This is a genomic window from Nocardia lijiangensis NBRC 108240, from assembly GCF_001613045.1.
Taxonomy (GTDB): domain Bacteria; phylum Actinomycetota; class Actinomycetes; order Mycobacteriales; family Mycobacteriaceae; genus Nocardia; species Nocardia lijiangensis.
Window position 1 is genome coordinate 1 of sequence record NZ_BDBP01000017.1, and the last position, 113,033, is coordinate 113,033.

Annotated in this window: 110 protein-coding genes and 2 tRNA genes (1 of these 112 running past the window's edge); 58 read left to right on the forward strand and 54 right to left on the reverse strand. The window is 68.9% G+C overall.

From position 1 onward, the window contains the following. On the forward strand, nt 1-885 hold an 885-nt coding region (locus tag NL1_RS06705; RefSeq protein WP_156094701.1), incomplete at its 5' end, for an ATP-binding cassette domain-containing protein. Nucleotides 886-979: 94 nt separating this feature from the next. Here NL1_RS06705 and NL1_RS06710 read toward each other — a convergent pair. Together NL1_RS06710 and NL1_RS06715 are read right to left on the reverse strand one after the other, a co-directional pair. Next, on the reverse strand, nt 980-1,897 hold the full coding sequence (locus tag NL1_RS06710; RefSeq protein WP_067835472.1) for an Abi-alpha family protein: 918 nt from the start codon (nt 1,895-1,897) through the stop codon (nt 980-982). Next, nucleotides 1,888-3,162 carry a DUF445 domain-containing protein gene (locus tag NL1_RS06715; RefSeq protein WP_245673119.1) on the reverse strand — a complete coding sequence of 425 codons (1,275 nt, stop codon included), beginning with the start codon at nt 3,160-3,162 and terminating at the stop codon, nt 1,888-1,890. Before NL1_RS06715 ends, NL1_RS06710 begins: the two co-directional genes overlap by 10 nt. Before the next feature lie 414 nt (nt 3,163-3,576). On the opposite strand from NL1_RS06715, the gene NL1_RS39300 reads away from it, so the two are divergent. The 4 genes from NL1_RS39300 (at nt 3,577) to NL1_RS06735 (ending at nt 6,818) form a co-directional block, all read left to right on the forward strand. Then, nucleotides 3,577-4,452 (forward strand): Abi-alpha family protein, encoded by an 876-nt coding sequence (locus NL1_RS39300; protein WP_084510354.1) that lies wholly within the window; start codon nt 3,577-3,579, stop codon nt 4,450-4,452. Nucleotides 4,453-4,752: 300 nt separating this feature from the next. Then, the gene (locus NL1_RS06725) at nt 4,753-5,280 is read left to right on the forward strand and encodes a nuclear transport factor 2 family protein (protein ID WP_067835657.1); all 528 of its coding nucleotides are present in this window, start codon (nt 4,753-4,755) and stop codon (nt 5,278-5,280) included. Next, nucleotides 5,277-6,233 (forward strand): sigma-70 family RNA polymerase sigma factor, encoded by a 957-nt coding sequence (locus NL1_RS06730; protein WP_067835474.1) that lies wholly within the window; start codon nt 5,277-5,279, stop codon nt 6,231-6,233. The genes NL1_RS06725 and NL1_RS06730 overlap by 4 nt, the downstream gene beginning before the upstream one ends. A gap of 150 nt (nt 6,234-6,383) precedes the next feature. Next, complete coding sequence (locus tag NL1_RS06735; RefSeq protein WP_067835659.1) at nt 6,384-6,818, forward strand: nuclear transport factor 2 family protein; 435 nt, start codon at nt 6,384-6,386, stop codon at nt 6,816-6,818. Nucleotides 6,819-6,972: 154 nt separating this feature from the next. On the opposite strand, the gene NL1_RS06740 is transcribed toward NL1_RS06735, so the two are convergent. After that, nucleotides 6,973-8,616, reverse strand: a complete 1,644-nt coding sequence (locus tag NL1_RS06740) for a peptide chain release factor 3 (RefSeq protein WP_156094702.1) — start codon at nt 8,614-8,616, stop codon at nt 6,973-6,975. Between the two features lie 309 nt (nt 8,617-8,925). On the opposite strand from NL1_RS06740, the gene NL1_RS06745 reads away from it, so the two are divergent. Further along, nucleotides 8,926-9,525: a 50S ribosomal protein L25/general stress protein Ctc gene (locus NL1_RS06745; protein WP_067835478.1), complete on the forward strand. Its 600-nt coding sequence runs from the start codon at nt 8,926-8,928 to the stop codon at nt 9,523-9,525. Nucleotides 9,526-9,549: 24 nt separating this feature from the next. Continuing rightward, a complete protein-coding gene (gene pth, locus NL1_RS06750) occupies nt 9,550-10,131 on the forward strand; it encodes an aminoacyl-tRNA hydrolase (RefSeq protein ID WP_067835480.1) in 582 nt (193 codons plus the stop codon). Between the two features lie 54 nt (nt 10,132-10,185). On the opposite strand, the gene NL1_RS39885 is transcribed toward pth, so the two are convergent. The 3 genes from NL1_RS39885 to NL1_RS06760 all read right to left on the reverse strand — a co-directional run bounded on the left by NL1_RS39885 (nt 10,186) and on the right by NL1_RS06760 (nt 12,868). Continuing rightward, complete coding sequence (locus tag NL1_RS39885; RefSeq protein WP_281180785.1) at nt 10,186-10,308, reverse strand: hypothetical protein; 123 nt, start codon at nt 10,306-10,308, stop codon at nt 10,186-10,188. A 95-nt stretch (nt 10,309-10,403) separates the two neighbouring features. After that, on the reverse strand, nt 10,404-12,050 hold the full coding sequence (locus NL1_RS06755; RefSeq protein ID WP_067835482.1) for a fatty acyl-AMP ligase: 1,647 nt from the start codon (nt 12,048-12,050) through the stop codon (nt 10,404-10,406). A 113-nt stretch (nt 12,051-12,163) separates the two neighbouring features. Then, complete coding sequence (locus NL1_RS06760; RefSeq protein WP_067835484.1) at nt 12,164-12,868, reverse strand: lysophospholipid acyltransferase family protein; 705 nt, start codon at nt 12,866-12,868, stop codon at nt 12,164-12,166. Between the two features lie 42 nt (nt 12,869-12,910). Here NL1_RS06760 and NL1_RS06765 point away from each other — a divergent pair, with 42 nt between their 5' ends. Continuing rightward, nucleotides 12,911-13,528, forward strand: a complete 618-nt coding sequence (locus NL1_RS06765; protein ID WP_084510355.1) for a TetR/AcrR family transcriptional regulator — start codon at nt 12,911-12,913, stop codon at nt 13,526-13,528. 181 nt (nt 13,529-13,709) lie between these two features. Here the strand turns inward: NL1_RS06765 and NL1_RS06770 are convergent, their stop codons facing one another. Beyond that, complete coding sequence (locus NL1_RS06770; RefSeq protein ID WP_067835486.1) at nt 13,710-14,627, reverse strand: ribonuclease Z; 918 nt, start codon at nt 14,625-14,627, stop codon at nt 13,710-13,712. Beyond that, on the reverse strand, nt 14,627-15,805 hold the full coding sequence (locus NL1_RS06775; protein WP_067835488.1) for an aminotransferase class V-fold PLP-dependent enzyme: 1,179 nt from the start codon (nt 15,803-15,805) through the stop codon (nt 14,627-14,629). Before NL1_RS06775 ends, NL1_RS06770 begins: the two co-directional genes overlap by 1 nt. Nucleotides 15,806-16,057: 252 nt before the next feature. On the opposite strand from NL1_RS06775, the gene egtA reads away from it, so the two are divergent. The 4 genes from egtA to egtD all read left to right on the forward strand — a co-directional run bounded on the left by egtA (nt 16,058) and on the right by egtD (nt 20,677). After that, nucleotides 16,058-17,368 (forward strand): ergothioneine biosynthesis glutamate--cysteine ligase EgtA, encoded by a 1,311-nt coding sequence (gene egtA / locus NL1_RS06780; protein WP_067835490.1) that lies wholly within the window; start codon nt 16,058-16,060, stop codon nt 17,366-17,368. Between the two features lie 100 nt (nt 17,369-17,468). Then, nucleotides 17,469-18,806 (forward strand): ergothioneine biosynthesis protein EgtB, encoded by a 1,338-nt coding sequence (gene egtB / locus NL1_RS06785; RefSeq protein ID WP_067835492.1) that lies wholly within the window; start codon nt 17,469-17,471, stop codon nt 18,804-18,806. Next, complete coding sequence (egtC, locus tag NL1_RS06790; protein WP_067835494.1) at nt 18,806-19,633, forward strand: ergothioneine biosynthesis protein EgtC; 828 nt, start codon at nt 18,806-18,808, stop codon at nt 19,631-19,633. Before egtB ends, egtC begins: the two co-directional genes overlap by 1 nt. Before the next feature lie 72 nt (nt 19,634-19,705). Beyond that, nucleotides 19,706-20,677 carry an L-histidine N(alpha)-methyltransferase gene (egtD, locus tag NL1_RS06795; RefSeq protein ID WP_067835496.1) on the forward strand — a complete coding sequence of 324 codons (972 nt, stop codon included), beginning with the start codon at nt 19,706-19,708 and terminating at the stop codon, nt 20,675-20,677. Between the two features lie 11 nt (nt 20,678-20,688). Here the strand turns inward: egtD and NL1_RS06800 are convergent, their stop codons facing one another. The 7 genes from NL1_RS06800 to NL1_RS06830 all read right to left on the reverse strand — a co-directional run bounded on the left by NL1_RS06800 (nt 20,689) and on the right by NL1_RS06830 (nt 26,319). Then, nucleotides 20,689-21,333 carry a DUF2461 domain-containing protein gene (locus tag NL1_RS06800; protein ID WP_067835498.1) on the reverse strand — a complete coding sequence of 215 codons (645 nt, stop codon included), beginning with the start codon at nt 21,331-21,333 and terminating at the stop codon, nt 20,689-20,691. A 28-nt stretch (nt 21,334-21,361) separates the two neighbouring features. Further along, nucleotides 21,362-22,318 (reverse strand): DUF4190 domain-containing protein, encoded by a 957-nt coding sequence (locus tag NL1_RS06805; protein ID WP_067835500.1) that lies wholly within the window; start codon nt 22,316-22,318, stop codon nt 21,362-21,364. A gap of 136 nt (nt 22,319-22,454) precedes the next feature. Further along, entirely contained in the window at nt 22,455-22,715 is a 261-nt protein-coding gene (locus NL1_RS06810) for a hypothetical protein (RefSeq protein ID WP_067835502.1), read from the reverse strand. Nucleotides 22,716-22,793: 78 nt separating this feature from the next. Then, complete coding sequence (locus tag NL1_RS39305; RefSeq protein WP_067835504.1) at nt 22,794-23,543, reverse strand: hypothetical protein; 750 nt, start codon at nt 23,541-23,543, stop codon at nt 22,794-22,796. A gap of 148 nt (nt 23,544-23,691) precedes the next feature. Continuing rightward, nucleotides 23,692-24,672, reverse strand: a complete 981-nt coding sequence (locus NL1_RS06820; protein WP_067835506.1) for a ribose-phosphate diphosphokinase — start codon at nt 24,670-24,672, stop codon at nt 23,692-23,694. Beyond that, on the reverse strand, nt 24,669-26,159 hold the full coding sequence (gene glmU, locus NL1_RS06825; protein WP_067835508.1) for a bifunctional UDP-N-acetylglucosamine diphosphorylase/glucosamine-1-phosphate N-acetyltransferase GlmU: 1,491 nt from the start codon (nt 26,157-26,159) through the stop codon (nt 24,669-24,671). Before glmU ends, NL1_RS06820 begins: the two co-directional genes overlap by 4 nt. Nucleotides 26,160-26,248: 89 nt before the next feature. Next, nucleotides 26,249-26,319, reverse strand: a tRNA-Gln gene (locus tag NL1_RS06830). Nucleotides 26,320-26,684: 365 nt separating this feature from the next. Here NL1_RS06830 and NL1_RS06835 point away from each other — a divergent pair. The 7 genes from NL1_RS06835 to NL1_RS06865 all read left to right on the forward strand — a co-directional run bounded on the left by NL1_RS06835 (nt 26,685) and on the right by NL1_RS06865 (nt 35,707). Further along, a complete protein-coding gene (locus NL1_RS06835) occupies nt 26,685-27,299 on the forward strand; it encodes a TetR/AcrR family transcriptional regulator (protein ID WP_067835509.1) in 615 nt (204 codons plus the stop codon). A 181-nt stretch (nt 27,300-27,480) separates the two neighbouring features. Further along, nucleotides 27,481-28,128 (forward strand): TetR family transcriptional regulator, encoded by a 648-nt coding sequence (locus NL1_RS06840; protein ID WP_067835511.1) that lies wholly within the window; start codon nt 27,481-27,483, stop codon nt 28,126-28,128. A 384-nt stretch (nt 28,129-28,512) separates the two neighbouring features. Next, the gene (gene mfd, locus NL1_RS06845; protein WP_067835513.1) at nt 28,513-32,130 is read left to right on the forward strand and encodes a transcription-repair coupling factor; all 3,618 of its coding nucleotides are present in this window, start codon (nt 28,513-28,515) and stop codon (nt 32,128-32,130) included. A 179-nt stretch (nt 32,131-32,309) separates the two neighbouring features. Then, a complete protein-coding gene (locus NL1_RS06850; protein ID WP_084510363.1) occupies nt 32,310-32,942 on the forward strand; it encodes a nucleoside triphosphate pyrophosphohydrolase in 633 nt (210 codons plus the stop codon). 238 nt (nt 32,943-33,180) lie between these two features. After that, a complete protein-coding gene (locus tag NL1_RS06855; RefSeq protein WP_067835515.1) occupies nt 33,181-34,272 on the forward strand; it encodes a glycerol dehydrogenase in 1,092 nt (363 codons plus the stop codon). 69 nt (nt 34,273-34,341) lie between these two features. Further along, entirely contained in the window at nt 34,342-34,605 is a 264-nt protein-coding gene (locus NL1_RS06860) for a hypothetical protein (RefSeq protein ID WP_067835517.1), read from the forward strand. Between the two features lie 112 nt (nt 34,606-34,717). Beyond that, the gene (locus tag NL1_RS06865) at nt 34,718-35,707 is read left to right on the forward strand and encodes a phosphodiesterase (RefSeq protein ID WP_084510356.1); all 990 of its coding nucleotides are present in this window, start codon (nt 34,718-34,720) and stop codon (nt 35,705-35,707) included. On the opposite strand, the gene NL1_RS06870 is transcribed toward NL1_RS06865, so the two are convergent. After that, the gene (locus NL1_RS06870) at nt 35,655-37,097 is read right to left on the reverse strand and encodes a stealth family protein (RefSeq protein WP_156094710.1); all 1,443 of its coding nucleotides are present in this window, start codon (nt 37,095-37,097) and stop codon (nt 35,655-35,657) included. The genes NL1_RS06865 and NL1_RS06870 overlap by 53 nt on opposite strands. A gap of 563 nt (nt 37,098-37,660) precedes the next feature. Between NL1_RS06870 and NL1_RS06875 the strand changes: the two genes are divergently transcribed. The 3 genes from NL1_RS06875 to NL1_RS06885 all read left to right on the forward strand — a co-directional run bounded on the left by NL1_RS06875 (nt 37,661) and on the right by NL1_RS06885 (nt 39,465). Beyond that, the gene (locus NL1_RS06875; protein ID WP_067835673.1) at nt 37,661-38,116 is read left to right on the forward strand and encodes a flavodoxin domain-containing protein; all 456 of its coding nucleotides are present in this window, start codon (nt 37,661-37,663) and stop codon (nt 38,114-38,116) included. Nucleotides 38,117-38,356: 240 nt separating this feature from the next. Continuing rightward, nucleotides 38,357-38,839, forward strand: coding sequence for a pyridoxamine 5'-phosphate oxidase family protein (locus tag NL1_RS06880; RefSeq protein ID WP_067835520.1), 483 nt, complete (start codon nt 38,357-38,359; stop codon nt 38,837-38,839). 50 nt (nt 38,840-38,889) lie between these two features. Continuing rightward, on the forward strand, nt 38,890-39,465 hold the full coding sequence (locus NL1_RS06885) for a TerD family protein (protein ID WP_067835522.1): 576 nt from the start codon (nt 38,890-38,892) through the stop codon (nt 39,463-39,465). Between the two features lie 40 nt (nt 39,466-39,505). On the opposite strand, the gene NL1_RS06890 is transcribed toward NL1_RS06885, so the two are convergent. The 5 genes from NL1_RS06890 to NL1_RS06910 form a co-directional block, all read right to left on the reverse strand. Then, on the reverse strand, nt 39,506-40,909 hold the full coding sequence (locus NL1_RS06890) for an MATE family efflux transporter (RefSeq protein ID WP_067835524.1): 1,404 nt from the start codon (nt 40,907-40,909) through the stop codon (nt 39,506-39,508). Then, complete coding sequence (locus tag NL1_RS06895; RefSeq protein ID WP_067835526.1) at nt 40,906-41,937, reverse strand: PLP-dependent cysteine synthase family protein; 1,032 nt, start codon at nt 41,935-41,937, stop codon at nt 40,906-40,908. The genes NL1_RS06890 and NL1_RS06895 overlap by 4 nt, the downstream gene beginning before the upstream one ends. Nucleotides 41,938-42,040: 103 nt before the next feature. Further along, entirely contained in the window at nt 42,041-44,041 is a 2,001-nt protein-coding gene (locus NL1_RS06900; RefSeq protein ID WP_307622087.1) for a type III PLP-dependent enzyme domain-containing protein, read from the reverse strand. Next, nucleotides 44,032-45,042: an ornithine cyclodeaminase family protein gene (locus NL1_RS06905; RefSeq protein WP_174553397.1), complete on the reverse strand. Its 1,011-nt coding sequence runs from the start codon at nt 45,040-45,042 to the stop codon at nt 44,032-44,034. Before NL1_RS06905 ends, NL1_RS06900 begins: the two co-directional genes overlap by 10 nt. Further along, nucleotides 45,014-46,021: a TauD/TfdA family dioxygenase gene (locus NL1_RS06910; RefSeq protein ID WP_245673120.1), complete on the reverse strand. Its 1,008-nt coding sequence runs from the start codon at nt 46,019-46,021 to the stop codon at nt 45,014-45,016. The genes NL1_RS06905 and NL1_RS06910 overlap by 29 nt, the downstream gene beginning before the upstream one ends. 455 nt (nt 46,022-46,476) lie before the next feature. Between NL1_RS06910 and NL1_RS06915 the strand changes: the two genes are divergently transcribed. The 8 genes from NL1_RS06915 (at nt 46,477) to NL1_RS06955 (ending at nt 56,096) form a co-directional block, all read left to right on the forward strand. Next, complete coding sequence (locus NL1_RS06915; protein WP_067835531.1) at nt 46,477-48,006, forward strand: ABC transporter substrate-binding protein; 1,530 nt, start codon at nt 46,477-46,479, stop codon at nt 48,004-48,006. After that, the gene (locus NL1_RS06920) at nt 48,003-48,932 is read left to right on the forward strand and encodes an ABC transporter permease (protein WP_156094703.1); all 930 of its coding nucleotides are present in this window, start codon (nt 48,003-48,005) and stop codon (nt 48,930-48,932) included. The genes NL1_RS06915 and NL1_RS06920 overlap by 4 nt, the downstream gene beginning before the upstream one ends. Nucleotides 48,933-48,972: 40 nt before the next feature. Continuing rightward, nucleotides 48,973-51,696, forward strand: coding sequence for an ABC transporter ATP-binding protein/permease (locus tag NL1_RS06930; protein ID WP_245673121.1), 2,724 nt, complete (start codon nt 48,973-48,975; stop codon nt 51,694-51,696). Between the two features lie 107 nt (nt 51,697-51,803). Continuing rightward, complete coding sequence (locus NL1_RS06935) at nt 51,804-52,529, forward strand: lytic transglycosylase domain-containing protein (protein WP_067835533.1); 726 nt, start codon at nt 51,804-51,806, stop codon at nt 52,527-52,529. Between the two features lie 122 nt (nt 52,530-52,651). Beyond that, nucleotides 52,652-53,938 carry a phosphopyruvate hydratase gene (eno, locus tag NL1_RS06940; RefSeq protein WP_067835534.1) on the forward strand — a complete coding sequence of 429 codons (1,287 nt, stop codon included), beginning with the start codon at nt 52,652-52,654 and terminating at the stop codon, nt 53,936-53,938. A gap of 25 nt (nt 53,939-53,963) precedes the next feature. Next, entirely contained in the window at nt 53,964-54,632 is a 669-nt protein-coding gene (locus NL1_RS06945) for an FtsB family cell division protein (RefSeq protein WP_067835537.1), read from the forward strand. Next, entirely contained in the window at nt 54,629-55,156 is a 528-nt protein-coding gene (locus NL1_RS06950) for a DUF501 domain-containing protein (RefSeq protein ID WP_067835539.1), read from the forward strand. Before NL1_RS06945 ends, NL1_RS06950 begins: the two co-directional genes overlap by 4 nt. Further along, complete coding sequence (locus tag NL1_RS06955) at nt 55,149-56,096, forward strand: Ppx/GppA phosphatase family protein (protein WP_067835541.1); 948 nt, start codon at nt 55,149-55,151, stop codon at nt 56,094-56,096. Before NL1_RS06950 ends, NL1_RS06955 begins: the two co-directional genes overlap by 8 nt. 61 nt (nt 56,097-56,157) lie before the next feature. Here the strand turns inward: NL1_RS06955 and NL1_RS06960 are convergent, their stop codons facing one another. Further along, nucleotides 56,158-56,706 carry a TetR/AcrR family transcriptional regulator gene (locus tag NL1_RS06960; protein WP_067835543.1) on the reverse strand — a complete coding sequence of 183 codons (549 nt, stop codon included), beginning with the start codon at nt 56,704-56,706 and terminating at the stop codon, nt 56,158-56,160. Nucleotides 56,707-56,811: 105 nt separating this feature from the next. On the opposite strand from NL1_RS06960, the gene NL1_RS06965 reads away from it, so the two are divergent. Next, nucleotides 56,812-57,738, forward strand: a complete 927-nt coding sequence (locus NL1_RS06965; protein ID WP_067835545.1) for an esterase/lipase family protein — start codon at nt 56,812-56,814, stop codon at nt 57,736-57,738. Here NL1_RS06965 and NL1_RS06970 read toward each other — a convergent pair. Continuing rightward, a complete protein-coding gene (locus NL1_RS06970; RefSeq protein WP_067835547.1) occupies nt 57,714-58,181 on the reverse strand; it encodes an SRPBCC family protein in 468 nt (155 codons plus the stop codon). The two genes, NL1_RS06965 and NL1_RS06970, sit on opposite strands and share 25 nt — an antisense overlap. Nucleotides 58,182-58,375: 194 nt before the next feature. Here NL1_RS06970 and NL1_RS06975 point away from each other — a divergent pair, with 194 nt between their 5' ends. The 6 genes from NL1_RS06975 to NL1_RS07000 all read left to right on the forward strand — a co-directional run bounded on the left by NL1_RS06975 (nt 58,376) and on the right by NL1_RS07000 (nt 65,133). After that, nucleotides 58,376-59,842 (forward strand): peptide MFS transporter, encoded by a 1,467-nt coding sequence (locus NL1_RS06975; protein WP_067835549.1) that lies wholly within the window; start codon nt 58,376-58,378, stop codon nt 59,840-59,842. Nucleotides 59,843-59,900: 58 nt separating this feature from the next. Further along, entirely contained in the window at nt 59,901-61,379 is a 1,479-nt protein-coding gene (locus tag NL1_RS06980) for an amino acid permease (RefSeq protein ID WP_067835551.1), read from the forward strand. Nucleotides 61,380-61,508: 129 nt separating this feature from the next. After that, nucleotides 61,509-61,585, forward strand: a tRNA-Leu gene (locus NL1_RS06985). A gap of 504 nt (nt 61,586-62,089) precedes the next feature. Then, nucleotides 62,090-63,361, forward strand: a complete 1,272-nt coding sequence (locus NL1_RS06990) for a serine hydrolase domain-containing protein (protein ID WP_245673122.1) — start codon at nt 62,090-62,092, stop codon at nt 63,359-63,361. A 230-nt stretch (nt 63,362-63,591) separates the two neighbouring features. After that, nucleotides 63,592-64,326: a DsbA family oxidoreductase gene (locus NL1_RS06995; RefSeq protein WP_245673123.1), complete on the forward strand. Its 735-nt coding sequence runs from the start codon at nt 63,592-63,594 to the stop codon at nt 64,324-64,326. A 102-nt stretch (nt 64,327-64,428) separates the two neighbouring features. After that, a complete protein-coding gene (locus NL1_RS07000; RefSeq protein ID WP_067835556.1) occupies nt 64,429-65,133 on the forward strand; it encodes a flavodoxin family protein in 705 nt (234 codons plus the stop codon). 71 nt (nt 65,134-65,204) lie between these two features. Here NL1_RS07000 and NL1_RS07005 read toward each other — a convergent pair whose 3' ends face one another. The 4 genes from NL1_RS07005 to NL1_RS07020 all read right to left on the reverse strand — a co-directional run bounded on the left by NL1_RS07005 (nt 65,205) and on the right by NL1_RS07020 (nt 68,022). Continuing rightward, nucleotides 65,205-65,711, reverse strand: coding sequence for a hypothetical protein (locus NL1_RS07005; protein WP_156094704.1), 507 nt, complete (start codon nt 65,709-65,711; stop codon nt 65,205-65,207). 78 nt (nt 65,712-65,789) lie between these two features. Continuing rightward, nucleotides 65,790-67,094, reverse strand: coding sequence for an MFS transporter (locus tag NL1_RS07010; RefSeq protein WP_067835560.1), 1,305 nt, complete (start codon nt 67,092-67,094; stop codon nt 65,790-65,792). Next, nucleotides 67,094-67,735 (reverse strand): GntR family transcriptional regulator, encoded by a 642-nt coding sequence (locus tag NL1_RS07015; protein ID WP_067835562.1) that lies wholly within the window; start codon nt 67,733-67,735, stop codon nt 67,094-67,096. The genes NL1_RS07010 and NL1_RS07015 overlap by 1 nt, the downstream gene beginning before the upstream one ends. Before the next feature lie 56 nt (nt 67,736-67,791). Continuing rightward, on the reverse strand, nt 67,792-68,022 hold the full coding sequence (locus NL1_RS07020) for a DUF6480 family protein (RefSeq protein ID WP_067835564.1): 231 nt from the start codon (nt 68,020-68,022) through the stop codon (nt 67,792-67,794). 188 nt (nt 68,023-68,210) lie between these two features. Here NL1_RS07020 and NL1_RS37360 point away from each other — a divergent pair, with 188 nt between their 5' ends. From NL1_RS37360 to NL1_RS07030, 3 genes are all read left to right on the forward strand, one after another. Continuing rightward, nucleotides 68,211-68,375, forward strand: coding sequence for a hypothetical protein (locus NL1_RS37360; RefSeq protein WP_156094705.1), 165 nt, complete (start codon nt 68,211-68,213; stop codon nt 68,373-68,375). Then, entirely contained in the window at nt 68,372-68,839 is a 468-nt protein-coding gene (locus tag NL1_RS07025; RefSeq protein ID WP_156094706.1) for a hypothetical protein, read from the forward strand. Before NL1_RS37360 ends, NL1_RS07025 begins: the two co-directional genes overlap by 4 nt. A 128-nt stretch (nt 68,840-68,967) precedes the next feature. Continuing rightward, nucleotides 68,968-69,297, forward strand: a complete 330-nt coding sequence (locus NL1_RS07030; RefSeq protein ID WP_067835568.1) for a hypothetical protein — start codon at nt 68,968-68,970, stop codon at nt 69,295-69,297. 64 nt (nt 69,298-69,361) lie between these two features. Here NL1_RS07030 and NL1_RS07035 read toward each other — a convergent pair whose 3' ends face one another. The 4 genes from NL1_RS07035 to NL1_RS07050 form a co-directional block, all read right to left on the reverse strand. After that, on the reverse strand, nt 69,362-69,895 hold the full coding sequence (locus tag NL1_RS07035; RefSeq protein WP_067835570.1) for an Rv2240c family protein: 534 nt from the start codon (nt 69,893-69,895) through the stop codon (nt 69,362-69,364). A gap of 188 nt (nt 69,896-70,083) precedes the next feature. Then, complete coding sequence (locus tag NL1_RS07040; RefSeq protein WP_067835572.1) at nt 70,084-70,701, reverse strand: DUF305 domain-containing protein; 618 nt, start codon at nt 70,699-70,701, stop codon at nt 70,084-70,086. Nucleotides 70,702-70,788: 87 nt separating this feature from the next. Then, the gene (locus tag NL1_RS07045; protein WP_067835573.1) at nt 70,789-71,418 is read right to left on the reverse strand and encodes a hypothetical protein; all 630 of its coding nucleotides are present in this window, start codon (nt 71,416-71,418) and stop codon (nt 70,789-70,791) included. 183 nt (nt 71,419-71,601) lie between these two features. Continuing rightward, nucleotides 71,602-72,180 (reverse strand): AMIN-like domain-containing (lipo)protein, encoded by a 579-nt coding sequence (locus NL1_RS07050; protein WP_067835575.1) that lies wholly within the window; start codon nt 72,178-72,180, stop codon nt 71,602-71,604. Between the two features lie 900 nt (nt 72,181-73,080). Here NL1_RS07050 and NL1_RS07055 point away from each other — a divergent pair. Next, complete coding sequence (locus tag NL1_RS07055; protein WP_067835577.1) at nt 73,081-74,232, forward strand: class I SAM-dependent methyltransferase; 1,152 nt, start codon at nt 73,081-73,083, stop codon at nt 74,230-74,232. A 127-nt stretch (nt 74,233-74,359) separates the two neighbouring features. Further along, nucleotides 74,360-75,217 (forward strand): Bax inhibitor-1/YccA family protein, encoded by an 858-nt coding sequence (locus NL1_RS07060; RefSeq protein ID WP_067835579.1) that lies wholly within the window; start codon nt 74,360-74,362, stop codon nt 75,215-75,217. Between the two features lie 307 nt (nt 75,218-75,524). Here NL1_RS07060 and NL1_RS07065 read toward each other — a convergent pair whose 3' ends face one another. From NL1_RS07065 to NL1_RS07075, 3 genes are all read right to left on the reverse strand, one after another. Further along, the gene (locus tag NL1_RS07065) at nt 75,525-76,745 is read right to left on the reverse strand and encodes an acetyl-CoA C-acetyltransferase (RefSeq protein ID WP_067835581.1); all 1,221 of its coding nucleotides are present in this window, start codon (nt 76,743-76,745) and stop codon (nt 75,525-75,527) included. Nucleotides 76,746-76,788: 43 nt separating this feature from the next. Continuing rightward, on the reverse strand, nt 76,789-77,781 hold the full coding sequence (locus NL1_RS07070) for an SGNH/GDSL hydrolase family protein (protein ID WP_067835583.1): 993 nt from the start codon (nt 77,779-77,781) through the stop codon (nt 76,789-76,791). 62 nt (nt 77,782-77,843) lie between these two features. Beyond that, on the reverse strand, nt 77,844-78,302 hold the full coding sequence (locus tag NL1_RS07075; RefSeq protein WP_067835585.1) for a hypothetical protein: 459 nt from the start codon (nt 78,300-78,302) through the stop codon (nt 77,844-77,846). A gap of 108 nt (nt 78,303-78,410) precedes the next feature. Here NL1_RS07075 and NL1_RS07080 point away from each other — a divergent pair, with 108 nt between their 5' ends. Together NL1_RS07080 and NL1_RS39890 are read left to right on the forward strand one after the other, a co-directional pair. Next, nucleotides 78,411-79,799 (forward strand): cystathionine beta-synthase, encoded by a 1,389-nt coding sequence (locus NL1_RS07080; RefSeq protein WP_067835587.1) that lies wholly within the window; start codon nt 78,411-78,413, stop codon nt 79,797-79,799. Between the two features lie 504 nt (nt 79,800-80,303). After that, a complete protein-coding gene (locus tag NL1_RS39890) occupies nt 80,304-81,422 on the forward strand; it encodes a mechanosensitive ion channel family protein (protein ID WP_281180787.1) in 1,119 nt (372 codons plus the stop codon). Nucleotides 81,423-81,482: 60 nt separating this feature from the next. Here the strand turns inward: NL1_RS39890 and NL1_RS07090 are convergent, their stop codons facing one another. Both NL1_RS07090 and NL1_RS07095 read right to left on the reverse strand, forming a co-directional pair. After that, nucleotides 81,483-81,851 carry a DUF6401 family natural product biosynthesis protein gene (locus NL1_RS07090; protein WP_067835589.1) on the reverse strand — a complete coding sequence of 123 codons (369 nt, stop codon included), beginning with the start codon at nt 81,849-81,851 and terminating at the stop codon, nt 81,483-81,485. 100 nt (nt 81,852-81,951) lie between these two features. After that, entirely contained in the window at nt 81,952-83,130 is a 1,179-nt protein-coding gene (locus tag NL1_RS07095) for an acyl-CoA dehydrogenase family protein (protein WP_067835591.1), read from the reverse strand. Nucleotides 83,131-83,284: 154 nt separating this feature from the next. Here NL1_RS07095 and NL1_RS07100 point away from each other — a divergent pair, with 154 nt between their 5' ends. Beyond that, nucleotides 83,285-84,430 carry a cystathionine gamma-synthase gene (locus NL1_RS07100; protein WP_067835593.1) on the forward strand — a complete coding sequence of 382 codons (1,146 nt, stop codon included), beginning with the start codon at nt 83,285-83,287 and terminating at the stop codon, nt 84,428-84,430. A 143-nt stretch (nt 84,431-84,573) separates the two neighbouring features. Here the strand turns inward: NL1_RS07100 and greA are convergent, their stop codons facing one another. Together greA and NL1_RS07110 are read right to left on the reverse strand one after the other, a co-directional pair. After that, nucleotides 84,574-85,071 (reverse strand): transcription elongation factor GreA, encoded by a 498-nt coding sequence (gene greA, locus NL1_RS07105; RefSeq protein WP_067835595.1) that lies wholly within the window; start codon nt 85,069-85,071, stop codon nt 84,574-84,576. Between the two features lie 345 nt (nt 85,072-85,416). Beyond that, a complete protein-coding gene (locus tag NL1_RS07110; RefSeq protein ID WP_067835597.1) occupies nt 85,417-85,881 on the reverse strand; it encodes a DUF4307 domain-containing protein in 465 nt (154 codons plus the stop codon). 118 nt (nt 85,882-85,999) lie between these two features. Here NL1_RS07110 and mca point away from each other — a divergent pair, with 118 nt between their 5' ends. The 3 genes from mca to NL1_RS07125 all read left to right on the forward strand — a co-directional run bounded on the left by mca (nt 86,000) and on the right by NL1_RS07125 (nt 88,072). Continuing rightward, nucleotides 86,000-86,866, forward strand: coding sequence for a mycothiol conjugate amidase Mca (gene mca / locus NL1_RS07115; protein ID WP_156094712.1), 867 nt, complete (start codon nt 86,000-86,002; stop codon nt 86,864-86,866). Next, nucleotides 86,866-87,141 (forward strand): hypothetical protein, encoded by a 276-nt coding sequence (locus tag NL1_RS07120; protein WP_067835599.1) that lies wholly within the window; start codon nt 86,866-86,868, stop codon nt 87,139-87,141. The genes mca and NL1_RS07120 overlap by 1 nt, the downstream gene beginning before the upstream one ends. A 367-nt stretch (nt 87,142-87,508) precedes the next feature. Further along, the gene (locus NL1_RS07125) at nt 87,509-88,072 is read left to right on the forward strand and encodes a TIGR03086 family metal-binding protein (RefSeq protein ID WP_067835601.1); all 564 of its coding nucleotides are present in this window, start codon (nt 87,509-87,511) and stop codon (nt 88,070-88,072) included. 157 nt (nt 88,073-88,229) lie between these two features. On the opposite strand, the gene NL1_RS07130 is transcribed toward NL1_RS07125, so the two are convergent. Further along, nucleotides 88,230-88,793: a GyrI-like domain-containing protein gene (locus tag NL1_RS07130; protein WP_067835603.1), complete on the reverse strand. Its 564-nt coding sequence runs from the start codon at nt 88,791-88,793 to the stop codon at nt 88,230-88,232. A 169-nt stretch (nt 88,794-88,962) separates the two neighbouring features. On the opposite strand from NL1_RS07130, the gene NL1_RS07135 reads away from it, so the two are divergent. Then, entirely contained in the window at nt 88,963-89,394 is a 432-nt protein-coding gene (locus NL1_RS07135) for a hypothetical protein (protein ID WP_067835605.1), read from the forward strand. Between the two features lie 60 nt (nt 89,395-89,454). Here the strand turns inward: NL1_RS07135 and NL1_RS07140 are convergent, their stop codons facing one another. Beyond that, nucleotides 89,455-89,967: a DUF4143 domain-containing protein gene (locus tag NL1_RS07140; RefSeq protein WP_084510359.1), complete on the reverse strand. Its 513-nt coding sequence runs from the start codon at nt 89,965-89,967 to the stop codon at nt 89,455-89,457. A 445-nt stretch (nt 89,968-90,412) separates the two neighbouring features. Then, nucleotides 90,413-90,979: a TetR/AcrR family transcriptional regulator gene (locus NL1_RS07145; RefSeq protein ID WP_067835684.1), complete on the reverse strand. Its 567-nt coding sequence runs from the start codon at nt 90,977-90,979 to the stop codon at nt 90,413-90,415. 170 nt (nt 90,980-91,149) lie between these two features. On the opposite strand from NL1_RS07145, the gene NL1_RS07150 reads away from it, so the two are divergent. Continuing rightward, complete coding sequence (locus NL1_RS07150; protein WP_067835607.1) at nt 91,150-91,941, forward strand: SDR family NAD(P)-dependent oxidoreductase; 792 nt, start codon at nt 91,150-91,152, stop codon at nt 91,939-91,941. A gap of 190 nt (nt 91,942-92,131) precedes the next feature. Beyond that, complete coding sequence (locus tag NL1_RS07155; protein ID WP_067835609.1) at nt 92,132-94,186, forward strand: thioredoxin domain-containing protein; 2,055 nt, start codon at nt 92,132-92,134, stop codon at nt 94,184-94,186. Between the two features lie 480 nt (nt 94,187-94,666). Here NL1_RS07155 and NL1_RS07160 read toward each other — a convergent pair whose 3' ends face one another. Next, complete coding sequence (locus tag NL1_RS07160) at nt 94,667-96,292, reverse strand: adenylate/guanylate cyclase domain-containing protein (RefSeq protein ID WP_067835611.1); 1,626 nt, start codon at nt 96,290-96,292, stop codon at nt 94,667-94,669. Nucleotides 96,293-96,532: 240 nt separating this feature from the next. Continuing rightward, nucleotides 96,533-97,207: a PAQR family membrane homeostasis protein TrhA gene (gene trhA / locus NL1_RS07165; protein ID WP_339379936.1), complete on the reverse strand. Its 675-nt coding sequence runs from the start codon at nt 97,205-97,207 to the stop codon at nt 96,533-96,535. Between the two features lie 117 nt (nt 97,208-97,324). Between trhA and NL1_RS07170 the strand changes: the two genes are divergently transcribed. Together NL1_RS07170 and NL1_RS07175 are read left to right on the forward strand one after the other, a co-directional pair. Next, nucleotides 97,325-98,143 carry an isoprenyl transferase gene (locus NL1_RS07170; protein WP_067835613.1) on the forward strand — a complete coding sequence of 273 codons (819 nt, stop codon included), beginning with the start codon at nt 97,325-97,327 and terminating at the stop codon, nt 98,141-98,143. A 29-nt stretch (nt 98,144-98,172) separates the two neighbouring features. After that, nucleotides 98,173-98,784, forward strand: a complete 612-nt coding sequence (locus NL1_RS07175) for a hypothetical protein (protein WP_245673124.1) — start codon at nt 98,173-98,175, stop codon at nt 98,782-98,784. A 296-nt stretch (nt 98,785-99,080) separates the two neighbouring features. Here the strand turns inward: NL1_RS07175 and NL1_RS07185 are convergent, their stop codons facing one another. The 3 genes from NL1_RS07185 to NL1_RS07195 form a co-directional block, all read right to left on the reverse strand. Further along, complete coding sequence (locus NL1_RS07185; RefSeq protein ID WP_156094708.1) at nt 99,081-99,995, reverse strand: DUF6973 domain-containing protein; 915 nt, start codon at nt 99,993-99,995, stop codon at nt 99,081-99,083. Between the two features lie 119 nt (nt 99,996-100,114). After that, on the reverse strand, nt 100,115-100,432 hold the full coding sequence (locus NL1_RS07190) for a hypothetical protein (RefSeq protein ID WP_067835618.1): 318 nt from the start codon (nt 100,430-100,432) through the stop codon (nt 100,115-100,117). Between the two features lie 75 nt (nt 100,433-100,507). Next, a complete protein-coding gene (locus NL1_RS07195) occupies nt 100,508-101,503 on the reverse strand; it encodes a YbaB/EbfC family nucleoid-associated protein (RefSeq protein ID WP_156094709.1) in 996 nt (331 codons plus the stop codon). Nucleotides 101,504-101,626: 123 nt separating this feature from the next. On the opposite strand from NL1_RS07195, the gene NL1_RS07200 reads away from it, so the two are divergent. Continuing rightward, complete coding sequence (locus NL1_RS07200; protein WP_067835621.1) at nt 101,627-101,911, forward strand: hypothetical protein; 285 nt, start codon at nt 101,627-101,629, stop codon at nt 101,909-101,911. Between the two features lie 46 nt (nt 101,912-101,957). Here NL1_RS07200 and coaA read toward each other — a convergent pair whose 3' ends face one another. Next, complete coding sequence (gene coaA, locus NL1_RS07205) at nt 101,958-102,890, reverse strand: type I pantothenate kinase (RefSeq protein ID WP_067835623.1); 933 nt, start codon at nt 102,888-102,890, stop codon at nt 101,958-101,960. A gap of 181 nt (nt 102,891-103,071) precedes the next feature. Here coaA and NL1_RS07210 point away from each other — a divergent pair, with 181 nt between their 5' ends. Then, nucleotides 103,072-104,268, forward strand: a complete 1,197-nt coding sequence (locus NL1_RS07210; protein WP_067835625.1) for a DUF885 domain-containing protein — start codon at nt 103,072-103,074, stop codon at nt 104,266-104,268. 277 nt (nt 104,269-104,545) lie between these two features. Here the strand turns inward: NL1_RS07210 and NL1_RS07215 are convergent, their stop codons facing one another. Together NL1_RS07215 and NL1_RS07220 are read right to left on the reverse strand one after the other, a co-directional pair. Continuing rightward, nucleotides 104,546-104,986, reverse strand: coding sequence for a nitroreductase family deazaflavin-dependent oxidoreductase (locus NL1_RS07215; protein ID WP_067835627.1), 441 nt, complete (start codon nt 104,984-104,986; stop codon nt 104,546-104,548). 11 nt (nt 104,987-104,997) lie between these two features. Next, complete coding sequence (locus NL1_RS07220) at nt 104,998-105,450, reverse strand: PaaI family thioesterase (RefSeq protein WP_067835628.1); 453 nt, start codon at nt 105,448-105,450, stop codon at nt 104,998-105,000. 95 nt (nt 105,451-105,545) lie between these two features. Between NL1_RS07220 and NL1_RS07225 the strand changes: the two genes are divergently transcribed. Beyond that, the gene (locus tag NL1_RS07225; protein ID WP_067835629.1) at nt 105,546-106,103 is read left to right on the forward strand and encodes a TetR/AcrR family transcriptional regulator; all 558 of its coding nucleotides are present in this window, start codon (nt 105,546-105,548) and stop codon (nt 106,101-106,103) included. A 47-nt stretch (nt 106,104-106,150) separates the two neighbouring features. After that, nucleotides 106,151-107,446: a serine hydroxymethyltransferase gene (glyA, locus tag NL1_RS07230; protein ID WP_067835630.1), complete on the forward strand. Its 1,296-nt coding sequence runs from the start codon at nt 106,151-106,153 to the stop codon at nt 107,444-107,446. A 144-nt stretch (nt 107,447-107,590) separates the two neighbouring features. On the opposite strand, the gene NL1_RS07235 is transcribed toward glyA, so the two are convergent. Both NL1_RS07235 and NL1_RS07240 read right to left on the reverse strand, forming a co-directional pair. Further along, a complete protein-coding gene (locus tag NL1_RS07235) occupies nt 107,591-108,517 on the reverse strand; it encodes an alpha/beta hydrolase (RefSeq protein WP_067835631.1) in 927 nt (308 codons plus the stop codon). A 253-nt stretch (nt 108,518-108,770) separates the two neighbouring features. Beyond that, nucleotides 108,771-109,805: an SDR family oxidoreductase gene (locus NL1_RS07240; protein WP_067835632.1), complete on the reverse strand. Its 1,035-nt coding sequence runs from the start codon at nt 109,803-109,805 to the stop codon at nt 108,771-108,773. A 102-nt stretch (nt 109,806-109,907) separates the two neighbouring features. Between NL1_RS07240 and NL1_RS07245 the strand changes: the two genes are divergently transcribed. Next, nucleotides 109,908-110,777, forward strand: coding sequence for a helix-turn-helix domain-containing protein (locus NL1_RS07245; protein WP_067835633.1), 870 nt, complete (start codon nt 109,908-109,910; stop codon nt 110,775-110,777). A 259-nt stretch (nt 110,778-111,036) separates the two neighbouring features. Here the strand turns inward: NL1_RS07245 and NL1_RS07250 are convergent, their stop codons facing one another. From NL1_RS07250 to NL1_RS37365, 3 genes are all read right to left on the reverse strand, one after another. Beyond that, nucleotides 111,037-111,474, reverse strand: coding sequence for a DUF6841 family protein (locus NL1_RS07250; protein ID WP_067835634.1), 438 nt, complete (start codon nt 111,472-111,474; stop codon nt 111,037-111,039). 140 nt (nt 111,475-111,614) lie between these two features. Further along, entirely contained in the window at nt 111,615-112,352 is a 738-nt protein-coding gene (locus NL1_RS07255; protein ID WP_067835635.1) for an ESX secretion-associated protein EspG, read from the reverse strand. Further along, nucleotides 112,352-113,033 carry the final stretch of a PPE domain-containing protein gene (locus NL1_RS37365; protein WP_067835636.1) on the reverse strand. 977 nt of this gene lie beyond the right edge of the window, so the window shows 682 of its 1,659 coding nt (coding positions 978-1,659); its start codon lies off the right edge, out of view — the gene reads right to left on this strand; its stop codon occupies nt 112,352-112,354. Before NL1_RS37365 ends, NL1_RS07255 begins: the two co-directional genes overlap by 1 nt.

Here is a 113,033-nt window from a genome sequence, read left to right on the forward strand (position 1 = left end):
CCGGACGGCCGCGAGCTCGTGCGCGACCTGACCTGGCGGCTCGCGCCGGGGGAGCGGGTCGGCCTGGTCGGCGTCAACGGCTCGGGCAAGACCACCCTGCTGCGCGCGCTGGCCGGTGACGTCGCGCCCGCCGCGGGCAAGCGCATCCAGGGCCAGACGGTGCAGATCGGCTGGCTGCGGCAGGAACTCGACGATCTGCCGACCGATCTGCGCGTGCTCGAAGCGGTGCAGCAGGTCGCGCAGCGAATCATGCTGGGCGACAAGGAGATCTCGGCCGGTCAGCTGGCCGAGCGGCTCGGTTTCACCCCGGCCCGCCAGCGCACGCCGGTCGGCGATCTCTCCGGCGGCGAGCGGCGCAGGCTGCAGCTCACCCGCATCCTGATGGCCGAGCCCAACGTGTTGCTGCTCGACGAGCCGACCAACGACCTGGACATCGACACCCTGCAGCAGCTGGAGGATCTGCTCGACAACTGGGCGGGCACCCTGGTGGTCATCAGCCACGACCGCTACCTGATCGAGCGCATCTGCGACTCCACCTGGGCGCTGTTCGGCGACGGGAAACTCACCAACCTGCCCGGTGGCATCGAGGAGTACCTGAAGAAGCGGGCCGCACTGAGCGCCCCTGCGCCCGCTCGCGCGACTGCGGACAAGCCCGCCGCGGCGGCCACCGATTCCGCGGCCTACCGGGCGGCCCGCAAGGAACTCACCCGCTTGGAACGCGCCATCGACAAGCTCACCGAACGCGAGGAGCGCCTGCACACCGCCCTCGCCGACGCGGTGACCGAACCGGACAAGCTCGTCACCCTCGGCGCCGAACTCAAACAGGTCCTCGCCGAAAAGGAAACCGCCGAGGAACGCTGGCTCGAACTCGCCGAAGGCGTCTGACCCCACCCCATCGACGCGGTCCCACACACCGTCCGCACGCTTCACACAAGCCACGCCTGTGTGAAGTGCGTGCGAGGTGTGTGGCAGCCAACCGCTAGCTGGACTCGGCGCGGCCTTCGGTGACCACCGGGAGGCAGGTTTGGACGAAGTCGGCGCCGAACGTGGTGAGCACGATGCTGCGGTAGTGCACCTTGGTGCCGAATCCGGAGCGCTTCAACAACTCTCGCACCGGAGACTGCGCCTCCAGCAGCTGGTAGCGGTTCGGGTTGTCGACCGGTTCCTTGGCGAACTCGATCAGCCCGAGCCTGCGGAGGTTGGTGAGGTACTGGGGGACACGGTTCGGGAAGCGCAGCCCGGCCTGTTCGCCGATCAGCGTGAGCCCGGACAGGTAGCGCTCGGCGCCGAGCGCCCGCGGCCGTCCGACGCGGATGTCGATCGAGGGCTGCGGGCCGTCCACGTGCAGGAAGCGCAGGATGCGCGCCTCGTCGGGTGTCAGCTCCGCGAGCATTCCGGCGAAGGCCGGGTGAATCTCGGACGTCTCGGCGTGTGTGCTCGCCGAGAGGCGCAGCAGTGCGGCGCCCTGCTCGCGCAGGGTCGGCACCGCCGGGTCGGTGCGTTCGGGTGTCGCGGCGGGCAGACCGAGCGCCCGGCGCAGTGCGTCGCGGACCTCGGCTTCGGCCTCGGCGAGCACCTCACGCGGCGGCACGCCCGCGATGCTGCCCTTCACCACGGTCCCGGTGACGCCGAGCGCGGTATCCACGGTCCAGGCGGTGACCTCGGAGGCGGCCGTGAAGGCGACCTTGGCCACCCCGCCCGCGGCGCGCATGGTCTGGCGCGGGGTCGGCACGCGCCGTTTGGCGGGCGGTGCCGCGGGTTCGATATCCGACAGCGGCCACCGGGCGAGTTCCGTCGACGGCGCGACGGACTCGGAATGCTCGGCGGCCTGGATATCGTCGCCGACCGCGTCGGCGTCCGATCCCGCGTTGTTCCCGCCCGAGCCCGTCATACCCATGTCGTCGCCACTCCCGTTCCGAAGATCAGAATATGAGCGTATCCGGCCAAGAGGCCCAGCGCGCCGCCATGGACGAAAAGCAACCATTCATCCTGTTTGATGGCCGAACGCAGCATTTCCACGAAGTCGGGAGGCCGCAGAGCCGACATCTGTTTGGCGATGTAATCGTTGATCTGCTTGCCCTGCTGGAGGTTGAAGTCCGGGTCGGCGAAGGCGATCGGCGCGATGGACATCGCCTCGGTGGTCAGCGTCGCCTGCAGCGAGTCGTATTCGCGGCTGCCGAGCATGAATTTCACCGCGGGCCGCGCCGGGCCGAGCGCTCGGTCGGCGGCCGGGCGCAGGGTGTCCTCCAGCATCTGCATGGTGCGATCCGAGCGCGGACCGTTGAGCAGTTCGTCGCCGATATTGGCGACCGTCATCACCTGGCTCGACACCAATTCGGCGTAGCCGTCGGTGATCTCGGACTGCCGCTTGATCAGCAGGCCCTGCCGCCACGGGCACCACCACTTGGGGTAGGCCGGGGCGAAGATCATGTTGATGCCGATCCAGTTGACCACCCACCCGATGATCACACCGCCGATCGGCAGCACCACCCACGTCGACCAGCCGGTGACGTGCAGGATGAGCACGAGCAGCGCACCCATCGGCGCGCCGAAGTAGAAACCGAAGTTCTGCATGAACCGCAGCTCTTTGGCGCCGAGCACCTGGAACAGCGTGTTGAGCAGCTGCGGCCGTGCCTGGAAGTAGCGGATCACCATCTGCTTGACGTCGATCAGCTGATCGATGTTGGCGCCGAGTTCCTCGGTCAGCTCGCGCAGGATCTCGGGCAGCTGCTGGCGCACCCGCGCGTGCACCATCTCGCGCACCTGACTGGGAAGGTTGTACCAGAGCTGCGGATGCTCGCGGCGCAGGATCTCCTCGACGATATCGGTGATCTGCGCGTCGGCGATGCTGGCCAGATGCTCGGCGAGTTTGTCGGGTTCCAGCTCGCGGTAGAAGTCCGAGACGCTACCGAGTTTGGCGAGCCCTTTGTCGACGGCGATGCTGGCCATTTTGTCGGCGCGCGAAGGCACGATGCCCTGCCAGCCCATTCGGCCGTCATAACTCAGCAGCGGCAGAACTTGGATTCGCTTGGGCAGGAAAGGATAGAGCGCCCGCAGGCCGGGCACCCGGACGCCGTGAAAGGCGATGGGCTGGAACAGCATGAGCACGCCGGTCCAGTTGGTGATGTAGCCGATCACTCCTGTGAAAAGCGGGATGGTCACAAGCTCGAGGAGGATCGTGGGGTGAACTCCGAAAACACTCTCTAACAACGACACCCTCCTGCCGAAAAACCGGTGATCGCCGCCTCACCGGCACTCAAAGTAGCACCCCGTCGGCAGCTGGACCTTATTGCGAGTTGCGGCGCTGCGTCCACCGCTCGAGGGCTGAACGACACGGTAGTGTCTGAGACATCAGTCACAGTAGCGGCCTCGAATGCGGCATTGTCTCGGTCGGGGCGAGAGAATGGCGTCCGCCACATCCGTTTCGGGAATGAAACATGCTGGGGTGCTGGCGATCGGGTTCGACGGGTGCGGTCGGCCGGGACGCGCGAACAATCGGGGTTCGCTACGCCTGGAAGACGGTCGGGCAATAATCTGTGGGCGGATTCGTTCACTTGGCGACACTTCGGAGTACACGTGGCAGACGACAGGACCGGACAGGACGTAGCCCGGGCCGGTTCCCGTTCGGTAGAGCGCAGCTCGGATGTCGAACAGCGGCAGATCAGCAACGAGGCGAGGCTGATCCGCGGGGTGTTCCGCGCCGCCGGGCTGGCCGCGGGTTCGGCCGTGCGCGGCGGGCAGTGGGCGGTGAACACCTCGTACGAGGTGACCAAGGAGATCGCCCAAGCCGCGCTGGACGGCGAGTCCTCGGCGGAGATCGCCGAACGGACCGGCAATGCGCTGCGCTCGATCGCGCGCAGCGCGCTGGGCGTGACCGAGGGTTCGGTGCGCGAAATCGTCAGCTACGTACCAACTCCCACCGGTGCGACGCAGCAGGCCGTCGCGATGGGCTCGTACCTGCGCTCGGCCACCACCGAGGAGTTGCGGCGCCGTGGTGACGCGCTGCTTGCGCGTTCGGCCGACGTCTACTTCACCGAGGACGTGCACCCGGCCTACGACCGGATCCTCGACGAGCTGGCTCCCGACGAGGCCCGCATGCTGCGCTTCATGGCGCTGAACGGGCCGCAGCCCGCGGTCGACGTGCGAACCAACCGTCCGCTCGGCATCGGGTCCGAGCTCGTTCAGGGCGATCTGACCTCGGTGCCGGAGCAGGCGGGTGTGCGCTACCCGGACCGGGCAAGGTCGTACCTGATCAACCTCAACCGGCTCGGCCTCACGCTGACCTCCGACGATCCGGTGGTGCTCAGCCGCTACATGGTGCTCGAGGTGCAGCCGGTGGTGGAGGCCGCGCTGAAGAAGGCGGGTCGCGCGCCGAAGATCGTGCGCAAGAGTCTGCGGCTGACCGAATTCGGCGAGGATTTCTGCCGCACCTGCTTTACCATCGGTAATTGATCTTTCCGGGCGGCAGGCCCGTGCGTTGATAGCAATCTGATACAGATCTCCCAAACCGTGAAGCTCGGCGGCTTCGGATGGGATTGTTGAGGTATGGATCAGGGAAGCGGCGAGCAGGGGCGCGGCGACTCGACCGTTGACGCGGCCGAGGAAACCGCCGAGCGCGCGGAGGACACCGCCGAGCAGGCGGAGGAAACCGCCGAACGCGCGGGCTCCGATACGCGCAACGGAGCCCGACCGGAGGACGCCGACCTCCGGGATCCCCGGCGGGTCGTCCAGCCGCCCGCCGACCAGCGCGGCTTGGACGACGTCACGGCCATCAGCCGCCTGAAATTCCGGTACCTGCGCACGCTGGACACCAAGTCCTGGGAAGAATTCGCCGACACCATGATTCCCGAGGCCACCGCGACCTACAGCGAATACCTGCAGTTCGAATCGCGCGACGCCTTCCTCGCCTTCATGCGCAACACGCTCGGTCCGCACGTCATCACCGAGCATCGCTGCGATCATCCCGAGATCGACGTGCAAGGCGATACGGCAACGGGGACTTGGTATCTTGCCGATACCGTGCTCATCCCCGCGCACAATATGCTGCTGCGCGGCGCGGCCTTCTACACCGACCGCTACGCGCGCTGCGAGGACGGCCAGTGGCGGATCGCGCACACCGGATACGAGCGTACCTACGAGGTGGTGCTCTCACTCAGCGACCTGCCGAGCCTGCGCTTGACCTCCAGCCGCTGGGGGCTGATCGCCAGGGAGGACGGCATCGCGCCGGTGGAGCGGGAGCCAGGCGCCGCGCCGATGCGCGAGGAGCCCGAGGCCGAATGACGGCGGAGTCCGTGCGGACGAGCGAACCGGAGTTCGAACGCATGGTCGCCCCGCTGCGCGCGGAACTGCACGTGCACTGCTATCGGATGCTCGGGTCGGTGCACGATGCCGACGACGCGGTGCAGGAATCGCTGGTGCGAGCCTGGCGCAACTTCGACAAGCTGACCGATCGCGCCGGACTGCGGCCCTGGCTCTACCGGATCGCGACCAATCGCTGCCTGACCCTGCTCGAGACCCGCCGCCGCCGCGAGCTGCCGGTGGACCTGAGTCCCGGCGCGCCGCTGACCGATATCGCCTGGCTGGAGCCCTATCCCGACGCCGACGTGCGGGGCAGGGCGCCGGACGCCAGGTACGAGGCGCGCGAGGCGGTGGAGCTGGCGTTCGTCGCCGCGCTGCAATACCTGCCCGGCTTGCAGCGCGCCGCGCTGGTACTGCGCGACGTCCTCGGTTTCTCCGCCCGCGAGACCGCCGAACTGCTGGAGATCAGCGTGGCCGCGGCCAACAGCGCGTTGCAGCGCGGGCGGGCCGGGGTCGAGGCGCGGCTGCCCGGCCGATCCCAGCGGCGCGCGCCCGCGGACGACGACGAGATCCGCGAGCTGGCGCGGCAGTACGCGGACGCGTGGGAGGCGGGCGATGTCTCGGCGATCGTCGCACTGCTCAGCGCGGACGCGAAATACTCGATGCCGCCGCTGCCCGAGTGGTACGAAGGGCTACCCGCCATCCGCGAGTTCCTGCTCGGCGGTCCGCTGCGCTATCGGTGGCGCTTCCTGCTCAGCTCGGCCAACGGCAGGCCCGCCTTCGGCACCTACCTCTGGGAGGAGGAGCGCGAAGTCTTCGCGGCGATGGCGCTGGACGTGATCGAGGTGCGCGATGGGCGCATTGCGGAGGTCGTCTCTTTCCTGGATCCCGGGCTGTTCCCGGCCTTCGGTCTGCCCACCGAGCTGTCCTCCTGAAAGACGCCTGCCTGAAAGACGCCCGGCTGAAAGGTGCCGACGAAAAGATCCGCCGCACCGATGAGTTCGGCGTGCGGCGCGGGTTATACGGCCGACGGGACGGACCCGCACGCCGCCGGACCCGGCGGCCGCACCGAAGGGAATGCCACCATGAGCGACGAAGCGCAGATCCGCGAGCTGATCGAACGATGGGCCGCCGCCGTGCGCGCAGGCGATCTCGACGCGGTACTCGCCGACCACGCCGACGACATCGTGATGTACGACGTGCCGCCACCCAACGAGGGCGTCCGCGGCATCGACGCCTACCGGGAGACCTGGCCGCCGTTCTTCGCCTGGCTGGCCGAGGGCGCGGTGTTCGAGATCGTTTCGCTCGATGTCACCGCGGGCGAGGACGTGGCGTTCGCGCTCGCGCTGCTGCGCTGCGGGAAGCCCGAGGAATTCCGGGCCGACCCGGACAACCGATTGCGGCTGACCATAGGGCTACGGAAGATCGACGGCCGCTGGGCGGTCGTTCACGAACACCACTCGTTCCCGCTGCCGATCGCCGATCCCGCCGCAGAGACGAAACTATCTGCGCTGCAATAGGATTGGTGCGACGGCCACGGTGGGCACGCGGATCGTCCAACGCAGCGCGGCAAACACCTGACCGACGATCCACGACCACTTCTCCGCGCCGGTGGGCGCGGAAACCGGGGCCGGGCGGTTCGATCTGCGGCCGTGACGCCGCCGGTCGTCGCCGTCAGTTGTCGGCGGCGGCGACCAGCGGGTCGAGCGTCAGCTTCGGGTGTTCCTTCTCGATGTACTGCAACCGCCACTTGTCGCTGAACAGTGCGAGCAGCGCGCCATCGCTGCGGGTGAACACCTCGACGCCGCGCTGGCGGCCGAGTTCCTCCGCCGAGGCGGCGTCGGTGCGCCTGGCCAGCGAGTAACCGAGATGCTCCATGGTGGTCTCGACGTTGAACTCCGCCAGCATGCGCGCGGTGACCACTTCGAACTGCATCGGGCCGACCGCGGCGAGCACGGGGGCGGCGTCGCCACGGACGTCGTTGCGCAGCACCTGCACCACGCCCTCGGAATCGAGCTGGTCGATGGCCTTGCGGAACTGCTTGTACTTGCCGGCGGTCCGTGCGCGCAGCAGCGCGAAGTGCTCCGGCGCGAAGGACGGGATCGGCGGGAACTCCACCTTCTTGTCCACGAACAGCGTGTGGCCCGGCGCCAGCGCGGTCGCGTTCACCAGGCCGACCACGTCACCCGGGTAGGCGGTGTCGACGGTGGCGCGCTCGCGGCCGAACACGGTCAGCGCGTACTTGGTGGCGAACGGCCGTCCGGTCTGCGCGTGCGTCACCACCATGCCGCGCTCGAACTCACCGGACACGATCCGCATGAAGGCCAGCCGGTCCCGGTGCGCGGTGTCCATACCGGCCTGCACCTTGAACACCACCGCGCTGAACGGATCGGTGGTGTTGCGCGGCGTGCCGTCGACGGCCTTGCGCGAGCCGGGCGCGGGGGCCAGCGCCACCAGCGTCTCCAGCAGCTGGCGCACGCCGAAGTTCAGCATCGCGGAGGCGTAGATGACCGGAGAGGTCTGCCCGGCGAGGAAAAGTTCCTGGTCGTGGTCCTGCCCGGTGGCCGAGAGCAGTTCGCTCTCCTCGGCGGCGGTGGTCCACACCTCGCCCTCGCGCACTTCGGCGGACTCGGGGGTGACCGATTCCTCCGGCGCGATCGTCGCGCCGCCCGCGGTGCGGGTGAAGTGGATGTACTCGACCGCGGCGCCGTCCGCGCCGCGGCGGAGCAGGCCGCGGAAATCGCCCGCGATGCCGACCGGAAGGAACAGCGGCGTCGGGGTGAGGCCGATCCGCTCCTCGATCTCGTCGAGCAGCTCCAGCGGCGCGCGGCCGGGCCGGTCCCACTTGTTGATCACGGTGATCACGGGGATGCCGCGGTGTCGGCAGACCTGGAACAACTTCAGCGTCTGCGGCTCCAGACCCTTGGCGGCGTCGATGAGCATCACGGCCGCGTCCACCGCGGTGAGCACCCGATAGGTGTCCTCGGAGAAATCGGAGTGGCCCGGCGTGTCGACCAGGTTGATGACGTTGTCGACCTCGGAGCCCTCGGCGCGGTAGTTGAACTGCAGCGCGGTGGAGCTGACCGAGATGCCGCGGGCCTTCTCCATCTCCATCCAGTCGGAGACCGTCGACTTGCGGCCCGCCTTGCCGTGGATCGCGCCCGCCTCGGAGATCATCCTGGCGTGCAGCGCCAGCGCCTCGGTGAGCGTCGACTTGCCCGCGTCCGGATGGGAGATCACTGCGAAGGTGCGGCGCCGGGCGACCTCGGCGGGCAGTCCGCGCGGGGTGGGCGCGACGACGTCCTCAGGGGCGGTCAACGTGAGCAACCTTTCACAGGCGGGCGAACGAACAACCGGTCCAGATTACGCGACCGAGGTTGCGCGCCGCCGAACCGCGTCTGACCACCCGATTCATAAGCCGCGTGTGGGCTGGGGTATGGTGTTCGGGTTGTCTCGGCGAGGGTGTCCGCAGACGTTTTTGCGACACCGTGATCGACGCGGCGCGGCTTCCGGCCGTCCTCGTTCGGTCTTCGCCCCGACGAGTAGACCAGAACCCCAGTCCAGGGCGCCACCCTCCCTGGCGGGCACCTTTGACAGCCCGGAAGAGCCGTAGGAGTAGATCCAGTCATGTCCGACGTCAACCTTCTCGAAGCCGCCGTACGCACCGAGTTCGGCAAGGGAGCCGCGCGTCGCACCCGTCGCGCGGGCAATGTTCCCGCCGTGCTGTACGGCCACTCGGCCGACCCGCAGCACCTCGCCCTCAACGCCCAGGCCTTCGCCGCCATCCTGCGCGAGCACGGCACCAACGCGGTGCTGAACCTCGTCATCGACGGCAAGCAGCAGCTGGCGCTGACCAAATCCGTTGTGGTGCACCCGATTCGCCGCTATATCGAGCACGCCGACCTGCTCATCGTGAAGCGTGGCGAGAAGGTCACCGCCGATGTCACCATCACCATCACCGGTGACGCCGCCTCGAGCACCCTGGTCACCCAGGAAGCCACCACCATCTCCATCGAGGCCGAGGCGCTGAACCTCCCCGAGACCATCGAGGTCTCCGTCGAGGGCGTCGAGGCGGGCACCCAGATCACCGCGGGCGAGCTGCAGCTGCCGTCCGGCGTCACCCTGGCCGCCGACGCCGAGACCCTGGTCGTCAACGTCATCGCCGCGCCCGCCGCCGAGCCGACGGCCGCCGAGGCCGCCGAGGCCGAGGCCGAGAGCGCCGAGTAAGGACGCTCCGGAACCGGTTCGTCGATGACCGAATCCTCGACCGGGCCCGCGCTCGTCGTCGGACTTGGCAACCCAGGTCCGGAATACGAGCGCACCCGGCACAATGTCGGTTTCCTGGTCGCCGACGTGCTCGCCGAGCGCGTCGGCGGCCGTTTCGCCGTGCACAAGAAGTCCGGCGCCGACCTGCTGCAAGCCCGCCTCGACGGGCGCCAGGTCCTGATCGCCAAGCCGCGGTCCTACATGAATCTCTCCGGCAGGCCGGTGGCCGCGCTCGCCAGGTTCTTCTCGGTGCCGCTCACCGAGGTGATCGTCGTGCACGACGAACTCGACCTGCCCTTCGGCGCGGTCAAGCTCAAGCGCGGCGGCGGGGAAGGCGGGCACAACGGGCTCCGTTCCATCTCCAGTGCCCTGACCACCAAGGACTACGTGCGCACCCGGATCGGCATCGGGCGTCCGCCCGGCCGGCAGGATCCGGCCGATTTCGTGCTCAAGCCGTTCTCGACGCCGGAGCGCAAGGAAGTTCCGGTGATCGTCGAGCAGGCCGCCGACGCGGTGGAGTTGCTGCTGCGCGTCGGTCTGGAAACCGCGCAGAACCAATTGCATTGAGCGATCGGTGCATCCGAGCGATCGAGTGCACCGAGCGCGGGCGGAGATCGGAGCTCAGGCCGGGAATCGGTAGCGGGTCTGGCTGAACGGCTCGCCCTTCCCGAACGCCAGGACCTTGTCCGGGGCGACTCCGAAGCTGCTGAAGCGCTGATCGAGTTCGGCGGTGGGCTCGGGCACGATATCTCCTCGGGTCGTCCGGTGCGCGGGCGTGGCTGATCGCCGCACGCTCACCTGTTAGGACGACGCGACCCCGCGGGATTCATCGGTGCCCGTCAGTGCAGGTGGACGGCGGTGGCGGAGCGGCGCAGCTTGCCCGACGAGGTCTTCGGCAGCGCGCCGGGGCCGAGGACGGCCACCGTGCGGGGGCGGACGCCGACCTCGGAGAAGACCGCGTGCACGATTTCGCGCTCGATGCGCTTGACCTCGTCGTGGTCCTGATAATCGTTCGATTCCACCACCACGGCAAAGCTTTCGCGCTTCTGTCCCGCGTCCAGCCGGACCGCGACCGCGTTGCCGGGCCGCACGCCGGGCACCCGCATGGCGGCCCGCTCGATGTCGGTCGGGAAGATGTTGCGCCCGCCCATGATGATGACGTCCTTGATGCGGCCGCAGACCACCACCAGGCCTTCGTCGGTGAAGTAGCCGATGTCGCCGGTGTCGAGCCAGCCGTCCTCGTCCTGGGCAGGGCGGAAACCGTCGACCGTCACGTACCCGGAAGTCACTGCGGGCCCGCGCAATTCGATGACGCCGACCGAGCGGGTCGGCAGCGGTTGCCGTTCGGCGTCGACGACACGGCCCTCCAGCTGGTCGACCAGGTAGCCCAGTGTCGGCAAGCGGCGCACGCTGGCATGGCTGCCGTGCGGATCCGGCACCGGCACCGCCTTGCCCAGCGCCTCGAGCAGATCGGCGTCGATGATGTCGAGCACTTGGCCGTGCCCTGCGTCGGGGACGGACACGGCCAGCGTCGTCTCGGCCATGCCGTACACCGGGGTGAGCGCCATCGGGTTGAGCCCGAAGCGTTTTCCGGCCTCGGCCAAGGCGTCCATGGTGTCGGGGTCCACCGGTTCGGCGCCGTTCCACATATAGCGGACGCTGCTCAGGTCGAGCGAACCGTCTTCGGCCTGCCGCAGCCTGCGGGCCAGCAGGGAATATGCGAAATTCGGTGCGGCCGTGACGGTTCCGCGATACTTGCTGATGAGCTCGGCCCACAGCAGCGGTCGCGTCAAGAAGTCCAGTGGCGTCACGCACACCACTTCGGCGCCGAATTGCATAGGGACGCTGAGGAATCCGACCATGCCCATGTCGTGGAAGAGCGGCAGCCAGCTGATCATCACGTCGGTGTCGAGCTGGTATTTCACCCGATCGAACATCGCGTAGGCGTTGACGTAGAAGTTGCCGTGCGTGATCTGCACCGCCTTCGGCGATCCGGTGGATCCGGAGGTCAATTGCTGCAGGGCGACATCGGATTCGGTGGTCGGCACGGGCTCGGTGTCGGGGCCCTGTGCCAACTGGTCGATCCGCACGACGGTGATGCCCCGCTCACGCAGCAGCGGTTCGGCCGCCTCGAACGGCGCGCCGAGGACCACCGCGCGTGCCTCGATCATGCCGAGCACCGTCTCGGTGTCGCGTGCCCACACCATCAGGTCGGTGCGCGGGGTGGGCTGGTGCAGCATCGTGATGGAGGCGCCGCGCATCCAGATCGCCTGACAGGCGGGCGCGATGTCGACCGGCATGCCCGCGAGCACGCCGACCGCGTCGCCGTGGCCGATGCCCGCTGCCGCGAGTCCGCCGGCCATCCGGCGCGCCGTCCGGTGGATCTCACGCCAGGGCTGCCGCAGCGGCGCGTCGGGTTCGCCGGTCACCAGCCCGTGGCTGGACGACAGCGCCGTCGCGTACATCTCGTCGGTGAACCTGCTCACTGTCGGACTCCTCGTCACACGATCGACCGAGCATCCGGCCTCTTCCCACTATCCCGCGGGAATGCCGCCGCGTTAACCCCCTGCTGCGATGCGGTTCGTGCGGATTTCCCTGATCACGCGCGCCCGTGCGGGCGATGGCCGCGCCCCGGTGCGCTCGCGCCGCGTGCGGCGAAGGTGGCGGCGTAGGAGTCCACGTACGGCCGGCCGGATCGGTGCGCCAGCTCGCGCATCAGCGCGTCGGTTTCGGTCCGCGCATCCGTGCGCGCCCCGGCGGGCGGGTAGTAGCGCGGCGCGCCGAAGTGGATGCGCACCTTGGCGCATCGCCACCTGCGGCTGCCACGGGGGTTGACTCGATCGGTGCCGGACAACACCACGGGCACCACCGGCGCACCGGTCGCGATGGCCACCCGCAGCGCCCCGGTCCGGCCGCGGTAGACGCGTCCGTCCGGCGAACGGGTGCCCTCCGGGTGGATGGCCCAGACGCCGCCCGTCTCCAGAATCCGAGTGGCGGCCGCGAGCGCGTCCGCCGCTGCGGCGCCACCGGTCCTATCGACCGGCACCTGGCCTGCGGCCGTGCAGAACCAGCGCGTGCATCGGCCCTTCCAGCCGGTGCCGGTGAAGTACTCCTGTTTGGCCAGGAAGGTGACTCGGCGGGGCAGCACCAGCGCCAGGTACAGCGAGTCGATCACCGCCAGATGGTTGGCGGCGACGATCACCGGTCCACTGCGCGGCACGTGCTCGAGGCCGACCACCTCCGGTCGGCCCAGAATCCGCAGCAGCGGACCGAGCAGGACGTGCTTGAACAGGTGGTACCACACGGCGACCTCTCCATCGGCGAATGCGTAGACAATGTCTACTCGATGGTCGTAGACATTGTCTACCCCCTAGGCGCGGGCGGCGCGGCCGGAGCGCACAATGTCCGGGTGGCCGGAAACGAACCGTTGAGCGAACGACTGATCGCGGTCGGCGTCGAACTGCTGGAGCGGGAAGGCCCGGACCGGCTCGGGTTGCGCGCCATCACCCGCGCCGCTGGCGTCTCGCACGGCGCGCCCCGACGGCATTTCCCGACCCACAAGGCGCTGCTCGCGGCCATCGCGACCAGGGGCTTCGCCGATCTCGCCGCGCGCTTCGCCGCCGCCGACGACGAGTCCGCTCCGGCGCGAGACCGGTTGCGCCGCATGGCCGTCGACTACGTCGGCTTCGCGGCCACCCGCCCGCAGATGTTCACCCTGATGTTCCGGCACGACCTCCTCGAGGGTTCCGGCGCGAACCTGCGCGCCACCACCCTCCCACTCTTCGACCGCTTCGCCGCCCTCGTTCGCCAGGCCTGCCCCACGGCCCCCGACCGCGCCCTCGTCCTCTGGACCGCCCTCCACGGCCTGGCCACCCTCCGCGCGAACCGCAGTTTGAGCCTCGTCGCCCCCACGACCGACGACTCGACACTCGTCGATGAAATCCTCGAATTGCACCTCGGCTGAACAATTTTCGCCATGCTCGGCGAGTCGCCTCGTGGAGCGCCGACGGCGATCGGTTCCGTCGGTGCACGCCGGTACTGTGCCGCGCATGCCATTGCGGCAACGATGACTTCATCTTCGAGCAGTTGTCCCTATGGCTACCGCGAGCGGCGGTGGTCGAGAATGCCGACGACCTGTTCGTTGATCAGCGCCGTGCCGGGAACGGGATGCGGGCCAGGTCTTCGGCTATGACCAGGTCGCCGGTGAAGTACTTCTCCGCTTCGGCGCGGTGGGCGTCCAAGGTGCGGTAGCGCTGGGAGAAGTGGGTGAGGACGAGGGTGTGTGCGCCCGCCTCGGTGGCGACGCGTGCCGCTTGGCCCGCGGTGAGGTGGCCGTATTCCTCGGCGAGGTGGGCGTCGGCGTCGAGGAAGGTCGCCTCGATGACCAGAACGTCTACGCCGGAAGCCAATTCGTACACGCCCTGGCACAGCCGGGTGTCCATGACGAAGGCGAAACTCTGCCCCGGTCTCGGCTCGCTGACCTCGGCCAGAGTGACTGTGCCGCCGTCGATTTCGAGAACGCCATCGTGTTGCAGGCGGCCGATGTCGGGGCCGTGCACGCCGCGGGCGCGCAGCAGGTCCGGCAGCATCCGGTGTCCGGCGGGCTCGGTCAGCCGGTAGCCGAACGCCTCGACCGGATGCGACAACGGCACCGCCTCGATCCCGAAGGGCGCGTCCGGCGCGGGCAACGCACCGGGCCCCGCGATCGGCCGCGCCCGCAGCTCGACGGTCCGGTAGAACGCCGTGGCATGGCACAACCGCTCGAAGTACACCTCGCCGGATGCGGGGTAGTACACGTCCACCGGGTGCGCGACCCGATCCAGGTTGATCCGCTGCACGATGCCGGGCAGCCCGAGGCAGTGATCGCCGTGGAAGTGCGTGATCGCGATCCGCGTGATGTCGCCCGCCGCCAGCCCGGCGAAGGCCATCTGGCGCTGGGTGCCCTCGCCGGGATCGAACAGCACACCCTCCCCGCCCCAGCGCAGCAGATAGCCATTGTGGTTGCGCTGCTTGGTCGGCACCTGGCTGGCGGTGCCGAGGACGACGAGCTCGCGCTGCGACATCAGAGTGCGGCGACGGCGGCCACGAAGCGGTCCAGTTCCTCGAAGGAGACGAAGCAGTGGGGCGACGCTCGGACCACCGAGTCCAACCCCCGCGCCGTCATGTCCAGCAGCGTGGAACTGGCGAAACTGACCGTCACCGTGATGTTCTGGGCGGCGAGCCGGTCGCGCACCTCGGTGGGGGCATACCCGTCCACCGTGAACGAGACGATGCCGCTGTGCCGAACGCCGTTGTCGCGCACGGTGACTCCGTCGATCTCGGGCAACGCCTTGCGCAGGTACTCGGCCCGCGCGCCGATCGCGGCGTAGACGTCCTCCGGCCCGAGGTCGAGCAGGTATCGAACGGCCGCGCCGAGCCCCAGCCTGGCGGCGACGTCGCATTCCCAGAACTCGAAGCGGCTGGCGTCCGGTGCGAGCCGGTACTCGTCGGGCCCCGTCCACTCCGCGCTGTGCAGGTCGAGCCGCTGCGGCTCCATCGAGGCGGCCAATTCCGGTCGCACATAGAGGAATCCGGTGCCGCGCGGCCCGCGCAGCCACTTGCGTCCGGTGACCGAGAGCGCGTCGACGCCGAGCTCGGCCACATCGATCGGGATCTGCCCCGCCGACTGGCAGGCGTCGAGTAGCACGAGCGCGCCCACCGAGTGCGCGATTCTGGTCGCCTCGGCGGCCGGATTCACCAGTCCGCCGTTGGTCGGCGCGTGCAGCACCGACACCAGCTTGACGCGCTCGTCGACCAGCTCGGCCATGGCGTCCAGGTCGAGCTGCCCGCTGCCGTCGTTGGGGATCTGCTCGACGGTCGCGCCGACCGCGCGGGCCCGCTGAATGGCCGCGATGGCGTTGCTGGCGTAGTCCGAGCCGGAGATGAGCACGCGGTCGCCGGGCCCGAGCGGGACGGAGTAGAAGAAATCGGCCCAGGAGCGGGTCGCACTGTCGCTGAGGGCGATGGCGGCGGGATCGGCGTTGATCAGCGCGCCGATCGCGGTCTTCACCGCGGCCAGGTCGTCGAGGCGTTCGTTGGCGGCGCGGTAGCCGCCGATCTCGGCCTCCCGGTGCAGGTGGTCGACGACGGTGTCCAGGACGATCCGGGGCGGGAGCGAGGAGCCCGCACTGTCGAGGAAAACCAACCCGGAATCGGATCGGCAGCCCGGCGTGTCTTCGCGTACCCGTGTCTCGTCCAGCATGCCGACGACCTTATCGGTACCGGAGTCCCGGTGCAGGCGCTCTGCGAGCGCCCAGGTAGGACCATCTGTTCGGCTGCTGGACGGATTTTTGTCGGTATCCCTGGCTACCCTGGTTGGAACGGAACCACGATGAGAGCGCGTTCGGATGAATGTTCGAGCGCGGACCACAGCGACACGAACCACGATCATGGCGCTCGGACGGACGTCCGGCCCGCGCACGAATCTCGCGCACGAACTCAGGTGGAGGTTGGTATGGCGGCCACGCTCGAACATCCCGAATCGGCCAGGCAAGCCATCGAGCCCGGCGATATGTCCTCGCGTGCGGCCGCCGAGGCCTACATCGGCGGCGTCTGCTTCAAGCTGGGACCACCGACGCTGATCGGCGCCGAGCTCGAATGGCTCACCGTGCAGGGTGAGTGTTCGGCGTCCGGGCCCGCCGCGGGCCCCCGACCGCAGCTGTCTGCCTTCGCAGCCGCACTCGGACCGTACGCTCCGCGGTCCATCGCCCCCGATTCTCCGGCGCTTCCGCTGCCGGGGGGCAGCCGGGTCACTCTCGAACCCGGCGGTCAGATCGAACTCTCCAGCGCACCGTATGCCGCCGCCGCCGAACTGTGCGAGCGCCTTGTCGGCGATGCCCGCTACTTGCGCGAGCTGCTCGAAACCCGGTGCATCCGAATCCTTTCCCTCGCCGCCGACGCGGACCGCCGCCCGAAGCGGGTGTTGCCGCTACCCCGCTATCGCGCCATGGAGCAGACCTTCGGCGGCATCGGCCCCTTCGGCAAGCTGATGATGTGCAATACCGCGGCTGCCCAGGTCAGCGTCGATGCCGGCTTAGACCGCGCCGAGGTCACCGCCAGGTGGACCGCGCTGTATGCCATGGGCCCGGCCCTGGTCGCCGCCTTCGCCTGTTCCCCCGCACTCCGCGGCGCACCCGACGGCACATGGGCCTCCCAGCGGATGCGCGCCTGGCTACGCCTCGACAACGCCAGGACCCGGCCGCCGGTGCAGGAGTGGTCCGACCCGGTGGCCGCCTACGGCCGCTGGGCGCTGGACGTGCCGCTGCTGTGCGTGCGCAGGCTCGACACGTCGGCGGACTGCGACGATCGCGAATGGACGGCCCCGCCGGGCGCGACCTTCGCCGACTGGCTGTCCGGCGCGCTGGACGACGAGGTCGGCCGTCGCCCCGACACCGCCGATCTCGACTACCACCTGACCACGCTGTTCCCGCCGGTCCGTGCCTCGGGGCACCTGGAGGTCCGCTATCTGGACGCGCAGCCGGGTGACACCTGGACGGTCCCGATCCACGCGATCGATGCGCTGTTGTCCGCGCCCGCCGTCGTCGCCGAGGCGACCGCGCTGGCCGCGCCCGTCGCGGGACGGTGGCTGCAGTCCGCACGCTACGGCTTGGCCGACACCGAGATCCGAAAGGCGGCCGTCGAGCTGCTCGCCCTCGCCGCAGCGCACGGCACCACCCCGTCGGCGGCCCGCGAACTCGACGACGCCTCGCATCGATGTCGTCGCGGCCGCACTCCGACCGACATCCGGGTGGAGGCCGCCTCGTGAACCCAGTAGCAGCGCGTAACAGACACGCGCACAGCACCATTCGACGAGGCCGCGGCGTGTCCGGTCCGTCCTGCCGCACTATCGCCCGGAGAACGTTCCCGTGACCACTTCTGCCCCCACCGACCATTCCGGCACCGAGCGGCTCCGCGACCGGATCGCCGAGGCACTCACCACCGCCCGCACCAGGACCCTCGGTCTGACCGACGTCGTCGACGAGGCCGAGCTCGTCGCCCAGCACTCCCGGCTGATGAGCCCGCTGGTCTGGGATCTCGCGCACATCGGCAACCAGGAAGAGCTGTGGCTGGTGCGCGACGTGGGCGGGCGCGAACCCGTCCGCGCCGACATCGATCAGCTCTACGACGCCTTCAAACACAAGCGGGCCAATCGCCCCGGACTCCCGCTGCTCAATCCGACCGAGGCCCGCGGCTACGTCGGCACCGTCCGTGACAAGGTGCTCGACGTGCTCGACAGCAGCGCGTTGCGCGGAAACCCTTTGGTCGACGGCGGTTTCGCGTTCGGCATGATCGCCCAGCACGAGCAGCAGCACGACGAGACGATGCTGGCCACCCACCAGCTGCGCACGGGTGCCGCGGTGCTCGCCGCGCCCAGCGCTCCCGCCGCGGCCGTCCCGGTCTCCGGCGAGGTGATCATCCCGGCGGGCGAGTTCACCATGGGCACCTCCACCGACCCGTGGGCGCTGGACAACGAGCGCCCGGCGCACCGAGTGCGCCTGCCCGCCTTCGCGATCGACGCCGCGCCGGTCACCAATGAGCAGTACCTGGCCTTCCTCGAGGACGGCGGCTACGAGCGCCCCGAACTGTGGTCCGAGCGCGGCTGGGCGCACCGCATCGAGGCCGGTCTCGTCGCGCCCCAGTTCTGGGACCGCGATCCGGCCGGGCACTGGTGGCGGCGGGTCTTCGGCGTGATGACCCCGCTGCGGCCGCACCAGCCGGTGCTGCACGTCTGCTGGTTCGAGGCCGAGGCCTACGCCAACTGGGCGGGCAAGCGACTGCCCACCGAGGCGGAGTGGGAGAAGGCCGCGCGGTACGACCCGGACACCGGCGCCACGCGCCGGTTTCCCTGGGGCGACGCCGAACCCGATACCGCCACAGCCAATCTCGGCCAGCGTCATCTCGAACCCGCCGACGTCGGCGCGTACCCGGCGGGCGCCTCGCCCGCGGGCGTGCACCAGCTGATCGGCGACATCTGGGAGTGGACGTCCTCCGGCTTCGAGCCCTACCCCGGCTTCCGCGCGTTCCCGTACCGGGAGTACTCCGAAGTGTTCTTCGGCGGTGACTACCGCGTGCTGCGCGGCGGCTCGTTCGGCACCGACCCGGTGGCCTGCCGCGGCACCTTCCGCAACTGGGATCACCCGATTCGCCGCCAGATCTTCTCCGGCTTCCGGCTCGCCCGCGACCTGGGCCGGGACGAAATCTGATGTGTCGGCACCTGGGCTACGTCGGCCCACCGACCTCGGTAGGTGAATTGCTCACCCGCGGTACGCATTCCCTGCGCACGCAGGCGTGGGCGCCGAAGGACATGCGCGGCGGCGGAACCATCAACGCCGACGGCTTCGGCATCGCGTGGTGGCGCAACGGCACGGGAGGCGCTCCGGAGGCGAGCCGCTACCGCAACCCCGACCCCATCTGGACCGATCCGGCCGTGGAAGAGGTGCTGCCCCAATTGGTGTCGGGCGCGGTGCTCGGCTCGATCAGGTCGGCCACCGTGGGGATGCCCATCGAACGGGCCGCGTGCGCGCCCTTCACCGACGGGCGCTGGGCATTCAGCCACAACGGCGCGGTGCCGCAATGGCGGCGGGTGCTCACCGCGGTCACTTCGGATCTGGACGTGGCCGCGACTCGCGTGGGCGCGACCCGCCTGTTCGAAACCGCGCGGCTGCTCGAGGCCGAAGCGGCCACCGATTCCGCGGCGCTGTGGGTGCTGTTGCGAGACCTGTTGCGCTCCGGCGAATCCGGCGCCTACGCGGCATCCCCGGCCGACGCGCTGCGCCTGCTGGTCACCGCCGTGCTGCGGCACATGCCGACGGCCCGGCTCAACCTGCTGATCGGCGACGGCCAACAGGTGTGGGCGACCACGGTGCACCACGCGCTGTCCGCGCTGGTCACCGATGACGTGGCGATCCTCTCCTCCGAACCGTACGACGACGACCCACGCTGGCAGCCGATCCCCGACCGAAAACTGGTGGTCGCCGGGCCCGGCATGCTCTCGATCGAAGAGCTGACCCCGCCCGGCGACTCCGCCTGACCGCTGGAGAAGCGCGAGAGCCCCGTACCCGGTCCGGCCCGCGCTCCGACCCCATACCGAAAGGCTTACGCAATGACCGCACCGACGCTGGAAATCCACCTCTCCGACGACGATCTCACCGCGGCACTGCGCGCCGACGCCAGGCGCGGACTCACCGCCGACCCGAAGTGGCTGCCGCCCAAATGGTTCTACGACGCCCGCGGCAGTGAACTGTTCGAACGCATCACCGAGCTGCCCGAGTACTACCCGACGCGTACCGAACGCGCGCTGCTGGAACGGGTGGTCGGTGACATCGCGCGCACGGCGCAGGCCGAGGTTCTGGTCGAACTGGGCGCGGGCTCGGCGGCCAAGACCCGCCTGCTGCTCTCCGCGTTGACCACCGAGGGCCCGTTGAAGACCTATGTGCCGCAGGATGTCTCGTCGGCGGCGCTGCGGGCGGCGGCCGAACAGGTCGCCGAGGAGTTCCCCGGGCTGGCCGTACACGGCGTGGTCAGCGATTTCACCGACACCCTGCAGAACCTGCCGCGCGGCGGCCGCCGCATGATCGGCTTCCTCGGGGGCACCATCGGCAATCTGGTGCCCGAAGAGCGCGCCGAATTCCTCGCGGGCATCCACGAGGTGCTCGAGCCAGGCGAGCGGCTGTTGCTCGGCGCCGGGCTGGTCATCGAACCCGAGGTGCTCGTACCCGCCTACGACGACGCCGCCGGGGTCACGGGTGAGTTCAACCGGAACGTCCTGCACGTGCTCAACCAGCGGCTGCGCGCGGACTTCGTGCCGGAGAAGTTCGCGCACGTCGCGCTGTGGGACGCCGAGCGCGAGTGGATCGAGATGCGGCTGGAGGCGACCGAGGACATGACCGTCACCGTCGCCGACCTCGACCTCACGGTCCACTTCGCGCGCGGCGAGCAGATGCGCACGGAAATCTCCGCGAAGTTCCGGGTCGACGGCCTCGATGCCGAACTCTCGGCCGCGGGTTTCCGCACCGAGCGGGTGTGGACCGATCCGGATGATCGGTTCGCGTTGGTTCTCGCCGCGCGGATCTGAACCCGGTTGCGCTACGCGTTCGCCGGGCCGACGATCGCGGTCAGCCGATCGATGAGCGGCCGCATCGCCTCCCAGGCCTTGCGGACCTCCGTTGCGGTGCGCGGCGTCTCCAGCCATGCGGGGGCGCCGAACTGGCGACTGCAGGTCAGCGACTTGTGGCGCAGCAGATCGATGCGCGGGTGATCCGCTTCGTAGCCCTTGGGCTTGGTCTTGAGCTTGTCGCCGCCGATGGTGAACCCCGCCTTGGTCAGCTTCGCGAGGATCTTCTCGAGCTCCGGTCCGCGCACGTCGTCATCGATCGTGGCGCGCAGTTGTGCGACCTGCGCGGGGGACCCGGAGTAGAACCCGCCGCCGATGAACAGCCCGGCGGCGCTGATCTGCACGTACCAGCCGACGCCGGGCGCGGTGCCGACCACGGCGCCCTGCGCCGTTTTGTACGGGGACTTGTCCTTGGCGAAGCGCACGTCGCGGTAAGGGCGGAAGATCTTCGCGGGTCCGAAGTCGGCTTCCAGCTCCGCGGTGAGCGCGACCATCGGCGCACGCACCGACTCCTCGTACACGGCCTTGTGCGCGTTCCAGAAAGTCTTGGAGTTGTCGGCCTCCAGGTCCTCGTAGAAATCCAGCCCGGCCAACGGAAACCCACCGAAACCACTCATAGCCGAGAATTTACGGCGAGACACCGACTCAATTCTGGTCGGGGACCATATCGGTGTTCAACACCACGAAGCTCAGGATGAGCCCGAGGACCAGCGCGATACCCGAGACTATGGCGGCCCACCGGCCCAGCGGCTCGCCCTTGGTGTGGCCGAGGATGCCGAACACGATTCCGGCCGGGCCGAACAGGATCGGGCACAGGAACAGCGCGAGCGCCGCGCACACGAATCCGATGATCGACATCGTCTGGGTGCCCCGCTTCTGCGGCTGCTGCCCGTAGTCGTAGGGCTGGCCCTGCTGCGGATAGGACGGGTAGCCGCCCTGCTGGTAGCCGCCGGGGTACGGCTGGCCGCCACCGGGATACGCGGAGGGCTCGCCGGGCTGCCCGCCCGCGGGGTAGCCGGGTTGACCACCGGTGGGATAGCCGGGCTGTCCTGCGCCGGGGTAACCCGGCTGGCCGCCCGTGGGGTACCCGGGCTGATCGCCGGTGGGGTATCCGGGCTCGCCCGGGGCGGAGCCGGATTGTCCTGCGGCGGGGTATCCGGGTTGGCCGCCCGAGGGGTAGCCGGGCTGTCCGCCGGTGGGGTAGCCCGGTTGTCCGCCCGTGGGGTACCTGGGCTGATCGCCGGTGGGGTATCCGGGCAGTCCGCCGGACGGATACTCAGGCTGACCCGCCTCGGGCGGAGTCCAGCCCGCGGGTCCGGTCGACTGCGGCGCCGCGCCGGTCACCGGCGGTTCCGCTGCGCCACCGGGAAACTCCCCGCCGCCCTTGGCCGCTTCGGCCCCGCCCGGGGGCCGCCTCGACGGTTGGGTCGTCTCGCCGGGGAACGACTGGCCCGAGGCGGGCGTCGCCCATTCGGTGCCCGTCGGCTCGGGTTCCTCCCCCTTCTTCGACGGTGGGGGTGGCGCGGATTCCTGCCCCGACTGCGGTGCGCCGCCGGGCGGCGGTGTCTCGGACGACTCGTCGGGATTCTTCGGTGTGGTCATCAGCGGCCTCCTGGTCGTGTTCGCCTCGCAAACCCCCGGGTACCACGTGGTTCGAGCCTCTATCTCCCAAATGAGCCCCTGGGGCGCAAGTCCCTCTTCGGTCCGGCGCACGGCCGGATCGAAGCCGGGGGTACGCCTACAGTTCGGAATCGTCGATGATCCCCATCGCCGCCTCTTCGGCGGGCAGGGTGGATGCGGCCGCGTCCGCGGCGCGCTGACCGCGCCGGGTCCAGCGCTGGTCGAGGTCCTCCCCGATGCCGAGCCTGCCGTCGTCCTCGCTCTCGCGATCGCGGATGGTGAGGTTCTCCGGCGGGTTCTCGATGTAGCGCGCGTACTCGCGGATCTCGTCTTCCTGTTTGTCGTCTCCCATGTCCATGTCCAACGGGTCACGGTTCATGGGTCCCAGTATCGTCCCGCCGCTGCCGGGACGGGAGTAACTCGACGCCGCGAATTCGCGGAACCGCCGAGCACGCGACTACGACGAGTAGCTCGTCACCCCGATGACGAAGACGACCAGCAAGATCGCCAGCACCAACACCACAGCGTTCGAGATGGCCGCCCATTTGCCGAGCGATTCGTTCTTGGCGTGACCGACGAGCCCGAGAATGATGCCCGCCGGTCCGGTGAGCAGGATGGGGAAGAAGCACAGCGCGGTTCCGACCAGACTGAGGCCGAGACAGACGAAGCTGATGATCGACAGCGTCTGCGTCTGGGTCGGCGTGTAGGGGCCCGCCGGGTAGGGCGAGTATCCGCCGGGCGGCGCGGCCGGATAGCTCGGTGCGGCAGGGTAAGCGGGCGCGGCGGGATAAGCGGGTGCGGCGGGGTAAGCGGGCGGGTACGCGGGAGCGGCAGGGTAGGCGGGCGGCGCGTCATACGGACTCGGCTGCTGCGGATAGCCCCCGGCCGGCGTGCCCGCCGGAGCGCCGTCGAGCGGCGGATACCCATAGACGCCGCCTGCCGGATACTGCGGAGGCGCGGGCGGCTGATAGGCGGGCGGCGCGGGCGGCTGATAGACCGGCATCTCCGGGATGCTCGCCGAACCAGGTTGGTACACCTGCGTTTCCGGCGCGGTACCGGGCCCGTACACCTGTCCCGGCTGGTAGACCTGCGTCTCCGGCGCCGTGCTCGGCGGCTGGTACACCTGGGTCTCCGCCGACCGGCTGTCGTCCTGCGCCCCCGACTTGCCGAAGTCGATGCCGGGTCGCGGTTCCTGCGGCGTGGTCACGGCGGCTCCCCCCTCACGTATTCGATTGCCCCACATGGGTACCACGTTCGCCCGGCCATCTCCAGTGCCGGCCGATCCGAACGCGCACCGTGCCGGGCGAAACGACAGCGGCCCGGGCATGAAGCCCGGGCCGCTGTCGGTTGCTATCTCACGCGTTGCCGTTGAACAGGCCGGTGACCGAACCGTTCTCGAAGACCTCGCGGATGGTGCGGGCCAGCAGCGGCGCGATGGACAGCACCGTCAGCTGCGGGAACTTCTTGTCCTCGGTGATCGGCAGGGTGTTGGTCACCACGACCTCGCGCGCGCCGCAGGCGGCGAGGCGCTCGGCGGCCGGGGTGGAGAGCACGCCGTGCGTCGCCGCGATGACGACATCGCCCGCGCCCGCCTCGCGCAGCACGCGCACGGCCTCGGCGATGGTGCCACCTGTGTCGATCATGTCGTCGATCAGGATGCAGGTGCGGCCGTCCACGTCACCGACCGGGCGGTGCGACTTCACCTGGTTCGGCACCAGCGGGTCGCGGGTCTTGTGGATGAACGCCACCGGCGCGCCGTCCAGCGCGTCGGCCCACTTCTCGGCGACCTTCACGCGGCCCGCGTCGGGCGAGACCACGGTGATGTTCTCCAGGCTGTAGTTGGCGCGCACGTGCTCGGAGAGCTGGAACAGCGCGTGCATGTGATCGACCGGCCCGTCGAAGAAGCCCTGGATCTGGTCGGTGTGCAGGTCGACGGTGATGATGCGGTCCGCGCCCGCCGTCTTCAGCATGTCGGCGACCAGGCGGGCCGAGATCGGCTCGCGGCCGCGGTGCTTCTTGTCCTGGCGCGCGTACGGGTAGAACGGCAGCACCGCGGTGATCCGCTTGGCCGAGCCGCGCTTGAGCGCGTCGATCATGATGAGCTGTTCCATCAGCCACTGGTTCACCGGCGCCGGGAAGCTCTGCAGCACGAAGGCGTCCGAACCGCGGACGGATTCCTCGAAGCGGACGAAGGTCTCGCCGTTGGCGAAGTCGCGCGCGGTCTGGGGCGTGACATGGACGTCGAGTTCCTTGGCGACCTGCTCGGCCAGCTCAGGATGGGAGCGTCCCGCGAAGAGCATCAGGTTCTTCTGGTTATCGATCCATGACGCGGTCACTGCTGTTTGCCATCCTTTTGCTCGATTGCCTGACCCGACATCTCGTCGGCCGCGATGGCTGCCGCCGCCGCGATCGCCGCCGCGGTTCCCGGCCGGTACCGCTGCACCCAGTTCTCAATATTGCGCTGTGCTCCACCCGACACCGCGAGCGCCCCCGGTGGAACGTTTCTGCGCAGTACAGTACCCGCCGCCGTATACGCGCCGTCACCCACGGTCACCGGCGCGACGAACATGGTGTCGCTGCCGGTCCGTACATGCGATCCGACGACGGTGTGATGCTTGCGCACCCCGTCGTAGTTGACGAAGACGCTGGAAGCGCCGATGTTGCTGTGCTCACCGATCGTCGCGTCCCCGACGTAGGTGAGGTGCGGCACCTTGGAATGCGCTCCGATGGTGGCGTTCTTGGTCTCCACGAAGGCGCCGAGCTTGCCGGAATCGCCGACCACGGTGCCCGGTCGCAGATAGCTGAACGGTCCGATGGCCGCGCCGGGTCCGATGGCGGACTGCTCGCCGTGCGTGCGCACCACCTTCGCGCCGTCGCCGACCAGCACGTCGGTGAGCGTGCTGTCGGGTCCGATCTCGGCGTCCTCGCCGATCACCGTCGCGCCGAGCAGCTGAACGCCCGGCCGGAGCACCGCGTCCCTGCCGATCTGCACGCTCGCGTCCACCCAGGTGGTGGCCGGATCCATGATGGTGACGCCCGCCCGCATGTGGCGTTCCAGGATGTAGCGGTTCAGAGTGCGGGCGGCCAACGAGAGCTGCACCCGGTCGTTGACCCCGGTGACCTTGGCCGCGTCCACCAGGCGGGCGCCGTGCACCGGGTGCCCGGCCTCGCGGGCCAGCCGCAGCACGTCGGTGAGGTACAGCTCGTGCTGGGCGTTGGCGGTGGACAGCCTGCCGATCATGGTGCGCAGCACCGTGGCGTCGAAGGCGTACACGCCGGAATTGACCTCGTTGATCGAGGTCTGTTCGGGGGTGGCGTCGGCATGCTCGACGATCTCGGCGACCTGGCCGTCCTCGTCGCGGAGGATCCGGCCGTAGCCGTTCGGGTCCTCGGGGACGAAGGTCAGCACGGTGACGGCGGAGCGTTCCGTATAGCTGCGGTGCTCGTCGAGCAGCGCGGACAGCGTGTGCCCGTCGAGCAGCGGCACGTCGGCCGAGGTGACGAGAAGGTCACCGGTGAAGTCTTCGGGCAGCGAGCGCAGTGCGCACTGCACGGCGTGGCCGGTGCCGAGCTGTTCCTCCTGCAGTGCGGAGGTGATGTCGCGGCCGAGTTCGGCGGCCACCTCGGCGACCGCGGCGCCGACTTGTTCTCTGTCGTGGCCCACCACTGTGATGAGGTACGCGGGGTCGATCTCGTTCGCCGCATGCAGCGCGTGCGCGAGCATGCTTCGGCCGGCCAGCGAATGCAGAACTTTGGGGGTCTTAGACCGCATTCGCGTCCCGGCTCCGGCGGCGAGAACGACGACGGCGGTCTGCTGTGGCATGGATCTCCCTCGGCTGCCTGTCATCGTGCTGGCTGTAACGTGCTTGGTCAGCGATGTGCGGGGCCAACGATAGTCACCGTGCCGGTGTGCTCCGCCGCCAGGACTCGAACCTGAACTATCTGAACCAAAATCAGAGGTGCTGCCATTACACTACGGCGGATCGCCACACCGGCGGACCAGATGAACCGCCGCTGTGCCTCGGCACGGGTTGAATCCTCGCATGAAGACCCGTCTCACGTCGAACCGATCCCGCCTCGGCGCGCGTTCCGGGGTTGCCGGGATGCCGGCTGCGTTCGAACGCCCCTCGCTGTCTGGAACAGTGGCCGCCGCGCGGTAAGGTTCTGCGCGAGGGCGCGGTACCTCGCAGCCCCCCGACGCAACGACTGATTTCGCATGAACATGGACAACTCGCCAGGAACGCCAGGAACCCGGCACGGCCCGCTCGGTGGCCAGGCGCGGAACCGGCGAGCCACTCACGACCGGCGACCTGACACGGAGAGGCGGAACAGCGTGTCTCGTCCGCGGATGACGGGGACTCAACGGCGCCAGCAGTTGATCGAGATCGGCAGGGCGCTGTTCGCGGAACGCGGGTACGACGCGACCTCGATCGAGGAGATCGCGCAGCGCGCCCAGGTCTCCAAACCCGTAGTGTACGAACACTTCGGCGGCAAAGAGGGGCTCTACGCGGTGGTCGTCGACCGCGAGATGTCGATGCTGCTGGACATGATCACCTCCTCGCTCACCCAGAACCGTTCGCGGGTGCGGCTCGAGCAGGTGGCGCTCGCACTGCTCACCTACATCGAAGAGCGCACCGACGGCTTCCGGATTCTGGTGCGCGACCAGGTTGCGACCACCGACGACGGCCGCTTCTCCAGCCTGCTCAACGAGGCCGTGAACCAGGTCGCGCACATCCTTGCCGGGGATTTCGAGCGCCGCCATCTCGACACCAGCCTGGCGACGCTGTACGCGCAAGGTCTGGTGGGTATGGTCTCCACCGCCGCAACGTGGTGGCTGGACGTGCGCGAACCGTCGAAAGAGGTTGTGGCAGCGCATCTGGTGAATCTCTGCTGGAACGGTCTGAGTCATCTGGAGGCCGATCCGCAGCTGAACTCGGAATGGCCCGCGGGCACGTCCGACTGACCGATTGTTAACCAGCGAATTGCGATGGAGGCTCGGACGAATGCTCGAATTGACTGTCGTGCGCCCACCTGGTGGTACGGTTCACCCATCCTCTGGGTGCTGTTCGGGTGGTATGTCGGTCTTACTTCGGGATGTCGGTCTACTTCAGGATGGCTGGTTTTAGGGATGACAGGCGGATCTGATGGCTAGGCAAGCGCGCGCGGAGATCACTCGCGATTCCGTCCTTGCGGGCGCTGCCGATGTCTTTCTGCGCTTGGGATATGCGAACGCGAGCCTGAGCGAGATCATCGCGCAGTCCAACGTGACCAAGGGCGCCTTGTACTTTCACTTCGGCTCGAAGGAAGAACTGGCGCGCGCCGTCGTCGATCAGGGCAACGAGCGACTGATCAGCTCGTGCCAGGGCTTCTTCGATCCCCGGGTGCCCGCGCTCGAGGCGTGTATCGGCATCACCTACGTGGTGGCGGATCTATCGATGAACGACCCGATGGTCGGCGCCATGCTCAAGCTCACCCACCAGATCGGCGACTATCGCGGCGCTCAGGGCGACAACATCGCCAAGACCTGGGGCGATACGTATCGCCTTCTGGCCGAACGTGCCATCGCCCAAGGCGATCTGGAAGTCGACCTGGATCCCGAGATCGTCGGCCTGCTGCTGCAGGAGGTCACCGCGGGCGTGCACATCGTCGCGGTCGGCACCGAGTCGATGGACCAGATGGCCACCCGCATGGAACGGGCCTGGTACTTCCTGCTCCCGTCCATCGTGCCGCCGGAAAAGCTCTCGTACTTCCGCGAATTCGCCGCCCGCAGGCTGCGCCGCTACGTGCCGTAAGCAGGAAGTGCTGGTGTGCAACGGGTTTGCGCACCAGGTATTCAATGATCCTGTGTACCAACGGGTGTCATGAGGAGCGGCGTCCACCACGCCACGTGTGGGCCGGTGAACCCGCATTTGGGCGCAGCTCTGTCGCGCTCCGAGTGGTCGGCCCACGATCGCTCGACTCGAGCGCAAGTTCCTCGCTCTCCTGACCACCCCGAGGGCGAGTCTTACGAGCCCGTTCGCGGCCCGTCTCGCGTCCGAGCGGTCGCGACGCATGCGCCGAAGGCGCGAGACGCGACCGCTCGGACGCGAGACATCAGGGGGCCGCGAACACGCGCGCCCCGGCGCGCCAATAAACTCAGTTCGCTCGAAACGCCCGCTTGAGCTCAGGAGTTGTCGATGTCCACCCACCGTCCACCACTGGCAGGACTGGTCGCGGCGGCCGGGGCGGATGCCGCGCTGCGTACGGTCGCCGAGCTGATCGGGAAGTCGTCGGTCGAGTTGGTGGCGCCCTCGGCGGTGCGCCCGTTCGTTGCCGCCACGGTGGCGGCAACGCGGCCGTTGGTGGTGGTGACCGCGACGGGGCGGGAGGCCGACGATCTGACCGTCGAGTTGCAGGAGATTCTCGGCGGGATGGTCGCGCAGTTCCCGTCCTGGGAGACCCTGCCGCACGAGCGTCTGTCGCCGGGCGCGGACACGGTCGGGCGCAGGCTGGAGGTGCTGCGCAGGCTTGCCCATCCCGAGGACCAGGTGTTCCCGGAGCCGCTGCGCGTGGTGGTGACCACCGTGCGTTCGCTGATGCAGCCGATGGCGGCGGGGCTCGGCGATATCGAGCCGATCGTGCTGCGGGTGGGTGCGGAGTTCGATTTCGACGAATTGCTCGGTCGCCTGGTCGAATTCGCCTACACGCGGGTGGACATGGTGGGCAAGCGCGGCGAGTTCGCGGTGCGCGGCGGCATCCTCGACCTGTTCCCGCCGACCGCCGACCATCCGGTGCGCGTCGAGTTCTGGGGCGACGAGGTGACCGAGCTGCGGCCCTTCGCGGTCGCCGACCAGCGGTCGCTCGGCGATCTCCCGGTGGACGTCGTGGTCGCGCCGCCGTGTCGCGAGCTGTTGCTCACCCCACAGGTGCGGGCGCGGGCGGCGGAGGTGGCCGAGGCGAATGCGGCCGACGCGGCGCTGGTCGAGATGCTGGAGAAGCTGGCCGAGGGCATCCCGGTGGACGGCATGGAGGCGCTGCTTCCGGTGCTGCAGCCCGGTGAGCTGCGGCTGCTGACCGAGCAGCTGACCGAGGGCACGCACGTGCTGCTGTGCGATCCGGAGAAGATCCGCACCCGCGCCGCCGACCTGGTGCGCACCGGCGAGGAGTTCTTGGAGGCGTCCTGGACCGCGGCCTCGTTCGGTGGCGCCGCGCCGCTCGGCGGACACGGCCTCGATCTGGCGGCCTCGTCCTACCGCGCGTTGCCGGTGATCCACGAGAGCGCCGACCGGCACGGTCTGCCGTGGTGGAGCCTGAGCCCGCTGGAGTCGGGTGATCCCGCGGAGGTCGTGCTTCCGGTGCTGGCCGGTCCCGCGGCCCGCGGCTCCGACGAACTGGTGGCGACGATCTTCGCCTCGATGCGCGCGCACGTGTCCACGGGCGGGCGCGCCGTGGTCGTCGTGGCCGGTCACGGTACCGCGCAGCGCGTGCTGGAGCGGCTGGCCGACGCGGACGTGCCCGCGGCGGCGCTGGACGCGGGCGCGGAGCCCGCGCCGGGCGTCGTCGGCGTGCTGTGCGGCTCCCTGCACGACGGCTTGGTGTTCGAGGACGCCGGGCTGGTCGTGGTCGCCGAGTCCGATCTGACCGGTAACCGCGTCACCGCGCCCGCCGAGGGCAAGCGGCTGCCCGCCAAGCGGCGCAACCAGGTGGACCCGCTCGCTCTCAGCGCGGGCGACATGGTGGTGCACGATCAGCACGGCATCGGCCGGTTCGTGGAGATGATCGAGCGGACGGTCGGCGGCGCGCGGCGCGAATACCTGGTCATCGAGTACGCGCCGAGCAAGCGCGGCCAGCCGGGTGACCGGCTGTTCGTGCCGATGGAATCGCTGGACCAGCTCTCCCGCTACGTCGGCGGCGAGATGCCGAGCCTGTCCAAGCTGGGCGGCTCCGACTGGGCGAATACGAAACGCAAGGCGCGCAAGGCCGTTCGCGAGATCGCGGGCGAGCTGGTGCAGCTCTACGCGGCGCGGCAGGCGGCGCCGGGCCACGCGTTCGGCTCGGACACGCCGTGGCAGCAGGAGATGGAGGACGCCTTCGCGTTCACCGAGACGGTCGACCAGATGACCGCCATCGCCGAGGTCAAGGCGGACATGGAGAAGGCGGTCCCGATGGACCGCGTGGTCTGCGGCGACGTCGGTTACGGCAAGACCGAGATCGCGGTGCGCGCGGCGTTCAAGGCGGTGCAGGACGGCAAGCAGGTGGTCGTGCTGGTGCCGACGACGCTGCTGGCTCAGCAGCACCTGCAGACGTTCGCCGAGCGTGTCGCCGGATTCCCGGTCACCGTGAAGGGGCTTTCCCGCTTCACCGACCCGGCCGAATCACGGGCGGTGCTCGAGGGGATGGCCGACGGCTCCGTCGACATCGTGGTCGGCACCCACCGCCTGCTCCAGACCGGGGTGCGGTGGAAGGATCTCGGCCTGGTCGTCGTCGACGAGGAGCAGCGCTTCGGCGTCGAGCACAAGGAGCACATCAAGGCGCTGCGCACGCACGTCGACGTGCTGACCATGTCGGCGACTCCGATCCCGCGCACCCTGGAGATGAGCCTGGCGGGCATTCGCGAGATGTCGACCATCCTCACCCCGCCGGAGGAGCGGCACCCGGTGCTCACCTACGTGGGCGGATACAACGACAAGCAGGTCACCGCCGCCATCCGCCGCGAGCTGCTGCGCGACGGCCAGGTGTTCTACGTGCACAACCGGGTGTCTTCGATCGACAAGGCGGCCAAGCGGATTCGCGATCTGGTGCCGGAAGCGCGGGTGGTCGTCGCGCACGGCCAGATGAACGAGGACATGCTCGAGCAGACCGTGCAGGGCTTCTGGCAGCGCGAGTTCGACGTGCTGGTGTGCACCACCATCATCGAGACCGGCCTGGACATCTCCAACGCCAACACCCTGGTCGTTGAACGCGCCGACGCGCTCGGCCTTTCGCAGCTGCACCAGCTGCGCGGCCGGGTCGGACGCAGCCGGGAACGAGGCTACGCCTATTTCCTGTATCCGCCGGAGAAGCCGCTCACCGAGACCGCCTACGACCGGCTCGCCACCATCGCGCAGAATTCCGATCTCGGCGCGGGCATGGCGGTGGCCATGAAGGACTTGGAGATTCGCGGCGCGGGCAACGTGCTCGGCGCCGAGCAGTCCGGTCACGTCGCGGGCGTCGGGTTCGACCTGTACGTGCGCCTGGTGGGCGAGGCCGTCGAGGCGTATCGCGCCGCGGCGGACGGCAAGCCGATCACCACCGAAGAGGTCAAGGAGGTCCGCATCGACCTCCCCGTCGACGCGCACATCCCGCCCGATTACATCGCCAGCGATCGGCTCCGCTTGGAGGCGTACCGCAAACTGGCTGCCGCCCAGGACGATCCGGCGCTGGCCGCAGTTGTCGAGGAGCTCGTCGACCGCTACGGTCCGTTGCCGGTCGAGGTGGGCCGCTTGGTCTCGGTGGCGAAGCTGCGTTTGGTGGCGCGGGAATACAGTGTCACCGAGATCGCGGTCACCGGAACGACTTTGAAGATCTCGCCGCTGCTGAACCTGCCCGACTCCAAACAGTTGCGGTTGAAGCGGCTCTACCCGAGCGCGGGCTACAAGGCGGCCAGCGGTGTCGTGCAGCTGCCGCTGCCCAGGGTCGAGGACAGCGTCGGCGCGGATCGGGTCCGCGATGTGCAGCTGTTGCAGTTCGTCGCCGACCTGCTGCTCGCGCTGGACGGAAAGGCCCAGGGGGCAGTGGATCTCACGGTGGACACCGAGGCGACGGCGGCTCGATGAGTGCCGCCGGAGGGAATTCCGAGAGTCCCGCCTCGGGCAACGGCACATCGGAGAGCCGAGGTGCGCCGCCGCGGTCGGCCGGCGTCGAGGACCGCGACGCGTCGCCGGGGAGCACTGGTGCGCGGTCCGGAGCCGACGTAGCGCTGGTGGCCGCGGGTTTGGCGGGTGCCGTCGAAGTGATGGACCGGCTGTGGAACTTCGGTGGCTGGGAGGTCACCCAGACCCACGACTCCCTGCGGCCCTACCTGCTCGAGGAAACCTACGAACTGCTCGACGCCATTCAGCACGACGACGCCGACACCATCAAGGAAGAACTCGGCGATCTGCTGTTACAGGTGCTCTTCCATTCCCGAATTGCCCAAGCCGCAGGCGAATTCACCGTCGATGACGTGGCGGCGGCGTTGGTCGCCAAGCTCGTCAACCGAAGCCCGCACCTGATCGAATCCGGCATCGCCCCCGACGCCACCGTCGAAGCGAAGATCGCCGCCCAGGAACGCGCCTGGGAGGAACGCAAGTCCGCCGAGAAATCCCGCCGCTCCTGCCTCGACGGCATCGCCATGGCCCAGCCCGCCCTCGCCCTCGCCGAGAAGGTCATCGCCCGCAGCACCCGAGCCGGTCTCCCCGACGACCTGATCCCACCCGACCTGCGCGTCGTCCACCTCGGCGGCCCCGACAGCGCCGAAGAACGCCTCCGCAAAGCAACCCTCGCCTTCGCCACCGCCATCCGCGCCGCCGAAGACGCCGCCGAATCCACCCGCGGCACCCGCACCCCACTCACCCCGGACGACTGGCGCCACTTCTGGCCGCACTGACCGTTCCCAGAACCGGCGGTTCCCGCCCCGACGCCCGGCCGACGTTCCCCCCGAGCCAGCCGCAGGCCCGCATCGCCGCGTTCGGTCGTAGCCGGGCGTTGTACCCAGCGGCGTCCCGAGCGCGGGGGCGAATCCGCGGTGGGGCGTGGTGTGGGCGCGTAGCGTTGGCTGGGAGTCGATGGCGGACGAGCTGGGGTAGCCGCGTTGGGGTCGGCGCCCCTCGAGCGGGAGGTGCCGGATGCTGAGTGTGTTCTCGTCACCGGGGCACTATGTGCAGGGGCGCGATGCGACGGCGGCGTTGGGGGAGGAGCTGCGCCGGTTGGGGATCGAGGGGCCGGTGTTGATCGTGGCGGGGAACAGTGCGCGGCGGTTGCTCGCCGCGACGTGGGAGCGGTCGCTGGGGGAGGCGAAGATCGAGTATTCGGTGCACCGGTCGGGCGGGGAGTGCAGCAGGGCCGAGATCGGGCGGATCACCGAGGCGGTGCGGGCGAGCGGCAGCGCGGCGGTGCTGGGTGCTGGCGGCGGGAAGGTGATCGATTCGGCGCGGGCGGTGGCCGACGATCTCGAGCTGCCGATGATCAGCTGTCCGACCACCGCGTCCAGCGATGCGCCGTGCAGCGCGCTCTCGGTGATCTACACGGAGGCAGGCGAATTCGAGGCATACCAGCTGGTGCGCCGTAATCCCGCGCTGGTCCTCGTCGACACCTCGGCCGTCGCGCAGGCCCCCGCGCGGCTACTCATCGCGGGCATGGGCGACGCGCTCGCCACCTGGTTCGAGGCACGCACCTGCCTCACCGGACACGTGCGCAACATGCGCGGCGGCGCGTCTACCCGCAGCGCCGGAGCGCTCGCCGAACTGTGTTACCGCACGTTGCTCGCCGACGGCCTACAGGCGTTGGCGGCGGTCCACACGCACACCGTCACCCCGGCGCTCGAACGCATCGTCGAGGCCAACACCCTGCTGTCCGGGCTCGGGTTCGAGTCTTCCGGCCTGGCGGCCGCGCACGCGGTGCACAACGGTCTCACCGCGGCGCCGCAGACTCACCCCTACCTGCACGGCGAGAAGGTCGCCTTCGGCGTGCTCACGCAGCTGGTGCTCGAGGGCGCGCCCGGCGAGGAGATCGACACGGTCCTCGACTTCTGCGATCGTGTCGGCTTGCCGACCTCGCTTGCCGATCTCGGACTTGCCGACGCGGACCCGGAAACGTTGTCCGCCATAGCGACTCGCGCCACCGCGCCCGGCGAGACGATCCACAACGAGCCGTTCTCGGTGGACGCCGAGATGGTCCACGACGCCCTGCGCGCCGCCGACGCGCTGGGTGGGCGCTGACGGCAGCTCCCGAGCCCGGTGGGCAGTCTACGAGCGGAACAGTCGACGGCGCCTGTCTCCTCGGGCGGGATGACCTGGATATCGGTGACGCAGGTGTACGACCTGTCGCGGAACGCGAATTCCGTGGCGGTCGATGCGCCGGGATCCGGCGTCCAGGCGGTGACGTGCGGGGCGCTCGCCGAAAATGTGCTGTTCCTCACAAGCCTGAAGGTCTCGATCGCCGAGCACCCCGCAGGTGAGTCACGATTCGTCGGTGAGTACCAGGTAGGCGCACACCGCCCCACGGTCCGGACACCCGCGTTCACCGGCCGTTTCGAGCTGTCCGCAGCGTAGCCAGCAGCCGCGATTCGTACACCGAAATCTCATCTTCCTGCAAGCTTGTCGTCATAGCGTGACGGGAAAGCTGTTAGTAGGGGTTCGCTATTCTGGCTGGAACCCGTAGCCGATGGCGGGCCATCCGCCGGGAGGGACGTTCGGTCCGGTGCGCATCAGCAGAGTCGCGGAGCATCCGCGACCGGATCACGTGTTGTTTCACTTCAGCGACACCCACCTCATCGCCGGTGACGGCGAGCTGTACGGGGACGTCGATGCCGAGCAGCGGTTACGCACACTGCTGGGTCATGCCGCGGCCAGTCGCATCCGCCCGACAGCGCTGGTGTTCACCGGCGACCTCACCGACCGCGGCGAGCCCGACGCGTACGCCAAGCTGCGCGCGCTGGTCGAGCCGTTCGCACGGCACATCGGCGCGCCGGTGGTGTGGGTGATGGGCAACCACGACGACCGTGGTGTGCTGCGCCACGAGCTGCTCGACGAGCCGCCGTCGACCAAACCGTTCGACCGCGTGCACATGATCGACGGATTGCGCATCATCGCCCTGGACACCTCCGTGCCCGGCCACCACCACGGCGAGATCTCCGACGAGCAGCTGGCCTGGCTGCGCGCCGTGCTGGCCGAACCCGCGCCGTTCGGCACCATCCTTGCCATGCACCACCCGCCGGTGCCGTGCGTGGTGGATCTGGCCGTCACGGTCGAGCTGCGTGACCAGCGCAAGCTCGCCGACGTGCTGGACGGCACCGATGTGCGCGCGATCCTCGCGGGCCACCTGCACTTCTCCACCTATGGGACGTTCGCGGGCATCCCCGTCTCGGTCGCCTCGTCCACCTGCTACACCCAGGACCTCGCGACCGCGACGGGCGGACTGCGCGGCCGCGACGGTGCACAGGCCTTCAACTTCGTGCACGTCTACCCGGACACGGTGGTGCACTCGGTGGTGCCCATCGAGGCGGGCGCGACCGTCGGCGAGCCCGCCACCCCGGAGGAGGCGGCGGCGAAACTCGCCGAGGCGGGCATCGTCATCCCGCCCGCAGGCCGTATCCCGCACGTCATGCAGCGCCGGGAGCCGACTCAGGAAGCGGACGACGAGGCGGTGCGCTGAGCCGCTCCCACGGCGCCGGCTCCGGGAACCATGCGGTGAGAAAGTCCGAAACTCGTTCGACCCGTTCGGATTCCGGCACCTCGGGGAAGCTTCCGTCGTTGAGACAGAAAAAGTCCACGTCTCGCGCGGCGGCCAGTTCGTCGAGCAACGCCAGTCCCGTGCGCCTGGTGGTGTCGACGTAACGCATCCGCCCCGCCTCCTGCGGCACCGCGCGTCCGGTCAGCAGCGCGTAGTAGTGGTAGAGCGAGTTGGTGACGGAAATGTCGGTGGCCGAACGGAATCGGCTCGCCATGGTGCGGGCGAAGTCCGCGCCGAACTCCGCCTCCATCTCCAGCAGCACGCTGCGCCGCAGCGGCGCGGGCGTGTGCTCCAGGTGCCGGGTGATGACATGCCCGAAGTGGCCGGCGAGCAGCGCCCGGTTCACCCGCGCGGCATTCTCGAAACCGCTGCGGCGCTCGTTGTTCCGGCCCGGCCCGATGCGCGTGTCCGCCTCGATGAACCGGCTGATGCCGCCGGGGGTGAAGAACATCGAGGGACGCACCGGCCTGGCGAAGAACATGTCGTCGTTCGAGTACAGGAAGTGCTCGCTGAGCCCCTCGATGTGCTGCAACTGGGATTCCACCGCGTGCGAGTTGAAGGTGGGCAGGGCCGCGGGGTCGCTGAAGTGGTCGACCGCCCGCACCACGGTGACCTTCGGGTGTTCGTCGAGCCAGCCGGGGACCGCGGAATCGGTGGCGACGAAGATGCGACGGATCCACGGTGCGTTCTTGTGCACCGAGCGCAGGGCGTACTTCAGTTCGTCGATCTGGCGGATTCTGGCGTCCGCGTCGTCACCCTCGCCGACGACGACCTGCGCCATCATGCCCGCGCGCCGCGCGCGGAATTCCGGATCCGTGCCGTCCACCCAGGAGAAGACGATGTCGATGTCGAAGCCGACGTCGGTGATCTGCGGCGCGAACATGTCGGTCAGCGTCGGCCAGCTGCGGTCGAACATCCGGACCTGGGTGAACTCCACGTCGGCCAGGTCGAAGACCGCGCGGGTCAACGCGTTGGGGCGGGGGCATTCGACGGTGTCGCCGCGGTACTCCCACAGCTCCAGTTCGACGTGATGCGCCGGATCGGCGTCGCGGCCGAGCCGCAGGACCCGGTGCCCGGCAGGCGCGACGGCGAAGCCCGCGGCGAGCGCGGCATCCGTCACCCGTCGCACCATCGCGCGGTGCGCGGCGTCGGCGGCCAGGATCAGCCGGTCCCCGCTGTCTCTGACCAGCAGAAACGGCACCTCCGCCGCCGCGAGCTGGCCGCGCAGGTAGCCGAGATCGGCGATCGTCGCCGCCGAGACCGTCAGATTGCTCGCCGCGGGTGCGTCGGTGTCGTAGTCCAGCCGGGCCATGCCCGACTCCCATCCCGCAGGATTCACTGCCCCCATGTCCATGTTCGCCTCCCTGTCCGCCGTTCCGACCATCGCTCGCGCTTGCACCCGCACCGCACCGGGAGCCGAGCAGCGGTCCAGGAGACGCCGGAGGCGTCGCCGCAGGACCCGCCCGGTGCGGTGCGGAGTCAGAAATGGGGTGTGCTGCCGTAGTGCAGGAACGCGGTGATCCGCGGAAGTCCTGACGATCGGTACACCATCGTTCTCACCTCACTCACGGCCGGACGCGGAAAAGCGTCGTGTGGGGAGTGCTGACCGGACTCACGGGCGATGTGACCGGGGCGCGGCCGGGAGCAGCACGCTCGGCCGGACAGGCATCGGCCGGCTGATCGGAGAACCCCTGCTGAACAGGGGGTTGCTACTGAATGATGCATCCGTGGCGACCGTCCGTCAATCGGAAACCGCGCAGGTGTCCCGGACGGGGCGGAGGCCACACCCTTCTCCCGTAAATTAGGGTAGCCTCGCCAAAGTATGTGAGCAATCATCGATGCATGCCGAAGCGGCGACGGGAAGGAGCGGGCGCGGTGCGCGTAGTCATTCTGTTCGGGTCGGAGATGGGTACTTCGGAAGCCGCGGCCGGGTGCGTCGCGGACGAGCTGGCCGTCGCGCACGATGTCTCGGTCTACGACATGACCGACTTCGATGTCGACGATCTGGACGTCGCCGACTTCCACGTCGTCGTCTGCTCGACCTACGGTGACGGCGACCTGCCGACCGGCGCGGAGCCCTTCTTCGACGCCCTCGACGCGCGCACGCCCGATCTGACCGGGCTGCGCTTCGCTGTGTTCGGTCTCGGCGATTCCGTCTACGGCGACACGTTCAACCGCGGCGGCGAGATTGCGGCCGAGAAGCTGACCGCACGCGGTGCGGTCCAGGTCGGCGAGCATGCGCGCCACGATGCGTCCACCGAGGTGCGAGTGCGCGACATGGCGCGCGAGTGGGCGCGGTCGCTGCCCGTTCTCGAATTCGCTTCGGCCTGAACGAACCCGCCGCTGCAACGACTCACCGGGACGTTGCGCGGGGTATGCCGGAATTAGGCATACCTACCCCAGCGTGCAAGTGACGCAACGCAAGCGGACGAACAGCAACCGCTTCGGCGGAAGAACCCACGGTCCCGCCGGACAAACGACACAGCGCCAGCGCACATGTGTCCCAGCACCTTAGACTGCTATCAGTGCGACACAGCCCGTCGCGCGCGACGTATCCATGAGGTGACGAAGATGGCAGCCGGAGCGAGCCCCGCGCAACATCAAGACCACTCGACCGGTCATCCCGAGCTGGACGTACTACCGGAGTGGCCGCAGGAAACGATTGCCGTGCTGGTGACGACAGACCCGGCGCCGCATGCGATTCCGGTCTCCTGGCCGGTGCGCGCCGGTGATCGACGCATCCTGATCAGCCTGAAGTTCGATCGCGGTTCGCTGGCCCGGCTGCGCGAGCGCCCCGAGGTCGCGCTGCTGATCCTCGGCGGTGGCAACGTCGCGCTGTGCGCGCGCGGCACCGCCAAGGTGATCGCCGAACAGATGCCCGGCGCGGAGGATTACGCCGCGGTGCAGATCGACGTCACGGTCATCGATGATCACCGCCAGTCCGCGTTCGAGGTGGACAAGGGCATTCAGCGCGTCGTGCTCGATGCCGCCGAATTGCATGCGTTGCAGGGCCGCGTGGAGACCCTGCGCGGCTGGTCCGACGACCAGAACTGAACCGGTACAACGAGAAAGGCGGCGCCCGAGCGCCGTACGGGGAAGGGATTATGAGCGTCACACTCGCCAAGGGCGGAAACGTTTCGCTGTCCAAGCAAGCGCCGAACCTGACCAAGGTCGCGGTGGGACTCGGCTGGGACGTGCGCACCACCACCGGTGCGGATTACGACCTGGACGCGAGCGCACTGGCCACCGGCCCGAACCTGAAGGTGCTCTCCGACCAGCACTTCGTGTTCTACAACAATCTGCGTTCGCCGGAAGGCACCATCGAGCACACCGGTGACAACCTGACCGGTGAGGGCGAGGGTGACGACGAGGTGATCAACGTCGATCTCGCGGCGACGCCGCCGGCGATCACCAACATCTTCTTCCCGGTGTCCATCCACGACGCCGACGCCCGCGGGCAGTCGTTCGGTCAGATCCGCAACGCCTTCATCCGCGTCGTCGACGCCGCCACCGGCGCCGAACTGGCCCGCTACGACCTCACCGAGGACGCCTCCACCGAAACCGCCATGGTGTTCGGCGAGCTGTACCGGCACAGCGGCGAGTGGAAGTTTCGTGCCATCGGCCAGGGCTACGCCTCCGGTCTCGCGGGGATCGCCCGCGACTACGGCGTCAACCTCTGACGCCGGTCGAATCCGAAGCCGAGCGGTCGGCCCCGGCGAATCAGCCGGGGCTCGACAGCGTCTCCGGCAGGCGCTGCGGGTACGCGTGCGCCATGCCGTCGAGCAAACTGAAGTACCGCCGCACCATGAGGACGGCCGTGGTGGCCAACCCCGCGGTCAGTCCCCACCAGACGCCCGCAGCGCCGAGCCGGAGCGGGAAGGCGAGCAGCAGCGCGGTGGGCAGGCCGACCAGCCAGTAGCCGATCAGGGACAGCCGGAAGCCCGCGTTGGTCTCCTTCAGCCCGCGTAGCAGTCCGGTGCCGATGTTCTGCGCGGCGTCGAAGAACTGCAGCACGATGCCGATCAGCAGCAGGGTGCGCGCGATCTCGATGGTCGCGGTGTCGCCGGGCTCCAGGAAGGGCCGCAGCACCGCATCCGGCGCGAGCACGTACACCGCGCCGGTGATCGCGGCGACGATCCCGGCGTAGCGCAGCGCCAGCCAGGCAAGCGCCTTGGCGTGCAGGTATTCGTCGCGCGCGGTCGCGTGACTGACCAGGATCGACGCGCCGTGCGACAGCCCGATCGCCACCTGGAACACGATGTAGATGATCTGGTAGACGACATTGTGAGCGGCCAGCGCGGCGGGACCGATGCTGCCCATCACGAGCGCGAGCACCGAGAACATGCCCGCCTCCGACCCATAGGTGAGCGCGATCGGGGTGCCGAGTTTCAGTTCCGAGACGACGGTCGAACGGTGCACAGGCCACGGCCGGATCGACAGGGTGGGGCCGAGTCGCGGATCGTGGCGCACCATCGCCCAGAACACCCCGAAGGTGATCAGGAAGACCAGGGAGGTGGCCACGCCGATGCCGGTGAGGCCGAGCGCGGGCAGCCCGGCCCAGCCGTGGATCAAGGCAAGGGCCAGTGCCAGATTCAGCGCGACCGAGCCGAGCGTCACCAGCAGCATGGCCTGCGGACGCTGCATGCCGACGGTGTACTGCCGCAGCACTTGGAACCAGAGGCAAGGCAGCAGTCCAGGGGCGAGCGCGAGCATGAGCGGGCGCGCGTCGGCGAGTACTCCGGCGTCCTGCCCGAGCCACTGCAACGACCAGCCGAGTCCGATGAGCACCGCGCCGCCGAGCAGACCGGCGATCGTCGCGATGAGGAAACTCGACCGCACCACCTCGCGCACCTCGCGGTCGGCGCAATCACCGCGCTTGTCCGCGGCGCTGACCGCCGAGGCGATCTGGTTGCCGGTGCCGGTGATCAGCCCAACGCACATGGTGCGAATCTGGTTGAACAACACGATCGCCAGGCCGCCCGCCGCGACCTGGCGAACCCCGAGCGTGCCCATCAGCGCGATATTGGTCGTGGACACCGCGATCTGAGCCAGCTGGGTCAGCGCGATCGGCGTCGCCAGCGCGGCGAGCCGACGTCCGTCGGCGCGGAACTCACCCAGGTTCACCGCGCCTCCACCAGCTGCTTTCGGCGTGCGGGCGAGTAGCGATCCAGCAGACCGAGCACCTCGCGCTCGGTGTCGCCGTCGAGCAGATCGCGGTCGCTCATCCAGTCGTCGTCGAAGACGGTGTCCAGGTACTTCTCGCCGCCGTCGCAGACGATGGTGACCACCGTCGAGCCCGCGGGGAACTCCTCGAGCCGGGTCAGCCCCGCGTACACCGAGCCGCCCGCCGAGCCGCCGAGCATCAGGCCGAGCTTCGCCGCGACGGCGCGGGCGGTGGCGAAGGCCGCCACGTCGGACACCTTCACGCCCTCGTCGAGCAGCGAGTAGTCGACGGCGGTGCCGATGGTGGCGCCCGGCGGCGTGCCGGTGCCGGATTGCCAGTACGGCCCGCCGGGACCGCCGAAGGCGATCGAGCCGACCGGCTCCACACCGATCACGTGCGGCGGGCAGCCCAGCTGGCGCAGCCGGGTCGCGGTGCCGAACAGCGAACCGCCGGTGCCCACCGCCGATAGCAGAATGTCGACCCGGTCGACGTCCTCCAGCAACTCATCGGCCACCGCGTAGTAGCCGACCGCGTTGGCGTCGTTGTTGTGCTGTTCGGTGAAGTAGGCGTCGGCCTGCGCCGCGGCCATCGACTCGGCGAGGTCTTCCCGCGCCGACGTGGCAAGGTTGTCGTCGCCCTCGTCGGCGACGAACACCAACTCCGCACCCATCGCTCGCATCGCGCGCAGCTTGTCCTTACATGCGTGGTGGTCGACCACGGCGGTGAAGCGGTACCCACGTTCGGCAGCAACCACCGCGAGGCCGAGCCCGGTGTTCCCGGACGTGGACTCGATGATATGCCCGCCACTCGACAGCAAACCGCGTCTCTCGGCGTCGAGCACCATCTCGCGCGCCATCCGGATCTTGGCGGCGCCCGTCGGATTGAACTGTTCGAGCTTCAGCAGCAGCCGGGTGCCGGTCGCGGTGGTGGCTAGTTCGAACAGCGGGGTGCGACCGATCAGGTCCGTCACGCGGGTGACGACAGGCATGCAAGTCTCCTATCCATGGGCGACCCGGCTCGGGGGTTCGCCTGCCCCGCGCTGCGCGGTTGCGGCAAGCGGGGCGATGCTGAGTTGTGGTCCTCGTGGTTGATTACCCGGCGTCGAGCGTCCAGCGCAGCCGATCGCCCTGGCCGCCGGAGAGCACGACCTTCGGCGGGATCGGCAGTTCGTGAAAGGCCGACTCGTTCGAATCCATCTGGTATCCGGCGGTGTTCGGATAGACGAGCAGATCACCCACCTCGGCACGCCGGGGCAGCGGGACGCGCCGCCAGCCGATCATGTCGGATTCCAGACAGCTGGCCGCGCCGACGCTGGTCGGCGTCGGTTCTCCTGGGAGTCGGGGCCACAGCACCGGGTCGGGCAGGTACTCGCTGTCGAACCACTGCTCGGACATGCTGAGGCTCGTGCCGTCGACGGTGAGCAGCTGGTACGGCTGTCCGTCCGCGTGCCGGGTCTTGCTGCCCTGCACGCGGAAGACGGTGCTGCCCGCGCGGTCGAGCAGTGCGCGGCCCGGCTCGACCGCTAGGCGAATGTCGTTGTCGCGCAGGCGCCTGCCCAGTTCGCCGTGGGCCAGGATCTCCGACAGCATGGCCGGTCCCGGCACCGGGAAGTGGTACGGGTAGTAGGAGCCGAACGCTTTCCCGGCGTGGAACCAGGAGCGGTCGACGCCCTCGGTGAACTCGCGCCATGCGCGTTCGGGCACGTAGTCGACGCCGAATCCGCCGCCGATGGAGATGGTGCCGACCGGGTGCCCGAGTTCGCGCGCCGCCGCGCAGCGGGCGATCAGGCCGGCGGCCTGCTCGGCGCGGGCGACCGCATCGTAGCCGGAGAGGTGAAAGCTGAAGCCCTCCAGCTGAATCGGCTCCAGGCCGCGCGGTCCGCCCGCGGCGATCACCGACTGCGCCCGGTCCAGCTCGTCGCCGGTCATCCCGAATCGGCTGGCCGAGCCCGCGGGCAGCACCCGAAGCAACACCCTGGCGGGGGTCGCCGCGGAGGCGATCGTTCCGAGGCGGTGGAGCTCGCCGAGGCTGTCCACCGCGATCAGCGCACCGTGGCGCACGGCCAGCCACAGCAGATCGTCGGACTTCGCCGGGCCGGTGACCATCAATTCGCCGCCGCGCACACCGGCGGCCAGCGCGGCCGTCAGCTCGCCGACGCTGGAGACGTCGATCCCCGCGCCGTTCTCCGCGCAGGCCCGCGCCACGCACGCCGCTTTGTTCGCCTTCTTGCCGTAGTACACAACCCCGTCGACCCCCGCCCGCGCGAACGCGTCGTGGAATCCGCGGATGTTGTCCGCCACCCGCGCGGGATACATCAGGTGGAAAGGGCCGCCGATCGCGAAAGCGATATCGGCGAGCAGATGCGGGTCGGCCAGGACCCGCTGCTCCCACTCGTCGGTGTGCGCGGGCATGGCGGGGGCGGTAATCCCAGAGGTCCGGTCCGCTGGGTCATCGGCGATTTCTTCGATGAGCAGTTCGGCGACTTCCTCCACGAGCATCTCGAGGAGGACGTCGTCGGAATCGATGTCGTCCCAGCCGGATTCGGGGTGCACAGCTACGCCGTTCTGGGTTGCCAGGTACCCATCGGTGGCGCGCGGCTCCGAGGCGACGTACTGCGGAACAGCGTGGCCGGCTTCGGGTTCCACCGGCTCGATGTCCTCGGGGAGGTCCATCCACGGGCCGCCCGCCGTCGATTCGACCGCATGGGAAGTAGCCTGCGCCCCAGCATCTTCTGGCAACGACGTACTGGTGTCGAGCGGCGGTGCGGCAGGAGTCGATGGCGTCGTGCCGGAATCGAGTGGCGTCGTCGCGAGCGTTGTCGGTTCGGCGTCGAGCAACGGCAAGCCGGCATCGCATGGCGACATATCGGGCTCGTGCGTCGCCGCGCCGGTGCCGAAAGGTGACGTCCCGGACCTGCTCGGCGACGAGGCGGCGGTGCAGCTCCGGGCGGGATCGGACGCGGGACGTTCACGCTCGGCTCGGGCCGCCTGTGCGCCGGCTCTCGTCTTCCGGGGCGCGGCGACGTCGAACAGGACCATGGCGTCCGGGTCGGCGAGCTCGGGTCCCGGATCGACTGCGGCGTCTAATCCCACAAGGGCACCTCCGTGCCGCGGCCCTCGGCGATGGCGCGTTCGGCGAGCGCGTGCGCGACGGCGACGTCGGTGAGTACCAGGCCGCTGTTGTAGACGAAGATCTTCTCCTCGTCCGAGCGCCGCGCCACGGCCCTGCGGTTGAGGATCTGCGGCAATTCCGCGTCGACCGAGCGCAGCGTGCCGTCCGGGCCGACCATGTCGGTGCCGGTGAGCTGCATCTGTTCGGCACTGGTCGCCACCACCCGGTCGGCTTCCACCAGCGCCGACGGCGCGAGGCCGTAACCGACCAGCACGGCGGTCGAGCCGGGCGCGAGATCCTCTGCTTCCAAGGCCACTTCGGTTCCAGGGCCTGCGGTCGCCAGCACCACGTCGGCGTGGGCCGCGGCGGCGCGCGGGTCGGCGACGGTTTCCAGCAGCACCTCCGGATTGTGCTCGGCCAGCTGCCGGTGCACCGCGGCCAGCCCTTCCGGGTGGGTGCCGTACACCATCAGCTTGCGCAGCTGCGGATTCGCGGCGAGCAAGTGCGGCAGCGCGTTACGACCCTGGGTGCCGGTGCCGATCAGCAGCACGCTCTCCGCGCCGCGGCGCATCGTCTCGCGCACCAGCAGCGCGGACACGGCCGGTGTGCGCAGCGCGCCGACCCGTGCACAGTCCATCATGGCGATGGGCGCGCCCGTGGTGTCGTCGTAGAGCGTGATGGTCGTGTAGTAGCGCTTGGTGCTGCGATCGTGCCCGGGATCGAACTTGTACGAGGTCTTCATGGCGACGACGCGACGCCTGCCGTCGCGGCCGAGCATGGCGTAGGCCACCGACCAGCCGTCCGGATTGGCGACGCTCAGTTTGCGCGGATTGTCCGAATCTCCCGCCGCGAAAGCCAGATACGCGTCTTCGACCGCACGCACCACGTCGCCCGGCGTGATGGGGACGTCGGCGAGGTCGCTACGGCTCAGCACGCGCAGCGGCGTGCTTCGATCACGAGTGTTCAACGGTTCCTCGATCATCTGGTGTTGTGTCCCGCTCTGTATCCGCTCGGCCAGTTCCCACTCGGAACGGGGCGACTGTTCGCTGCCCGTAACCATTCTCATCGGCCTCGGCGGTTCGGCGCCGACGTTCGGGCAGGCGGATGTTGACCCGCTTGAGCCAGCGGTCGGTGCCGTCGTAACGCGCGGTGAACGGTACCCGACCGTGAACGGCCACGTCATTGTCCACCAGCAACAACTCGCCGGGCGCCAGGGCGGCGGTGTGGCACACCCGCTCCAATTCCTCGGTGAGCCGTGCGTAGGCGCTCCGAAATTCGGCGTCGGCGTCATCGAGCGGGGTGTAGGCGGGGTCGTAGCGCAGCGTCGGACTCGTTGTGCCGGAGTGTGATTCGGCCGCATCCCAGATCGTCGGCAGCGGCGGCGGGGTGAAGCGCTCGTGGCCGTCGCCGTAGGAGACGTCGGGCAGGATCGGCAGCGTCGGCGTGCTCAGCAGCCGGTACTCGTCCTCGGTCAGCTCGACCTGCCGGACCGAGGACACCGTGGTGCCCACCAGATCCGGATTGCGCAGGCAGGCCAGCATCAGCAGGTTCGCGCGGTCCGGGTGGAAGGCGTCTTCGGTGTGCGGGGTGAGCAGTGTCTTGCTGCTGGCTCCCGATTGCTCGTCCTCGTGGCCGGGTGTCGGCACGATGTTGTTGACCAAACGTCCATCCTGTTGGCCGGACCAGCCGAACGGTTCGCCCGCGCAACGCGCCAGCAGCATCATGACGATGTCGAGCTGAAAGGAGTTGCCGCGCTGCGGATCACCGCTCCACCGGGCGGCATCGCGCCAGCTCGGAGGCGTCGGCCCGAACTCCTCGTCGGTCAACGGCAGCCTGCTCACGATGGTCGCGCCCGTGGGCCCCGCGGGCGGGCGCATGGCCAGTCGCACCGATTTGGGGAGTTCGCGGGCGCGTGTCTCGATCAACGCGATGAGCGCCGGGTCGGTCAGCCTGAGTGCCACGGCAGCGGCGCCGCGGGGGCTGCGATGTACCGTGGTACAAATCTCACGCGCGAGCTCACGCACCGCGCGCCCGGCGTTCGGGGGCAGCTCGCGTCGTTCGATGTCCTGCGGGTGAAGCGTCTTACGTTCGGAGAGAACGCTTTTCACCGGGGGTTCCCTTCTTCGCATCGGGTCGAAAAGCGGGTGGGGACGATTCGATCTGCGAAGCTAGTGCCTCAGGCGCGGTTAAGCAAGGCTTACCTAAGCGAGTCGCGAAAAAGAGACGCGTGCATCAAAGAGATTAGGTCTCGTCCGGACCGGGCGGTGTGTATTCGTCGGCAACAACTCCCCGCGGGTGGCGGCGATTCGTTCCTCGCGGGATTCGCACTGGTAGACGGCCTATTTAGGCTAGCCTGTCCTAGCCTTGTAGTGTCGGGTCTCGGGCCCGCAGCGAACGATGAGGGAAGGCAGTACCGATGGAGTTCAACCGACGGCAACTTCTGCGTTCGAGCGTCGGAGCCGGCGCGCTACTTTTCGTCGCGGCATGTGGCGACAACGCGGATTCGAACGGCCCCGCGAAGCGCGGCGGCACACTCCGCGTCGGCGCGCTCGGCACCGCGGCGCGCATCGAGCGCGATCCGCACGCGAATCTCAGCAACGAGAGCGATTTCCTGATCGCCTCGCTGGTCTACGACGCGCTGACGGTACCGGGCGCGCAGCCGAATACCGTTGCGCGCCTTGCGAGTTCGTGGGAGTCGGATGCGGTGCAGCGGCGCTGGGCATTCACCATCGCCGAGGGCGCAACCTTCCACGACGGCGCACCGGTTACCTCCGAGGATGTGGTGTGGTCGCTGCGCAGGCTGCGCTCGGTGGGCGGCGCGTCGAAGATGCCCGTCGCGGCCGAGAGCATCACCGCCGACGGCCCGAACCGGGTGGTGCTCACCGTGCCGGAGCCGAATACCCAACTGCCGCTGTTGGTTCGGCTGATGAGCTTCACTGTGAGAAAGGACACCACGGACTTCACGACTGCCATCGGCACCGGTCCGTTCCGCCTGGAGTCCTTCCAGGGCGGCAATGCCCGGCTGGTTCGCAACGAGAACTGGCACGGCGCGGGCGCGGAACCGCGGCTGCCGCTGCTCGACGCCATCGAGGTCACGATGTTCGAAAGCGTGACGGCACTGGGCAATGCGGTGCTGAGCGGTCAGATCGACCTGGCGTCCAACGTCGGTGCGATCGCGGGCCGCAGCGCGGAGGGCCGCGGCGATCTGCGGGTGATACGGCGCGCGAACGACACGATGCTCGGCGTCGCGATGCGCACCGCCGACGGGCCGTTCGCCGATCCGCGGGTGCGCACCGCGATGCGGCTCGGCGTCGACCGCAAGGCGCTGGTGGATCAGGTCCATTCGGGGTACGGCACGATCGCCAACGACATCCTCGGCACCGCCGACCCGCGCTACGACGCGAGCATTCCGCAGCGGACGCGCGACGTCGAGCGCGCGAAAACCCTACTGCGCGAAGCGGGTTTCGACAGCGGGCGCAGTTACCCCCTGGTGACCAAGCCGGAGGTGCCCGGTGAGGTGGAGTCGGCGAAGGCGATCGCCACCCAGCTCGCGGACATCGGCGTCCGGTTGGACGTCGTCGAGCAGGAGTCGAACGCCTTCTACGACCGGACCTGGTTGCAGGCCCCGCTCTACACCATCTCCTGGGGCACCAACGATTCGACGATGTTCTACGCGAGAAATCTCATGTCGAGTGGCTCCAACCGCAACGAAACCGCGTTCCACGACGCGGAATTCGATGCCGCGACGGCCACCGCGCTGGCCGCCGCCGACTCGTCCGAGCTCGACAAGGCAAGCCGCCGTGTGCAATCCATCCAGCACGAGCGCGGCGGCTACCTGGTGTGGGGCATGGCCGACGGTATCGACATCGCCACCGCGGCGGTGCGCGACCTGCCTGCGCTCGGAGGTTTCGGGCGGGTGCAGCTCGAACGGGCCTGGTTGGCGTGAGAACCTTCGCCCGGCTTCTGCTCCGGCGCGTCGCACTGTTGCTCGCGCTGCTCGCCGCGGTGTTCGTGGCCGTGGATCTGTTGCCTGGCAGCACCGCTCGCGCGGTCCTCGGCCGGGAAGCCACGCCGGAGCAGGTCGCGGCGAAGGAACGGGAGCTCGGACTGGACCGGCCGCTCGTCGTGCGGTTCCTGGACTGGATCTCGGGGGTGGCGACCGGCGATTTCGGCCGCACCGCGCGCGGCAGGTCGATCAACGAGCTGCTCGCGGACAAGTTTCCGCCGACCCTGCTGCTCGGCGGTCTCGCGCTCACGGTGACGGTGCTGGCCTCGATGCTGCTCGGTGCGTGGTGGGCGATGTGCTCTCGGGGCGCTGCGGCGCGGGTGTTGCAGCCGGGTAGCACGGTCGCGGCGGCCGTTCCCGAGTTCGTGCTGGCGACGCTGCTGATCATGGTGTTCTCGCTGGCGACGGGCTGGCTGCCCGCGGTCACCATCACCGGTCGCTCCGGCTTCCCGGTGAGTGCGGACATGCTCGTGCTGCCCGTCCTCGCGCTGGCCATTCCGCAGATCGGCTGGAACACCCGGGTGGTGCGGGCCGCGCTGGCCGATGCCGCTCGCGCGCCGCACGTGGAAAGCGCGGTGCTGGACGGACTTTCGATGCCGCACCTGCTGGCTCGCTACCTGGTGCCGTTCGCCGCGCCCACCATCGTGGCGAGCTTCGCCACCACCGTCGGCATGCTGCTCGGGGGCGCGCTGGTGGTCGAGACCATCTTCAACTACCCGGGTCTCGGCGCGGTGCTGGCCGGATCGGTGGCCGACCGCGACACGTCGGTGGTGGCGGCCGTGGTCGCGCTCTCGGGCCTGGTCATCATGCTGATGCTCGCCGTGGCCGACGGTATTCGGGCGTGGTCGCTGCGGGGGCGTCGATGAGATCGCCGATGATGTCGCATCGTTCGCTCCGGTCAGGTCGGTGGGGCTGCGCCGGATCCACGCGGTGCGAGGCATCCGCGCGCAGGGCGATATCAGCTACGGCGCAATGGAATTCGGTGCGGCGGAATTCGGTGCAGCGAGATATAGCGCGGTGGGATACGGCGCAGCGGGAAGGGGCGCGATGAACCGACTCCGAGTGCTCGCCCTGCTACCCGCGCTCCTGGTGATCGCAGCCGCCGCGCTCGGGCCCGCCCTGGCGCCAAAGCCCGCGGAACGCGCGGTCGGCATCCCGTTCGCGGATCCGAGCGGTGCCGCCTGGCTCGGCACCGATCGGTTGGGCCGAGATGTACTGAGCCACTTGCTGTACGGCGGCTGGGGACTGCTGCTGCTCGCCGCCGTGATCGCGGTGCTGGTGACCGCCGTGTCGAGCGTGCTCGGCGCGGTCGCGGCGCTGCGATCGCGGGTCGGCGCGCTGATCGAGACCGCGACCGATTTCGCGATGCTCGTCCCCGCGGTGCTCGGCATCCTGCTCGTCCTCACGACGTGGCCGGACGCGGGCGTCTACGGGCTGATCGTGGTGGCCATGTTGTTCGGAGCGCCCTACTGCGCACGGGTCTTCGCCGCCGCTGCCGCGGGCGTCGCGGCCAGCGGCTACGTCGAAGCCGCGCGCGCGAGCGGAGAAACACTCGCCCACTTGGTCTTCCGCGAGGTGCTGCCGAACCTGCGCGAGGTGCTCGCCGCCCAGCTCGGCCTGCGTTTCGTCGCTGCCGTCTACCTGGTCAGCACCGCCTCCTTTCTGCACCTCCCCACCACTCTCGGCGCGAGCAACTGGGCGGTCATGGTCCGCGACAACGCCTCAGGGATGCTGCTCAACCCCTGGTCGGTATTGGCGCCCAGCCTCGCCATCGCCATCGTCGCGGTCAGCGTGAACCTCGCGGTCACCGAATTCGGCCGCGGCGGGCGGACATCGGTCATGGTGGAGACGGCGAGTATTCGTCGGGGCGCGGACCTCGACGGGCGGGTCGTGGCGCAGGCCGATAGCGCGATCGGCCCATCGGAATCCGGTGCGATATGCGACGAAGGCGAAGCCGATAAGACTCCGGCCAGCGGGACGCGGTCGGCGGAGTTGTCCGGCGTCAGCCGCGAGCCGCACCCGGCCGTGGTGGTGGACGGGCTGTTCGTGCGCGGTCCCGCCGGGCAGGAGCTGGCCGGGCCCCTCTCGTTCCGGATGCAGCCGGGCAGCGTTACCGCGCTCACCGGTCCGTCGGGATCGGGCAAGACGACTGTCATGCGTGCGCTGCTCGGCCAGTTGCCGCCCGGGGCGGTTCGCGCCACCGGCACGGTGACGGTGGCCGGGCATGCGGTATTCGCCCTGGATTCCGCTGCGCTGCGGCGTTTTCGGCGGACGGAGATCACCTACGTCGGCCAGGACCCGGGCTCGGCGTTGAACCCGCTCATGCGAGTCCGGACCTTGCTCGCCGAAGTCGCCCGCGATCGCTCCGAGCCCGCTCTCCTCGAAGCCTTGGCGGCGGTGGGCCTGTCCGCCGAGCACCTGCGTCGCAGGCCCGGCGAACTCTCGGGCGGTCAGCAACGCCGCGTCGCCTTGGCCCGAGCCTTGGTCCGCCGCACCGGCATCCTGGTGCTCGACGAACCGCTGGCCGGTCTGCACGGTGCACTGCGTGCCGAAATCGGCGCCCTGCTCGGCGATCTCGCGAAGCGCGGCACCACGATCCTCCTCTCCGGCCACGACACTGCCGCCATCCACGCCATCGCCGATCAGGTGATCGAGGTCGGCGCGCCCGCGCCGGATTCGCGCTCCGCCGAGTCGGATGCGAACGCGGCTATCACTGTTCCGCCGGTAAGTGCGTACCGATCCCACGCGGCCGAGCACAACGAGAGCATCGCCGCCGATCCCGACGGGGATGACCTCGTGCGCCCGCGCTCCGGCTCCGGACGACCCGACACGAACACGAAGAATGCGGCCGTGCCGGAGACTCCCGCGCACACCACCGTCGACGGCTCACAACCACCGATCGCCCTGCGCGCCAGCGGCATCAGCGTCGCCATCGGACGACATCGCGTCCTCGCCGACATCGACCTCGCGCTCACGGCGGGCTCCGCGCTCGCGGTCGTCGGCGCTTCCGGGGCAGGCAAGACCACCCTCGCCAGGGTGATCGCCGGTCTCCGCGCGGCCGAGAGCGGTTCACTGGCGCTGGTGGACAACCCGATCGAGATCGGTGGCAAGCGCCGGATCGGGCGGGGCGGCGACGGCATTCAACTCGTTCCGCAGAATCCGATGTCGGCGCTCAACCCACGTCGCACCGTCGCCCAGACGCTCGGCAGACCACTGCGCCGTATCGCTCGGATCCCGAAAAGCGCCGCGCCACAGCGGATCACCGAGCTGCTCGATGCCGTGGAGCTGCCCGCGGCGCTGACCGCGCGGTATCCGCACGAACTGTCCGGCGGCCAGCGCCAGCGGGTTGCGCTGGCCCGTGCCCTGGCCGCCGATCCCGCGGTACTGCTCTGCGACGAGATCACCTCGGCCCTCGATCACGCGACGGCGGCCTCGATCATGGCCCTGCTGGACCGGATTCGCGCCGAACGGGGCACCGCCCTGCTGGTGATCACGCACGACATGAACCTGGTCGCCGGACACTGCGCCGAACTGGTCGTGCTGGATCACGGCCGGATCGTCGAATCCGGCCGCACCGACGAGGTATTCGCGAACCCCACCGAACAGGCCACCCACGATCTGCTGGTCTGAGAGGGCAGTGACACGCGACACGCCGCAGCATGCGCCCCACCGGCTCGTGATCTTCGCTGCGGGCGAAACCAACCGGGAGCACTCCGCCGGATCTGGATGATGGAAGAGTGCTCCCGAAGAAGACCGGCGTCCTTGCCGCGGCGCTGGTGGTCCTGACGCTCGCCGGTTGCGGCATCGGCGCCGACTTGCCGCCCATTCCCGAAGGCATCCCGCCCGGGCCCGGCACGCCGCTGCCCGTGATCGATGTCGACGGACCGGGCCGCACCGCACTGCAATTGCGCGGCTGGGCCGGGGAACAGGCCGGTGTGCTCGGCATCCCGTCGGTAGCACTCGAGGCCTACGGCTACGCCGCCGCGGTGATGGCCAGCTCGCGTCCCGACTGCGGCATCGCCTGGACTACGCTCGCGGGCATCGCCAGCGTCGAGAGCAAGCACGGCACCCATCGCGGTTCCGACGTCGACGACCACGGCACCGTCGTCCCGCCGATCATCGGCATCCCACTGGACGGCTCGCCCGGCGTCGCACTGATCCGCGACACCGACGGCGGCACACTCGACGGCGACCAGGTCTACGACCGCGCGGTCGGCCCGCTCCAGTTCATCCCGGAGACCTGGAAGCGCTGGGGCGTGGACGCCAACGGCGACGGCGTGATCGACCCGCAGAACATCGATGACGCCGCGCTCACCGCGGCGCGCTATCTGTGCGCCAGTGGCGGCGACCTGACCTCCGAACGCGGCTGGCAATCGGCGCTCATGACCTACAACCAGTCCACCCGCTACCTGCTCACCGTCCGCGACCGCGCCGCCGCCTACAGCGTCGGCCGTCGTGTGTGAGCGCAGCGTGCGCCGTCGCCCGGAGTGCCGGTTACCTCGTACGCGGTGAGGGCGCTAGGCTCGGCAACGCACGGCCCATCCGTGAGACCTACCGTGCCAGCAGCCGAAGGAGTGTCGTTTTCGTGGCCATCATCGAACAGGTCGGAGCTCGCGAGATCCTGGATTCGCGCGGAAACCCCACTGTCGAGGTCGAGATCGCCCTCGACGACGGCACGCTGACCCGTGCTGCGGTGCCGTCCGGCGCCTCCACCGGTGAGCACGAAGCCGTCGAGCTGCGCGACGGCGGCGACCGCTACCTCGGCAAGGGCGTGCGGAAGGCCGTCGAGGGCGTCCTCGACGAGATCGCGCCTGCCGTCATCGGCTTGGATGCGGTCGAGCAGCGCACCGTCGATCAGACACTGCTGGATCTGGACGGCACCCCGGACAAGTCCCGCCTCGGCGCGAACGCCCTGCTCGGCGTGTCGCTCGCGGTGGCCCGCGCCGCCGCCGAGTCCTCGGGCCTGGAGCTGTTCCGCTACCTGGGCGGGCCGAACGCGCACGTGCTTCCCGTGCCGATGATGAACATCCTCAACGGTGGCGCGCACGCCGACACCGGCGTCGACGTCCAGGAATTCATGGTCGCCCCGATCGGCGCGCCGACCTTCAAGGAGTCGCTGCGCTGGGGCGCGGAGGTCTACCACGCGCTGAAGTCGGTGCTGAAGTCCAAGGGCCTGTCCACCGGCCTCGGTGACGAGGGCGGCTTCGCCCCCGACGTGGCGGGCACCCGCGAGGCGCTCGACCTGATCAGCGTCGCGGTCGCCAAGACCGGCCTGAAGCTCGGCACCGACGTGGCGCTGGCGCTGGACGTCGCGGCCACCGAGTTCTACACCGCGGGCACCGGTTACAAGTTCGAGGGCTCCGATCGCACCGCCGCCGAGATGGCGCAGTTCTACGCCGAGCTGCTCACCGCCTACCCGCTGGTCTCCATCGAGGACCCGCTGTCGGAGGACGACTGGGACGGCTGGATCGCGCTGACCGACCAGATCGGCGACAAGATCCAGCTGGTCGGCGACGACCTGTTCGTCACCAACCCGGAGCGCCTGGAAGAGGGCATCGCCAAGGGCGCCGCCAACGCGCTGCTGGTGAAGGTCAACCAGATCGGCACCCTGACCGAGACCCTGGACGCCGTCGAGCTGGCGCACCGCAACGGCTACAAGACGATGATGTCGCACCGGTCCGGCGAGACCGAGGACACCACCATCGCCGACCTCGCGGTCGCGGTCGGCAGCGGCCAGATCAAGACCGGCGCTCCGGCGCGCAGCGAGCGGGTCGCCAAGTACAACCAGCTGCTGCGCATCGAGGACGCGCTGGGCGACTCCGCCCGCTACGCGGGGGACGTGGCGTTCCCGCGCTTCGCGTTCGAGGGCTGACAGCCGCCTGGATACAGGGAGCGGTATGACGGAGCGACGTGCGCGTGGGACCAGTCCGGCCGGACGCGGAGACCGCCGCACGTCGCGTGCCGCTCGATCACGTCCGAGGGCGGGCGCGGACACCGAAACCGCAGCCCGCCCGGCCGCGGCCAAACGCACGCGCAAGCGCAGCGAGACCGCGGCGAAGGCCCAACCGCGCAAGATAGCCCCGCGCCCGGGCGGCGGGGACAAGCACGAGCGCACCATTCTCGGCTTGTCCACCGGCAAGGCCGTCATTCTCGCGGTCGTGGTGTGCGCGCTGGCGCTGACACTGTCCGTGCCGATGCGCACCTACTTCAGCCAGCGCGCCGAAGCCGCGCAACTGGCGCAGGAGCGCATCCAGCTCGAGACCGACCTGGCCAGGCTGCGGGATCGCCGTGCGCAACAACAGGATCCGGCCTACATCCGATCGGAGGCCAAGGACCGGTTGCGGCTGGTGATGCCAGGGGAGACGCCCTACATCGTGCAGGTGCCGGGCATCGAAGCGCCGCCGCGCCCGGCCGCGCCGCCGCGCTCCAAGGAGCCCGACCCGTGGTACACGGACCTGTGGCGCACCCTCTCCGAACCGCAGCCGACGCTCGCGGCCGAGCCGACGCCACCCGTGGGCTCGTCGCCCGCCGCCCCACCCCCGCCAGGACCGGAAGGACCCAGGTGACCGCACCGACAGACCGCGATCTCGAGATCATCGCCGAACAGCTCGGCCGTGCGCCGCGCGGCGTGCTCGCCGTCGCCTACCGCACCCCGGACGGGCTGCCCGCGGTGGTCAAGACCGCGCCGCGGCTGCCGGACGGCACCCCATTCCCGACCCTGTACTACCTGACCGACCCCCGGCTGACCGCCGAGGCCAGCAGGCAGGAATCGGCGGGCGTGATGCGCGAAATGACCGAGCGGCTCGCCGCCGATCCGGAACTGGCCGCGGCCTACCGCGCCGCCCACGAGAGCTACCTGGCCGAGCGGAACGCGATCGAATCCCTCGGCACCGATTTCACCGGCGGCGGCATGCCCGAACGGGTGAAGTGCCTGCACGTGCTCATCGCGCACAGCCTCGCCAAGGGGCCCGGCGTCAACCCATTCGGCGACGAGGCCGTGGCGCTGGCCGCCGAGCACGGACTGCGGGGCACCGCCGTCCCGGCCGACTGGCCGACGTACCCGCCGAAAGATGGAGCAGAGCATGAGTGACCGGGTCGCCGCCATCGATTGCGGGACGAACTCCATCCGACTATTGGTCGCCGACGTGCTCCCGGACGGCCGCCTGGCCGACGTGCACCGCGAGATGCGAATCGTGCGGCTGGGCCAGGGCGTGGACGCCACGGGTTCGCTGGCGCCCGAGGCGATCGAGCGCACCAGGGTCGCACTCGCGGAGTACACCGGGCTCATGCGCGACGCCGGGGTCTCGCGGGTGCGGATGGTCGCCACCTCGGCGACCCGTGACGCGTCCAACCGCGAGGATTTCTTCGCCATGGCCCGCGCCGAACTCGGCACCGTGGTGCCCGGCGCGGAGGCCGAGGTGATCACCGGCGACGAAGAGGCGCGCCTCTCGTTCACCGGCGCGATCGGCGAATTGTCCAGCGCGGCAGGCCCGTTCGTCGTCGTCGACCTGGGCGGCGGCTCCACCGAGCTGGTCTTCGGCGACAGCGACGGCGTGCACGCCGCGTTCTCCGCCGACATCGGCTGCGTGCGGATCACCGAGCGCTGCCTGCCCGGCGATCCGCCCACCCCCGAGCAGGTCACCGCGGCCCGCGAATTCGCCACCGAGCGACTCGCCGAGGCCTTCGCCAAGGTGCCCGTCGAGAACGCGCACACCTGGGTAGGCGTCGCGGGCACCATGACCACGCTGGCCGCCATCGCCCTCGACCTGCCCGAATACGATTCGGACCGAGTGCATTTGACCGCGCTCACGCTGGATCAGGTCCGCCAGGTCTGCGACCGGCTGATCGGCATGAACCACGAGGAACGCGCCGCCCTCGGCCCCATGCACCCCGGCCGGGTCGATGTCATCGGCGGCGGCGCCGTCATCACCGAGGTGCTCGCCTACGAACTGTCCCGTCGTGCGAACATCACCGAACTGATCGTCAGCGAGCACGACATCCTCGACGGCATCGCGCTGTCCATCGCCTGAGCGCCTCGTCGCGCGCGGCGCGAAAGGTGTTCGGCCGGAGCGTGATCGGTGGCCTGCGCGATCAGGCTGGCGGTGACTCGATCATTAGCAGGGCGGCCGCGCGAAGGTCGGCGCGAGGTCCTTCGCCGTACAGCTCGGTGAGTGCGGTCTCCGCGACCATCGCGACCAGCAGGTGGGCGACCGCCGCGGGGTCCGGCCAGCCGATGGCGGCGAGATCGGGTTCGATCGATGCGGCGACCAGCTCGTTGCGGGCGTGCACCTCGTCGAGCAGGTCGGTGTCGGTGCGGGACTGGGCGAGAAAGGCTTTCGTGCCCCGGGTGGCGAGACAGGCGTCCAGGTAGGCGATAACGCCCGTGCGTAGCCGCTCCACCCCGGGGGGCAGGTCGGCGATCGCGGCGGCGACGGTCTGCGTCAGTTCGTCGTGATAGCGGCGGTGCAGCGCGACGACGTAACTGCGTCGATCCGAAAAATGGTGGTAGAAGGTGCCTTTCGCCATTCCGGCGAGCTCGACCACCGCGTTGATCGATAGCCCGCGCAGCCCCTTGTCCTCGGCGACCTTGGCTCCCGCGGTCAGCAGGGCGGTGCGACCTGGCTCGGCCGGACGTGGCATGGGGGTTCCTTTCTGTTGCCTCTTTCGCAGATCCTACCGACCCGCTACGGTGTGACCGACCGGTCGGTCACGACAGATCGACGGTACCTCACGAGGAGATCGACCATGCGAATATCCCGACGGTGGATTGCGGCACTGGCGGCCGCCGTGACCATGGCGGCTGGCTGGCCCGCCGGTTCGGCCGCGGCCGAGGAGTCACCGACCTACAGCTATCTGTCGGGGCTCGCCGCCCAGCTCACCGGTCCGAGTCAACCGCCGCCGGGCGCCAACGACTGGTCTTGCCGACCGAGCGAGGCGCACCCGAATCCGGTGGTGCTGCTGCACGGCCTGAGCAACGACACCATCACCTGGAACACCCTCTCGCCGGTGCTCGCCACCGCGGGTTACTGCGTCTTCTCCACCACCTACGGCGCCGGCCCGCTCGGCCCGATCGGCGCCATCGCACCCATACCGGACAGCGCGCGGCAGATCGCGGACTTCATCGACCGGGTACGCGCCGCGACCGGCGCCCGGCAGGTCGATCTCGTCGGCCATTCGATGGGCGGAGCCGTCCCGTTCTACTACCTCAACCACCTCGGTGGCGTGCCGAACATCGACGACTACATCGCGCTGGCCGCACCGCTGCACGGCTCGACGCTCAGCGGCACCGACGCGGTGTTCTCCTCGGTGCTGGACGCTCTCGGAGTGCGCGACGCGGTCGCCGATCGGTGCGGCCCGTGCCAGGTCTCGCCCGGTTCGCCGATGCTCGACGTCCTCAATCCGGACCCCGCGATCGCCCCCGGCATCGATTTCACGACCATCGTCAGCAGATACGACCAGATCGCGACGCCGTACACCACCGGCCTGCTCGACGGCCCCAACGTCCGCAACATCGTGCTGCAGGACCTGTGCTCGACGGACTACACCGAGCACTACGAACTGACGGCCGACCCGGTGACCGTGCGCGAGGTGCTGAACGCTCTGGACCCGGCCAACGCCCGTCCCGCCGACTGCGCGGTGGTGCTGCCCTACATCGGACCCTTGGGCCGATAGCTCTCGTCGGCGCGCCCCATGATGAGGGCGGCCAATCGGGACAGCGACTCCTGATTGCGCGGCTTCAGCGCCGCCCGTTGTAGCTGGCTCGGCATCAGCACGGCGGGCCCGCTCATGGCGTGCTCGGTCATCCGGATGCGGGTGGTGCGGGGCTGGATCTCGGTGAGCTCCAGCATGATTCGGGCCGAGCCGATCGGCCACAGCCGGGCCTCCAGCTCGATCATCCGCGGCGGATCGATATCGCGGACGGTGGTCACGTCCCGCGCGGTCAGCGGCCACAGGCCGACGCTGTGGTGGATGCGGGTGCCCACATCGGGCCAGCCGGGATCGACCTGCCGGATGTGCGAGGCCCCCACCACCCAGCTGGAATACAACCAGCCGTCGGCGAGGACCGCGAACGCCTGCCCGGGGTCGACCGGCACGGTCAGTTCGGCATCCAGCATGTGCCCATCGCCTCCTTCTGGCTTCGACTGTCACGTTGCTGGGATCTCGCTCGTCCGCCTCTTCAGGGTAAGGGTGAACCGCTCGGACCGCCCGGCAATGCGGGTCCGCTATCTCTGCCGTGCGCAAACGTCGCCCCGGTGCGGCGAGTTGCGTGATTTGCTGCACAGTTGCAATTTGTGTCAAGGTGCTGGGTATGTCCCAAGTAGTGGAATCCGAGCGGCCGATCCCCGCTCGGACTCTGTTCGGCCATCCGATCGGGTTGGCGAACCTGTTCGGCGTGGAGCTGTGGGAGCGGTTCTCCTTCTACGGCATGGTCACGATCCTCGGGTACTACCTGTACTACTCGGTGTCGGACGGCGGTCTCGGGCTGCCGCAGAGCACCGCCGTCGGCATCGTCGGGGCCTACGGCGGCCTGGTGTACCTGTCCACCGTGCTGGGCGGCTGGATCGCCGACCGGCTGCTCGGCATGGAGCGGACCGTCTTCTACGGCGGTGTGGTCGTCATGGCCGGGCACATCGCCCTCGCCGTGCTGCCCGGACTGGCAGGCGTGGGTGTCGGCCTGGTCTTGGTGGCGCTGGGTAGCGGCGCGCTGAAGGCGAACGCCTCCTCGCTGCTCGGCACGCTCTACCCGAAGGACGACGCGCGCATCGACGGCGGCTTCACGCTCTTCTACCTGGGCATCAACATCGGCGCGTTCGCGGGCCCGTTGCTCACCGGCCTGCTTCAGACCCGCCTCGGCTTCCACTACGGCTTCGGCGCCGCAGCCATCGGCATGGCGCTGGGCCTCACCCAGTACGTGATCTTCCGGCGCAACCTCGGCACCGCCGGTCGCGACGTGCCGAACCCGTTGCCGCGCAGCGCGATCTGGCCCACCCTCGGCGTGGCGCTCGGTATCGTGGTGGCGGTCGCCGTCGCCTTCGCGACCCGGTTGGTCACGCTGGACAACCTGCCCGAGGCGACGACGGTCGTGATTGCGGTGGCTTCGCTCGGGTATTTCGCCGTCATGCTCACCAGCGGCAAGGTCGCACCCATCGAACGCAGCAGGGTGCGGGCGTTCATCCCGCTGTTCCTCGCCAACGCGGTGTTCTGGTCGCTGTTCCAGCAGATCTTCACCGTGCTGGCCGTCTACTCCGACGAGCGCATGAACTGGAGCATCTTCGGGTGGACCGCGCCCTCCAGCTGGATCGGCTCGGTGGAGCCCGTCTGGATCATCACGCTGTCGCCGCTGTTCGCGCTGCTGTGGACCAAGCTCGGCAATCGCGCGCCGAGTACGCCGCACAAGTTCGCGCTAGGCGTCGTCGGCATGGGCGTGGCATTCCTGCTGTTCGTTCCGCTCGCCGGATTCGAGGACAAGTCCGTGCCCGCGCTGGCGGTGCTGGTGATCATGGCCGGGTTCGCGGTCTCGGAACTGCTGCTCTCCCCGATCGGGCTCGCGGTGACCACCCAGCTCGCCCCGGAAGCGTTCCGAGCGCAAATGATGGCGTTGTACTTCTTTTCCGTCGGTATTGGTACGTCGATGTCGGGCGTTCTTGCTCGTTTTTACGCCCCTGGGCATGAAGTCGCCTACTTTGGCATCACCGGTGCCGTGGCGATCGTGGTCGGACTGATCGTCGCGGCACTGGGACCGTGGATCAGTCGCTACATGGCCGGCGTCCACTAGCAAACCGGCGGCACCCGGCAACCCCGGCGTCCTGCCTGATCATGTTTAAGGAGAACACGTGGCGATTTCGAGCTCCTCTCGGCGAAATGGCTTGTTCCGCACCAAATCCGTCGAGCAGTCGATTCGCGATACCGACGATCCAGACTCGAAACTACGTAAAGATCTGACCGCCTGGGATCTCACCATCTTCGGCGTCGCCGTCGTGGTCGGCGCCGGTATCTTCACGCTCACCGCCCGCACCGCGGGAAACGTTGCCGGACCTTCGGTCTCGCTGGCCTTCGTCTTCGCCGCCATCGCCTGCGGCCTGACCGCCCTGTGCTACGCGGAGTTCGCCTCCACCGTTCCGGTGGCGGGCAGCGCCTACACCTACTCCTACGCCACCTTCGGTGAGCTGGCCGCGTGGATCATCGGCTGGGACCTGATCCTCGAATTCGCGCTCGCGGTGTCGGTGGTGGCCAAGGGCTGGTCGCAGTACCTCGGGCAGGTGATGGGCACCGGGGCCGCGGTCGTCGACCTCGGGCCGGTCACCTTCGACTGGGGCGCGGTCAGCCTGATCACGGTGCTCGGCGTGCTGCTCGCCGTCGGCACCAAGCTCTCGTCCCGGGTGTCGGCGATCGCGGTCGCGATCAAGCTCGGCGTGATCGCCGTGGTGCTGGTCGTCGGCGTGACCTACTTCGACAAGTCGAACCTCTCGCCCTACATCCCGCCCTCCGAGGCGGGCGCGGGCGACGAGGGCATCCGCCAGTCGCTGTTCTCCTTCCTCACCGGCGCCGGAAACAGCAACTTCGGCTGGTACGGCCTGCTCGCCGCGGCCAGCCTGGTGTTCTTCGCGTTCATCGGGTTCGACGTCGTCGCCACCACCGCGGAGGAGACCAAGGACCCGCAGCGCAACGTGCCGCGCGGCATCCTCGGCTCGCTGCTGATCGTCACGGTGCTCTACGTCGCCGTGTCCCTCGTGCTCACCGGCATGGTCTCCTACACCGAGCTGCAGGGCAACGACGCAACGCTCGCAACGGCTTTCGCGCTGCACGGCGCGGACTGGGCGAAGAACATCATCTCCATCGGCGCGCTCGCCGGCCTCACCACCGTCGTCATGGTGATGTACCTGGGGCAGACCCGCGTGCTGTTCGCCATGGCCCGTGACGGACTGTTGCCCAAGCGTCTCGCGCACACCGGCGCCAAGGGCACGCCCGTCCGCCTCACCGTCATCGTGGGCGTGGGCTGCGCGCTGCTCGCCGGTTTCGTGGACTTCGGCACCCTGGAGGAAATGGTCAACATCGGCACGCTGTTCGCCTTCGTGCTGGTCTCGCTCGGCGTGCTCGTCCTGCGCCGCACCCGGCCCGACCTGCCCCGCGGCTTCCGCGTCCCGCTGGTCCCGCTCGTCCCCATCCTCGGCGTGCTCTCCTGCCTGTGGCTGATGCTCAACCTCTCGGTCGAGACCTGGCTGCGCTTCCTCGTCTGGATGGCCATCGGCTTGGTGATCTACTTCGCCTACAGCCGCAGGCACTCGCTGCTCGGCAAGGCACACGCCGAGTAATCCGCGCTCGCCGTGCCCTGCCCGCGGGCGGGGCACGGCGTATCCTGAACAACCTCGTCATCCCACAACCCGAGACCCGCCGCGCCACGATTCCGGTACAGCCGTACGAGTCGGTAGGCTGACCGCACGGCCCCTATAGCCCAATTGGCAGAGGCAGTGGACTTAAAATCCATTCAGTGTCGGTTCGAGTCCGACTGGGGGCACCATCGTTTCCGCAGGTAGAAGGCCTGCGTTGCACGCTACGCGCGAACATCAGGTGCCGTGCGTGGGTGCATGGCCGGTCGAGGGTGTCGGCGACTTCGCCTTCAAGGGGATTGTGGGAGCCGGTGGGGGCTTGACGGCGATCTTGGGTGCCGAGGCCTTAGCCGCAGATCAGCGAGCGGTATCCACGGCGGACTGAGCGGCGAGGCCTCGGCCACAACAAGTTCGGTGGTGCGGTCGGCGGGGTGATGCGATCGGTCGGATCGTAGAGGAACAGCCATCTGGCGTACTTCACCGTGGGAGCGCTGTAGGGAGATGTCGCGAGTCTCGCGGGGTCCTGGTCGGCCGCCCATGGAAATTGCGGCAACGGAATTCGGGGCGCTGAACAGGGCCTTTTTCTCGTAACGGGGTGCGGTATCCGCCGATTTCACAACCGAATCTCGGGGAACGGAAGGCGGGTCATGCGAAATTCCCTGAAAATGGTTGTGGCACTGGCTATCACATTCTGTATGTCCACGATAGCCGGTGGTTTCGGTGGCACCGTGGCGGCGGAACCCGGTGGGCTGAAGTATTGCGATGTGCGGCAGGGGCGGCAGTTTCCGACGGCGACTCCCGAGGAAGTCGGGCTGGACTCGGCGGCGATCGGCGGTGCGATCGCGGCGGCTTCCTCGCCGACCCGGCTGAACTTCAAGGTATTTCGCAACAATTGCCTGATCGCCGTGGGGCCGCAGAACGATCGGACCGGCGGGTTGCCGTGGAACCTGTGGAGTGCGACCAAGAGCGTGGTTTCGCTGGTCGCCGGTATCGCCGTCGACGAAGGACTGCTGCGGCTCGACGATCCGATCGACAATTATCTGCCGCCCGGCCTCGGCGACGCGGAGCACCGGGCCATTCGCGTGCGCAATCTGCTGACCGAGTCCTCGGGCATCGAGGTCGCGGTGGTGTCCGAAGGGGTGACCGGGCTGGGACAGCTCGATCCCAATGTGGTGGCCCAGGCGTTGGCGATGCCGATCGAGTATCCGCAAGGCGAGACGTTTCGGTACAGCCAGCGCGCCGTGGATCTCATCGCCTATGTGGTGCAGCAGGCGGTCGGCGAGGATTTTCAGGCGTATGCGCAGCGAAAGTTGTTCGATCCATTGGGTATCCGGGCAAGCAACTATTACTGGGGGCGCGATCGGAGCGGAAACACCTACGGCTACGCACATCTCGTGATGGCACCCGACGATTTCGCGAAACTCGGTCTGCTGGTGGCCAATCGAGGCAATTGGGGAGGCGTCCAGGTCCTTTCCGACGGCTACCTGACGCAGGCCGCCGAATCCTCGCAGGGGCATGAGTGCTACGGATTCCTGTTCGTGGTCAACGGTCCCGGCTGCGGTCCGGAATTCCACGGTCTGCCCACCGACGCGGTGAAGATGAGCGGCATGATGCGCCAGGACAACTACATCGTCCCGAGCCTGAACCTGGTGGTCAGCTGGACCGGGTTCACCGTTCCCGGCGATGTCACCTTCGCGCACCAGGTGCTGCGCGCCCTGGTCGGCGCGTTCCGTGAGCCGTCGCTGCCGGACCCTGGCCCGTTCGTCCCGTTGCCGGACGTCAGCATCACCGATCCGATGATGACCAACCCCGACGCCACCCTCGCCGCGCTCGGGCTCGGTCCTTACGCCTACCCCGGCTGCGATCCGATCACCTGCCTCGGCAAGCCGTTGCCGCCGCCGTTCGCGGACTGGCCTGCGGGTTGCTTCGTGGTCGGGTGTTCCACGCCCACACCCGGTCGCCGGTAGATTCCGGCACACCGAGGTCAACGTCCCGCAGCCGCCTGCATCGCGACCTGGGCAGATCGGTCCGGATGCCGTGACCACTGGCGCCCGGCCGCCGGTGCCACTTGGCCCACCGGGGTCGACGGCCTAGCTCCGCACAGCGTCTGGCAAGCCGATACGGGATGCCGTGACCACCGGCACCCCGGCCGCGGGGAACACCTTCGACTGCCGGGATGTTCCCACCAACCGGGACGATGACGAAAGCGAGGACGACCGTGCGGGTCGAGATCTGGACCGATATCAACTGCCCGTTCTGCTACCTGGGCAAGGCCAGGTTCGAGCGGGCGCTGGCGGAGTTTCCGCAGCGTGCGCAGGTCGAGGTGGTCCACCGTTCGTTCGAGTTGGATCCGACGCTGCCCGCGGACGAGTCCGGTCCCGTCGTCGCGAAGATCGCTCGCAAGTACGGAATCAGCGAGGCGCAGGCGGCTGCCAACGAGCGCGGCATCGGCGCGCAGGCCGCGGAGCTCGGCCTGCCGTACCTGACCGAGGGACGTGACTACGGCAATTCCTTCGACATGCACCGTCTCCTGCACTTCGCGCTGGCCGAGGGCCGCCAGGACGAACTCGTCGACGCCTTCTACAGCGCGAATTTCGCCGAGGAGACCTCCCTGTTCGGTGATGCGGAGCGGTTGGTCCGGATCGCCGTCGCGACGGGCTTCGACGAGGCCGAGGTCCGTGCCGTGCTGGCCGATCCCACCGCCTACGCCGACGCGGTCCGCGCCGACGAACGGGAGGCGGCGCGGCTCGGCGCGAACGGGGTGCCGTTCTTCGTATTCGACAGCAAGTACGGAGTGTCCGGCGCGCAACCACCTGCTGTTTTCACGCAGGCGCTGGAACGAGCCTGGGCCGATCACGAGCCCGCCTTGCAGATCGTGGGCCACGCGGACGCGTGCGGTCCGGACGGCTGCGCGGTCCCCAGCCGCGACTGACAGCGCTACGAGTTGCCGGATCCGGTCCGGCGGCGGCCGGTTCTCGCTATGGTTCGCAAATCTCCCGCGAACACAGCCTCCCGCGGACGAAGGAGACGAACCATGGCGAGCTACGGGGATCTGAAGGCACTGTTCGTCAACTGCACTTTGAAGCGCTCCCCGGAGATCAGCAACACCCAGGGGCTCATCGATCGCAGCGCCCACATCATGACCGCGCAGGGCGTTGAGGTCTCGCAGCTGCGTGCCGTCGACCACGACATCGCCACCGGCGTCTGGCCCGACATGACCGAGCACGGGTGGGCCAGCGACGAATGGCCCGCGCTACAGCGTCAGGTGATGGACGCCGACATCTTGGTGCTGGCGGGCCCGATCTGGTTGGGCGACAACAGTTCCGTCACCAAGAAGGTGATCGAGCGTCTCTACGGCAACTCCTCGATTCTGAACGAGCACGGGCAGTACGCCTACTACGGCAGGGTCGGTGGATGTCTGATCACCGGCAACGAGGACGGCGTCAAACACTGCGCCATGAACGTCCTCTACAGCCTCCAGCACCTCGGATACACGATCCCGCCGCAAGCCGACGCCGGTTGGATCGGCGAGGCGGGCCCCGGCCCCTCCTACCTGGATCCAGGATCCGGCGGCCCGGACAACGATTTCACCAACCGCAACACCACCTTCATGACCTGGAACCTGCTGCACCTCGCCAGAATGCTGAAGGACAACGGCGGCATCCCCGCACACGGCAACCAACGCTCCGAATGGGACGCGGGCTGCCGCTTCGACTTCGAGAACCCGGACTACCGCTAGCCGAGCCGCAAGTGGACCTCGAGTTCGCCGACGAGGAATCCGAGGACGCCGGACGTCGTCGACTCACTCGGTCATGCGGATCCTTGGGGTTGCACCCTCTCCAGGCTGCCCAACTGTCGCCGCATCGCCTCGCGCAGCTGCTCCAGCGCGGCCAGGAACGGCTCGTGCACCGCCCGCCACTCCGGTGAACCGGCATCCGCCCTTCCCACGGTCATGCTCTGCGCGATGAGTGCTTCCCGAATATCTCTGAGCTTGTCGTATGTCAACCAGGCAGCGTCGCAGACGGATTGCGGCGCGACCAGTTCGAGTTCGTAGATCGCGGCGACCAGCTGATTCGACCGGAATGCGGCGGTGGCCTCGGCGCGGTCCAGCGGTGTCCGGCCGATCGCCAGCGCCTGCATGGCGTTGTCCGTTTGAGTCAAAGCCATCAGGCACTTCACGTAGGTCTGGCGTTGTGTGTCTTCGACGCGCACCGACCGTTCCCGCCGCGCTCGTAGCGCATCGACGAACATCGTGGAACTCGCCCCTACGGCCGCGCCGCCCAGTGTTCCGACTACCGCCAGCCATTCCAGAGCCACAGTGCCACTGTATCCGCGAACCCCGTCTGCTGGTGCTTCTCTGAATTCGCTGCCACCGAAACGAGTTTCGTCCTCGATCTAGCGACGAACCTCCAGCGCCACCTTGTAGTTCCGCAGCACCAGCCCCAAGCACCCCGCCGCGGCTGCCGCAAGCCCGATGTACATCGAGGGATAACTGAAACCCGCATGCTGATGCAGATAGGACAGCCCCGCGGGAACACCGAATCCCAGATAGCTGACCGAGTAGAACACCGCCGTGAGCCCGGCGAGATCATCGGGTCGGGCGATGCGTTCGATTTCCTGTAGGCCCGCGACGAGGCCGATGCCGTAGCCCGCGCCGAGTACGACGGCGGTGAGGACGGTCGCGCCGAGTGTGAGTGCGCCGGAAGCCCATGTCGCGGAGAGCATTCCACAGGTGACCAAGAAGAGTCCGACGGCCGCGGCGCGGGCGGTGCCCGGCCGGTCGATGCGGCGGGCCACCGACTGGATGGCGAAGCCGCAGCCGAGGGTGATCACGGTGATCAGTGCCGAGAACGCGATGGGTGCGCCGTGCACGTGCGGCAGCATCAGTGTCGGCATCACCGCGTAAGCCGTTGCGGCGGAGGTGAACAACCACAGTGCCGCGGGCAGGGCGACGTAGCGGAAGCGGCGGTGACTCACGGCGGGAATCTTCAGGTCGTCGATGAGGCGCCGCGAGTTCAGCTCCGCGACCGCCCCCGATCCGGGTGTCGTCGTCGAGGTGTTGCCGGACGACCCGCGCAGGTTCTCCTGTGGCGGAACGGTTTCCGGCGCACGGGACATCCAGGCCGCGGCGAGGACGCAGAGGACGGCGTTGATCAGATAGGGGAGCGTGTCCGGCAGTGGCGCCCACTGCGCCAGCACCCCGGCGGCTCCGGCTCCGACCGCGAACCCGCCGGTCAGGCTCATCGCGGAGCGGCGCGCGCCGGTTCCCGCGGGCAGGGCGGGGCCGTGCGGGGGCTGCGAGAGTTCTTTCAGCCAGCTGCTGCCCACCGCCATCGCCAAGCCGAGCGCGATACCGCACAGCACCCGTCCCGCCGCGAGCGCGGGCACTGAGCCGGAGCCGAAGGCGAGCATCAGCGATCCGCTCGCGGCGACCAGTGGTGCGGGAAGCAGAAGACGGCGGCGGCCGTAGCGGTCCGAGAGCGGGCCGCCGATCAGCAGCGCGGGGACGATGCCGAGCACGTAGTAGAAGAGCAGGAGATACACCGTGGTCGGCGCAAGCCCGTGGCTCTTGTACATGACCAGCAGCGGAGTGAATTCGTTGCCGCCCCAGGCGATGGCGAACACCGCGGCGGCGACGCCCCACCATTGCTTGGTTCCGGCAGTGGATTCCGCGGGGCGTAGCGCGGTCAGGGTCGTCATCACAAGCCACGTAGCTCCAGCTGGTGCACCCCGGCCAGGTGCTCGATCAGTGCCGCCGCGAAACCGTCGACGTCACCGCCGGTGAGCAGTTCCGCCAGCCGGGCGTGCTGATCGATGATCCGGTCGATGTCCAGCGGACCGCGCCGCAACGCGACACTGTTCATCCGGCGCTGCCGCTCGCGCAGCGAATCGTAGAAGCCGGTGAGCAGCGGATTGCCCGCCGCCACGACGTAGGTGCGGTGGAAGTCGGTGTCCTCGACGGCGAAGGCGTCCAGGTCCTCGGCCGCGGCGAGCGTGCGCTGCCGGTCGAGCGAGGCGCGCAACGGCTCCGCGACGGCGCGGGGGTCGCCTGCGACCAGCGCGCGCACGGCCGCGGTCTCGACGACGTACCTGGCGTGCGCGACGTGCTCGGCTTCGTCGGGCGGGATCGGCACCACCAGCGCGCCGCGCTTGGGGTAGAGCCGCATCCACCCCTCGGTCTCCAGCCGGAGGAAGGCCTCGCGCACAGGTGTGCGGGAGGTGCCGAGCGCGGCGGCGATCTCGCCCTCGCTGATCAGCTCGCCACCGGGCAGCGCACCCGTGAGGATGCGCTCCTTGACCGCCCGATAAGCGTGCTCGGCCGATGAGTACGTCTTAGACACAAGTCGTATCTTAGGTGCGTACGCGGGTCACCGGTGTGTGTGATCGGCCACCCGGCTCAGATGAGCGTCACGATTATCGCAATGGCGGCCACCGTGAAGAGCACGACCAAGGCGATCGTCACGGCCATCGCGGCGACGCCGGTTCCGGGGAACCCGTGCCGGGTGCGCGGCTCCGGCGCGGACAGGCCGGAGGTCTGCGCGGTTTCCGGCGGAGTCGCCCCCGGGGCGACGCCACCGCCCGGTTCCAGATCCGGGGTGCGCGCGGGATCGGGGTCCATTGCCGCCATGAGTATCACTCCCCGTCGTTGGCTGGGGATTCCGGGGCGTCGGGTCGCCGTCCGGACATCTTGCGAGACAGGACCACCGCGCCGACGAGCACGGCGATCCCGATGATCACCAGTAGCTCCATGCCTGCCGGTTACCCGGGATCGCCCCGGTCAATCACGGGGCGGCGCGTTGTGGGATCTCCAGTGCGATGCGCACCGTGCTGGTGATTTCCCCAGCGATTGCCGATCGCATTGCCGAGGCGCTCGCCGCGACGGGACTATCGAAAGAGATCGCGACGTGGCGGGTCGATGTCGCTGCCTCGCGGTCGATTCCACAAGCCTGCCAACCCGTGGAAGGTGGATGGCGACGATGACATTGCGGCAGAACTCAGTGACCTATCGGGAGATGTATCGATTCCCCGTGGCGATCATGGGCACCGAGGTGGTGTTGCGGGTGGGTGCTGTGGGCGTCGTGTCCATGCCCGACTCGCTCGGCGCGCGCGTCCAGTCCTTGTTGCAGCCCGCGCAGCACGCCGGTCCCGTGTTCGCCGACCCGGACACCGGCCGGTGGGTCTTCCTGACCGCGGGCATCCCCACGTGCGACCCGGCGTACGGGTCTCTGCTCTCCGAGGCCGGCGTGCGGATCGTGGAGTGGGGTGAGCAGGTTGCGCTGCCACTGCTCAGCGAATCCAGCAAGCCCACCTCCGACGAGCGCCGCTGGCTCTGGCCGCCGGGCTACGAACTGCCGCAGCCGGGGCCGTTCGTCGCCGAATTGCTCGGCGCCATACACAGATTCGGCCATCGCGGAGATCTGCGCGGTCGCGCACTCGCCGGGTGAGCCCCGCGCAGTGGCGCTGATTACCTTGGCGTGCAGTGGTGTTCGCGCGAACAGTTTCGATGCGCCGAGGCGGGGCACCCAGCCGTCGAGAGTATCGCGCACAATCCGCTGAACGAGGTGGTCGCATCATGGCATCCGACGGGGCATGGGAGATTCCCCCGCTCGACGACGCACCGGATATCGCCCGCACGGCCGGACTGCAACCCGGCGAGACGATGGCCGACACCAGGAACTGGGCTGGTTTCGTGCTGGTCGGGATCGGAGTGCTCGCCTTGATCGCGGCCGTCGCCGTCGCGGCCCTCGGCGCCGACGGGTGGCTGCTCGCGGCCGTCATCGCGGGTGGCGCGTTGTCGGCCGGCGCCGCGCTGCTGGTGTTCGAGCGGCGGAATCGGCTTGCACGGCAACAGCATCCGAGCGATTCGCCCGCCGCGTGGCAAGGGAGCGTCCCACCGACCTGAGCCGGGCGAGGTTCTCAGGGGCCAGCCGATCCGGCGGCGGCGCGGCGACTCGGCCGGATCCGGATCAGTGGCTTCGGCAGGCCTCGCGCACGGTGTTCTTGGTCGCGTTGAACTCGTCGATGGCGTCGTTGAGCGTGTCCACGTCGACGCGGCGTTCGAGCAGGTCGGCGAGGGCGTTGGTGTCGTCGCGGTAGGCGCGCAGAGTGCTCGCGAGATCCGGCGGCAGGTCCCTGGTCACCTTCTGGTCCACGTTGCGGGCATTGGCGCGCAACGTGGAGACGGCGGCGGTGGCTTTGGCGTCGGCGTCGGGCGCGTTGATGTTGCTGGCGTCGATGTAGGCGTTGAACGAGCTCACCGAGCTCTCGTTCGCCGCGGCGAAGGCGTCGCAGGCGGCGCCCGCCGCGCGTTCGACCGCGGCCGCCCGCGACGAGGACGCCGCGGCCGAGGAGGCGGCCACTTCGGAGGTGTAGGCGGCCAACTCGGACTGGTTGACCTGGGCGTTGCCGGAGATCTGCGTGGAGCAGGCGCCGATGAAGATGATGCCGGTTGCGGTCGCTGCCGCGGCGGCGGTCAGGCCCGCACGTTCCAGTCGTCGCATGTCCGTTCGCCTTTCCCCTCGGAACGTCCAGCCGCGCACAAGACCGGACCATTCGACGGTACTTGGCGGGCCGGGTCCCGTCAGCTCGGCGTGCCGATATCGATGGTCAACCGATACCGCCGGGCGTGGACCGGGCCGACCGGTCCGCATCGAACCCGGACCTGGGCCGATGAGGACCGGTCGCGCGGTCAGCTCTGGCCGAGCATGGTGCGCATGGTGGCGATCTCCGCCTCCTGCGCGGCGATCACCGCGCGGGCCAGCGCCTGCGCGTCGGGATTGACGCCCTCGGCCAGCTCGGTCTTCGCCATATCGATCGCGCCTGCGTGGTGCTCGATCATCATCTCCAGCCACATCCGGTCGAACTCGGCGCCGGACGCCGCCTCCAGCGCAAGCATCTGCTCGGCCGACATCATGCCGGGCATGCGGTGGCCCTCGTGTCCGCTGCCTGCCGTCGGCGCGGGCTTGCCGAAGCTCTGCAACAGTGCGCTGATCTGCTCCATCTCGGGCGCCTGCGCCTTCTCGACCTCCGCGGCGAGCGCGATCAGCTGCGGGTTCTGGGTGTGGCCGGGGACCATCTTCGCCATGTCGACGGCCTGGGCGTGGTGCGGGTACATCATCTGCAGGAAGGTGACGTCGGCATCGTCGAAGTCGGTCCGGGTGGCGGAGGTGGCCGTGGCGGCGGTGCTCGACGTCGTGCCGTGATCCATGCCGGATGTCGAATCGGAATCGTCGCCACACGCGGCGGCGAACAGCAGGGCGCCCGCGGCGAAGGCGGCGAGGGTGATGCGGGTACGGGTGATGAACATGGTTGAACTCCTTGGGAATTGCGGAAAAGCACGGTGAAAAGGGCAGGCGGAAACCACGACCGTGGAATTACGGACGCGGTGGACCTGTCAGATCCGCAGAATCGACAATTCGGCCAGGGACAGCACGGTCCAAGGCGGTGGACGTTCACGTTCGGGTCGCCAGTGTCGCGGCGTCGGCCCGCGCGTGTGGTGATCGCCTGCGATCCGGTACAGCACGACGAGCAGGACCGCCATGGTGAGCACGGTCAGGATGAAGACGCAGGCATGCAGACCGGCGTGGCCGTCGCCGCAGTCGGCGCACCGGGGTTCGGCGGAGGGGCTCAACAGGAATTCGGAGTGTGTGAGTGCGCGGACGGCCAAGTGATCGGCCGACCCGGAAGCTGGTGCGTTGCCGACGATGGCAGCTTGTGCCGCGGAGTCTCCGCCGACGTCAGCCGAATCGGCCGTCGCCGCCGAGTGATCGGCGCTTGTTCGGTTGCCCTCCGCCCAGTGATCCGAGGTCGGCGCCGGGTGTGCGCCCGTGTCCGAGATGGCGGCGGCGTGATGCACCGTGACCGCCGCAAAAGGGTCTGCCGCGACGGCAGTCGCGTGGTGCGCGGCGGCCGCAGGTGTTGTGAAAATGCCGACGTGCATGGCCGCGATCCCCGCGATCAGGGTGAGCACGCCCAGCAACCGGGTGAACCCGGCTGCGTGCTGGGAAGCGTGCGGTGCGGCCACATCGATCAGGGTAGCTGGCGCCCCGCACGGCTACCTATACCCCCTTCAAGTATCCGCGATTCACCCCCCGCTCCCCGCATCCGGCCCGCTGCAATCCGAGCTGGCTTCGCAAAGGCTTCACACGCCTCGCAGAGGTTGCAGCCGCTGCGAAGCGTGTCGAAGGTCTGCGTAGTTGCTTCGGGGTCAGGGGGATGCGATGTCGATGACGAGGCGGGTGGGGTTGGAGAGGGTGGTGACCGAGAAGCCGGGCCGGTCGGCGTTGACGCCGATGAAGGACTGGGTGGTGCCTTCGAAAACAGCGGTGCGGTAGACGCCCGCGATGCCGGGTGCGCTCGGGTCGGTGGCGGGATCGGGGCCGGAGTAGGGGGTGACGCCGCTGTCGAAGGGGTAGGCCGAGCCGGTGATCTGCACTTCGAGAACGGACTGTCCGGCGACGTCGATTTCGTTGCCGCTGCCGTCCTGGATCGCGCGATCGGTGTACTGCACGATCCAGCCGGGAGTTCCGGTGCCGCCCAGGTCGTAGACGATGCGGTCATAACCCTGGTGGTGGCCGATGCGTAGGTCCGTGACTGTGAGCCCGGCGTCGTTCGAGGGCGTACCCCGCTTGGGTGACGCGTCGCCCGGTGGCTGGGCGGGCGCTTCCACGAGCGAGCCCGTGGTGGTCGGCGGAGTCGTCGTCGCGGCCGAGCCGGTTTCGGCGTCGTCGCAGCCTGCGATCAGGGCCGCAGCCACGGCGACCGTGAGCACCATCCTGTTGCGCATGGGGCTGATGTTACGCAGCGGGGCCGTCCCGGCGGGGAACAATGAGCGACCCGGCGTGTGCCGATCGGCGTGTGGCGGAATCGGGTTGCTTCGCGAGTGGGGGCGGGTCGTAAGCGCGACGCGCCCATGTGCGTGATTCGCGATGGAAGCGACCGCTTGTTCGGCGGGCCGGTTGCGTGCCGTGCCTGTGCTGGGCGCGTCTCGCGAGCATGACGCGTTCGTATGCGCGATCGCGATGGGGTCTTGGGAGCGGCCGCTTGCTCAGTGGGCCGACGGCCAGTCGTACCTGTGTGGGGCGGGTCTCGCGGGTATGGCGCGTTCGTAGGCGCGATTTGCGATAGGGGCGTTGAAAGCGACCAGTTGCTCAGCGGCTCGGCGGCCAGCCGTACCTGTGCTGGGCGGGTGGAACCACCGGCATGTTCACGGGTCGCCCATTTCCAGGTGCCGCCGATTCCCCTCGGCAAGCTGGGTCCGTCGATCGGACGGCGGACGTCCTGTCACCGGAGCCGGTGATCGATTGCTGGGCAGTTGTTTTGGAGTCTCGGGCGCTCGCGACCCGCGCCCGTCGAGGCCGCACCGCTCGTGGACGTTCGGATGTGAAGCGAAGGTCGTTCCGTTCGAGTTCCTCCGCTCGGTATCGGCGACGCGGGTCGACCGGTCGACGATCGAGTGCGCCCGAGATGTCGTATGCGCAAAACCGAATCGGCGGCCGAGCGGGCTCGGGTGCATCGACGGGACACGCCCATCCGCGGTGTCGCAGCCGGGCGCGTTCCCGTCGATCGTGCGAGTGGCCTTGTGGCAGAACGCTTCACAAGAACGACGGCGGCGCGGTGTGGGTGCCGAAGCGCGATTTGCCGGGGCGGGCGCGACTATTCGGCAACGATCTAGCACACTTGACGTGTGGACGATGTCGAGGACGTGCTTGGCCGACTGCGGCGGTATCCGGATGTGGAGGCGCTGAACCTCTATGCCGTCGATGCTGCCGACCGGCTGATCCTCGACGTGGCCGCGGACGCGATCGAGATGGCCGGTAGCGGGAAGATTGCCGTTATCGGTGACAGCTACGGCGCGCTGACGCTCGGCGCGATCGCGCGGCACGACCTGCGCGACGTCCGCGTGCACCAGGATTTGCTCACCGGCGAACTGGCGCTGGCCAACAACGCTCGCACGCTCGGGCTCGCGGACCGCTACACCGCGCACGCGCTCACCGAGGACCTGCTGAGCGGCGTCGAGGTGGTGCTGCTCCGGCTGCCCCGGGTGCTGGCGGGCCTGGCGGAAGTGGCCGAAGCGATCGCTCGATACGCCGACCCGAAGGTGAGCGTCATCGCGGGCGGTCGCGACAAGTATCTGACCAAGTCGATGAACGACGTACTGGGCGAGTCCTTTTCGGCGGTCCACGCCAGCCGCGGCAGGCAGAAGTCGCGCACGCTCTTCATCGAGGGACCGAAACCCGTTGGCGATCCCCGGTTTCCGGTGCGCGAAAGCCTGGACGAGGTGGGCATCGAAGTCGTCGCGCACGGCGCCGCGTTCTCCGGCGCGCGCCTGGACATCGGCACCAGATTCCTCTTGCAGCACCTGAAGTGGATGAAGCCGGACGCCCGCGACGCCATCGACCTCGGCTGCGGCACCGGCATCCTGGCGGTGGCGCTGGCCAAAGCGCGCCCGGCGCTGCGAGTGGTCGGCACCGATCAATCGGCCGCAGCGGTGGCCTCGGCGCGCGCCACGGCCGCCGCCAACGATGTGGCCGATCGGGTGACAGTGGTGCGCGACGACGCGATGTCCTCGGCCGCCGACAACAGCGCCGACCTGGTCCTGTGCAATCCGCCGTTCCACGTCGGCGCCGCGGTGCACACCGGCTCGGCCATCAAGATGTTCGCCGAGACCGGTCGCGTGCTTCGCCCCGGCGGCGAACTGTGGACGGTGTACAACACCCACCTCAACTACCGCGGCGTGGTGGAGCGGATGGTCGGCCACACCGAGGTGATCAGCCGGAACCGGAAGTTCACCGTGACACGGTCGGTGCGTGGCCTACACGATGTCCGGCAACGGTAGAGTCCGAATTGTCCGCCTCGGCGAACGTCTCGGGAACTCGACACGGGTGCCGGACGTTGGACCAGGCAGTTGGATATCGAGCAGCAGCTCGGCAGACAGCGGCAACGACTCCAGAAAGGCACTCACGGTGCGCACCACAAGCAATCCGGTCTTCAAGAATTTGCCCAAGCAAGAGGGCGGCGGCTACGCCAACTTCGGTTCGGGTGTAGCGGGTGCCGGGCAGTTCGGACAGCAGTTCGGTAACCAGTACCCCAACCAGTACCCGCAGCCCTATCAGCAGGCCCCGCCCACCCACCGGGCCATGACGATCGACGACGTGGTGACCAAGACCGGCATCACGCTGGGCGTGCTCGCCCTGTCGGCGATCATCGCCTACGGCCTGACCACGGCCAACACCGGCCTCGCGCCGCTGTTCGTCATCGTCGGCGGCCTGACCGGCCTGGTGCTGGTGCTGATCGCCAGCTTCGCCAACAAGATGGACAACCCGGCGCTCGTGCTGGGTTACGCGGTCGCCGAGGGTTTGTTCCTCGGTGCGCTGTCGTTCATGTTCACCGACATCACCTTCGGTGGCGCAGGCGGTAGCACGCTGATCGTGCAGGCCGTGCTGGGCACCTTCGGTGTGTTCGCGGGCATGCTCGTCGTCTACAAGACGGGCGCGATTCGCGTGACGCCGCGGTTCACCCGCATGATCGTCGGCGCCCTCATCGGCGTCGTCGTGCTCATGCTCGGCAACCTGATCGCGAGCTTCTTCATCGACGGCGGCCTCGGCCTGCGCGACGGCGGCCCGCTCGCCATCGTGTTCAGCCTGGTCTGCATCGCGATCGCCGCGTTCAGCTTCCTGCTCGACTTCGACGCCGCCGACCAGCTGATCCGCGCGCAGGCGCCGGAGAAGGCCGCCTGGGGCGTGGCGCTCGGCCTGACCGTCACCCTGGTCTGGCTCTACGTCGAGATCCTGCGACTGCTGAGCTACTTCCAGAACGACTAGCGACCGCCGCGGGCTGAGAATCGTCGGAATGTCTTCCGCCTGACAGCTGCGGTCGGAAATACATAACAAGGGCGGCCACCAGGGAAACCTGGTGGCCGCCCTTGTCGTCGGTCCTTGTCGTCGGCCGCACTGGTTGTCGGGCGTCCCGCACCTGTCGGACCGCGATCCGACTGATCGCGCAGGACGGAGGCGCTGCCTGATCGCGCTGGATGGAGGCGTCGGAGTGCGCAGCGGCCAGAAGCGCCCGCGAACGACAGAGCGGCCCCCGATCCCATCAGGATCGAGGGCCGCTCGGCGAGACGAACTATCAGCTCAGCCGCTCGATGACCATCGCCATGCCCTGGCCGCCACCGACGCACATGGTCTCCACACCGAACTGCTTGTCGTAGGTCTGGAGGTTGTTGAGGAGCGTGGTGGTGATGCGGGCGCCGGTCATGCCGAACGGGTGGCCGAGGGCGATGGCGCCGCCGGAGACGTTCAGCTTGTCCTCGTCGATCTTCAGCTCGCGAGCCGAGCCGAGCACCTGCACGGCGAAGGCCTCGTTGATCTCGAACAGGTCGATGTCGTCGACCGTCTTGCCTGCCAGCGCCAGCGCGCGCTTGACGGCCTCGATCGGGCCGAGGCCCATGATCTCCGGCGACAGGCCCGAGACGCCGGTGGACACGATGCGCGCCAGCGGGGTCAGGCCGAGTTCCTTGGCCTTGGTGTCGCTCATGATGACCAGCGCGGCGGCGCCGTCGTTGAGCGGGCAGCAGTTGCCCGCGGTGATGGTGCCGTCCGGGCGGAAGACCGGCTTCAGCTGGGAGACGGCCTCGTAGGTGACGCCGGCGCGCGGGCCGTCGTCGGTGGAGACCACGGTGCCGTCGGGCAGGGTGATCGGGGTGATCTCGCGCTCGAAGAAGCCGTTCTTGATGGCCTCTTCCGCGCGGTTCTGCGAGCGCACGCCCCAGCGGTCCTGGTCCTCACGGCTGATGCCGGTGGAGCTGGCGACGTTCTCGGCGGTCTGGCCCATCGCGATGTAGGCGTCCGGGATCAGGCCGTCCTCGCGCGGGTCGTGCCAGACGCCCGCGCCGCCCTCGGCGGTCTTCGCGGTCCGGGCCTGGGCCTCGGCGAACAGCGGGTTCTGGGTGTTCGGCCAGCTGTCGGACGAGCCGCTGACGTAGCGCGAGACGGTCTCGACACCGGCCGAGATGAAGACGTCGCCCTCGCCCGCCTTGATGGCGTGGAAAGCCATCCGGGTGGACTGCAGCGAGGAGGCGCAGTACCGGTGCACGGTGGTGCCGGGGAGGGTGTCGAATCCCAGCTGCACGGCGACGATGCGAGCGATGTTGAAGCCCTGCTCGCCGCCCGGGGAACCACAGCCGAGGATCAGGTCATCGATCTGGGTGGGGTCGAGCGCAGGAACCTTGTCGAGCGCCGCGCGCACGATCTGGGTGGTCAGGTCGTCGGGCCGCATGTCGACCAGCGAGCCCTTGCGGGCCCGGCCGATGGGGGAGCGGGCGGTCGAAACGATAACTGCCTCTGGCATGAGGGCTCCTTCGTGCTTGCTGCTCAGTTTTGTACTGGCACCTCTATGTGTACCTAACCTGTCGAGCGCCGGGAACGCCGCCCCGGCCATTGCGCGCTTCGGCGTCGTCGACTGCGACCGCGCCGGATTTCTGAGCAACCAGCCCGCGCAGCCGGGCCGCCAAACGTCGGTGCGGGCCGTGCGCGTCCCGGTCGGTGTTCAGCCCCCGCTGTTCGAGGGCCGTGAGCAGCGCGGGAAGCACCCGCGCCGCCGCCAGTTCGTAGCCCGCGGCCGAGGGGTGGAAGCCGTCGGCGGAGAACATCTGCTCGGGGTCGGTGCGGAATTCCCGGCCCAGCTCGCCCAGCGCTACCGGATGCCCGCCCGCGGCGGTGGTGACCGCGAACTGGGCCTTGCCCAGTCGCACGCTCCAATTGCGCACGATGGCGCGCAGCGGCTGCGGGATCGCGGACACCGCGCCCAGATCGGGACAGGTGCCGACCACGACGACGCTGCCCGCCAGGTGCAGCCGGGCCACCGCGGCGCCGAGCCTGCGCGCCGAGGCGCCGATGGAGTGCTTCTTGGTGATGTCGTTGGCGCCGATGAAGATCACCGCCGCGTTCGGCGGCGGTCCCGCGACGAACATGGCGTCCACCTGACCGGCGAGGCCCTTGGAGGTGGCGCCGGAAATCGCCTTGGTGCTCAACCGGATTCGCTTCCCGCTGGCCTCGGCCAGGGCGCGGGCGATGCGCACGCCGGGCACCCCGTCGGCGGTCAGGCAGCCGACACCGGCCGCGGTGGAGTCGCCGAAGATCATCAGGTGCAGGTCGGCGTGCTTGCCGGTGCGCCACGGCTCAGGTGCGCCGCAGCCGGCGGTATAGATGCCGTCCGCCTCCGGCGGCTTCGAGGTGTCGCGGCCGATGACGCCGCGCGCGACGCCCGCCTGCGCCATGAGCAGCCGATACGCGGCCCACGATGCGGTGCCCGCCCCGGAACCGGCGAGCAACGTCGCAGCACCGGTGACGGCGGCCGTTCGCCAGCTGATCCGAGGTGCTCCCACGCTCCGGAATTTTACGGGCTCGGACGGAACCAAGTCCCGAGCGAGCGCCTTTGTGCCGGTGCTCAGGCGACGTCGAACGTGCCGCGCGCGGGAATGCTCAGGGCGTCGGTGGTGACGGTGACCTCGATGCGGCCCGGCCCGGTGTCCTGGAACAGCGCGTACTGGATGCTGCCGTAGATGCCGGTGACCACGGTGTTCTCGTAGGCGCCTGTCGCTCCGGTGTTCAGATTGCGCCACGCCACGGTGGTGCGCACCTCGCACAGCGGCGCCAGGGGGTACGGGCCGGGACCGATGCCGGCGACCGGCAGCGCGCGGACGTTCAGGATGGCGCGGCCCGGCCACTCGGGGCTGGTGTCCGCCCAGGTCTGAATGGCGGTCCAGCAGAGTCCGCCGTGCGCCATGGTCGGCACGTGCGGGAACGTCACGGTGCCTGCGTTGGCCTGCGCACCGGTCCCGATCAGCGCGGCCGCCGCCGTCGCAGCGAGGACGGTGGCGGCGCGAGTGATAGTGGGCTGCCTCATGTTTCCCGATCCTAAGGGCGGTCGGCTCGCCGTGTGGCGTGTCGCCGCCGGGACGCTCCGGCCTGACGTGCGCGAACTCACAGCAGACCCTTCTGCAACGATGGGGCTATGCGCATCGCGGATCACGTCGTGGACCTCATCGGCAACACGCCCCTCGTTCGGTTGAACAGTGTGGTGGCGCCGACCGACGGACTCGTCGCGGCCAAGATCGAATACCTGAATCCGGGCGGCAGTGCCAAGGACCGGATCGCGGTGAAGATGATCGACGCCGCCGAGAAGGCCGGACTGCTGAAGCCGGGCGGCACCATCGTCGAGCCGACCTCGGGTAATACCGGCGTCGGGCTGGCGTTGGTGGCGCAGCAGCGCGGCTACAACTGCGTGTTCGTCTGCCCGGACAAGGTCTCCGAGGACAAGCGCAACGTGCTGCGCGCCTACGGCGCCGAGGTGGTGGTCTGCCCGACCGCCGTGCCGCCGGACCACCCGGACAGCTACTACAGCGTCTCCGATCGCCTGGTCCGCGAGATCGAGGGCGCGTGGAAGCCGGACCAGTACTCCAACCCCGGCGGCCCCGCGAGCCACTACGAGACCACCGGCCCGGAGATCTGGCGCGACACCGAAGGCAAGGTCACCCACTTCGTGGCGGGCGTCGGCACCGGCGGCACCATCACCGGCACCGGCCGCTACCTCAAGGAAGTCTCGGGCGGCAAGGTCAAGATCATCGGCGCCGACCCCGAGGGGTCGGTGTACTCCGGCGGCACCGGTCGCCCGTACCTGGTGGAGGGCGTCGGCGAGGACTTCTGGCCCTCGGCCTACGACCCGGCCGTGCCGGACGAGATCATCGCGGTCTCCGATGCCGACTCCTTCGACATGACCCGCAGGCTGGCCCGCGAGGAGGGCCTGCTGGTCGGCGGTTCCTGCGGCATGGCCGTGGTCGCCGCCATCGAGGTGGCGCGCCGCGACCCGGACGCGGTCGTCGTGGTGCTGCTGCCCGACGGTGGCCGCGGCTACCTCTCCAAGATCTTCAACGACGAGTGGATGAGCTCCTACGGCTTCCTGCGCAGCCGCCTCGACGGCAGCCCGGAACCGCTGGTCGGCGACGTGCTGCGCGGCAAGTCCGGCGAGCTGCCCGACCTGGTGCACACGCACCCGTCGGAGACGCTGCGCGACGCCATCGAGATCCTGCGCGAGTACGGCGTCTCGCAGATGCCGGTCGTCGGCGCGGAGCCGCCGGTCATGGCCGGTGAGGTGGCGGGCAGCGTCACCGAGCGCGATCTGCTCTCCGCGGTCTTCGAAGGCCGCGCGCAGCTCACCGACTCGGTGGCCGAGCACATGAGCCCGTCGTTCCCGCTGATCGGCTCCGGCGAGCCGATCTCCGCCGCCACCAAGGCGCTCTCGGACACCGACGCGTTGATGGTCGTCGAGGACGGCAAGCCGGTCGGCGTCATCACCCGCCACGACCTGCTCGGCTTCCTGAGCACCGGCCGCATCGGCCACTGACCCGCGCGCCGTCGCGTACGGCTGACGCCACACAGCGTCCGAACGCCTCACAGCGCCGGTGCCGGTGTGGGGCGTCGACCGGGTGTGCGGGAAGCCAGAAAGGAACCCCGGCGCGCGGGCCCGGCTCGGCGAGCAGCGCCGAGGTTTCGTTGTCCGGCGGCAGGCCGACGGCGTCGGCCCACATGTCGACGGCGCGATCCAGCAGTCGTCGCCTGCTGTCGCCGCCCGGATCGCCGGTCGGCTGCTGATCGATCAGTTCGCCGATGATCGTCATTCAGATCTCGATGCCGCCGCGGTCGGTGACGCCGATGCCCGCGAGATTGTCGAGCAGCATCAGAGTCATTGGGCTGTGGATAATCCGGCCGCCGCGGCGCGTAGGGCAAATTCTTCGCAAATTACGATTTCAAGTGCCGCGCGGAGGTATAACCGGGCCTGGACATCGCCTCGGCAATCGCCATGGCGTAATCGGATAGCGAAGGGAAGGGCGCCTTGTACACCTCCAGTTTGGCTATCGATTTCCAGCAAGGGCTTTCGGACGCGTGGAGTTCGATCGCGACGTTCGTGCCCAAGCTCGCGGGTTTCTTGGTCATCCTGCTCATCGGCTGGATCGTCGCCAAGGTGGTGGCGACCGTCGTCGACAAGGTGCTGGAGCGGGTCGGCTTCGACCGGCTCGTCGAGCGTGGCGGGATCGAGCAGATGCTGGCACGCAGCAAATACGACGCTTCGGACCTGATCGCCCGGATCGCCTACTACGCGATCCTGCTGATCGCGCTGCAACTCGGCTTCGGCGTCTTCGGCCCGAATCCGGTCAGTGACATGCTCGACGGCATCGTCTCCTGGCTGCCCAAGGCCGCGGTCGCGATCATCATCCTGGTCGTCGCCGGTGCGGTCGCCCGCGCGGTGCGCGAGATGGTAACCAGCGTGCTCGGCGGCCTGTCCTACGGCGCCGTGCTCGGCAGTTCGGCCGCGGTGTTCGTCTGGAGTGTCGGCATCATCGCGGCGCTGAACCAGATCGGCGTCGCCACCTCGGTCACCACCCCCATCCTGATCGCCGCGCTCGCCACCGTCGGCGGCATTCTGGTGGTCGGTGTCGGCGGCGGTCTCGTCCGGCCGATGCAGCGCCGCTGGGACGTCTGGTTGCGCAACCTCGAAGAGGAGATGCCCGCGGTCAGGGGCCACGCGGAGGCCTACCAGCGCGGCCGTGAGGACGTTTCCCGCGAGCAGCAGTGGTCGCCGCGCAGATCCGCGGCCGCGCAGCAGTGGACCCCGGAGGGGGTCATGACGAGTGGACGTCCGCGGGGCGGCTACCCGGAACAGCGCGGCGGTTACACCCAGGCCGGTGGCTACGGCCAGGGCGGCGGCCACCCGCAGGGCGGTCAGGGTGGCGGCTATCCGCAGGGCGGTCAGAGCGGTGGCTACCCCGAGGGCGCCGGATACTCCGAGGACGCCGGGTACCCCGAAGGCGGACAGCGCGGCTATCCGCAGGCCGGGCAGGGCGCGACCTACCCGCAGGGCAGCGGCTATCCGCAGGACGGGCAAGGTGGGAACTACTCGCAGGGCGGCTACGCCCAGGGCAACGGCGACTACACCGAATACGGCGGCGACCCGCGCGATACGCGATAGGACCGCCCATTGAAACGTCCGCCCCGGGTACGCGCCCGGGGCGGACGTTTCGCGAGAACGTCAGGCCAGGCGCGCGGCGTGCAGGCAGACTCCGGCGAGACGCAGTTGCAGCCAGTCGGCGTCCACCCAGCCCAGCGGATCTTCGGGTGCGGCGCTGACGAACGGGACCGTGCCGGCGTCCGCGGGCCCGGCGTGGTCGAGCAGCCCCCTGGCGTATCCGGCGAGCAGCACCGCGGCGGGCACCGAGCCCGCGTCTTCGACGCCGAAGTCGAGGATGTCGCGCACGGCGGCCGCGTGCTGATCGAGGGCCGCCGAGACCACCGGGAATTCCGCGGCGGCGATGCGCGCCGGCGCCCCGTGCGTCGTGTTCAGGCGGTTCAACAATCGGCGCGCCGAAACTTCGAGCAACGCGGGGCCCAGCAAAAACACTCGTTCATGCTAACAATCGGCATGAAGATATGAAATTGTGATGTTCAACTAAATGCCTGCGCGTGGTCGAATTTCCAGCAAATTACTCGCGAGCGTGTGATCAGCGGAACGCGTTCGCGTCGGTGAGCGCCTTGCCGAGCACGAGCTGGTGCACCTCCGCGGTCCCCTCGTAGGTGAGCACCGACTCCAGATTGTTGGCGTGCCGCAGCACCGGGTAGTCGAGGGTGATGCCGTTGGCGCCGAGGATGGTTCGGCACTCGCGGGCGATGGCGATGGCCTCCCTGGTGCTGTTCAGCTTGCCCGCGCTGATCTGTTCGGCGCTGATCTCGCCGCGATCCTTCAGCCTGCCGAGGTGCACCGCGAGCAGCTGTCCCTTGCCGAGCTCCAGCGCCATGTCGGCCAGCTTGCCCTGGGTGAGCTGATAGGCGGCCAGCGGCTTGTCGAAGACCTCGCGGGACCTGGCGTAGTCGATGGTGGAGCTGAGGCAGTCGCGGGCCGCGCCGAGGGCGCCGAAGATGATGCCGAAGCGCGCCTCGCTCAGGCAGGCCAGCGGCGAGCTCAGCCCGCCCGATTCCGGCAGCACCGCGTCGGCGGGCAGGCGGACGTCGTCGAAATCGAGCTCGGCCGTGATGGATGCCCGCAGCGACAGCTTGCGGTGCATCTCCCGCGCGGTGAAGCCCGGCGTCCCCGCGGGCACCAGGAAACCGCGCACCACGGGCTTGGCGTCGCCGTCCTCGGCGTAGGCCCACACCACCGCGACATCGGCGACCGAGCCGTTGGTGATCCACATCTTCGACCCGTTGAGCACCCAGTCGTCGCCGTCGCGCTTGGCCCTGGTGCGCATGCCGCCGGGGTTGGAGCCGAAATCGGGTTCGGTCAGCCCGAAACAACCCAGCGCGGAGCCCGCGGCCATCTCCGGCAGCCACCGCTGCTTCTGCTCCTCGGAGCCGAACTTGTGGATCGCGGTCATCGCGAGTGAGCCCTGCACCGACACCATGCTGCGCACGCCGGAATCGACCGCCTCCAGCTCCTGGCAGGCCAGGCCGTAGGCCGTCGCGGACATCCCCGCGCAGCCGTAACCCTCCAGGTGCATGCCGAGCAGGCCGAGCTTGCCCAGCTCCGGCGCGATCTCGCGGGCCGGGAAGGTGCCCGCCTCGAACCAGTCCGCGATGTGCGGTCGCAGCCGCTGCGCGGCGAAGGCGGCGACGGTGTCCCGGATCTCCCGCTCCTCGCCGGAGAGCAGGGCATCGATCGCGAACAGTTCTTCGACAGTCACCATGCACTCAGCGTAAGTTGCGCCGCCGGGGGAAGTCGTCCGGATGGAACCCGTCGGCAATGCGGGCCCGGCCGTAAGGACGCCGATCGGGGTGAGACGGGTGTCACGGCGCGCCCCGGCCGGATAGCCCGAAAGTGGCTCCCTCTAGAGTGTCCCCATGAGTGAGCTGGGATTCTCCACACGCGCCGTGCATGCCGGATTCGATCCCGACCCCCAGACCGGCGCGGTCAACGTGCCCATCTACGCGAGCTCGACCTTCGCTCAGGACGGAGTCGGCGGTCTGCGCGGCGGCTACGAGTACGCGCGCACCGGCAACCCGACGCGGACCGCGCTCGAGGCCAACCTGGCCGCACTCGAATCCGGCCGCTACGGACGGGCTTTCGCGTCCGGCATGGCCGCGACCGACTGCGCGCTGCGCGCCACGCTGCGCCCCGGCGACCACATCGTCATCCCGGACGACGCCTACGGCGGCACCTTCCGGCTGATCGACAAGGTGTTCAGCCAGTGGGGCATCGAGCACTCGCCCGCGCACGTGTTCAACACCGATGAGATGCGCGCCGCGATCCGCCCGAACACCAAGCTCATCTGGGTCGAGACCCCGACCAACCCGCTGCTCAGCATCGGCGACATCCCCGCGCTCGCCGACGTCGCGCACGCCGCGGGCGCGAAGCTGGTGGTGGACAACACCTTCGCCACTCCGTACCTGCAGCAGCCGCTGCTGCTCGGCGCCGACATCGTGGTGCACTCGACCACCAAGTACCTCGGCGGACACTCCGACGTGGTGGGCGGCGCGCTGATCACCAACGACAAGGAACTGGACGCGGCGTTCGCGTTCCTGCAGAACGGTGCGGGCGCGGTGCCCGGCCCGTTCGACGCGTTCCTCACGATGCGCGGCACCAAGACGCTCGCGGTGCGGATGGAGCGGCACTGCGACAACGCGGAGACCCTCGCCGAGTTCCTCTCCAAGCATCCGGCCATCTCCCAGGTCATCTACCCCGGCCTGCCCGAGCATCCCGGACACGTCGTGGCCGACAAGCAGATGCGCCGGTTCGGCGGCATGATCTCGGTGCGCCTGCACGGCGGCAAGGAAGCGGCGCACGATTTCTGCTCGCGCACAAAGATCTTCACTCTCGCCGAGTCGCTGGGCGGCGTCGAATCGCTGATCGAGCACCCCGGCGCCATGACGCACGCGTCCACCGAGGGCTCGCTGCTGGAGGTGCCCGCCGATCTGGTGCGGCTCTCGGTCGGCATCGAGGACATCAGCGACCTGCTGGCCGACGTCGAGCAGGCGCTCGCGAAGTAAGGGCAGACACGGGAATGGATACGACGAAGCGGCCGCACTCGGTATCGAGTGCGGCCGCTCGCGTATCGGTCGGGTTTTCTCGGCCAGGATCCGGTCGGCGACCGAATCGGCGCCTGCGCGCCCACGGTGGGCGCGCGGCGGGCTCAGCTGTGGTACGGCTCGGCGCTGACCAGCGTCACCTTCATGGTGTTGCCGTTCGGCAGCGTGTACTCGCGGGTCTCGCCGACCTTCGCGTCGATGAGCGCGCCGCCGAGCGGAGAGTTCGGCGAGTACGTCTCCAGGTTGGAGTCGCCGCGCAGGCCCTCTTCGCGGGTCGCGATGAGGAAGGTCTCGGTGTCGGACTCGTCGCCGTCGTAGTAGACTTTCACGACCGAGCCCGGCAGCGCAACGCCGGACTTGGTCGGCGCGACGCCGACTTTGGCGGTGTTCAGCAACTCCTGGAGCTGGCGGATGCGAGCCTCCTGCTGGCCCTGCTCCTCACGCGCCGCGTGGTAGCCGCCGTTCTCCTTGAGGTCGCCCTCTTCCCGACGTTCGTTGATCTCCGCGGCGATGACCGGACGGTTGGCGATGAGCGCGTCGAGTTCGCCCTTGAGCCTGTCGTGCGACTCCTGGGTCAGCCAGGTCACGTTCGTCTCGGTCATCTCGATCACTCCCTAGTAGTTGTTCCCGGCGGGCCGGGATTCCCTGATGCACTGTTGCCTACCCACCCGAGGGAGGGCATGCACCAGCCGACGGCTAGAGCGATCCCCGGGGGGTGGTTCCACGAACCCCGTCAGGACGTTCCGGACAAACCCGAAAACCCGGAACATGCAGCGCTGGCCGCCAATGCAGCAAACACGGCTCCGGGGTGCGGAACCGTGTATCACGCCATTTTAGCATGAATCACAAACATGCAGGTCGGAGTTTGTTTTGCCGACGTCGCGTCGCCGATTCACCCCTCGATGCGCCGATCTGGGCGGGTGATCATCCCGCGCGGAGACGCTGAATCAGCCGGCCCGGAGGTATGCGGGAACGTGGTCGCTGCATCCGTAGACGTTGCCCGCGGCGGGTCGCGCGGAGGAGCGGACCGTGGTGGTGAGCTCGATGGTCCCGCTCGTCGACGGCGCGATCAGTACCTCGCGGCGGCCCACCTCGGCCCCGTCCCTGTCCATCGCGCGCACGAAGCAGACCACCGGTTCACCGGGCTCGTCGCGGGTGACCTTCATCCGGATGGTCATGGTGGACTCGTCGACGATCGTGTAGCCGAGCTGCTCGGCGTCGATGTCCTTCGGACCGAACTTCTGGAACCCGAGGAAGGCGATGCCCAGTCCAGCGGCCACCACGGCGACGCCGAGCGCCAGGGCCACCTTGCGCCGGGGCGTCCGCGGTTTCGTCCCGTAGCGGTCGGCGTGTCGCCGCGCCTGGTCGGCGGCCGAGTCGCCGCTGCTTTCGGGCGTGGGATCGCTCGTCACTGGTCGCTCCCGGGGGGTACGTCGGAACAAAAGACGGTCGAATGGAACTATAGGGAACGAAGACCCGACACCCGCGACCGAGAGCGATGGTGAACGAGACGTGAGTGGCCTTCGCCTCATGGCGGTGCACGCCCACCCGGACGACGAATCCAGCAAGGGTGCTGCGACGACCGCCCGATACGCCGACGAGGGCCACGAGGTCCTCGTCGTGACGTTGACCGGCGGCGAACGCGGCAGCATTCTCAACCCCGCGATGGACACACCCGGGGTGCTGGAGCGCATCGATGAGATCCGGCGCGACGAGATGGCGGCCGCGGCCCGCGCGCTCGGCGTGCGCCAGACCTGGCTCGGTTTCGTCGACTCCGGCCTGCCCGAGGGCGACCCGCTGCCGCCGCTGCCCGAGGGCTGCTTCGCGCTGGTGCCGCTGGAGGAGGCGACCGAGGCGCTCGTGCGCGTGGTGCGCGAGTTCCGGCCGCACGTGATCACCACCTACGACGAGACCGGTGGCTACCCGCACCCCGACCACATCCGCTGCCACCAGGTGTCGGTGGCCGCGTTCGAGGCGGCGGGCGATCCGGAGCGTTTCCCCGACGCGGGCGAGCCGTGGACGCCGCTCAAGCTCTACTACGACCACGGCTTCAGTATGAAGCGGCTGGAGCTGTTCGCCGCCGAGTACGAGCAGTTGGGCGAGCCCTTCCCGCTGCAGCAGTGGCTGGATCGCATCCGCGCTTACGCCGTGGAACGCGGCGACGTGATGTCCAGGGTGACCACCCAGATCGAATGCGGTAAGTACTTCCCGCAGCGCGACGACGCGCTGCGCGCGCACGCCACCCAGATCGACCCGAACGGCGCCTTCTTCGCGATCCCGCTGGAGATGCAGCAGCGCCTGTGGCCGACCGAGGAGTTCGAGCTGGCCAAGACCCGGGTGCGCACCGCCATCCCGGAGACCGACTTGTTCGCGGGCATCGAGGACGCGACCCAGTGATGTTCGAACTGCTCGCGCAAACCCCCGGAACTCCCACGGGCCCCGAATTCGGCAAGGCCTCGCCGCTGGGCCTTGCCATCATTCTGTTGCTGCTCGCGGGCACCTTCCTGCTGGTGCGCTCGATGAACCGGCACCTGAAGAACCTCCCGCCGACCTTCGAGCCCGAGCATCCGGAACCGGATCAGGAGGCCGACGAGGGAACCGATCACGGTGCGGTGCACCGCACCGACGGGCCCGACGACGCCGGGACCGAGGGGCAACCCCGACCCAGTTGAGCCCCGGTCGATCGTCGGCGTGACAACGCGAATTCGTCGATGAGCGGGGGGGTTTCGAGAGCGAGGCGCGCAGCCTTGTCGAGTGGGCTGACGCGCGTGATCGGGTGCCGAGTTCGTCACAGCTCGCGCGGTAGCCGGTTTCCGGACCGGCGTTCCGGCTCCCTGCCAGCAGACTTTTAGTTCTGTTGTCGCGCAATGCTTTTGCCGACGTAGGCGGGCGCTGCCTGGCTCGCCGATTCTCGATTGTCCTCGGGGCGCAACCGTTTTCGACGCGGTGCGGGGCCTGCGCCCGGCCCTGTGCGTCGGCCGACGCCTGTCACCAGGTCGTGCTATCAATGCACGAACTCCGCTCGACCGAAGGATGCCCATGGACACTCTGATCGGCCAGATCGACCGCGCTCTCGACATGACCGGCGCGATCGTCGCCGCAGTCGACGACGACCTGCTCGCCGCGCCGACGCCGTGCAGCGACTGGGATGTGCGGGCGGTGCTGAACCACACGGTGGGTGGGATGCACTCCTTCGCGGCCGCATTGAGTGGGAACGATCCGCGCGGTGCGCGCGGCGACGACTGGCTGGGCGGAGACCCGCAGGGCGCCTACGCGGCCGCGGCCGAGGTGGACCGAGCCGTATGGCGCAGGCCCGACGTGCCGACCGCGACGGTCGAGCTCGGTCTCGGCCGCATGCCGGGCCCGGCCGCCGCGATGATCCACCTCACCGAGGTGCTGGTGCACGGTGTGGACATCGCCCTGGCGATCGATCGGCCCGACTTGGCCGACGACGCGCTGTGTGCCGAGATGCTCGCGACCATGCGGGCCATGGGCGGCATCGATATCTTCCGCACGCCCGGCATCTACGAGGCCGAGGTGCCGATCCCGGACGACGCGCCGCCGCACCGCAAGCTACTGGCTTACACCGGGCGCAAGTGGTGAAACGTACCGTGTGGTGACCGGTCGTGCGGTGGCCGGTCGTGCGGTGGCCGGTCGTGCGGTGGCCGGTCGTGCAGCGGTCGACCGCGCGGTGGCCGGTCGTGCGGTGGTCAGCCTTACGGTGACCCGCCGCGCGGTGCCCGATCCCCGCGCAGGCCGATCACGCCGAACGCCGCACCGGTTGCCGCAGAATCGTCCTGGTGCGCTCACCGGGGACTTTGCGCGGATCGGTCAGATAGATCTCGTGGTGGCGGCCGTGCGGCGTCAGCCCCTCGGCCGCCATGAACTTCTCCATCCGGTCCAGCGTCTCCGGCTCCGTCGCGTACGGCCCGACGTGCAGCGCCTGCACCGACTCGCCCTCGACCAGGCGCTCGAAACGCACGGGCCCCTCGCCGATCATCGCCGCGGTGACCCCCTCCGGCATGCGGATCATCATCGTCCAGTGCCACTGCTCGCGCGGCACCGACAGCGGCGGCTCGTCGGACTCGACCCACCACAGACCCTCGAGCTTCGGCACCACGAAATCCCGTCCGTCCGCCTTCGCGAGCTTCTTGGCCCGGTAGGCGGCCTGATAGAGCAGGGCAACGGCCTCGGTGTACTCCGGTCCGGTGGGGGCGCCCGAGCCGGTGATCATGGCGTAGTCGTAGCCATCGAATGTGCGTAGACCCGGGTCGGCGGGCGCGGTGTAGTACTGCTTGTCGCTCTTGGCGAGATCGATTTTCACGGTGTCTCCCTACTGTCGGCTTTGGGTCGAGCCTCGGGTCTCCAGCGGCGGGAGAGTCAAGAGGACCGAATCCGTCGGCAGGCGGGTGTGACCGGAGCGACGGCACTCGCTTTACAATTTCCGCCTGAACTGATGAAGCCAAGCGTGTTCTGATCTTCGATCAAGGAGCATGATGTACTTCTCTCGGAGCGAAAACCGTTTCAACCCACCCGAACTCGGCCAGTCGGGCGGTCGGAACGTCCTCGAGGTGCCGCTCGTCGGCCGCAGGGTGCGCGAGGTCGTCGTTGTCGGCAGCGGCAAGGACTGGGAGATGTCGGTCGAGCTCGAGGATGGGCTGGCCATCGGCATCGCGATCTCGGACTTCAGCATGTCCTGTTGTGCCGGTATGTATTGCGCCACAACAGGTATCGATGATTTGAATCTCCAGACCCGGTACTGGGGCGAGGATCTGCGCATCGAAGCGTTTCGGCTCGAAATGTCCAGCTGGTCGGACGATGAGGCGGTTGCCCAGGAGTTTTTCCGTGATGGGCAGCAGTGGATCGCTGAAGGGTTCCATGGCGAGCTGCCGTACGCAGCCTCGGCGTACCTCGCTTTGCGATGACCTCCGGTGCCACGTGATGTTCCAGTGATGCGCCGAACTCTTTCGCGTAGATCGCGCAACTCAGGGTGCGGGGGTTGACCACAGGGCGCTGATCGGCATGGCCAGCATTTTGGGTCCGAAGGGAAGGGTCTGCTTTCCGGTGTGCAGGACGAGGCCCACGCGGAAGTCGTCGCCGAGTCGTTCGGCGAGGTGGCGGAGGCCGCGAAAGTCGTTGGGGCTGACCGTTGATGCCGCCTTGACTTCGACACCGACCACCTCACCTCGCCGGTTCTCCAGGACGGCGTCGACTTCGACCTGATCGCGTGTGCGGTAGTGGAAGAGTTCTACTTCCTCGTCGGACCAAGTGATTTGACGGGCCAGTTCCATGAGAACGAATCCCTCGAGGAGCGGGCCGAACTGGCCGGTGGGGCGGAGTAAGCTGCGGGTGTCGGCGCCGATCTGGTGCGCCGCGATCCCCGAGTCGACGAAGGCGAGTTTAGGGGTGGTGGTGGCGCGGGTGCTGATGTTGCGGGACCAAGCCGGAATCCGTTTGCTGGTTGATCTGCCGCCATGATACTGGTTGATCTGCCGCAGCTTGCCTGGTGGAACCGCCGGTACTCCGCTGGTTGGTCTGCCGCTCGGCTATTCGGCGAACACCCAGTACCTCTGTACATGCGCATCCCGGACCCGAGATCTTTGCCGTCACTGTAGAGCGGCATGGCGACAACAACTTTCGACCACAGGGCCGACTCCGTACCGGACATAGCGCACCCGCTCACCTGACGCGGCCGTGTCCTCATCGCCTTCGACCCGTGGCGCTGCCGCATCCTGTTGGCGGCGGGGGACGAAGCGGGGGCCTGCGCCTGAGCGGTCGAGCGCTGACGCACCCGCCCCTCAGGCACCACCGGTGAGCGTCAGTTGCCGACAACGGCGCAATCTTCGGCGACTCGGGTCACCGGTAGCCGAACGGTTTCAGGTCTCGCTCGCCCACGGCCCAGCGGTGGGCGGCGCGGCCGGAGCCGCCGCCCTCGTGTGGGGGTCAGGCGTGCTGTGCCCCGCGTGCCAGCAGCAGCAAGGTGTCGACGAGTTCCTCGGCAGGCGCGCCGGTGGCCAGGCTGCGTAGTTGCAGTCCGAAGACCAGCGCGACGGCGGTGCTCGCCAGTCGCTCGGCGTCGGGTACACCGAGACCGGTGAGGATCCGGGCGGCCAGCTGGTCGTATGCGCCGAAGCACTGCGCGGCCGCGGTGCGCAGCCGCTCGTCGCGGCCGGCCTGGACATAGAGCTCGAAGGGTGCGATGTACCTGCTGTCGGACTGCGTGCACCCGGCGATCTGGCCGACCGTGGCGGAGGCCCGATCGATGTCCATTCCGTCGGTCTGGCACTGGTCGGCAAGCTCGGTGAAGCGCCGGGTCTCCTCTGCGACGAAGTGCAGCAGGCTCTCACGCAGCATCTCGTGCTGGGTCGTGAAGTGGTAGGTGACCGAGCCGAGGGAGACGTTGGCCTCCTTGGCGATCCGCCGGTTGGTGACCCCGGCGACGCCGTCCTCGCCGATTATGCGCAGGACGGCGTCGATGATGCTCTGCCGGGTTGCGGAGGGCTTGGACATGGCGGTCATTGTGCCACCGGTACGGCGGCGTTGGGGCGGCGGTCGTCGGCCGATCGTGCGGTCCCGACGGGCGCGTGGTGCCGACGGGCGCGTGGGTCCTGCTGTTGACGCGGCCCCTCGCAGCTCGTACTGTTCGTTCGAACGAACAAATTCGAGGAGAGGCTCGTCCCATGCGCATCGCAGGATCAACCGTTCTCCTGACCGGGGCCGTAGGCGGCATCGGTCAGGCCATCGCTCGCGACTTGGCTGCCAAGGGAGCCAAGCTGATCCTCTCCGGGCGCCGTGCCGATGCCCTGGAGGCGCTCGCCGACGAGCTCGGCGCCCGAGCGGTCACCGCCGATCTCGCCGACCCGGACCAGGTCGACCACCTCGCCCAGGCCTGCCCCGACACGGACATTCTGATCGCCAACGCCGCACTGCCCTCCACTGGCGATCTACTCGACTACACGCCCGAACAGATCGACCGCGCGCTGACCGTGAACCTGCGCGCCCCCGTCATGCTGGCCCGCGCGCTCGCGCCCCGGATGGTCGAGGCGGGCCGGGGCCAGATCGTCCTCGTCGGCTCGATCTCCGGGAAGGCGGCCACCAAGCACTCCTCGCTCTACAGCGCGGCCAAGTTCGGGCTGCGCGGCTTCGCGCTCTCCTTCCGCCAGGACCTGCACGGTACGGGTGTGGGGGTCTCTCTGGTCCAACCCGGCGCCGTGCGCGACGCGGGCATGTTCGCCGTCACGGGCGCCACCCCACCGACCGGCGTGCGCACGGTCTCCCCGAACCAGGTGGTGTCAGGGGTGGTGCGGGCCATCGAGCGTGATCTGTGCGAAGTCAATGTCGCGCCGGTGGAGTTGAAGGTGCTCAGTGCCATCGCCGGGCAGTTCCCCGGCTTCGTGGAGAAGGCGCAGCGCGGCTCCAGTGCCGAGCGCACCATCAGCGAGGTCGTGGCGGCCCAGCGGCACAGGCGGTAGGAGGGACGTGCCGTGCGTTGTGTCGTCCATGCGAACGAGTATCGCCAGGCTCTCCACAGCTAGCCTGCCTCTGGGAGTAGCAGGCACGAAGTCGCGGGCTCACGTGGGCAGATCGAGTGACGCGACATCGCCCTATCTTCGTCGGTAGACGGGCGGCGCACCGGGGTCCGATTGTGAGAGCGTGGAGGGTATGAACCGGCTCGGGAATGCGACCTCACCGTATCTGCGCCAACATGCGGACAATCCGGTGCACTGGTGGGAGTGGGACGCCGAGGCGCTCGCGGAAGCGCGGCGGCGTGACGTGCCGATCCTGCTCTCGATCGGCTACGCCTCCTGCCACTGGTGCCACGTCATGGCGCACGAGTCGTTCGAGGACGACGCGACCGCCGCGCTGATGAACGACCACTTCGTCTGCGTGAAGGTGGACCGCGAGGAGCGCCCCGATCTCGACGCGGTCTACATGAACGCCACCGTAGCCATGACGGGGCAGGGCGGCTGGCCGATGACCAGCTTCCTCACCCCCGACGGTGAGCCGTTCTACTGCGGCACCTACTACCCGAAGCATCCGCGCGGCGGGATGCCCTCGTTCACCGAGCTGCTCACCGCTGTCAGCGACACCTGGCGTAACCGGCGCGAGGATGTCGACAAGGCGTCGGCGCAGGTCGCCGAGGCCCTGCGCGCGCAAGCTGCCGGGCTGCCCGACTCCGACCTGACCGTCACCGCCGAGCTGCTCGACCACGCGGTGGCGGCGGTGCTGCGCGACGAGGACGCCGAGCACGGCGGGTTCGGTAGGGCGCCGAAGTTCCCGCCGTCCGCTCTGCTGGAGGGGCTGCTGCGCAGCTGGGAGCGCACGGGTGATCAGGCGGTGCGCGATGTCGTGCAGCGCGCGGCCGACGCGATGGCGCGCGGTGGCATCTACGACCAGCTGCGCGGCGGCTTTTCCCGTTATTCGGTCGACAATCGCTGGCTCATACCGCATTTCGAGAAGATGCTGTACGACAACGCGCAATTGCTGCGCGCCTACGCGCATCTGGCGCGCCGGACGCCGCACGCGCAGGACTCGCTGGCGTTGCGGGTCACCTGCGAGACCGCGCATTTCATCCTCGACGATCTCGGCACCGAGCACGGCGGGTTCGCCTCCGCGCTGGACGCCGACACCCACCTCGAACAGGGCGGCCCCGGCGTCGAGGGCGCGACCTACGTGTGGACGCCCCCGGAACTGATCGGCGCGCTCGGTCCCATCGAGGGCGCTTGGGCCGCAGAGATTTTCGGCGTGACAACAGCGGGGAACTTCGAACAGGGCACCTCGGTCCTCACCCGTTACCGGGACCCGAAGGACGCGGCCGAGCAGGAGCGATTCGACCGGGCCAGGGAGATCCTGCGCGACGAGCGGGCCAAGCGCCCGCAGCCCGCTCGCGACGACAAGGTGGTCACCGCCTGGAACGGCATAGCGATTACCGCGCTCGCCGAGGCGGGTTCGGCGCTGGGGCGGCCCGATTGGGTGGCGGCGGCGGACCGCTGCGCGCGGTTCCTGCTCGCGGAGCACGTGGTCGACGGGCGGGTGCGCCGCGCGTCGCTCGGCGGTGCGGTCGGCGTCTCGGCGGGTGTGCTGGAGGACTACGCGTGGTTGGTCACCGGTCTGCTCGCGCTGTACCAGGCGACCGGCGACCCGGAACGGCTCGACCAGGCGCAGCGATTGCTGGACACCACCGTCGAACGCTTCGCCGATCCCGAGGCGTCCGGCAGCTGGTTCGATACGGCCGACGACGCCGAGACCCTGGTCGCCCGCCCGCGCGATCCGATCGACGGCGCGACACCGGCGGGCGCGTCCTCGCTGGCCGAGGCGCTGCTCACCGCCGCTGCGGTCAGCGACGTCGAGCGCGCGGTGCGCTACCGGGAACTCGCCGAAGCGACACTGCGGCGGGGCGCGGTCGTGCTCGCCCGCGCGCCGCGCTCCGCGGGTCAGTGGCTCACGGTGGCGGAGGCCGGTCTGCGTGGGCCGCTGCAGATCGCGGTCGCCTCGTCGGCCGAGAATGCCGACACGGCAACGGAATTGCTCGCCGTCGCCCGGGAGCTCGCACCGGGTGGATCAGTGATTCTGGCGGGAGCGCCGGATTCCGCGCCGCTGCTGATCGATCGTCCGCTGGTGTCGGGGGCCGCGGCGGCCTACGTGTGTCGCGGGTCGGTGTGCGACCTGCCTGTGACGAACGAGAAGGATCTGCGGGAGTCGTTGGGCGGCAGCTGACTTCGCGTCATTGGGGCCGCACGGGCTTTGCGTGGTCCGGGCGTTGCGCGGCGCTGGAACTGGCCAAGGCGGATTCGGGCTGAGCGTGATCGAGACCCGTTGTGTCGTAGCGGGTTGTGGTTGCCGCTCAGGTTCGCCCGACTGCGCGTAGTCTCGGGACTCTGTGCCACCAGGGTGTCGGTTCGGCCGCAGATGTGTGCGGTCGAGGGCTGTGCGGTCGCGGACCACGGTGGAGCGTCGGCGTGGGCGTCCGCGGGGCGCACGGGAATTGCCCGGGGCCTCAGGTTCGCCCGTCTATGAGTAGTCCGGGATCGTCGTGCTTCGCCCGGTGCTGGTTCGGCCTCGAGTCGTGCGTCGTCGCGGGCGACGTGCGTCAAGGATAACGGCGCAGCGTCGGTTGCGGGTTCGGCTTCGGGTCCGCGTCGCGCGGCCCGATCGGCGGCCTCGAATCCGTCCTGCGGTGCCGAATCTGCGGCGCCGTTATTCCGATTCCGATGCGGTGCTGCGTATTTCCGTCATCGCGCTGACCGGTGACTGGTCGTCGGGGGTTTCGGCGCCCGCGTCCCCGGCTGGCAGCGTGCGGTCGTCGGCGCCGTCGACCGCGGGCTCCGGGTCACCCTGCGCGGCAGCCTGTTCGGCGTCCGTCCAGCAGGCCGTCGGTTCCTGCATGCCGCGCAGCAGGATGTTGTCGAGCAGGGTCCACTTCTCGCGCTCGTGCGGCGCTGCCGCCTCGATCACCGCGCCGCTCACCAGGATTCGGCGAGGCGCTTCCTTGGCTTCGGCGGTGAGGCGGGCGGCCTCGTTGACCGCGTCGCCGATGACGGTGAACTCCAGGCGGGTGTCGGTGCCAACATCCCCGGCGAACACCAGGCCGCGCGCGACGCCGATGCCGATATCCAGTTCGCCGCTCGCGGTCACCTCGTCGCGGATGCGGCGGGCTGCGCGCAGCGCCGGAGTCGCGTTGTCCCGCAGCGCGATCGGCGCGCCGAAGATACACAGCGCGGCGTCACCTTCGAACTTGTTGACCAGCCCGTCGTTCTCCTCGGTCGCGGCGACGACGATCGAGAGCAGCCTGTTCAGCTTGGCGACGAACTCCTGCGGCGGCAGCCCGGTGGATAGCGCGACCGATCCGGTGACGTCCACGAACAGCGCGGAGACGACGCGCACGTCACCGGTCAGATCCATGCCGCCGGTGAGCGCCCGGTCGGCCACCTGCGCGCCGACGTGCCTCCCGAACACATCGCGCATCCGTTCGCGTTCGCGCAGATTGGCGGCCAGCTCGTTGACCGAGTGCTCGAGCCGCCCGATCTCGCTGCTGCTGCCGACCGGCACCCGGACGTCCGTCTCGCCCCTGCTGATCAGATCCAGCGCGAGCCGCAGCGTCCGCATCGGGCTGGCCACCGCGCGGGCCAGGATGGCGGTTGAGAATGCACCGACGGCGATGCCCACCGCCGACAGATAGATGGCGGTAGGGATGCGGTCCGGCGCGGGCGTGGCCGGATCGGCGAGCACCACGATCAGCATGGCCAGCGGCATGGCGCCCGCGACCGCCCACGTGACGATGACCCGCACCAGCACCGAGGAACTCCAGAGCATGGTGTCGTCCAGCACCGCGGACACCACCGGAATGGTCGGCCGGATCAGCCGGTCCACGATCAGGAAGGTCACCGCCGCCGACTGCAACGCGCCGAGGGTGAACAGCGCCGCCGTCACCGCGGGGGAGTCGATTTCGGTCAGGTGGGTGAACGTGGCGGTCACCACGATCACGCCCGGTATCCACAGCGCCAGCGCCCGCACGGTGATCGCGATCGGCAGCCGCAGCAGTCGGCGCGCCTCCTCCGGCGTCGGCTTGCGGGTCTGGTCCAGCCAGCCGAAGTACCTGCCTCGGTCGCGCATGGCCAGGCCGACGCCGGCTAGGAGACCGAGCGCCGGGTAGATCCCGATCAGGGCCATGGTGCGCATCCAGTCTTCGCCGAGTCTGCCGAAGAACCCGCTGAGCCATAGCCCGGTGACGATGACGGCGAGACCGCTCATGTTCGCGGTGATGACCACGGCCGACAGACCCCAGTGGGCCTTGAGCGCCCAGACGACGAGCTTGGCGATCACGACGCGCGATCACCCGCCGGAGACGATGACCGCCGGTGCGGGCGGGGACGGGCGGCGACGAGTGACACGAAAAAGCAGCTTATCCGGCCCAATCGCGCCGATGGGGTGGCAACGCATATCTCGTCCGTCAGCCGCTCCAACCCGTCGCGCCGACAACTCGGCGCAGCCGCCGAGAACCACGTCGCGGGCTGCCGTTGAGTCAGCGCAGTCGCCGGGCATCACAGCGCGGCTGCCGTTGACTCAGCGCAGCACGACCAACCAGATCGCGATGTAGTGGCTCAGCGCCGCGAGCACCGTCGCGGCGTGGAAGAACTCGTGGTGCCCGAACACTGTCGGCCACGGATTGGGCCACTTGGTGGCATAGAGGATGGCGCCACCGCTGTAGATCAGCCCGCCGATGAGCAGCAGGATCAAGGGCGCGATGCCGATCTGGTTGTTGAGCTGCCCGGCGACCGGCACGATGGCCCAGCCGAGCAGCAGATACAGCGGCACGCCCACCCAGCGCGGCGCGGTCGGCCACAGCAGTTTCAGCGCGACGCCGGCGAGCGCACCTGCCCAGACCACCGCGAGCAGCGTCTGCCCGGTGCCACCCGGCAAGCCGAGCAGCGCGAACGGGGTGTAGCTGCCCGCGATGAACAGGAAGATCATCGAGTGATCCGCGCGCTTCATCCGGATCCGGGTGCGCGGGGTCTCCCAGGTGATGCGGTGGTAGACGGCGCTGATGCCGAACAACCCGCACACTGTGACGCCGTAGACCAAGGTGGACCAGCCTGCCGTCGCCGACATGGTGGCCGCCTCGACGACCAGCGCGACCACCGCGATCGCGGCGATGCCGACCGCCCACGTGTGGATCCAGCCGCGCATCCTCGGCTTCACCAGCGCGGCGAGCGCCTCGGCGGGGGAGGTTCCGACCAGCTCCGCGTCGGCGGCGGCGACAGATTCGGACACGTGAAGACCTCCTAGTTAACTGGCCAGTAACCTACGCTACCGTAGGTTGACTCCGGATGTCACTGTACCGGGGAATCGCGGCCGATGCCGGAATCGTGCCACCAAGGCGTACTGTTGGACGCCGTGGAGCTTCGGAGCCGGGTGCGTGGTCTGCCCTACCGCATCTACGAGGCCCGGCTGTCCAAGCAGCTGGCCGACAGACAACACCCACGCCACGTCGCGGTCATGTGCGACGGCAATCGCCGGTGGGCCAGAGAGAACGGTTTCACCGATGTCACTCACGGCCACCGTGTCGGTGCGCTGAAGATCGCGGAGCTGGTCGGCTGGTGTTCGGACGAGGGCATCGAGATGGTCACCGTCTATCTGCTCTCGACCGAGAATCTGCAACGCGACCCCGACGAGCTGGAAACCCTGTTCGAGGTGATCACCGATGTGGTCGAGGAGCTCTCCGCTCCGGAACGGGATTGGAGCGTTCGCATCGTCGGTTCGCTCGACGGGTTTCCCGAGCTGATCGCCAAGCGGTTGCGTACCGCGGCGGAGCGCACCGAGGGGCGCCAGGGCGTGCACGTCAACGTGGCGGTCGGCTACGGCGGGCGCCAGGAGATCGCCGACGCGGTGCGCTCGCTGGTGCGTCAGGAGATGGCGGCGGGGGAGACCGGCGAGGATCTGGTGCAGTCGATCACCGTCAACGCCATCGGTCAGCACCTCTACACCTCGGGTCAGCCGGATCCGGACCTGGTCATCCGGACCTCGGGCGAGCAGCGGCTTTCGGGCTTCCTGCTGTGGCAGAGCGCATACTCGGAAATATGGTTCACCGAGGTCTACTGGCCGGAGTTCCGCCGGGTGGATTTTCTCCGCGCCTTGCGCGACTACGCCGCTCGGCATCGCCGTTTCGGGGTCTGAAAAGTCCATATTCCAGTACCGTCCGGTCTGTGCATGTTCTGACGCAGACCCCGCCGACGCCCGCCCCCGCGCCGAACGGTGACAGGCCGGGCCGGCACCTCAGCTACGAGGAGTTCGGCCGCCGCTTCCTCGAGTACGCCGTGTCCGAGGAGCGCATCGCCGCCGCGTTCGGCGAACTGACCGGCGCGGCCTTCGACGTCGGCCCGATCCGGGTCGGGCCCGCCCGGCTGGCCAAGGTCGTAGCCCATGTGCGCCTTGGCGTTCCGCGCGTGCACCGCCGCCTCGACGAGGTCATCGATTTCGAACTGATCCTGCCGCTGCGCGTCGGCATGCTCGTCGACCTCGGCATCGACCGGCACCGCTTCGAGGTGGACGGCACGGTCCACCTGCACCTCACCGCGCGCACCGCCGAACCGCTGCGGATTCTCATCGAGATCACCGAACCGCAGCCGCGCGACGTCCGCGTCAACGTGGCCGCGGGCACCAAGCGCGCCCAACTCCTGCGCGTCCTCGTCGGCGTCGACCACGAGATCCGCCGCTTCGTCGCCCGCTACATCGCCACCGAAATCCGCAAACCCCACATCGCGGCCGTCCTCGATATCGACGTGGCGACGCGGTTGGACCAGGCCTGGCGGTTGTAGGGGAGCGCTTTCACAAGCCTCCGAATAGGTAGGCGAAGAACACGGTCCACGCCCACACCCCGGCCGTGAACGCGACCGCTTCGTCACGGACGCGCGGAAACCTGAACCACACCGCGGCCGATATCAGCGGCGCCACTAGGGGGACGGTTCGCCACTCCCACGGGTGCGGGATGAAACTGTGCTCCGGAAATGCGCCGACGTATAGGCACATGAACGGATATGCCGCACCGAATGCGGCGAAGATCGTCACGATCCGCCATGGCCGCCAGCCTCCCCGAGCCACGTCATGGCCGGTGTCATTCTTGGATGATGACAAGCGATGTCCCATCGACGTTGTTGTGATTCATGTTGTTCGGGTCGACGATCGTCGCTTCCCGCGCGTAGCGAACGCAGGTATCAACGATCGCCTGCCGGTCGCCCTCCAGGCGTAGACCGAGCTCACGACCTGTGTGGTTGTTCCACTCGTCCATTTCCTTGGATCCGTGCAGCGGGCTCGGCTGGTCCTTCTCGTGGGCGTCGGCCATTCGCTTCGCGAAATCCGCGTTGGACGATTCGGTCATCAGTGCTTGCCAAATGCAGTGGCGCGTCGCGTCCTGCCGATCCGATTCGCCACTGCCGTCGGGAAAAGCAGCTTTAGACGCCGACCAGGCGATGTTGTAGTCGTTGGCGATGTAGGACGCGTCGCAATCCCGGGGATTGCTGAAGCAGACTTGCTTCTCATTCGTGCCCATGCTGTCGTACGGCCCGTTGACCGGTGTGGCCTGCGGCTGACCGGACGGCATCTGTTCTGTGGCACCCAGATCGGCGAAGGCGTTGGTGATTGCCTCCGTGGCCGTGGAGTCGGCGGTATTCGCTTGGGCGATGGCCTGTTTGATCGCGGCGGTTTGTGTTTCGGCGTCGGTCTCCAGCGCTCCCATCGCCTTCTGGAGTTGTCCGGAATCGCTCACGGTGGCCAGCAGCGTCTGCTGGGCAGCTGACGACGGTGTGCAGGTACCGTCTTCGGCGACGGTGTAGCCCTTTTCCTCGGCGACCCGCACGGCCGCGGCGAGTGCGGTCTGCGCCGCCACGAGCTCGGTGGCGCCGGTGCGCGCCGCCTCGGCGCCCGATTCCAGGGCGTTGCGGATCTTTCCGGTATCGGAGTGCAGGGTTTCGTATTGCGACCGCATCGCATTGCCCGAGTCGCCCTGCCAGGTGTCGAGCGACCTGTCCACTGCTCGGTACTGGGTGTCCAGCGCGCTGGTGAGTTCGTGGGCCTGCTGTGTCCACTGGTCGGCCTGGGCGGTCAGGGCGTCGGGGCGCAGCGCGAGAATCTGCGACTTCGTCAGCGTGTTCACGGCAGATCCAGTCCGATGTTGGTTATTCCGGCGGCGCGATCCGCATCTTCGCTCAGAAACTGGGTGATCGCGGTGCCGGTGGTGTCGCCGAGAGTCTGCATGCCCGCGGCTGCTCCGAGGGCGGCGCGATCGACCGCGGTGATGGCGCTACCACAGGCCCCCAGCACGCTAGTAGCCGCGAGGCCGTCGGTGACGCCGTCGGCTGGTGCATTGGCCAGGCCCAAGGCGCTGATCGTAGACGTGGTCGTGGCGAAGGTATCCGCCAGTTGTCGGACGTCGTCCGGGTCGAAGTGGAATTGCCCGAGTGCGCTCACCGTTCCCCCTTTGTCGCACATGGTGTTTCGTGGCGACAACTATAGCCACCTGGTCAGTGCATACGATCGTCGTCCCTAACGCCGCCCCACATCCCAGTCGTCCCAGATGTCGTAGAGCGAGTATTGGTCGTCGGCGCCGCCGAACTCGGGGAATTCTGGTTCGAGCCACTCCGGCATGGTGGGTGGCTCGTCGGCCGCAGAAGCTGGATCGGTTGACGGGCAGCGCATCGGCGGATCATCCGCGAGGTGAGAGCGCGGCGGTGGCATGGGAATTCGGTCTGGCTCCGGGGCCGAGATGGTTTCGATGGACAGCGGAGTCCGCCGCGGTCGCGGGGTCTCTGGTGTGGCGGTGAAATACCGGTCCTCGTCATCGGGACCGGCAAATGGCTGGATGACGTGGAGCATCGGAGCATCCTGTGCCGCAGCGCTTTCCGTCGCTTGGTCGACTCCGATACCGAAGCCGTAATCGGAGCGTGAGCTGGAGCCGAAGTCGGGGTCATAGCCGGAGCTGGAGTGCAAACCCGGATCAGCCTGGGGATGGGTGCTGGAGCCGTGCGCCGGGGGATCGGAGCCGTGTGCCGTAAACGCGTCTTCTGTCCGGGAGCCGACACCCTTCCTGTTCGAGCTGTGCGATCGGCCGGAGTTGTCGTCTGAGCCGGAGCTCTGGTCGGCCCCATTGTCGGCGTCGGCGGGCGAACCCGACCGCGAATCGTCGCCGTTCTGGCGAGTCGCGCCATCGGAGGAGTAGTTCGCCGTATCCGAATCCACGCCCGCGCCGCCGGAGCCTGCCGCTGCATCGTCGGCTGGCCCGTCGCCGTCGAGTTGCTCGACCGCGTCTCGTACCGCGTCCCCCGCGCGTGCGAACGCGAGCTTGTGCAACTCGACCACGACATCGGCGACTTGGCGCGCGCTGAGCGCCGCCCCCTCGGCCACCGTGATGGCGTGCAGTACGCCGTTCGCGCCGACCACGACGGTGACGGACCCGTCGGCGGACGAGGCTGTCCCCCTGGCACGCGCCATGGCGTCTTGCAGCCGCTCGATCTGCGCCGTCGCCGGTCCTTGATCCCCCACGTCACCCCCTGATGCCCAACCCGAGCTTAGCCGGGGCAGCCCGGATTGGAATGCGCGCTGGCTGGATTGGCGGCTGGGCTACCCTGGGCGGGACAGGCCGGGGTTCGACAAGGGGGATGGCCGATGAGTTTGCTGGAGCGCAGCCACCCGCATCCCGATGACGCGCGCACGCTCGCGGGTGCTTTCACAGCGGCGGGGTTCCGGTTGGCTGCTGCGGGTCGGCCGCCCGTCGAGGACATGCCGACCGCGTTGCCGGACACGGCGGTCCTGGAATCCTGCGGCGTCGCGGTGCGACTCGTGGATCGCGCGCTCCGGGAGACGGCGGCCCGACTTCAACGCTCGGGTGCCGCGAGCTTGCGCGGGGCCGAGGCGGGAGACGACCCGTCCCGCCATCCGTGCTGCTTCTGAGTGTCGTCTAGCGGCGAGGAGCCGGATCCCGTTGCGTCGATAGGCATTACAACTTCCGCAAGCGGAGGCGGTTGATGCTGTGGTCGGCGTCCTTGCGGAGGACGAGGGTGGCGCGGGGGCGGGTGGGGAGGATGTTCTCGACCAGGTTGGGGCGGTTGGTGGAGTTCCAGATTTCCTTGGCCGTGGAGGTCGCCTGGTCGTCGGTGAAGCCCGCGTAGTGGTGGAAGTGGGCGGCGGGGTCGGCGAAGGCGGTCTCGCGCAGGGTGAGAAACCTTTGCACATACCACTTTTCGATGTCTTCGATGCGCGCGTCGACGTAGATGGAGAAATCGAACAGATCCGAAACCATCAGGCGCGGACCGGTTTGCAGCACATTCAGTCCCTCGACGATGAGGATGTCGGGCTGGCGGACGCAGTGGAATTTGCCGGGCACGATGTCGTACGAATTGTGCGAATACACCGGTGCGCACACCTCGGGCGCGCCGGATTTCACCTCGGTGACGAAGCGCAGCAGTTTGCGCCGGTCGTAGCTCTCCGGAAAACCCTTGCGGTGCATGATGCCGCGCCGGGTGAGTTCGGCGGTGGGATAAAGGAACCCGTCGGTTGTGACCAAATCCACACGCGGATGGTGGTCCCAGCGGGCCAGCAACGCCTGCAGCACACGTGCGGTGGTCGATTTTCCGACCGCGACGCTGCCCGCGACGCCGATCACGAACGGCACCTGCTGGTCCGGATGCTTCTCTCCGAGGAAGGTTGCGGTGGCGGCGAACAGGCGCTGACGGGCGGCCACCTGCAGGTGGATGAGACGAGCGAGCGGCAGATAGACCTCGGCGACTTCCTCGAGGTCGATCTGTTCGCCGAGGCCCCGCAGGCCGATCAGCTCTTCCTCGGTGAGCACCAGCGGAGTCGATTTGCGCAGCGTTCGCCACTGCTTACGGTCGAATTCCACATAGGGGCTCGGCTCGCTCATTCGTGCCACTTACCCGACGCTCCGTTTCGGCAAACACGCACACAAGCCGGTTCGGCCCTGTGAGATTCGATCTAGCTCTCGCCGCATGGTCGAATTCTCCTCTGCATCACCATTGTGTGAAACGGGGGGTGCCGCTACCGACTGGTAACCACCTCGATACCTTGGCCCGTTGCGGCTACTGTCGGCTGGCATGGAAGCGCATCCCCTCGTCACCGAGTACCTGCGACTCGGCCTGGCTTTCGACCGGCTCGAGGAAGGTTTCGTCGACGCCTACACCGGCGATCCGCAGCTGCGCAGGGAGGTCCAGAACGCCCCCGCACCGCAGCCCCGCGACCTCGCGAAGCGCGCCGCGGACCTGCGCGCGGCGCTGCCCGACGCGGGCCTGTCGCCGGAGCGCGCCGAGTTCCTCGACGCGCACCTGCGCGCGCTGGAGTGCTCGGGTCGCAAGTTCGCGGGCGACGACATCGGCTTCGTCGACGAGGTGCGCGCCTACTTCGACGTAGACATCGTCCCCGGTGACGTCGAGGACTATCGCGACGCGCACCGCCAGATGGACGAGGTGCTCGCGGGCGACGGGGCGCTGGCGGAGCGGGTCGCCGCACACCGCAAGGCCGACGAGATCCCGCCGCAGCGCCTGGCCGCCTGTGTCGAGGCGTTCTCCGGCGCGCTGCGCGAACTGGTGCGCGAGCGTTACCCGCTGCCCGATCACGAGCACGTCACCTACGAGGTGGTCGGCGACAAGCCGTGGTCCGGATTCAACTACTACCTGGGCAACTACCGCTCGAGGGTCGCGATCAACTCCGATCTGCGTCAGCACATGGCGAACCTGCCGCACCTGATCGCGCACGAGTCCTACCCCGGCCACCACACCGAACACTGCCGCAAGGAGGCCGGTCTGGTGGCGGCAGGGCAGGCCGAGCAGACGCTGTTCCTGGTCAACACGCCGCAGTGCTTGATGGCCGAGGGCCTGGCGGACCTGGCGCTGCGCTCGATCGTGGGACCCGGCTGGGGCAAGTGGGCGCAGGAGATCTACGCCGACCTGGGTCTGCGTTTCGACGGCGACCGCGCCGAGCGCCTGTCCACGGCCTCGGCGAAACTGCTCGCCGTGCGCCAGGACGCGGCCCTGCTGCTGCACGATCGCCGCCGCGACGAGACCGAGGTCGCGGAGTTCTTGCAGCAGTGGAATCTGACGACGCCGGAGCGGGCGCGCCAGTCGCTGCGCTTCCTCTCCTCGCCGCTGTGGCGCGCCTACATCAGCACCTACGTGGAGGGCTACCGCCTGCTCGGCGGCTGGCTCGACCGGGCCGCCGACGCCGACGATCGCGCCGACCGTTTCCGGCGGCTGCTCGACGAGCCGCTCACCCCCGGCGCGCTGCGCGCGATGTGAACCCGAACGCGCCCGCACCGGTCCCCGGTGCGGGCGCACCCTTCGTCACTGGATGACCGCGCACCCTTCCCCGGAGGACAGGGAACACATCAGCAGGGACAGCGTCCGCAGCAGCGCTTCGATCGGGTTGTTGGGGACGGAGACGAGATGCAGCATGGTGATTCCTCGGTGTTCGACGGGGACAGCGTCACCCGTGAAACCGGTCCGCGCCGCCCATCTCGTTACGGTCCGTGTAGCCCCCAAAACCAGTGGCAGGGGCTGCGGCACCGCGAGCGGCTCAGGCGGCCGAGAAGGTGACGCGCACCGAGATCGGTTCGGTCTCCAGCGCCTTGATCGTCCACGCGAGCACCGGCCGGGCGATCCGGCCGGTGGCGAAGCTGCGCGCCCTGGCCACCACGTCGTCGTCGGGGACGAACGCCGCGGTGCCGGTGTACCAGCGGTCGCCGCGGCGCACCCGGACCCTGGGGTCGGCGGTGATGTTGCGCGCCCAGCCCGCGCGCCTGCCGTGCTGGCAGATGATCCAGGCGCCCTCCTCGTCGAAAGAGGCGGTCACCGGAACCCGCCGGGGCAGACCGGTTTTCGCCCCGGTGGTCTCGAGTTCGGAGACCAGTGCGGTGCGGATGCCGAGCCGGTCCAGCGCGGCCACCGCCGGATTCGCGAGGTAGCGGCCGATCATCCTCTCCCGCTTGAACTTTCGCAGCGTGTCACGTTCGGTCACGGTGGTGCTCCTCAGCGGAAGATGACGCAGGTGGTGGTGGCGTGGGCGACCAAGCGGCCCTGGTCGTCGAGCACACGGCCTTCGGCGGTCGCGGTGGTGCGCCCGACGTGGATGGTGGTGCCGGTGGCGGTGAGCTTGCGTCCGTCGGTGGGCACCGAGCGGATGTAGTTGATCTTCAGTTCGAGCGTGGTGTAGCCGACGCCCGCTTCCAGGGTGGTGTGCACCGCGCAGCCCATCACCGAGTCGAGCAGCGTCGCGCAGATGCCGCCGTGCGTGCTGCCGAGCGGATTGGCGAAGTCCTGGCGGGTGTGCAGGCTGAACACCACCTTGCCGTGCTCGAGGGTCTCGGCCTCGAGGCCGAGCAGGTCGCCGATGTACGGCGGACGGCCTTCGAGCGTCATCGCGGTCTTCAGCAAGTCGAGGCCCGACAGCTGGGCTGGATCGATCTGCGCGGGCGAACTCATGGATTTTCCGTCCTTTCGATGAACCGATCGGTCCACATCTGTCATGATTGGAGCATGGACCGATCGGTTCATGCAAGACGCCGGAGAGGGAGGCCATGACGCAGGGTCCGCGGGCGCGGTTGATCGAGGGCGCCATCGAGCTGGTGCGCGAGCAGGGCGTGCACGGTGCCGGGCTCGCCGCGCTGCTCGAGCGGAGCAATACCTCGCGCAACTCGCTCTACCAGCACTTTCCGTCGGGCAAGAGCGAGCTGGTCGCGATCGCGACCGAAGTGGCGGGCCGCAGGATGTCCGCCGTCATCGAAAAGGTGACCGGCTCCGGCGAGCCCGAGGACTGGGTCGGCGCGCTGATCGGCTGGTGGAAGAAGGCGTTGGAGTCCAGCGCCTACGCCACGGGATGTCCGATCGCCAGCGCCGCGCTGGCCGAATCCGAGCCGGGCGTGCAGGCCGCCGCGGGCAGTGCCTTCGCGGGCTGGACCGAACTGCTGACCGCGGCGCTGATCGGCCGCGGCATCGATGCCGCGCGTGCGCGTTCGCTGGCGAGCTTCGTGATCAGCGCGTTGGAGGGCGCGATCGTCCAGGCGCGTGCGACGAAATCGACCCGCCCGCTCGACGACGTGCGGGACAACCTCGCGATCATGCTCCGCGCCCGCTGACCGGCCCCCTGCCGGAAGCTCGGCAAGTCCCCAATAGACTGAGGCCCGTGACGCAGACGACCGCCTCTGTCAATACCCAGTCCCTCGGTGAGCTCGATCCCGAGCTCGCTGCCGCGATGGCAGGTGAGCTCGCCCGCGAGCGCGACACCCTGGAAATGATCGCCTCGGAGAACTTCGTGCCGCGCGCCGTGCTGCAGGCGCAGGGCAGCGTGCTGACCAACAAGTACGCCGAGGGCTACCCGGGCCGTCGCTACTACGGTGGCTGCGAGCACGTCGACGTCGTCGAGACCCTCGCACGCGACCGCGCCAAGGCGCTGTTCGGCGCCGAATTCGCCAACGTGCAGCCGCATTCCGGCGCGCAGGCCAACGCCGCGGTGCTGATGGCGCTGATGAACCCGGGCGAGAAGCTGCTCGGCCTCGACCTCGCGCACGGCGGTCACCTGACGCACGGCATGCGGCTGAACTTCTCCGGCAAGCTCTACGAGGTGCACTCGTACGGGGTGAGCAAGGAAGACCACCGCGTCGACATGGACGAGGTTCGCAAGATCGCGCTGGAGGCGCAGCCGAAGGTGATCGTGGCGGGCTGGTCGGCCTACCCGCGCCACCAGGACTTCGCCGCGTTCCGCGAGATCGCCGACGAGGTGGGCGCCTACCTGTGGGTGGACATGGCGCACTTCGCCGGTCTGGTCGCCGCCGGGCTGCACCCCTCCCCGGTGCCCTACGCCGACGTCGTCTCCTCCACCGTGCACAAGACCCTCGGCGGTCCGCGCTCCGGCCTGATCCTGGCCAAGCAGGAGTTCGCCAAGAAGCTGAACAGCTCGGTGTTCCCCGGCCAGCAGGGCGGTCCGCTCATGCACGCCATCGCCGCCAAGGCCGCCGCGTTCAAGATCGCCGCGACCGACGAGTTCCGCGACCGTCAGGAGCGCACCCTGTCGGGCGCCAAGATCCTGGCCGAGCGCCTCAACGGCGCTGACGTCAAGGACAAGGGCATCAGCGTGCTCACCGGCGGCACCGACGTGCACCTGGTGCTCGTCGACCTGCGCAACTCCCAGATCGACGGCCAGCAGGGCGAGGATCTGCTGCATGAGATCGGTATCACGGTGAACCGCAACGCCGTTCCGTTCGACCCGCGCCCGCCGATGGTCACCTCCGGTCTGCGCATCGGCACCGCAGCGCTGGCCACCCGTGGCTTCGGCGACGCGGAGTTCACCGAGGTCGCCGACATCATCGCCACCGCACTGGTCGGCGGCTCGGACGCCGAGACCCTGCGCGGCCGCGTCACCAAGCTGGCCCAGAGCGTCCCGCTCTACCAGGGCCTGGAGGACTGGCGCCTGCTCGGCTGAGCCATTCTTTGACGAACGCCCTCACGGGACACCGTGGGGGCGTTCGCTTTTCGGCTCTGTCTCATCTTCGGTGGTGACGGATCATGCGCTATGCCAACAGGATTCGGTGGCGGAGTAGCGCGGGATCGCTTTGGAAAGTCACGCCTACCGTGCCGGCGTGGCTGCTGTGTTGCTGCTGCGGATGTGTTGGGTCAGGAAGAGGGCTGCGCGCTCGAGTGCCTGGTCGGCTTCGTCGAGAACGCCGGCGTAGGACTGGAAGACGTGGGGCACGTCGGCGGTGATGTCGAGGATCACGTTCACGCCGGCGTCGCGGGCGCGGGCGGCCATGCGGGTTGAGTCGTCCAGGAGGATCTCGTTGGTACCGGCCTGGAGGAGCATTGGCGGAAGTCCGGTCGGGTCGGCGCACAGGGCTGGGCTCGCCATTGGCTGGTGTGGGTCCTGCCCGGCGAGGTAGAGGGGCGCGATGGTTTCCTCGAGGTACTCGCGTGTGAAGATCGGGTCGATACCTGCTTTGGTGTCCATGCTCTCGCCCGACCCGGTGGCGTCGAGAGACGGGGAGAAGGCGACGATCGCGGCGGGTAGCGGGAGTCCTGCGTCGCGGACGGCGAGGCAGGTGGTGACGGTGAGGCCGCCGCCAGCGGAGTCTCCGGCGAACGCGATGGCCGATGGGTCGTGCCCGCTGTCGAGGAGGGCGCGGTAGGCGCTGAGTGCGTCGTCGATCGCGGCGGGGAGCGGGTGCTCGGGGGCGAGCCGGTAGTCCAGTGAGTACGAGCTGAACCCGGTCTTGGCCACGAGGTGCCCGGTCAGTGACAGCGCGGTCTGGGGGGAGCCAGCCACCCAGCCGCCGCCGTGGAAGTACAGGATCGTTGCGGGGCGCGGGTTGTTGTCCGGCTCGACGTGCAGTGCGGGTCGGTCGCCGAGCGTCGTCCGCGTGGTGCGGATGCCACCCGGGATGATCATCTGGTCCATCGTCGCCTTGAATCGGTCTCGGAACGCCTCGACCGATTGCGGGCCCTGCGGTCGGGGCTGTCGGAGCATCGCGTCGAGCCGGGCGCGTTGTTGCTTGCTCATGCGGGTCGTTCCTGTCGGTTGCCGGCGCTGGTGGCCGGGGTGCGGTTCGTGTGCAGCCAGGTCATTTCGTCGCGGTACTGGGCCCGCACGGCTTCAGATCCGTTCGAGGGACTGTAAATACAAGTGGGACAGGGCCTTTGAGTTGACAGACCCTACGACGGCTGAAGCTTGGGGGTCTCGGGAGACGGGTCGGCGTGGTCGAGCCGGGCCGACTCCGCCACCTACCGGGCGCTGACGGCGCCTGGCGGTCTCACTACTTTTTCACCAGGTTTTTCGCGGTCATGCTCTGCGCGGCGGTGATGATGGCGTCCTCGGGGTTGCGCGTCCGCCAGCCCAGTACGCGGCGGGCCTTCTCGTTGGAGGTCTTCTTGGCGTAGCCGAGGTCAGGCGCGACAGAACGCAGTTGTGTGGAGAACACGGCGCCGATCCGCACGATGATGTTCGGGATGCTGCGGGTCGGGACGTTGTCGGCTGCGTCGCCGAGGTGTGCCCTGATGGTGGCGGCGATCTCCTTCATCGGGATCGCTGGCCCGTTCGAGAGCAGGAAGCGCTGGCTGGCGGCATCCGGCGTCGTCATCGCCAGGATATGTGCCGCGGCCACGTCGCGTACATCGACGATCGGGATGAAAAGGTTCGGAAGGCCGGGCATTTCGCCGCCGAGCAGCGCCTGGATGAGGTGGTTCGAACCCGAGACGTCCGTGCCCATGACAGGCCCCATCGTTGCGACGGGGAGCAACGTGGACAGTTCCATCGAACCCCCCTCGGCGTCGATGAAGTCCCAGGCGGCACGCTCGGCGAGGGTCTTGCTCTTGGCGTACGCGTCGACGCCGGGGCCGTTGAGGAGGGTCCAGTCGGCCTCGGTGAAGACGTGGTCGTCGTGCGGGTGGCCCCAGCTGACGGCGTGGAACGCGGAGGTGAGGACGACGCGCTCGACGCCGGCGTCGCGGGCGGCGCGCAGGACTCGCAGGGCGCCTTCGCGGGCGGGGAGGACGAGGTCGTCCTCGTTTTGGACGTGTCCGGGTTGGACGGGGGAGGCGACGTGCAGTACGAAGTCGACGTCGGCGACGGCTTCGGCCCAGCCTGTGTCGTCAGTGAGGTCGGCGGCGGCGAAGCTCAAGTTGTCGCCGCGCGCCATGCCCGCGTCGGTGAGCACCGATCGCACGGCGGGCTCGCGCCGCAGGGACCTGACCGTGGTGCGCACGCGGTAGCCCTGTTCGAGGAGTTGGAGGATGCAGTGACCGGCGATGAAGCCCGATCCGCCGGTGACAAGCACGAGTTGCTGGGTCATAGCCGCCATGTTCCGTGCCTGGCAGGCCGACAGCCAGCACCTTCGCGTTCCTGGGGGTGGCAGGACCAGTCACGTCCCGGCGTCGCGGATTACGGTGGGGACGTGACCGGTGAACAGAACTTGCTGGGCGATTACCTGCGCGCCCGCCGCGAGCTCGTGACCCCTGAGCAGGTCGGGATCCCCGTCCTGGGTGTGCGGCGGGTCCCCGGCCTGCGCCGCGAGGAGGTCGCCATGCTCGCCGGCATCAGCGCCGACTACTACCTGCGCCTCGAGCAAGGCCGCGACCGCAAGCCTTCGGTCCAGGTCCTCGAATCCATCGCCCGCGTACTGCAACTCGACGAGGACACCAGCGCTTACCTGCTCGGGCTCGCGGCCGACAAGCCCCGCCGCCAGCGGCGACCGGTCAAGGAGACCGTGCCACCCAGCATCGTGAAGCTCCTCGGAACACTTCCGCTGCCAGCGTTCGTGGAAGGGCGCTACCTCGACGTCCTCGCTGCCAATCCCCTGGCCACTGCGCTGTCGCCGCGCCTCACGGTCGGAGCCAACAGGCTGCGCGACGTGTTCCTCGACCCCGCCGAGCGCTCCCTGTTCCCGGACTGGGAGATCGCCACCGAAGGTCTGATCGCGGGCTTCCGACAGTCGGTCGGCACCGACATCGACGATCCCCGCTTCATCGAGCTCGTCGGCGAACTCTCCCTCGCCAGCCCCCGCTTCCTCCGGCTCTGGGCCCGGCACGACGTCAAACCGCGACAGGGCACGCTCATGCGCTTCGACCACCCCCAGGTCGGCCGCCTGGTTCTCAACCGCGAGAAGCTCCTCATCACCAGCACCAACGGAATGATGCTCGTCATGTACCACGCCAACATCGGAAGCGACGACGCCGACAAACTCGCGATCCTCGCCTCCGCCACCCTGTCCCCAGCAACAGCTCGTGATGTGGCCAACGACAAGAGTGTGGAAGTAGCTACCTGAAGGCTGTGCACCAGGCCAGCTCCCACCTACTTCGACACAGGACCTAGTGTTCTGCGCCTGAAATGCGTTGGGTAATTGGAGGATTCGGTGGTGGTGCGGACTGGGCGGCCGAGGTCGGGTCCGGATTTCGACGGTGACCGAGGCGCAGCGCCGTCGACCGATGGAACGCCAACCCGTGCCCGTTCGTCTGGCGCAAGACCGTCGACGAGATCCTCGACTCCCTCGCCCGATATCTACAACGCATTTCAGGCGCAGAACACTAGCCCGTCGGCAGATCGATGCCCTTGGCCGCGGCGAGCTGGGTGAGCTTCTCCCTCTCGTCGATGGCCACCGCGACGTAGGCGTGCAGCCTCCCGTCGTCGCGGCGCAGCAGGTACTCGTAATCGCCGTCGGTGAGCAGGTTTCCGTCCTCGTCATAGAAATGCCAGCGCACCCGCACCCGCACGATGAGCGGCGTCAGATCGACCTGCTCGAGCACCGTGTGGCCGACGCGGGCCAGCCCGAGCCGCTGATAGAAGGGGTACGACTGCGCAAGCCCCTGCGCCATCTCGGCATTGGTGGACAGCGAGCCTACGAACGCGTCGCTGAGAATGGTGCCCGGCGTGCCCCACAGCGCCGCCGACCGTTCGGCGTCGAAAGCGCTCAACGCGGCCTGATAGTCGTCGAGGAACGACTCGATCTCATCCCGGGTTGTCATTCCTCCAACCTAGGCCGACCGGCATCCACCGGAAGACCTGACACACGCCGCCGGGGCTCGGGCAGACGGCGTTGTCCGAAGCCGTCGCACCGGCCGCGCAGACGCCGGGGACGGTTGCGGGCTGATTCGGTGACCAGCGGTTACCCGTCCATGCGGGCCCGCGCTCGGATGATCGATTCGTCCAGGTAGCGGGTGATGTCGGCGCTGGAGCCGGGGCGGATCATGAGGGCGCGGTTGGCGGGGACTTCGCAGTAGCGGCCGTCGTCGGTGTCGATCCAGCGGAGCTTGCCAGTGCGCAGCGGGTCGGCGTTGCGGGGACCGAGCAGGACGGTGACGGTGCCGCGGGTGCTGCACGACTGACGCCAGAAGCGGCGGTAGCGGTCCCGGGTCGCGGCGGCCGGTGCGCTGCCGAAGGGGTCGGGGCGGTCGTCGGCGAGATCGTCCAGGAGATAGGTTCTTTCGGCGACGCCGCCCGGCTTGTGGTCGGGCAGCAGCCGGACGAGTTCGGTGGCGAGCTGGTCCGTTCGGCAGTGGCGCAGGCGGATCTTCCCGCCGTCGGGCGCCGGGTTCTGCAGTGCGACGACACCGGAACCGCCCCGGTGCGCGCAGCCGATGGCGCGCAGCTCGGCGCCGCCCCGCCGGTTGTCGATGCCGAAAAGCTCGATGCGCCAATCAGGTCTGGCCAGCACGTCGATGGCGCGCTGCAGCGGCATGTGCTCGGCGCCGCCCAGTTCGGTGCGGAAGTCGCGCTGGTAGGCCTGGTACTCGCGGAGGCCGGGGTGGCGGCTGGTGAAGCGGAAGGGGAACGGCATCCGGTCCAGGCCGGTGCCGAACCACACCGCGGCGAACTGTTCGGCCGAGAGGGTCCACTGCGCCATCAGTCGGCTCCCAACGCGGGCGGGACGGTCTTGGGCGTCTCGCCGATCAGTTCCTGGCCGTGCTCCTCGGAACGCAGGTACCGCGCCGACCGGTGCTCCCCGTCCTCCTCGGTGCGGGTTCGGGGAGTGGAGGGCATCAAGCCCGCGTATCCGGTGGATCCTGGGGCGCCGGGACGGACCGGAACACCCGATGGCGGTGGGGTGTTCGGTGTGGCCGCGGGCTGGGCGGGTACCGAGGAGCCCGGGCTGGGCGGTGGCGTCGGCGGGGTGGTTGCCGGTCCGAGCGGTGGCGGGGTGGGGCGCGCGGAGGTGTCGTGGAGCGCGGTGGGAGCGAGGGGAGTCGGCGGGCTCGCGACGGGGGATGCGCCGAGTGGTGCGGTCGGCGTGAAGGGTGTGGTGGGCGTGAAGGGCGTGGTTGGCGTCGGGAGCGTGGGTGCGGGGGTGGTCGCCGGTGACGAGGAAGGCATGGGCGACGCGGATGGCGGTGTCGGCGGAGAAGGCGTCGGCGAGGACGAGGCAGACTGCGCGGCAACGGAATCCGGATCGGCGTGCGGTTGCCGCGGAGTGGATGCGCCGTTCTCGCCGGATGACGACTGCTGATCTGACCCTGCACCCGCACCGGCCGTCTCCGGCGTCGCCCCCACCTGTAGTCCTGCCTCCACAGGCGCTCCGCCCGCAGGC

What these genes read in the sequence shown, in the direction of transcription:
- NL1_RS06710 (WP_067835472.1), bottom strand. Translation starts at nt 1,897, where the DNA reads ATGGGTATGACGGGCTCGGGCGGGAACAACGCGGGATCGGACGCCGAC.
- NL1_RS06730 (WP_067835474.1), top strand. Translation starts at nt 5,277, where the DNA reads ATGACGGCGGAGTCCGTGCGGACGAGCGAACCGGAGTTCGAACGCATG.
- NL1_RS06735 (WP_067835659.1), top strand. Translation starts at nt 6,384, where the DNA reads ATGAGCGACGAAGCGCAGATCCGCGAGCTGATCGAACGATGGGCCGCC.
- NL1_RS06745 (WP_067835478.1), top strand. Translation starts at nt 8,926, where the DNA reads ATGTCCGACGTCAACCTTCTCGAAGCCGCCGTACGCACCGAGTTCGGC.
- pth (WP_067835480.1), top strand. Translation starts at nt 9,550, where the DNA reads ATGACCGAATCCTCGACCGGGCCCGCGCTCGTCGTCGGACTTGGCAAC.
- NL1_RS06765 (WP_084510355.1), top strand. Translation starts at nt 12,911, where the DNA reads ATGGTCGTAGACATTGTCTACCCCCTAGGCGCGGGCGGCGCGGCCGGA.
- NL1_RS06770 (WP_067835486.1), bottom strand. Translation starts at nt 14,627, where the DNA reads ATGTCGCAGCGCGAGCTCGTCGTCCTCGGCACCGCCAGCCAGGTGCCG.
- NL1_RS06775 (WP_067835488.1), bottom strand. Translation starts at nt 15,805, where the DNA reads ATGCTGGACGAGACACGGGTACGCGAAGACACGCCGGGCTGCCGATCC.
- egtA (WP_067835490.1), top strand. Translation starts at nt 16,058, where the DNA reads ATGGCGGCCACGCTCGAACATCCCGAATCGGCCAGGCAAGCCATCGAG.
- egtC (WP_067835494.1), top strand. Translation starts at nt 18,806, where the DNA reads ATGTGTCGGCACCTGGGCTACGTCGGCCCACCGACCTCGGTAGGTGAA.
- egtD (WP_067835496.1), top strand. Translation starts at nt 19,706, where the DNA reads ATGACCGCACCGACGCTGGAAATCCACCTCTCCGACGACGATCTCACC.
- NL1_RS06800 (WP_067835498.1), bottom strand. Translation starts at nt 21,333, where the DNA reads ATGAGTGGTTTCGGTGGGTTTCCGTTGGCCGGGCTGGATTTCTACGAG.
- NL1_RS06805 (WP_067835500.1), bottom strand. Translation starts at nt 22,318, where the DNA reads ATGACCACACCGAAGAATCCCGACGAGTCGTCCGAGACACCGCCGCCC.
- NL1_RS06810 (WP_067835502.1), bottom strand. Translation starts at nt 22,715, where the DNA reads ATGAACCGTGACCCGTTGGACATGGACATGGGAGACGACAAACAGGAA.
- glmU (WP_067835508.1), bottom strand. Translation starts at nt 26,159, where the DNA reads ATGCCACAGCAGACCGCCGTCGTCGTTCTCGCCGCCGGAGCCGGGACG.
- NL1_RS06835 (WP_067835509.1), top strand. Translation starts at nt 26,685, where the DNA reads ATGACGGGGACTCAACGGCGCCAGCAGTTGATCGAGATCGGCAGGGCG.
- NL1_RS06840 (WP_067835511.1), top strand. Translation starts at nt 27,481, where the DNA reads ATGGCTAGGCAAGCGCGCGCGGAGATCACTCGCGATTCCGTCCTTGCG.
- mfd (WP_067835513.1), top strand. Translation starts at nt 28,513, where the DNA reads ATGTCCACCCACCGTCCACCACTGGCAGGACTGGTCGCGGCGGCCGGG.
- NL1_RS06850 (WP_084510363.1), top strand. Translation starts at nt 32,310, where the DNA reads ATGGACCGGCTGTGGAACTTCGGTGGCTGGGAGGTCACCCAGACCCAC.
- NL1_RS06855 (WP_067835515.1), top strand. Translation starts at nt 33,181, where the DNA reads ATGCTGAGTGTGTTCTCGTCACCGGGGCACTATGTGCAGGGGCGCGAT.
- NL1_RS06860 (WP_067835517.1), top strand. Translation starts at nt 34,342, where the DNA reads ATGACCTGGATATCGGTGACGCAGGTGTACGACCTGTCGCGGAACGCG.
- NL1_RS06865 (WP_084510356.1), top strand. Translation starts at nt 34,718, where the DNA reads ATGGCGGGCCATCCGCCGGGAGGGACGTTCGGTCCGGTGCGCATCAGC.
- NL1_RS06870 (WP_156094710.1), bottom strand. Translation starts at nt 37,097, where the DNA reads ATGGCCCGGCTGGACTACGACACCGACGCACCCGCGGCGAGCAATCTG.
- NL1_RS06880 (WP_067835520.1), top strand. Translation starts at nt 38,357, where the DNA reads ATGGCAGCCGGAGCGAGCCCCGCGCAACATCAAGACCACTCGACCGGT.
- NL1_RS06885 (WP_067835522.1), top strand. Translation starts at nt 38,890, where the DNA reads ATGAGCGTCACACTCGCCAAGGGCGGAAACGTTTCGCTGTCCAAGCAA.
- NL1_RS06895 (WP_067835526.1), bottom strand. Translation starts at nt 41,937, where the DNA reads ATGCCTGTCGTCACCCGCGTGACGGACCTGATCGGTCGCACCCCGCTG.
- NL1_RS06905 (WP_174553397.1), bottom strand. Translation starts at nt 45,042, where the DNA reads ATGATCGAGGAACCGTTGAACACTCGTGATCGAAGCACGCCGCTGCGC.
- NL1_RS06915 (WP_067835531.1), top strand. Translation starts at nt 46,477, where the DNA reads ATGGAGTTCAACCGACGGCAACTTCTGCGTTCGAGCGTCGGAGCCGGC.
- NL1_RS06945 (WP_067835537.1), top strand. Translation starts at nt 53,964, where the DNA reads ATGACGGAGCGACGTGCGCGTGGGACCAGTCCGGCCGGACGCGGAGAC.
- NL1_RS06955 (WP_067835541.1), top strand. Translation starts at nt 55,149, where the DNA reads ATGAGTGACCGGGTCGCCGCCATCGATTGCGGGACGAACTCCATCCGA.
- NL1_RS06960 (WP_067835543.1), bottom strand. Translation starts at nt 56,706, where the DNA reads ATGCCACGTCCGGCCGAGCCAGGTCGCACCGCCCTGCTGACCGCGGGA.
- NL1_RS06965 (WP_067835545.1), top strand. Translation starts at nt 56,812, where the DNA reads ATGCGAATATCCCGACGGTGGATTGCGGCACTGGCGGCCGCCGTGACC.
- NL1_RS06970 (WP_067835547.1), bottom strand. Translation starts at nt 58,181, where the DNA reads ATGCTGGATGCCGAACTGACCGTGCCGGTCGACCCCGGGCAGGCGTTC.
- NL1_RS06975 (WP_067835549.1), top strand. Translation starts at nt 58,376, where the DNA reads ATGTCCCAAGTAGTGGAATCCGAGCGGCCGATCCCCGCTCGGACTCTG.
- NL1_RS06990 (WP_245673122.1), top strand. Translation starts at nt 62,090, where the DNA reads ATGTCCACGATAGCCGGTGGTTTCGGTGGCACCGTGGCGGCGGAACCC.
- NL1_RS06995 (WP_245673123.1), top strand. Translation starts at nt 63,592, where the DNA reads ATGACGAAAGCGAGGACGACCGTGCGGGTCGAGATCTGGACCGATATC.
- NL1_RS07000 (WP_067835556.1), top strand. Translation starts at nt 64,429, where the DNA reads ATGGCGAGCTACGGGGATCTGAAGGCACTGTTCGTCAACTGCACTTTG.
- NL1_RS07010 (WP_067835560.1), bottom strand. Translation starts at nt 67,094, where the DNA reads ATGACGACCCTGACCGCGCTACGCCCCGCGGAATCCACTGCCGGAACC.
- NL1_RS07020 (WP_067835564.1), bottom strand. Translation starts at nt 68,022, where the DNA reads ATGGCGGCAATGGACCCCGATCCCGCGCGCACCCCGGATCTGGAACCG.
- NL1_RS37360 (WP_156094705.1), top strand. Translation starts at nt 68,211, where the DNA reads ATGCGCACCGTGCTGGTGATTTCCCCAGCGATTGCCGATCGCATTGCC.
- NL1_RS07025 (WP_156094706.1), top strand. Translation starts at nt 68,372, where the DNA reads ATGACATTGCGGCAGAACTCAGTGACCTATCGGGAGATGTATCGATTC.
- NL1_RS07030 (WP_067835568.1), top strand. Translation starts at nt 68,968, where the DNA reads ATGGCATCCGACGGGGCATGGGAGATTCCCCCGCTCGACGACGCACCG.
- NL1_RS07035 (WP_067835570.1), bottom strand. Translation starts at nt 69,895, where the DNA reads ATGCGACGACTGGAACGTGCGGGCCTGACCGCCGCCGCGGCAGCGACC.
- NL1_RS07040 (WP_067835572.1), bottom strand. Translation starts at nt 70,701, where the DNA reads ATGTTCATCACCCGTACCCGCATCACCCTCGCCGCCTTCGCCGCGGGC.
- NL1_RS07050 (WP_067835575.1), bottom strand. Translation starts at nt 72,180, where the DNA reads ATGCGCAACAGGATGGTGCTCACGGTCGCCGTGGCTGCGGCCCTGATC.
- NL1_RS07065 (WP_067835581.1), bottom strand. Translation starts at nt 76,745, where the DNA reads ATGCCAGAGGCAGTTATCGTTTCGACCGCCCGCTCCCCCATCGGCCGG.
- NL1_RS07075 (WP_067835585.1), bottom strand. Translation starts at nt 78,302, where the DNA reads ATGAGGCAGCCCACTATCACTCGCGCCGCCACCGTCCTCGCTGCGACG.
- NL1_RS07080 (WP_067835587.1), top strand. Translation starts at nt 78,411, where the DNA reads ATGCGCATCGCGGATCACGTCGTGGACCTCATCGGCAACACGCCCCTC.
- NL1_RS07095 (WP_067835591.1), bottom strand. Translation starts at nt 83,130, where the DNA reads ATGGTGACTGTCGAAGAACTGTTCGCGATCGATGCCCTGCTCTCCGGC.
- NL1_RS07100 (WP_067835593.1), top strand. Translation starts at nt 83,285, where the DNA reads ATGAGTGAGCTGGGATTCTCCACACGCGCCGTGCATGCCGGATTCGAT.
- greA (WP_067835595.1), bottom strand. Translation starts at nt 85,071, where the DNA reads ATGACCGAGACGAACGTGACCTGGCTGACCCAGGAGTCGCACGACAGG.
- mca (WP_156094712.1), top strand. Translation starts at nt 86,000, where the DNA reads ATGGCGGTGCACGCCCACCCGGACGACGAATCCAGCAAGGGTGCTGCG.
- NL1_RS07120 (WP_067835599.1), top strand. Translation starts at nt 86,866, where the DNA reads ATGTTCGAACTGCTCGCGCAAACCCCCGGAACTCCCACGGGCCCCGAA.
- NL1_RS07125 (WP_067835601.1), top strand. Translation starts at nt 87,509, where the DNA reads ATGGACACTCTGATCGGCCAGATCGACCGCGCTCTCGACATGACCGGC.
- NL1_RS07135 (WP_067835605.1), top strand. Translation starts at nt 88,963, where the DNA reads ATGATGTACTTCTCTCGGAGCGAAAACCGTTTCAACCCACCCGAACTC.
- NL1_RS07145 (WP_067835684.1), bottom strand. Translation starts at nt 90,979, where the DNA reads ATGTCCAAGCCCTCCGCAACCCGGCAGAGCATCATCGACGCCGTCCTG.
- NL1_RS07150 (WP_067835607.1), top strand. Translation starts at nt 91,150, where the DNA reads ATGCGCATCGCAGGATCAACCGTTCTCCTGACCGGGGCCGTAGGCGGC.
- NL1_RS07155 (WP_067835609.1), top strand. Translation starts at nt 92,132, where the DNA reads ATGAACCGGCTCGGGAATGCGACCTCACCGTATCTGCGCCAACATGCG.
- NL1_RS07170 (WP_067835613.1), top strand. Translation starts at nt 97,325, where the DNA reads ATGCCGGAATCGTGCCACCAAGGCGTACTGTTGGACGCCGTGGAGCTT.
- NL1_RS07200 (WP_067835621.1), top strand. Translation starts at nt 101,627, where the DNA reads ATGAGTTTGCTGGAGCGCAGCCACCCGCATCCCGATGACGCGCGCACG.
- NL1_RS07210 (WP_067835625.1), top strand. Translation starts at nt 103,072, where the DNA reads ATGGAAGCGCATCCCCTCGTCACCGAGTACCTGCGACTCGGCCTGGCT.
- NL1_RS07220 (WP_067835628.1), bottom strand. Translation starts at nt 105,450, where the DNA reads ATGAGTTCGCCCGCGCAGATCGATCCAGCCCAGCTGTCGGGCCTCGAC.
- NL1_RS07225 (WP_067835629.1), top strand. Translation starts at nt 105,546, where the DNA reads ATGACGCAGGGTCCGCGGGCGCGGTTGATCGAGGGCGCCATCGAGCTG.
- NL1_RS07235 (WP_067835631.1), bottom strand. Translation starts at nt 108,517, where the DNA reads ATGAGCAAGCAACAACGCGCCCGGCTCGACGCGATGCTCCGACAGCCC.
- NL1_RS07240 (WP_067835632.1), bottom strand. Translation starts at nt 109,805, where the DNA reads ATGACCCAGCAACTCGTGCTTGTCACCGGCGGATCGGGCTTCATCGCC.
- NL1_RS07250 (WP_067835634.1), bottom strand. Translation starts at nt 111,474, where the DNA reads ATGACAACCCGGGATGAGATCGAGTCGTTCCTCGACGACTATCAGGCC.
- NL1_RS07255 (WP_067835635.1), bottom strand. Translation starts at nt 112,352, where the DNA reads ATGGCGCAGTGGACCCTCTCGGCCGAACAGTTCGCCGCGGTGTGGTTC.